Raw genomic sequence first — 110795 nt, 5'->3', positions numbered from 1 at the left:
CTGCAGCCAGGCCCGCACATCGGCCGCGTGCCAGTAGCGCAGCCGGCGGCTTAGCTGCACCGCCGGTGCTGGGAAGCGCGCGTGCCTGGCCAGCCGCTTGCCCATCTGCTCGCAGGTGCAGTCCAGCAGCTGCGCAACATCAGCAGTGCTCAGCAGCTCAGCCGCATGGGCGCCGCTGCGGACATTGCTGCCGCTTTGCGTCAGCCACTGCAGCACATCGCGGTACAGCCAAAAGCGCATGCGCCGACTCACGTTGATGCATGGGGGCGGAAAATCCGCCCGCGTGGCAATGTGGTCTGCTGCGTGCTGGCGGGTGCAGCCCAGCAAATCGGCCAGGCCCGCCGCATCCAGCCGTGGGGCGGCTAAATCGGCCAAACCCATGGCCCGCGTGGTGCCGGGCTGGTACAGCCAGCGCAGCACATCTACCGCGCGCCAGTAGCGCACACGGCAGCTCACATCAATTAGTGGGCGCGGAAAATCCAGCCGCTTGGCCAACTGGTGCTGCACATGGTGCGGCGCGCAGCCCAGCAAGGCCGCCAGGCTGGCCGCGTCTAGGCAGGGCTCGCCATTCATTACCGCCGTGGCCACGCACAGGGCGGGCGCTGCGGCCGGGTTGTGCCATGCATTCATGCTGCACCCCCTTCTTGCGCGTGGGCTTGGGGCTGGCCTGCAGCGCGCAGGGCTTGCGCATAGCGGTCAACCAAGCCCATGGCGTATAGCAAGGCGGCACAGTCGCCGGCCTGGGGCGCCTCGCCAGCGCTTGCGCGGTCAAGGGCCCAATAGGCGCGGTCTGCCTTGGCGGCTTCGCTCAGGTCGTAAAAATCGGATACGGCGGCCAGTGTGTGGTGGGCGGTATTTCCCATGATCAAGCCCTCCACAATGCCGGTTGCGAAGTGCTCAACACCTGCTGGAGCTCTGACAATTCCGCCTCTAGCTTGTCCAGGCGGATATTGATGCATTCATTGATCGAGCGGAGTATGGAACCCAACTGCTCGGGCTGCGCCATCGCACTCTCTGCAGCGCAAGACACCATGTATTCCAGCCCATCGTAAGCCTCCATGGTTCGGCGCAAGTGGTCAGCCGTGTCCTTCGCTTGATAAACCAACTTGCTCGCATCTGCGCTGCGCATGATGACGGCCTGCAGTTGACGCTCGCTCCCGTTCTGCGCATCGGCCTCAGCCAGCCAGGCACTCCAGGCCCTGGCCTCTTCGTGGTTCAGCGCGGCTTCCCACTGCTCACGCGGAATGCCGGCGGCTATGCAATTGAACACATCGCGGGGCTGGCCGGCAAGGGCCGTGGCTGGTGTATCAGTTTTGATAGCTTGTGCCGCATGTTGCAGCACGTTTTCAGTCGATTTATTGCTTGAATTGCTTGCAGCACACGAGCTAAAAACTCCTTTTTTTGATAAGGATTGCACAGCACCAGGCAATGCAGCAGCTTCCACTGCCACGCGGGCAGCGTTTGTGGTGGCGTTCATGGTTTAGGCCTCGGTTTGCAGTTGGTTTAAGGCTTGCAAGGCAAGCATCAATTTGCGGCGGGCGGCGGCAAAGTTACCGCGCTCAATGTATCCACTGGCCAGGTTGGTGGCGTTAAAGGCTCCCAGCAATGCTTCTTGCGGGCTCAAGCTACAAGCCGTTGCACGCTGCTGCGTGTTGGCGACTGCAGCGTGTGCTGCGGAGGGGGTCAGTGTTGAACCATGCATGGCACACCCTCCAGGGTGTACAGCGCCACGCCTTTGCGTAAAAAGCCATCACGATCCACGATTGCAACAAGCACCGTACTGACCGCATAGCCTGCTTTGCGTAGCTGTGCAATACGTGAGCGCGGTTCGTAGATACCTATGGCGTGAAGCTCATCACTGGTGTGAGGGCGTTGCAGCAGCGCTCCAAGCGTTAGCTCGCACTGCGTAGGGACTCTTGCCGGGCTGCCCGAAGTAGCCTGCAAGCGATGGGCCGTAGTCTTGGTCGGCGGCGCGATCATGATTACCTGGTATCCAGCGCTTGCGGCTGGAGTGTTTTTTGCGGTAGCATTCATACCGATTCCTTCTCTGCACGAGTGGGTTGATCTTGAGAGCCTTACCAGGTCGAAGCGGTAAGGCTCTCGTCTTTTGAGCTAGGCTGCAGCACTCTTTTTCTGTTCCTCAGCCTGTCCGCGTTTGATCAAGTAGATCAATTCAGCATTCATACTGCGCTCGTTCATGGCGGCACGCGCCTTGATTTCTTTCCTCATGTTCGACTCTGGGAAACGCAGTACAAACTGATCCTTGCGCTCCAAGCCTACGGCAGTGTTTGGCTGTTGCATGTACATCCCCTGTAAACTAGCGACTTGCTATTAGTCGCAAATATATCGAGTCGCTATCTTTTGCGCAAGAGGTTTGATAGCGACTCGATATATTTATTTCTTATTGTTGCGGCAGGAGTCATAACCAAATGGAAGATAAGCAAGGTTACCCTTCCGACTTAGCGGATAAGGTTCTTGTACGCATGCCCGAAGGAATGCGAGACAAGCTCAAGGCCGCGGCCAAAGACAACAGTCGCACAATGAATGCAGAAATTGTCGATCGCCTTGAGCGCTCTCTAGAACGAGACAGATATGCATCTGAAGCTGCAGCCAGGGACCTAGCCCCAGCTCCAGCCTACGCTATCAAAATTGCTCAACTCGAAAACCGTCTCGATATGGCCGATGATCGTCTCTATGACTTTCAGCTTCGAGAACGTTTTGCCAGAGGCGAGTTGGATTTGCTCAAGAGCCTGACTGATAGCAAAGAAGCTGCCGTACGCTTGGTTCACCAAGAAAAGCTTGTGAATGAGCTAGTTGAGGCAGTTAGCAAGCAAACGAGCTTCATTGCTGCGTTAGAACAGGAACTTGAACAAGCTAAAGCCAGTCGCGGTCCAGAACAGTTTTGGATCAATCCTGCATTCGTTGACGAAAATGGTGAACTTACAACTCCGCGGCGAAAGCCATAGAGCTGGGGTGTTGCCGGTTCCAAGGACACCGTGTGAAGGTGGAAGATGAAACCGGAGGTAGTTCGTGGAGAGAAGAAGGACATTCAGTCTAGAGTCGGTCAAGCTGGTTACCGAGCGTTTTTGCTACCTCTGCCATGGCTGCCAACTATCCATGTAGCGGAAGCAAAGGGAGTGTCGCATTGCGCTGACCAGCGCTTTGCGTGCAATGACGGTTCAATCAGCGCATCCAAGCGTGTTTGCAGTTCTGCCAATGCACCGGCTCCGGCAATCCGCCCATTCATGGCCACACCGCGTAGCACGGGCGGCAATTTCAACAGCCGCCCCAACAATTTCTACACCGACCCACGCGACAGCCGTTACTGCTTTTCTGACTCTGGCAAGAAGAGCTATCTGCACGATTAAAGCGCCACGTTCCATCAGTCAATATCGCTGAGCGAACTGCGTCGCCGCGTGGCGTTGCGCTGCTCTTGCCGCTGCATCTCTGTGGTAACGGCACGCGCCAAGGCCCGCTCATCCATGCCCGGCGCGGGGGTGATGTTGAAGGTATTGTGAAACACCGAGCTGATAGCCGGGCTTTGCAGCGCGGCTTTAGGAGCCAGCGACATCAGCGGGGTGCTGGCTGCCTCGCCAGGGCGCCGCAGGGCATCGCCAGGCTGCTGCAGCACCAGGCCGCGTGCCTCCCATTGCCTGGCTGGTGACGGCCCCATGGGTACGGCGTTAAAGGCGGTGGCCATGCCCTTCCGGGTTTCTTCCAGTCGGCTGGCATCGTCTGCGCCCACGGCACCTTTGATGCCGTCCCACACGGCGGCCATCGCTTTGAGGGCAATGGTTTTGAAGAACTCATACAACCCGCCCGATGCGCCGTTGAGGCCCCATTCCACTGCGACCCATATTTCTTTGGCCAGGTTGCCCCACTCGCCTTTGTTCCAAAACGCCTTGATCTTGTCCCAATGGGCATACAGCCCAGCAAACAGGCCGCCCAGGCCCAGCACGATGGCGGCCAGGGGGTTGGTGCGGGCAAAGGCAAAAACCAGGCGGAAGACGCTGCCCAACAGGCCGCCCAGTTTGCCCAGCAAGGGCAACTTGCCGGCCAGCTGCGCCAGTTTGGTGCCGATGCCGCCCAGCAGCTTGCCCGGCCCGCCGGCCTTGAGCTTGCCCCAGGCGGTGGCCAGCCCCAGCATGGTCTGTGCGGCCTTGCCGGTGCCTGCAGCAGCTGCGCCTCCTGCCACACGCATGCCCAGCAGGTTGAGCAAGAAGCGGCCCGATACCAGGCGCAGCATGGCCATGGAACCCAGCACACCCACCAGGGCAATGCCCAGGGTGCCCATGACGGTGAGCACGGCGGCGCTACCAGCGGCAATAAGCATGAAGGTTTTGGCAATGCGCGGGTTTTCTTGCACCCATTGTTTGATGCCGTTGGCCAGCTCGCCCAGCGTGTCAAGGATGGCTTTTAGCTCTGGCGCAATGCTTTGGCCCAGGGCTTTGAGCAAGTTGCTCCACGATCCGCCGGCAGCGTCTGCCCGGTTTTCCAGGGTATCGAGCATGGCGGTGACGCGCTGGGCCAGGTCAGCCTGCGCTGCCATTTTTGCGGCGGTTTCTTCGTAGCCGGCTTTGCCGTCTGCAATCCATTTAGACAGGGTGCGGTTGGTTTCCGCGTCGTCGCCCCACAGGGCATGCATCACCATGCCACTGTCTTGGGTGGAAAGTTTGCGCAGCTGCTCCAACTGTTTGAAAAGTTGGCCCAGGCCGCCAAACTCGCCGTTGCCGTCGGTAAAGTCGAGCTTGAAGCGGCCGCCGGTTTTGACAATGACGGCGTTGGCCTTGTCTACCTTCTTTTTGTCCATGGCGCGGTCAAAAATCTTTCGGGCCGCGTTGCCAACGGATCCCCCGTCTTCCATGCCTGCCTGGTTCATCATCACCATGAAGGGGGCCATTACGCGCATGGCGGCGGCGCCCTTGGCTTTCATCACATCCAGCATGGGCGCGGCGTTGCCAATGGCGGACTGCATGAACGCCATGTCTGCGCCCAGATAGTTGGCGCGCTGCATCAGATCAGCCACTTCGGGCATTTCGGCTTCGGTGGCGCGCAGCGAATCCTGCATCTTGGCCATCTTGGCGGCGGCTTCGGTGGGCTCTACCTGCATCAGAACGCCCAGGTTGGCGGCGGCTTCGCCCAGGCCAACAATCACGGCTTGGGCGCTCATGCCCTCTTTGCGTAGCACGGTCATCATTTTGATGAAGTCGGCCGTGCTGCCTGGCAGGCGGTCACCCAGCTCTTCGGCCTTGTCCAGAATCTGCTGGAACTCCCCCACCACGCTGCCGTCTTTTTGCATGAACGAAATGCGCAGCTGTGTTTCTTCTGTCTCGGCCTTGGCGTAGGTAGTGACGGGGGATGCCAGTGCCGACTGGATTTTTTGCCCCGCCATTTGTGCACCCACCGCTGCGCCGCCCCATTTGGCCAGCTTCATCATGGTGGAGCCGTGCTTCTCGCGCAGGGCCGCCAGCCGGCCTTCTACCTGGCGCTGCTGCTCTAGCTTGTGGCGCTGGGCGTCAATTTGGGTGTTGGCGGCTGCAATGCTGGTAGCCAGCTTGGTTTGCGCCTGCGATGCGCTGCCCAGGCCCAGAGCGGTTACCTCCGAGCGTAGGCGCATGACGGCGGCGCGTTGGCGTTCGTAGGCGGCAGCCTGTTGGGCAACTTCTTTTTCTTTGCTGTCGACCTGCCTTTTGTTGGCAATTCCTTGCGCGCGCATGGCAGACAGCTGCTCTTTGAGCACGCGCAGCTTGTCGCGCTCGCGGATCAAATCGGGCTTGGCATTGCCCAGCTTTTCCAGTAGGCGCTGCTGCCGCTGCAGTTTTTTGAGGGCAAGCTCGGTTTCGCCCAGGGCTTGTGTGGTGGCGTGGCTGCCGGTTTGTATGGCTTTGAGCGGGCCGGTGACTTTATCGACAGCTGCCAGCAGGACTTCAAGGCGCAGCTTCTCAGCCATGGCACACCTCGCGGCATGCCTGGCGGCTTGGTGCCGGCTGGTTTAGCGCGGGGCGCCGGTTTCGGCCAGCAGTAGCGCTTCTTGCGCGCGGTCTGCCCGTTGCTGAGCAGCGCGCAGATGCTTGGCGCTGTATTGGCCAGGATCGAGGGACTGGTCGAACTGCATGACTTCCAGCTCTTGTTGCAATTGCTTGGCACGCGCGCGCAGCTGAATCAAGGCCAGCTCGCGTTTGGCTTGCGTGGCCTCCCGCTCGGTCAGCACCTGATCGAGCTTGTAGTACGCGGCGATGCCCGCAAAAAACAGCAGTGGGTTCATAAGGGGGCATCTTAGTTCTTTCGCTCAGGCGGGGCGTTGACGGTGTTGAAGCGCTGCACAGCCAACTGCTGCCAGCCCATCAGCTCATCCAGTTCCATGGCATCCATGCAGCTGGGCGGCCAGTGAAAGACGAAGGCAATGTCTGCCATCGGCTCTTCAACATGCATTGGCAGTGCTATTGCAGCTCTGCCTTCGGCACGAAAAAACTGACCAACGCCATCCCCAGCATGAGCAGGTCGGCAGGGTCAAGGTTTTCCACCTCGTGCTTCACCAAAAATGGCTCCGTCACGCGGGGCAGAACTTGCATGATGGCGTCGGCATTGGCGTTGAGCATGGCACCCAGGTCAATGCCGCGTAACTCGCCGCTTTTGGGCTTGCGCACATACACCTTGGTGATGACTTGCGCGCCACGGGTGATGGACTGCTGCAGCGTGATGGCTCGAGCTGCACGTCCGTTGATGATTTCTTCGCCTTCGAGGGTTTGGGTTTGACTGGTTGCGGTGTCGGTCATGGTTGTTTTTCCGTAGTTGATGGATGTGGTGGGAGTGAGGGAATCGGTGCTCATGCGGCGCGGTTTTCGGCAGCCAACTTGAGCTTGTGGCGTTCTGCAGGGGTTTGCGGCTTGCAGCCGTGCATCGGCCCAAGGTCTAGCGTACCGATGGCATCGGAAATGGGCTGGGTGATGTCGCTTGGAGCTTCCATAGATTTGCTGCGCAACAGACTCAGCAATACGCCCATCCGGCTGTCAACGGTGATCCGGTCGGTCGTTGGGCTGAACCCCAGTGATGGGCCTATATCAACCTCGATCGCTGGATTGCCAGATCGCACATTACGAATCAAGGCAAGTGCATCGGCCAGTGCTGGTCCGTGCTTTTCCAGCAGTGCGAATGCATGAAACCGCGCGCCTGCAGAGAAGGCCGATCCATGAGCTGCCTGGTACGTTTCAGCCTCGATGCTGGCTTGAATAAACAGAGGCTGGTGTTCTGCGCATTCGGCGTTTGTGTTGGCAATGGCGCTCTCCAGCTCTTCGCAAATGACAATGGCGTCGTTCTTTTTGTTGAGAATTTTTTGCACCGCTGCGGTCTTTTCAAACCCGGCGGCTTCAAAGGTAGATTTGAAGTCGCCTTCGGCTTTTTCGCGTTCCAGGCGGGCCGCTTCCAGCTTGGCTTTCAGGGAAACTTGGTTGTTGAAGATCTCTTTCAAGCGAACCACGGCGCCGGTGTTGAACGCTTCGCGCGCAGCTTTCAGGCGCGCCTGTGCAGCTAGCCAAGTGGCCTTGGCTTCTTCGGCTTCTTGGGTAAAGGCGTTGGCGGGTGTATGTGTGATAGTCATGACTGGAGTGATGTGTTTTTCAATTGGGTTAGCAGTCAGCCACGTGAACGTCACCACCACCAGCTGCTGCATTCAGTGCCGAGGCCAGTTGGCGGGCTTGTTCGGCAGTGAAGTAGGCAATGGGCTCTGCGTTTGGGCCGCTCCCTTCTTGCAGCACCACCTGCGCAGGGTTGGAGATGCTTTCACTGGAGTAATTCGTGCCGTTGGTGCCGGCTAGGACTTTCAGGGTTCTGGTTTTGCGTCCGTTATGGTCGCTGCATTGGGCAGCGCCTTTGAGGCTGTATTGCTGGTCGTTCAGGCGATGAATTGGCATGGTGTTTCCTGTGGTTGCTTAGGTGGGTATGGCTGGGAATTCGGGTTTCGGGTTCAGCTCTGTTGCTGCATGGTCGTGGTAGTTTTTCTTCCTCGGCTTTTTGTAGCTGGAAAGGCTGCCGCTTCTTTCCATAGTCTCGGCGTTGATAGTTCTGGGTAGGTCTATTTCGGGATGAGGCATGGCTGATGGCGCGATGGTGCGAATCGCCTCCAGGCTGGCAACGAAGGTGTAGGCGCAAAACGCATTGGTGCACTGGCATATCAGGCTGCGCATGGTTCTGGTTTGCTGCTCACTGGTACGCACATTGGCTTTGGTTTCGCAATGCGGGCAGCGGATGAATAAATTGCTTGCCCTGTTTGCATGTGCTGTCATTTCGCGTCCCTTGCCGTTGGTAGATCGGCACGTGGGCGACTGTCGATCCAAGCGTTGATTTCAGATTCTTTCCAAGCGATGCGCTTGCCGTGCACACGAACGGCAAGGGGAAATGCGCCACAGTCCATCCACCGGTAGATTGTTTGGCGGCCTGCCCCCGTAAGCTGCTGCACAACATTGATTTGCAGTAGACGGTCGTGGTACGTGCTTGGCAGCTGCGAAATCAGCGGAAATTTTGTGGCTGCAGTGGGGGTCTTTTTTTCCATGCCTCAATAGTGCTTTTGAGGCTGTGACAAGTCACGCAGCACGCGCTGTGTCTGCGCCCCGGACATTACGCAGCGCCGTTTTCTGCAGCTCAGATGCCCAACCAAAAGATGCGCAAACTTTTCGCGCACTACCTCCGTCATTTCCCGACGAATCCCGACACTTATCGCGGGGGCAAAACCGCCCCGTGAGGCCGCACCAGTGCTGGAAAGCACCATACCCGGCAGTGCCGACAGAATCGACCTGTTAAGAGTGCGGGCGCGGCGGGGTCTCGACCGCGCGCAGCGGGGGTATGCAGGGGTATGCAGGGGTATGCAGGGGTATGCAGGGGTATGCAGGGGTATGCAGGGGTATGCAGGGGTATGCAGGGGTGTGGCTGGGTGCGGCAGGGGGCGGAGTGCCCCTGGGGTGCGTGCGTGGGCCTGTGGCTGTGCTTGCGGGCCGTGGCTGGGTCGCTGGGCTGCGGGCAGGGGGTGGGTGGCCATGCAAAAGGCCCGCGCTGTGGCGGGCCTGTGGGGCTGGGTGCGGCGCGGACCTGGCTGCTGAGCGCGAGCTGGGCACAGGCCCGGGGCCGGGATGTGGCCGGTGCCCAGGTGCTGCGGCTGGGAGGTAGTTACCAGGCGGCCTGGCTCTCGTTCAGCTGGTAGGGCTTGAACCGCACCACCTCCCGGCCTGCCTGGGCGTTGATCGACCCTGCCATCCTCATGTATTTGGCCAGGGCGTGGCTCAGTACCAGCTTGCCCCCAGCTGGTTTTCGCGCCACTCCAGATAGCCATAAAAGCTTTCCGCACCCCCTCCTACAGGCACTGAAAATTCAACAGCTTATTGCTCATTGATTTGCTATCCATGCGGAAATTAATTCAAGGAAAGCGTTTGTTTTTCAACAAAAAAGCGCCAGACTTGAAAACCGGCGATGGTGAAAGCCATCCGTGAGTTCGAATCTCACCGCTTCCGCCAATACACAAACCAAGTGATTGATTTCACTTGGTTTTTTTATTGTCCAGCACGCCATTTTTAACGGCTGACCCTGGCCTTGGCAGACCTGGCAACGACCTGCATTGCGCAATGGCTTCGGCTCGCCTGGCGCCAGCAAGTCCAGCCTCTTGTTGGCATCAACCAACAGCTCAATACTCGCAACAGCCATCTCCTCCTCAGCCAGTAGTAGTTCGTCACCAACTGCTGTGGAGCGATGTGGTACTGCCCCTAAACTGCTCTGCAAACGAGAAGCAGGGAGGACAAGTGATGTCGCTGAAAGAGGATTGGCAGGAGATAAACGCTGAGGACTGGCAAGGCACCAGTTTATGGTCAACGGTCGCCATGGCCTTGGCCGCTTTGTACGTGCTGGCGCAGCACCTGCTGACTGCAGACCAATGGGTCTTTTTACTGGACCATGCCAACCTGGCCATCCATGAGGCCGGGCATCCCATCGTGGGCATTTTCTCGGGCCGCCTGGCGGTGTATGGCGGCACCCTTTTTCAGTTGCTGTTTCCGCTTTTGTTTGTGCACCATTTCTGGCGACAACGGCACAGCCTGGGCTTTGCGGCAGCCTGGCTGTGGTTGGGGGCCAGTGTGCTGAATGTTGCACGCTATATGAAAGACGCCCGCAGCCAGCAATTGCCCTTGGTCGGTGGTGGCGAACATGACTGGACAGAAATCTTCAGCCGCTGGAACCTGCTGGCCAGCGATACCCGCATCGCTGGTGTTTTCAGTCTGATGGGCGCCAGCATCTGCGTGGCTGCGGTGGTATGGCTGTGGTTCAGAGACCGCCACGACGCATAGCACGCAGCGCCTCCCATCCGCCCAGATCACCAGTTGTGCGTATAGCTTGCCGTCAAGGTCGCCCCCGACGCGGGCAGGCGGCTGTCGTTCTTGCCGCTGCGCATCAGCTGGCTGTAGAGCGGCAGGTAGTAGCGGTTGAACAGGTTCTGCACGCCGACGGTGACCAGGTCCTTGTTGTCGAACTGGTAGCGGCCCACCACATCGACGCTGTAGTAGCTTTTCACATCAGCCCGGGCGAACTGGGTCTTGCCATCGGCCAGGCGGTAGTCGCGTGCGCCAAACCAGTTGAACTGGGTGCGCAGGCTCCAGCGGCTGCTGGGGTTGTACTGCACATAGCCGGTGATCTTGAGCGGCGGGATGCGGTAGCCCGTCATGCGCTGATCGCTGCTGGCACCGGGCGGCGTCTCTCGGCCCTGCATCCAGGTGACGGTGCCGCCGGTGGTCCAGTGGTCGGCATAGTGGTCGGCAGTCAGCTCCACACCGCGAATGCGTTCGCGCGTGCGCGTCAGGTGCAGGCCGTTGTTGAAGGACTGCACGGCGCCCAGGTCCGAGCGTGACTGGAACAGCGCCAACGTTGCCATGGTGTCGCCAAAACTGCCGCGCCAGCCGATCTCATAGTTGTCGGTCTTGACCGGTTCCAGCTCGGAGGCATTGATATCGAACTTGGCCCCTGCATTGCGCAGCTGCAGGCCCACATCGGGCAGGTCAAAGCCCTGGCTGAACGAGGTGTAGAACTCGTGGTTCTTCCAGGGCTTGAAGGCCAGACCCAGGTTGTAAAGCACCGCGTCGTAGGAGACCTTGCCGCCCCCCACCGTGGCCGGATTGGGCAGGCGCGACTGTGACAGCGGCTGAAAATCGTCAAAGCTGGCCTGCGATTTCTCATAGCGCAAGCCGCCTTCGGCGGACCACTGGTCGCTGAACTTGTGCTGCAACTGACCAAAGGCGCCCGCGCTTTTGACGGTGACCCAGGGCATGTACATGCGCTGCCCCGTGGGCTGGAACACCAGACCGCCACTGGCGTCATAGACGGCGGCATCAAAGGTATCGAGCGGCATGTTGCTGCGCTCCTGGATGTAGTCCGCGCCCCAGACCAGCTTGGTGGTCTTGTCTTCGCCGATCGGCGTGGTGATGGTCAGGCGGCTGCCAAACACCTTGTTGTTCTGCATCACCTGGTCGACAAAATTGCCCCGGTTGGTGTTGCTGCGGGCATCAAAGGGCGCAAAGCGCACGTAGTTGTCACGGCCGTAGACCATCGCGCTCAGGGTGCTGCCGCCCAGGTCCTTGTGTTCGTAGCTGGCGCTCAGCAAGCTGTTTTCCACCTGGTTCTGGTCGGCCAGCTTCAGCCCCCGGATGGCGCGGGCCGCTACTGATCCCAATGGTGCCTGGTTGACGCTGGGGTCGTTGGCATAGTCCGACTTCTGGTGCGCACGCAGGTGGCTGGCCGCCAGCTGGATGCGCTGGTCCGCATCGATGCGAAAGCCGATCTTGCCGCCCAGGCTGTAGGTGTTCGAGTCGAACAGATCGCCCTGGCTGGCGTCCGGCGCGATACGGTCGCCGTGGCCGTCAAAGGCTCCGCCGATGCGGCGGGCCGAAATATCGACCTCGTAATCGACCACATCACCGGCCCCCGACAGGTAGTGCTGCACCTGGCCGCCCAGGCCGTCGCCGCTCAGGCGCGAGAGCGCGCTGTCAAAACCCACCGTGGTACGCGCCACCGGCTTGCCACCCACCGGGCGCGTCGTGACCGAGATAACCCCCCCGGTCGCACCGCTGCCGTAGATGGCATTGCTGCCGCGCAACACCTCGACCCGCTCGATGCGGCTCATCTCCACATTGACCAGGTTGCGCGCCGTGTCGCGGTTGGTGTTGAGCGGAATGCCATCGACCAGCACCAGCACGTTGCGGCCGCGCAGGGTCATGCCGAAATCGCTCATGTTGCGGCTGGAGTCGGACATGCCTGGCACGCTCTTGGCCAGCAGACTGTTCAGATTGGCCGAGGTGGCACGCAGGTCGTCCAGCTCTTCACCCTCGATCACCGTGACCTGCCGGGTGGGCTGCATCAGCGAGCTGTCGGAGCGCTGGTCGGTCACGACCACGGTGGCCAGCTGGTGGCTGGCCTCTGCGGGTACGACGGCTGTCTCAACGGACGGCACCGCCTCCGCCACCGGTGGCTGCGGAGCTGTTGGCTTGCGGATCTGCAGCGCGCCACCGTTCAGGGTCTGCAGCTGCAGCGCAGAACCCTCCAGCGCCTTGCGCACCGCCTGCTCTGCCGTCCAGTGTCCCTGGATCGCGGCACTGCGCTGGCCTTGCAGCAGGGCAGGGTCGGCGACGATGCTGCGGCCAGTCTGCTGGCCAATCCGGGTCAGGGTATCGGCCAGGCTACCGGCAGGAATGTCGAGCTGCACGGCAGCAGCTGGGGGCGTATCGGCAGCCTGGCCGGTGGCAGGCGCCAGCGCACAGGCCAGCAAGGCAGCCAAGGCGATGGCATGGAAGGGCGAGCGTTCAGCGCAGTTGCACACGGTCGAGGGGGCAGCGCCATGGCGGCGCTGGGGGCGGGAAGTAGTCACGGCAGAAGTTCCTTTTGGCTGGGTACTGCTTAACCAGTGCGCCGAAACTAAAAAACCCCTCATCTATTTGCAGGGAGCACCGTATCGGAGATCGCTTCGACCTCCGCGTCAGACCTTCTCGCCAATACGGATCAACGGCCCCCAACGCTGGATCTGCAGCGGCAGCATCTGGCTGAGCGTTGCCAGCAACTCATCGACATCCAGCCTGAAGATGCCAAACACCCGCAGATCCGCGACCGCAGGGGCCACCCGGATGTAGCCAGAAAAATAGGCCTGCAGCGCCTGGGCCACCTCCGCCAGCGGCCAGTCATCAACGGCGAGCATGCCCTGCTGCCAAGCGGCGCGCTGCACCGCATTGGCGCCCAGCGCCTGGAGTTGATGGGCACTGAAGCGCGCGCCCTGGCCCGCCCGCAGCAAGACCTGGGCAGCCTCACGGGGCCGCAGGCTCAGGCCCTGGTCCAGCGCCACCATTTCCGTCCGGTCGGCATAGACCCGGCCCATCATGCTGCCGGCATCGAGCAGCGCCAAGCCATCGCGGGTTCGGATCTGCAATGGCGCCGCGCCGACTGAGGAGCGCCTGGCAATCAAGGCCCCGGCGCGCAGCTGCAGCGCGGGGCTGCCAGCGGCATCATGCACATCGACTGCAGACCGGGCATCCAGCAGCACGCGGCTGCCATCGGCCAGCGTAAATTCACGGCGCTCACCGGTGCCGGTCTGCCAATCGGCCATCAGCTGGCCCAGCGGCGTCAGCCGGTCTGCGACGAATGCACTCGCCACGCCGATACCGCCCAGCGCCAGCGCGCCCCGCAGTACCCGGCGGCGGCGGGTTTGGGACAGTGCCTGCATGGCCGCCTGCGCATGCAGGCCCTCGGTATGGGCCTGCAGGCTGCGCACCGCCGTCAGCGGCTCGGCCAGCGCCGAGCGCACGCGCTCCCAGGCGGCCTGGTGCTGCGCATCTTGCTGCAGCCAGCACGCAAAAGCCTGGTGGTCGGCCGCGCTCATTGTTTCAGCCTCATGGCGCACCAGCCAATCCACGGCAGCGCGCAAAGCGGGGCTGGGGGCGTCTGCGCGGCTCATGGCGCGCAGCGCAGGCATTGCAGCAGAGCGCGTCGCATATGGCGCTCCACAGTGGCCAGCGAGATGCCCATGTGCTCTGCGATCTGCGGGTAGCGCATACCTTCCAGCCGCGACAGCAGAAAGACCGTCTTGACCGGCAGCGGCAGCGCAGCCAGCGCCCTGTCGATCTGGCAGATGGCTTCCACCAGCATCGCGTGCATCTCGGGGGACAGTGCCATCGCCTCGGGCATATGGCGCAAGGTGTTTTCGTAAGCCGCTTCCAGATCCTGGCGCTGCCAGAGCTTGATGAGGATGCGTTTGGCAATCGTCGACAAAAGGGCACGCGGGTGCCGGATATCCAGCATCTCGCCTTCTGCGGACCTGCCCTTTTCCGTCAGCTGCAAAAAGGTTTCCGAGGCCACATCCTCTGCCTCGCTGTGGCTGGATGCGCGCAGCATCAAGCGCCCACGCAGCCATGCGTGGTGCTGGCGAAAAATGGTCTCCACGTCGGTAAGGAGCGAAGGCTGTGGCATGGACAAGGCCGTTGGGTCAACACAAACAACCGCAAGATCATAATTGATAATGATTCTTTTTTCACCAAGGGTAGTGCTCTTGCTGAACTGTCTCCTGCAGCTGTCGGCCGCTGACCGGCCTGCCCATCGCCATATCCGCGGTCACCCCCGTCGCACCCAGCAGCTTGATGCACATCAAGCATTACCGGGTTTCAACCGCATCTCGCACACTCATAAAAATTGTTAACCATCCTGCGGCATAAGGATGTTTGACATTGCCGTATTCCTGACGCCTGTTCATCCTACTACGATGCATAACAGAATTGAATAAAGTTATTCACAGGAATGAAATGAAAGCCTTCAAAATAACGGTGGCCCATTATGTGGGCCTGGGATGTGCGGTGGCGGCACTTGCCCAACCGCTGGTGGTCCAGGCCCAAACTGCCCCTGTTATTTCCTGCAGTACAGATCCTGCCATATTCAATACGGGTATTGATGGCAGCAATGGCTACAGTATCAACAGCCCCAAAATGCCGCTTGGCAGCCTGGATGCACATTGGTCCATTGCATCGGCCTTGGGCGATATCACCACATCAGCAGCCGCTGCTGCCTTGAGCTACGCTCCGGGCCCGGTGGCACGCCCGGGCGCTGGCAATGGTGCCTGGGTGCAGTCGCCCTTTGGCAATGCCCAATGGATTGGCGTGCAATACGGCAGAAGTTATTACGTCTACCAATACCAGTTCACACTCGACCCGGCAGTCGATCCAGACAGTTTCAATCTGAGTTTGAGTCTGTATGTGGATAACCAGGTCAAACGCATTTTAGTGAATGACGCGGTATTTGATTACACGAACAATGGCACGCGTTTAGGCGTCGGTGGATTTGGTACCGGCGGCAATGTGCCAGTGGTACTCAATAACGGTTTCAAGACCGGTGCCAACACGATCTATGTCGTCGTCGGCAACCAGGGCGACCCTTCCGGCCTGCTGGTGCAGTCCAGCGGCACGGCTTCGTGCTCGCCGCCGCTTTCGGTGGCCAAGCAGGCGGTCAACAACGACGGCAGCGCCTACACCGGCCTCGCCAGCGCCAATGCCCCGGTGCTCTACGACATCACGGTCACCAATGCCAGCATGCGCGACGCCAGTGGCACCCGCCTGCGAGATACGCTGCCCGATGGTCTGCAGACAGCGGCCAGCAGCTGGAGCTGCAGCCGCCCCACCGGCAGCGCAGCCGTCTGCCCCACGCCGGCCACCGGCAGCTTTCCGCTCGATACCGTGTTGCCGACGCTGCCCGCTGGCAGCGCCCTGGTATTCCGCGTGCAATCGCGCTTCAGCAGCCCGCTGCCCACAGGGGCCACGGTTATCACCAATACGGCCACCATTGAGCCGCCTGCCACCAGCACCCTCAGCTGCGATGCCCGCGATGGCTTTCCCACGCCCTGCAGCGCCTCGGCATCGGTGGCTACCAGCCCCCTGCTCAGCGTGACCAAGACGGTGGATGCAACCGGCCCGCTCTACGCCGGGCAAACCGCCAGCTACACCGTCACCGTCAAGAACGAAGGCGCGGCCGAGCTGACTGGCGTGGCCCTGTCGGACACCTTACCCGCCGGCTTTGCCTCGGCCACCTGGAGCTGCCAGTCGCCGGTCGGCAGCCTCGCAGTCTGCCCCCAAGCCAGCGGCAGCCTGGCCGCAGGCGATGTGCTGAGCCAGACCATTGCCAGCTTGCGCGCCAAGGCCAGTCTGGTCTACACCGTGGTCGCCACGGTGGACAGCATCACTACCCGCATGGACCAGGTCCGCAACACCGCCAGCGTGACGGACAGCAATGCCGAATGGCTGTGCTACAACCCGGCCAACGCGCAGACCCAGGACAAGCCCTGCACCGCTTCGGCTGCGGTGGATCTGTGGCCCACTCCCTTGCTGCAACTGAGCAAGACGGCGCAGGCCAGTGCTGCGGTCTATGCCGGCCAGCCGCTGAACTACACCATCACCGCCCACAATGCCGGCCATGTGCCTGTCACCCAGGCCCGTATCACCGACCTGCTGCCCGCCGGCCTGGACAACGCCAGCTGGACCTGTACCAGCAGTGGCGCCGCCGCCTGCGTACCCGCCAGCGGCACCGGCGCGGTGGATGTGACGGTCGTATCGCTCGCCGCTGGTGACAGCGTGACGATCCAGCTGGCCACCACCGTCGGCGCTCAGCCCCCTGCCAGCCTGGTCAACACGGCCTCTTTGGCGGTGGGCGAAGCCAATGCGCAATGCACCGGCAACACCGCGCAGCCTTGCATGGCCTCCGCCACCGTGGCCACCACCAACCCGCCTGTGCCGCCTCCACCCCCGCCCCCGCCTCCACCCCCGCCTGTGCCCGGCAGCGTGGAGCCTGTGCCCAGCCTGCAGCAATGGAGCCTGGTACTGCTGACCTTGCTGACCGCCGGCATTGGGGCCTGGCGCATGCGTTCGCGCGGTCAGCGCATCGGTTAAGCGCCTGACCAATGCTCGGGGTGCGCAGGCGCAGCGCCCCTGGGTCATCTGCCCCTCCCTACTGCCAGACGCCCTGCAGCGCAGTCCGCCCCGACTCAGGCATGTTGACACAAATTGCCACAGATCGACAAACCGGCTCCAAACTGCCATGCCAGGATGCGCCCATGAATGATGACCACGCACCCCGCAAGGCAGCGCCCGCCCTGCCCGCTGCCCACTGGTTCAAGCGCAGCCGCCATGTGCGCATACGGCCCACGCCGGCCCGGCTGCGGGTGCTGGAGGCCATCGTCCAGCTGGGCCGCTCTCGCGTCAAATGTGCTGATATCTCCTCCCACCTCGCCCAAAGCGGCGCCCCCCTGCCAGCGGCCACCATCTACTGCGTGGCCAAGGAGATGGCCCAGGCCGGCCTGCTGATGCGCGACCGCGAAGATGGCGGTTTGACGGTCTACAGCCTGGCGGCTGGCGTATAAAAACTCGCTGACTGGATCACTGCCCGGCACCTGCCGCTGCAGTGCCCAGGCGCCAGCCCGGCGCCATCTTCTGGATCGATGAGACCAGCAGCTCGATCAGCGCCAGGGTGGCCGCCGAGGGCTGGCGGTTGGGCGCGCGCACCACATAGAGCGCATCGCCCACGCCCTTGACGCCAAAGCCATCCAGCACCTGCACCAGGCTGCGCTGGGCGATGGCCTCCCGCACGGCATAGTAGGGCAGCAGCACCACGCCCAGGTCGGCCATCGCGGCGTTGAACAGAAACTGGTAGTCGCCCGACTGGATCGACGGCATGCTCTGCACCTGCTCATGCAGGCCATCGCTGTGCCGCCAGAACTCCAGCCGGTGGTGGATGTTGAGGGGCGCCAGCAGCCGGGCGTGCTTGATGTCCTGCGGGGTTTGCAGCGCCAGGCCCAGAGTCTGCAGATAGGCCGGGGTGGCAAACAGCCCCCATTCGATGCCGCAGACGCGGGTGGCCACATGGTCTTCCAGCGGTGCCGAGGTGATGTGGATCGCCAGGTCTACCTTGGAGGCCACCAGGTCATGGATCTGGTCGTTGATGACGAGGCGCAGCAGCAGATCGGGATGCGCCTGGCAAAAGTCCAGGATCAGCGGTTTGAGGTGGAAATGCCCCAAACCGGTGGGAATGCGCACGCGGATCTCGCCACTGATGGTCTGGTGGATCTGGTCGATCTGCAGCTGGGCGCTTTGCAGCGCATTGAGGGCCAGCAGGCATTGGCCATGCAGGATGCGGCCGGCCTGGGTCAGCTCCATATGCCGGGTGGTACGGCGCAGCAGCTGCGCGCCAAACTGCTTTTCCAGCAGCGCCAGCCGGCGCGACACATTCGAACGCGTGACGCCCGAGCGCTGGGCCGCATCGCTCAGGTTGCGCGACTCGGCAATCGCCACAAACAAACGCACCAGGTTCAGGTCCATGGCCGGCATCCCCTTTTGATTGTTGATTTTGAATCACCACTGATGGCTGTGCTTTGGCAGTTCCCAAAGCGGCTTCGCGTTTTTAACATGGGTCTCACAACAAACGTCCGGGCGGGTGTCGCCTAGCCCGGGCCATGCAAGGAGACAATACGTGACGCCAGAGTCAACACTGGGGTTTACCCCGCTCGCCGGTTTCAAGGTCCTGGATTTGAGCCAGGGCGTGGCCGGCCCCTACTGCGCCCAGCTGCTCGCCCACCAGGGTGCCGAGGTCATCAAGGTCGAGCCCGCCCAGGGCGACTGGGGCCGCCATGTGGGCGTAGCCCGCAATGGCCACAGCACCTTGTCCAGCACCTACAACGCCGGCAAGCAAAGCCTGGCGGTCGATGCCAAGCAGCCCGAGGGCAAGGCGCTGATCCTGCAGCTGGCGCGTGATGCCGATGTGGTGGTACAGAACTTTCGCCCGCAGGTGGTGGAGCGCCTGGGCCTGGACTTTGCCACGCTTCAGGCGCTGGGGCTGGAGCCGGTCTATGTGTCGATCAGCGGCTATGGCGCGGACGGCCCTTTTGCCGACAACCCGGCGACTGACTCGGTGATGCAGGCCGACACCGGGCTGATGAACAGCAACCGCGATGCGCAGGGCGCACCGCAGCGCATCGGCTTCTTGCTGGCCGACATTGCCACCGGCGTGTATGCCGCGCAGGCCTGCACCGCCGCGCTGCTGCAGCGCATGAAGACCGGCAAGGGCCAGCATGTGGAGCTGAACCTGTTCAATGTCTGCTGCGCGCTGCAATCGACCGCGCTGTCGGAAGAGGTGCTGGGCGGCCAGACCGTCAAGGCGGCCGTCAGCGCGCCCAATGGCATCTTTGATGCGGCCGATGGCCGTTTGACGATTCTGGCGCTGAACAACGAGCAGTTTCTGCGCATTGGCAAGGCGCTGGACCTGACCGGCTGGGACAGCGACCCACGCTTTGCCAGCAATGCACTGCGGCTGCAGCACAAGGCCGTGCTGCATGCCGACCTGGCCCGCGCCGTCGCAGGTCGCACGCTGGCCGAGTTGCGCGCACTGTTCAACCAGCACAGCGTGCTGCATGCGGTGGTACATAACGCAGCCGATGTGGTGCAGCACCCGCAGGCCCGGCACCTGGCCACCTTCAAGACCCTGCAGCAGCCCGATTTTGGCGAGGTGCTGATGGCCGCCACGCCCTGGCCGGCAAAGCCCGATGCACCGCTGCCCGCACCGCGCATTGGTGCCGACAGCCTGCAGATTCTGCGCAGCCTGGGCCTGGCACCGGGCGAGATCGACGCACTGGCGGCCCGCCAGGTCGTGGGCCTGTGAAAGGAGCTGTGCCATGAAAGCCATTGTCTGCCGCAGCTTCGGCCTGCCCCGCGATGTGACCGCCGTCCAAACCACCGAGCCCCCCACCGCCTTGGCCCCTGACGAGGTGCTGATCGACGTGCGCCATGCCACCGTCAGCCACGCGACCGGCCTGCTGATCGAGGGCAAGTACCAAAAGACCCCGCCGCTGCCCTTTGTGCCCGGCACCGAAGGCGTGGGCCGGGTGCTGCAATGCGGCAGCGCCGTGGCCCATGTCCAGGTAGGCGACCCGGTCGTGTTCATCTGCGACTGGGGCGCCTATGCGCAGCAGGCCAAGGTGCATGCCAGCACCGTGTATGCCGTACCCGCGGGGCTGGACCCGCTGCGCGCGCTGGCGCTGCCGATCTCTTACGGCACGGCCTACACCGCCCTGCACTGGCGCGCGGCGCTGCAGGCGGGCGACAGCCTGCTGGTGCTGGGTGCCGGCTCGGGCGTGGGTGCGGCGGCTGTCGAGCTGGCCGCCCAGGTCCCCGGCGTGCAGGTGATTGCATGCGCCAGCAGCGAAGAAAAGCGCCAGGCGGCCTTGCGCCGTGGCGCGCAGCATGCGGTCGACCCGCAGCACCTGATCGAGCAGGTCAAGGCGGTGACCGGGGGCAAAGGCGCCACCCTGGTGTTTGACCCGGTGGGCGGCGACCTGCTGCTGCAGGCGCAGCGCTGCACCGCGCAGAACGGGCGCATCGTCATCATCGGTTTTGCCAGCGGCACGATCCCCAAGGTGCCGATGAATATCGCGCTGGTCAAGAACCTGACGATCCACGGCTTCTTCTATGGCCAGTACATCGGCTGGACGCCCGCCAACGAGCGCCAGCGCCATGCCGCCGCCATGCAGGCCATGATGGCCGCGCTGTTTGAGATGGCCCACCGCGACGCCATCCATCCCGACATCTCGCGGGTGTACGCCATGGACCAGCTCTGCGATGCGCTGGATGCGCTGCACAGCCGCGAGGTGCTGGGCAAGGTCGCGCTACAAATACAAGGAGACAAGACATGACACAACGCCACGCACCGCAGCGCCGCCAGGCCCTGCAATCGCTGCTGCATACCGGCCTGGGCCTGGCCCTGCTGGGCAGCGGCCTGCCTGCTGCCAACGCGGCATCGGCGGCCGACTACCCGGCCTCGACCATCCGCATGGTGATCCCCTACCCGCCCGGCGGCCCCACTGACCTGGTCGGCCGCCTCGTCGCCATCTCGATGAGCGAGAGCCTGAAGCAGACCATCTTCATCGACAACAAGCCCGGTGCCAGCGGCATGGTGGGCGCGGCCCAGGTCGCCAAGGCCCAGCCCGATGGCTATACCCTGCTGGCCAATGCCTCGCTGCAGGTGATCAACCCCTCGGTCTACGACAAGGTGCCGTATGACTCCTTCAACGACTTTGCACCGATCACGCAGATCGTCGATGTGCCGCTGGTGCTGGTGGTCAACAGCGAGCTGCCGGTGTCGAACGTGCAAGAGCTGGTGGCCTACCTGAAAAAGAGCAAGGGCACGGTCAATTTTGGCTCGGCCGGCAATGCCTCGTCGCAGCACCTGTCGGGCGAGCTGTTCAAGCTCAAGACCGGCATCGCCATGCAGCATGTGCCCTACAAGGGCAGCTCGCCGGCACTCACCGATCTGATGGGCGGCCAGATCCAGCTGATGTTTGACTCGATGCCCTCGGCCATGCCCTTTATCACCTCGGGCAAGCTCAAGGCGTTGGCCGTGACCACCGCCAAGCGCTCCAGCTCGCTACCGCAGATTCCGACCATGCAGGAATCGGGCATTGCCGACTACGCCACCAGCACCTGGTATGGCCTCTGGGCGCCCAAGAACACGCCGCCCGAGATCGTCGGAAAACTGGCCCAGGCCGCGCAGCAGGCCTTGCGCAAGCCCGAGGTGGCCGCGCAGTACCAGCGCATGGGCGCCGAACCCGTCGGGTCGAGCCCGCAGGAGTTTCTGGCCTATATGCGCAGCGAAGAAAAGAAATGGGCCGAGATTGTGAAACGCTCGGGCGCGCGGGCGGATTAACCCACGGCGCGCAAGGCGATCACCGGCTTGCGCACCCACAGCACCGCCGCTGCCGCCACCAGGCAGGCAGCGCCTGCGACAAACAACGCGGGTGAATAGGACGACAGCACCGAGCGCGCCAGACCTGCGCCATAGGCGGCCACTGCGGCACCGAGCTGGTGGGCGGCAAACACCCAGCCAAACACCAGCGCTGCGCGCTCGGGCCCGAACTCGCTGGCCACCAGCTTGACGGTGGGCGGCACGGTCGCAATCCAGTCCAGCCCATAGAACACCGCAAACAGCGACAGGCCGGCCACGGTGAACTCGGAGTACGGCAGCCAGAACAGCGACAGCCCGCGCAGGCCGTAGTACCAGAACAGCAGCTTGCGGCTGTCATAGCGGTCCGACAGATAGCCCGACAAGGTCGTGCCCACCAGGTCAAAAATGCCCATCATCGCCAGCACCGATGCCGCTGGCACCGGGCCCAGGCCATAGTCACCGCAGAGCGAGACAAAGTGGGTCTGGATCAGCCCATTGGTGCTGAGCCCGCAGATGAAAAAGGTGCCCGCCAAAATCCAGAAGGCGGGCACGCGCGAGGCAGCGGCCAAGGTGCTGAAGGGCAGGCCCCAGCTGGCGCGGGGTGCAGGCGCGGCGGGCGCTGCAGCAGGGTCAGCGCCATAAGGGGCCAGCTGCATCTGGGCCGGGCTGTCGCGCATGAACAGCAGCACCAGCACCAGCACCACGGCCGATGCCGCCACCACCGGCAGCAGCGCCCAGCGCCAGCCGTACTGCGCAATCAGCCAGGCAGCAGCTGGCAAGAACAGCAGCTGGCCGGTGGCACTGCTGCCCGCCAGCAAACCCATGACCAGGCCCTTGCGCTGTACAAACCAGCGGTTGGCCACCGTGGCACCCAGCACCATCGCAGTCAGGCCCGTGCCCATGCCCAGCACAATGCCCCAGAGCACAAAGGCCTGGCCCAGGTTGTGCATGAACAGGCCCAGCAGCAAGGCACTGGCAATCACCGCCGCAGCCAGCGCCACCACACGCGATACGCCATAGCGCAGCAAAATGACGGCTGCAAAGGGCCCCAGCAGGCCATACAGCGCAAAGCGGGTGGCGAACACCGAGGACAGATCACGCACGCTCCAGCCAAACTCGACGGCCAGCGGCTGCATCAGCACCCCCGGCAAGCCCAGCGCCGCCGAGGTGACCAGCATGGCCAGGAAGGTGATGGCGGCAATCACCCAGGCGTAATGGATGCCATGGCGCTGGAGCAGCACGGCGAGTCGGGAAGCGAGCATGTTATTTGGATGTTATCGGCGGAGGAGCTACAATGATAGCGATCACAATCAAAAACTGTCAAGCACAGGTTCAAGCAGGGTATTTGCGATGAAAGTCACCAAGGAACAAGCGCAACAGAACCGCCAGGCACTGCTGGATGCCGCCGCTGCGCTGTTCAAGGAACGCGGCATTGATGGCACGGGCGTGGCCGATATCTGCCAGCAGGCGGGTCTGACGCAGGGCGCCTTGTACAAGCATTTCAGCGACAAGCAGGACCTGGCCGCCCAGGCGCTGGCCTATGGGTTTGAGCAAGGCTTTGGCCGGGTCAAGCAGGCCAGTGAAAAGAGCGAGCATGCGATGGCCACCTTCCTGGACAGCTACCTCAACCCCCAGGTGCGCGATGACATGACACGGGGCTGCCCGCTGGTCTCCACCGCCTGCGATGCCGGCCGCCAGAGCGAGGCCGTGAGCCGCAGCTTCAGCGACGGCTTTGCCGAGCTGCGCGCCGGCATCGAGGCGGCCTTGCCGCCCAGCGCCGACCCTCAGCAGCGCCAGGCCTTGGCCAGCACCCTGGTGGCAGCCCTGGTGGGCGCGATGGCCATCTCGCGCGGCGTCGTCAAGTCCGATCCGGCACTCGCCGACGAGGTGCTGCAGCAGGTACGCGCGGTGGTGGAAGGGCTCAGCGCCAAGCCCTGATTGCCGTCTCGCCAACAACACAAGGCCGCCAACCTGGACCCGGGTTGGCGGCCTTCTTCATGGCAGGTAGCTGGGGCTCAACACCTCAGCGGCAGCGCCCCCATCAGGACTGCAGGTACACCACATGGCTATGGGTGTACTCATACAGCCCATGCTTGCCATCGGCACCCCCGACACCCGACTTGCGCACGCCGGCATGGAAGCCTTGCATGGCCTCGAAGTTCTCGCGGTTGATGTAGGTCTCGCCAAAGTCGATCTCGCGCATCGCCTGCATGGCCTTGGACAGGTCGCGGGTGTAGAGCGAGGACGTGAGGCCGTATTCGCAGTCGTTGGCCAGCGCAATCGCCTCGTCCAGGTCCTCGACCACCTGGATCGGCAGCACCGGGCCAAAGATTTCCTTGCGCATGATCTCCATATCGGCGCGGCAGTCGGCCAGCACCGTGGGCTGGTAGTGGAAGCCGGCACCCAGATCGGCCACCTGGCCACCGGTCACCAGCTGCGCGCCATCGGCCAGCGCACGGCGCACCTTGGCGTCCACGCTGTCCAGACCCTTCTGGTTGATCAGCGGGCCCATCTCCACATCGCTCTGCGCAATCGGGTCGCCATAGCGGGTGGCGGCCATCGCTTTGGCAATACGCGCGGTGAACTCATCGGCCACCTGGCGCTGCACATAGACGCGCTCAGCACAGTTACAGACCTGGCCGGTGTTGATGATGCGCGAATCACGGATGGCCTTGACGGCCAGGTCCAGATCGGCATCGGCCAGCACAATCGCGGGGGCCTTGCCACCCAGCTCCAGGTTGAGCTTGGTGATGTGCGGCGCTGCCGCTGCAGCAATGCGCTCGCCGGTGCCCACGCTGCCGGTAAAGCTGATCATGTCCACCCCGGCATGGGCCGACAGTGCACCACCGGTGCCGCCCTGGCCATAGACCACGTTGAACACGCCGGGCGGCAGCTCGCACTGGGCCAGCAGCTCGGTGAAGGCATGGCAGTTGATGGGGGTCTCTTCGCTGGGCTTGATGACGATGGTGTTGCCGGTGAGCAGCGCTGGCGCCATCTTGCGTGCGATCAGGAAGAAGGGGAAGTTCCAGGGCAGGATGCCGGCCACCACGCCCATTGGCTTGCGCAGCAGAAAGATCTGCTCGTTGGCCCGGTCGCTGCTGATGACCTCGCCCTCAATGCGGCGCGCCCATTCGGCCATGTAGTCCAGGTAGTCGGCCGTGAAGTTCACCTCCACCTCGGCCAGGCCCAGCACCTTGCCCTGCTCCTCGGTAATGGTGCGCGCAATGCGCGCGACGTTCTCGCGCAGGCGGGCGGCAATGCGGCGCAGGTACTGCGCACGCTCAATCGCGGGGCGGCGCGCCCAGGCCTTTTGCGCGCCGCGCGCCGCAGCAATCGCGCGGTCCACATCAGCCTGGGTTGCCAGCGGTGACTGCGCCAGCAGCGCGCCGGTGGCAGGGTTGCGGACCTCGTGCAGCTCGGCGCTGTCCGTGAAAGCACCGGCAATGTAGTTGCGCAAAACAGGGATGGTGGGCATGGGGTCGTCCTCAGTAGGTGGTAGAGACAATGGCCGGCTGGCTGGGCGCCCGGTAGCGCGCTAGGTTGGCCACGGCGGCCTGGCGCATCAGGCTGATATCGATGGCCACCGCCACAAAGCGGCAGCCCCATTCGGTGTAGCGGCGCGCATCTTCTTCCCGCGGCGCCAGAATGCCGCAGGCCTTGCCATGGGCCAAGGTGGTCTCGATGGTGCGGCGTATGCAGTCCTGCACCTCGGGCTGGCTGGCATCACCCGCATGGCCCATGCCGGTCGAGAGGTCTGCCGGGCCGATAAAGACGGCATCGACACCGTCGACCGCGGCAATCTCGGCGGCATTCTCAACGCCCAGGCGCGACTCGATCTGCACCACGAGGCAGAGCTGCTCATGCGCGGTGCGGATGTAGTCGGGCACCGCATCCCAGCGCGTGGCCCGGGTCAGCCCGCCACCCACGCCCCGGATGCCATGCGGCGGGTAGCGCATGGCCTGCACCAGCGCGCGGGCCTGCTCGGCCGTCTCCACCATCGGTACCATCAGGGTCTGCACGCCGGCATCCAGCAGCTGCTTCATCAGCACCGCATCGCCATGCACGGCACGCACCACCGGGTGTGTGGCATAGGGCGCCACCGCCTGCAGTTGCGCCAGCAGGGTCGGCACGGTATTGGGCGCATGCTCGCCATCCACCAGCATCCAGTCATAGCCGGTGGTGGCGATGATCTCGGCCGCATAAGGCGTGGCAAAGCCGGCCCAGATACCGTAGAGCGGCTCGCTGCGGCGCAGCGCGGCCTTGAAGGGGTTCAATGGCAAATCCATAGGATGTCTCCTGGCTGGCCCGTCGGCGCGGGCCCATCAATGGCTGATCAATGGCTGATCAATGGGTATAGGGGCGGTGCAGTTCGCAGACGGGGTTCAGCTCCACGCCAAAGCCGGGCTTGTCCAGTGCCGACAGGCGCATGCGGCCCTGCACCGGCACCGGTTCGCCCAGCAGCTGCGGGTGGAACATCGGCACCACCTCGTCGGCCTTGGGCGCCATCATCAAAAATTCGGCAAAGGGGCTGTTGTGGCGCGTGGCCACAAAGTGGTAGCTGTAGACGCTGGAGCCATGCGGAATCACCAGCGCCTGGTGCGCATCGGCCAGCGCCGAGATCTTGAGCAGCTCGGTGATGCCACCGCACCAACCCACATCGGGCTGGATGATGTCGCAGCAGCCCATCTCCAGCAGCTGGCGAAAGCCCCAGCGCGTGGCCTCATGCTCGCCGGTGGTCACCAGCATGCCGGTGGGCACGTTCTTCTTGAGGGCCGCATAGCCCCAGTAGTCATCGGGCGGCAGTGCTTCTTCGATCCACTTCAGGCAATACTCCTTCGCGCCCTGGGCCAGGCGGGTGGCGTAGTTCAGGTCCAGGCTCATCCAGCAGTCCAGCATCAGCCAGAAGTCCGGGCCCACCCTCTCGCGCATCGTGGCCAACTCCTCCAGGTTGCGGCGCAGGCCTTCCTCGCCTTCGGCCGGCCCATGGTGCAGGGGCATCTTGCCGCCGATAAAGCCCATCTTCTGCGCCAGATCAGGGCGCGCACCGGTGGCGTAGAACTGCAGCTCATCGCGCACCGCACCGCCCAGCAGCTGGTGCACCGGCTCGCCGCGCACCTTGCCCAGCAAATCCCACAGCGCCAGGTCCACGCCGGAGATGGTGTTGATCACGATGCCCTTGCGGCCGTAGTACAGGGTGGACCAGTACATCTGGTCCCAGATGCGTTCGATGTCGGTAACCTTGGCGCCTTCCAGAAAGCGCGCTAGGTGCTTCTCGACAATATAGGCTGCGGGCTCGCCTCCGGTGGTGACGGCAAAGCCGACGTTGCCAGCGCTGTCTTCGATTTCCACGACCAGGGTGCCCAGCACATTGATGCCGAAGCTGCGGCGGCTCTGGCGGTACTCGGGGTACTTGGCCATCGGCGTGGCGATGTGGTCGTCGATCCAGTGGCCATCGGCCTGGTCGTGGTAGTCGGCACCGCCCCCTTGGAGGGTATAGGCGCGCACTTGCTTGATAGTGGGGATCTGGCTCATGGTGGTGTTTGCTCCTTATGCAATTTAGGCAGCGGCCTGGGGCTGCAGCGCAGCGGGCGCCATGCGGGCGCGGATGCCCAGCACCAGCAGCGCTGCCAGTACCGTTGTGCCTGCCAGCAGGTACAGGCCTGCGGCGGGTGAGTGGAAATGGCCTTCGGCCCAGTTCTTGACGATGGGGGCAACAAAGCCGCCGACAGCGCCCAGCGAATTGATCAGCGCAATGCCACCTGCTGCAGCAGCGCCGGCCAGCGTGTTGGCAGGAAAGGTCCAGAACACCGGCTGCACCGCGATGAAACCAGCCGCCGCAAAGCACAGGGCTGCGACGCCCAGCAGCGGGCTGGAAAAGCTCACCGATGCGGCCATGCCGATGGCGGCAACGAGCAAGGTCATGCTGGCCACGCTGCGGGGCTTTTGGCTGCGCTGGGCAAAGCCGGGTACCCACCAGGCCGCCAGCAGCGCGCACAGCCAGGGAATGGCTGATACCAAACCGACCATCAGACCCACCTTGGTGCCCAACAGACCTGCCACCTGGCTGGGCAGGTAGAACACCACGCCGTAGACGCTGGCCTGGATCAGCAGATAGACCAGCGCCAGATAGAGCACGCGTGGCTGGCACATGGCAGCGAGCAGGCTGTGCTGGTGGCCGCCCTTGGCACGCTCTTCGCTGTCGATGATCTCCTGCACCTGGCGGCGCTCGTCGGCGGTCAGCCACTGGGCATCGGCCGGGCGGTTGGTCAGGTAGAAATAGGCCCAGATACCAACGGCCACAGCCATCAGCCCTTCGACCGCAAACATCCACTGCCATCCGTGCCAGCCACCCATGCCATCGAGCTCCAGCAGCAGGCCCGACAAGGGGCTGCCAAAGATGAAGGCCAGCGGCGCGCCGAAGTAGAAAAAACCCATGGCCTGCGCCCGGTGCGCAGCGGGGAACCAGTAGGTGAGGTACAGGATGACGCCGGGGAAAAAGCCCGCTTCGGCCACGCCCAGCAGGAAGCGCAGCACATAGAAGGTGGTCTCGTTATGGGCAAACATCATCGCCGCAGACACGAGGCCCCAGGTGACCATGATGCGGCACATCCAGATGCGTGCGCCGATGCGGTGCATGATCAGATTGCTGGGCACCTCCAGCAGCGCATAACCGACAAAGAACACGCCGGCGCCAAACGCAAAGGCGGCATCGCTGATGCCGGTATCGGCCTGGAAAGCCACCTTGGCAAAGCCCACATTGGCCCGGTCCAGAAAGGCCATGATGTACATCAGCAGCAGGAAGGGCAGCAGGCGCCAGGAGATCTTGGCGAGCAAGGGAGCGGGGAGTTTTTTCACGACAAATCCTTAAAGACAATGCGCGGCCCGCACGCCTGCTAAAGAGCAGGCGCTGCAGGAGCGAGAAAGGAGAAGCTGGCGTAGCGGTTGCTGCGCCGGTGGGGCGCGGCTTGCGCTAGCGCCGTCGTGAGGCGGGGGGTCTGAAAAAAGTGTGCGCGAAGGCGTTCATGTTTGTCTCCTGGAAGGGATATTCGTTCTTGTGTGGAGCTGAATGTACGCGCATGATTGATGCCTAACAAATCAAATTTCAGTCATATCCGATACCTTTTATTTATGTCTGCAAAACCCGCTTTATCGGCCACGCCACCGCTGCAACGCAGCCTGCTCAACCGCCTGCGCTACAAGCATCTGCACATGTTGGTGGCGCTGGGGTCGAGCCTGAATCTGCACCGCGCATCGATCAGCCTGTCGATGTCGCAACCCGCTGCCACGCGCATGCTGCGCGAGATCGAAGACATGTTTGGCTGCCAGCTGTTTGAGCGCCTGCCACGCGGCATGCGCCCTACCGCGCTGGGCTTGCAGCTGGTGCGCTTTGCCGAGGCCTCGCTCAACAGCCTGGACCGCTGCGCCGAAGACCTGGCGGTGCGCCGCCAGGGCGGTTATGGCTACCTGGCGATTGGCACCATCATGGGCGCGGCGCCCGACCTGGTGATGACGGCCGTGGCCGAGATGAAGGCGCAGAACCCGCAGCTGCGCCTGCGCATCATGGGCGACACCAGCGACCAGGTGCTGCGCCTGCTGGACCAGCGCCGCATTGACCTGGCCATTGCGCGCCGCCGCATTGCCGGCGACAGCGAAGCCTATGACTTCGAGGCGCTGGGCAATGAGCGCCTGCTGGTGGTGGTGCGCAGCGGCCATGTGCTGGCGCGGCGCCGCAAGCTGAGCTGGGAAGAATTGGTGCGCGACTGGCCCTGGATACTGCAGCCCGCCAGCACCCCCGCGCGCATCGCGCTGGACCAGCTGCTGCAGCAGCTGGAGCTGCCGGTGCCTGCCGACGTCACCGAGTGCAGCTCCGTCTATTCGATGCAGCAACTGGTGCAGCTGACCGATGCCGTCATGCTGCTGTCCGACTCGGCCTTGAAGGACTATTTGCGCATGGGCCTGGTGAAGACCTTGCCGGTGCAGATCGATGTGCCGATGGCCCCGTTTGGCATGCTGACGCGCAAGGACCAGGAGGCCTCTCAGGAGCAGCAGAACTTTATGGATCTGCTGCGCGAGCAGGCCAGGCGCATGGTGGTTTGAGGCCTTAGCGGGATCAGGCCAGATCCAGCGTTTTGAGCATCGCGGCCAGGGCCTCGCGGTCTGCCCCCTGCAGGGTGTGCAAGGGCAGCGGCAGGCAGGGCGAGCGGGCCAGGCCCATCAGCTCGGCCGCAGTCGCGGCCGAGCGCAGACTGCCGCCCTTTTGCTGGAACCAGGACCACAGCGGCGCAAGACGGTTGGACAGTTCCAGCGCCTGCTCCGCATGGCCTGCCAGCGCAGCGCGGGTGATGGCCAAGGTGGTCTGGGGCCAGAGGCCACCGATGACCGAATACCAGGCATCGCAACCCGCCACCAGGCCCTTGGCGCCCAAGGCGTCGCCACTGACGCCGATGCTGACATGGGCGGGCACGACAGCGCGCAGGCGCTGCACGCGCGCTTGGGCCTCGGCCGCATCGGCCGGCACGCCGGGGATCTTGATCGAGGCGATATGGGGCAGCTGCGCAATGCGGCCATGCAGCGCATCGCTGAATTCAAAGCGCGTGGTGCCGGGATTGTCGTACACGACGATGGGCACCGACACCGCACGCGACACCGCCTGGAAGAGGCCATAGACCTCGTCGTCGGACAGTTTTTGGTACGAGACGGGGGCCAGCAACAGGCCGCTGGCACCGGCCTTTTGCGCGTCTTCAGCCAAGGCCAGCACATCACGTGTGCGCAGCGCGCCAATGCCCACGACCACCGGCACGCCCTGGGCCTGCTCCACCGCCAGCGCCGCCACCTGGGCCCGCTCGGCACGCGAGAGATAGGCATAGCTGCCGGTGGAACCCAGCGCACCGATGGAATCCACACCAGCCGCCACCAGGCGCTGCACCAGCTGCGCAAATGCCGGCATATCGATGCCGTGCTCATCCATGGGGGTCAGCGGAAACGCACTCAAACCTTTGAACATTCTGGGTCCCTGTCAGAACAGCTGCCGCACCCGGGCTGGGTCGCGGCCAAGCCCGGATTGTGCGGCTCCGGCTTCTGGTTAAAAATAGCCAGTTTTCAACAAAATCACTGGTCCAGTTGCCCACGATGCCAGCCCCACTGCCCAAACCATCCAGCAGCCGCAGCCTGTACCGCGACATCCGCGCGCGCATTGGCGATGGCAGCTACGCGGCCGGCACCGCCCTGCCCTCGACCCGGGCGCTGGCCGCTGAGCGGGGACTGTCGCGCGGCACCGTGAGCCTGGTCTATGAGCAACTGGCCTCGGACGGCTTTGTCGACACCCGGCCCGGGGCGGCCACGCGTGTGGCCGCAGGGGCTGCTGACCGCATCCGCGCCCAGGGCCGGGGTGCCGAGGCCTCCGAGCCCCAGCGCACGCAGCCCGATAGCGGCCGCCTGTCCGCCTTTGCCCAGCGGCTGCAGGCCATGCCGCTGCGCCCGGCTGCGCCCGATCCAGCCGGGGTGATCGACTTTGTCTACGGGCCGCTGGCGGGCCGCGACTTCCCCACCCTGCCCTGGCTCAAGGCCTTGCGCCGGGCCGAAGGCCAGCGCAGCCAGCGGCTGGAGTACGCATCGCCGCTGGGTGCGCCCGAACTGCGCCAGGCGCTGCAGCAGCACCTGCACCAGACGCGCGGCCTGGCCTGCACGACCGAGCAGATCCTGGTCGTCAACGGCTCGCAGCATGCGCTGGATCTCTGCGCCCGGCTGCTGCTCAACCCGGGCGACCCGGTGGTCGTGGAGAACCCCGGCTACCGCATGGCGCACCAGGTGTTTGAGGCCTATGGCGCGCAGTTGCTCTGCGCCGATGTGGATGACGATGGCCTGCAGACCGCGCAACTGGCCGCGCTGACCGCGCAGGCGCCCGCCAAGCTGGCCTATGTGACGCCGGGCCACCAGTTTCCGCTGGGCGGCTACCTGCCGATGGCCCGCAGGCATGCGCTGCTCGACTGGGCCCATGCGCAGCGCTGCTGGGTGATCGAGGATGACTACGACAGCGACTACCGCTACGGCGTGCGGCCCGAGCCCAGCCTCCTGTCACTGGACAGCGCGGACTGCGTGATCCACGTGGGCACCTTCTCCAAAACCTTGTCGCCGCAGCTGCGCCTGGGCTATATGGTGCTGCCCCCGGCGCTGGCCAGCCTGTTTGCCCAGGCCAAGCTGCTGACCGACCGCCATACCGCCACCGGCCCCCAGCGCGCGCTGGCCCAGCTGATCGACGACGGCAGCTATGCCCGCCATGTGCGGCGCATGCGGCGCAAACAACATGCGCGCCAGCAGGCCTTGCTGCAGGCGCTGGGGCGGCATCTGGGCACCCAGGTGCGCATCCAGGGTGCCGCCAGCGGCCTGCATCTGTCGGTATGGTTCCCTGGTCTGGCCGCCAGCCAGGAGGCGCAGCTGGTGCAAGCGGCAGCGCAGCGCGGCGTGCGCGTCTACCCGATCAGCCCGCTGTACCGGCAGCCTGCCGGGCACGCCCAAGCCGGCGTGGTGATGGGCTATGCGCTGCTGGATCTGCCCGAGATTGAGCGGGGCGTGCAGCGCCTGGCCGAGGCGCTGCAAAGCCTGCGCTGATCAGGCATCCCACTGCAGGCAGCGCATGCTGATGGTGCCCGACTGAAAGCCCTCGAACACCTGGCGCGCCGGGCCACTGCCATGGGCGGCGCCCAAGGCGTAGAGCAAGGGCCAGTAGTGGTCGGGCGTGGGCACGGCCATCCTGGCCGAGGCATGCAGCTGCTGGTAGGCCACCAGCGCTTCCTGGTTGCCCGCCAGCAAGGCCTGCTTGGCCGCTTCGTCAAACTGCTGGGCCCAGTCGCGGGCGGCCATCAACCCTTCGGGCGCGCCGCGCACCGTCGCCCGCAGGTTGTGCACGATATTGCCGCTGCCGATGATCAGCACGCCCTGCGCACGCAAGGCAGCCAGCTCCCTGCCCACCGCATAGTGGTAAGGGCCGGGCTGGTTGTAGTCGATCGAGACCTGGAACACCGGCACGTCAGCTTGGGGATAGAGGTGGTGCAGAACCGTCCAGGTGCCGTGGTCCAGCCCCCATTGGTCCGTCAGCTGCGCCTGGCCGCTGCGCACCAGCGCGGCCGCCTTGGCCGCAAGCGCCGGGTGGCCGGCTGCCGGGTACTGCATCGCATGCAGCTCGGCCGGAAAGCCCGAGAAATCGTGGATCGTGGCGGGCTTGTCGTTCACCGTCACCCCCGTGCTGCCGCGCGTAAGCCAGTGGGCTGACACCACCAGGATGGCGCTGGGCCTGGGCAGGCTGCTGCCCCAGCTTTGCAGGTGCTGGGTAAAGGGATTGGCGCTGATGGCATTCATCGGGCTGCCATGGCCGATGAACAGCACCGGCATGTTGCGCGGCTGCTGTTGGCTGCGGGCCAGCGCTTCGCCCATCGGCAGCAGCGCAGCCATCACCGCAGACAGACTGCCAGACATAACCAGGGAGCGACGTGACAACATAGCGGCGAATACCAAAAAACAAAGGGCCGCTGTCTGAGGCGGCCCCGGGGCACAAGTTCCGCCGCAACCCACAAGAAAAATGCAGTGCTTGCCAATAGGCATGCACTGCATGGACTTGGATCGTCAGGCTGTCAACGGATCAGATACTGGCGTTGTCGATCACAAAGCGGTAGGCCACATCGCCGCGCAGCATGCGCTCATAGGCGCCGTTGATGTCCTCGGCCTTGATCAGCTCGATGTCCGCCACAATCCCATGCTCGGCGCAGAAGTCGAGCATCTCCTGCGTCTCGGGGATACCACCGATCAATGAACCGGCCAGGCTACGCCGCTTCATGATCAGACCAAACACACCAGGCGATGGGTGCGGGGTCGAAGGCGCGCCCACCAGGGTCATCGTGCCATCGCGCTTGAGCAAGTTGAAGAACGGGTCCAGGTCATGCGGAGCCGCGACAGTGTTCAGGATGAAGTCCAGGCTTTGCGCATGGGCGGCCATCTCATCGGCATTGCGCGAGACCACCACTTCGGCGGCGCCCAGCGCCTTGGCCGCATCGCGCTTGGATTCGGACGTGGTGAAGGCCACCACATGCGCGCCCATCGCGTGCGCCAGCTTGATGCCCATATGGCCCAGGCCGCCAATGCCCACCACGCCCACCTTGTGGCCCGGCCCCACGCGCCAGTGGCGCAGTGGCGAATAGGTGGTGATGCCGGCGCACAGCAGCGGCGCCACGGCGGCCAGCTGTTCGGGTGGATGGCTGACCCGCAGCACATAGCGCTGGTGCACCACAATGCTTTGCGAATAGCCGCCCAGGGTATGGCCCGGCGCATCGGCGGTAGGCCCGTTGTAGGTACCGACCATGTGGTTGCAGTAGTTCTCCAGCCCCATGCCGCAATCCACGCAGTGCTGGCAACTGTCGACGATGCAGCCAACCCCGACCAGATCGCCCGGCTTGAACTCGGTGACGTCAGCGCCCACGGCCGCCACCTCGCCGACAATCTCATGCCCCGGCACACAGGGGTAGAGCGTGCCGGCCCATTCGGATCGCACCTGGTGGATGTCGGAATGGCAGACACCGCAGTAGGCAATGCGGATCTGCACATCCTGGGCGCCTGGCGTGCGGCGCTCGATGTTCAGGGCTTCAAGAGGTTGGTCACCCGCGTGGGCGCCATAGGCTTTGACAGTCATGTTGAAGGTCCTATTCCGTTCGTGGAGATCACCGCAGGGCGCAGGCTGGGCAGCATCCGCTGGCAGATGCACGTGGCCAGCCGCTGCGCAGGAGCATCGGCAACGGCGCCGGCATCGCGGCGCGTTCATCTTACGCCGCTGGTATGCAGATCTGAACAGGTGCTGGCCACCGCATCCGAACAGCTTGATCCACCCCAAAGAAAGCCATCGCCCTTTTTTCCACATGGTTATTTGAGAATAGTTCTCATTTGCGAATATGATCGACCCCAAGGTTCAGCGATTGCCGCAGTTCCTTGTTTCATCGTGGGGCGACCTACTGGGTTTTCACTCCAGTGGTCGTTTTTGCTAGCCAGCGGTTCTCCATGTAGCCAGGCATTTTTTTCCACGTCGGAACTTAGTCCTTTCTTGGCGCTATCAGCCAACGGCCCACCGCTGCGGATGGCTCAGTCTGTGCACCGACGGCAAGCATGCATGTAGCACGGCACCCTCTCAGATTGTCTGTCTCGCAGAGCCTTTCGCGGCGCAGGGACCGTCGGGTCACTCCATGCGCAGAACCGCAGCTCGCTTGAGGGTTGAACAGGCCGCATGTGACCAGGCTGCATGCGCCGATACATCCTCATTCATCTTGAGACGCAGACCATACGGCTCCCCCGCCATTGCTTGACCTGATGCGTTCGTGCAAGCCTTGATGGCAAGGCCATCATTATTTATAGCGGCAGCAGGCCAAATAAAAACCTTCCCCGAGCCTGCGCCCATCCCTCAACTCCTCTGGCGTCAAATTTCTCTCTCGCTCATCCAAAAGCGCATCGCTGTTATTGGCAAGCCCTGTCAAATGGGCTGCATAATCCCACGCATAACTTGTTACACGGCTGGCAGGAGCGGTCAGCAGAAGCAGCCGTATCTTGTTTGGTGATGCCATCTACACACCACACTGGCGCCGAGACTTCTAGTGAGCGCGAAGAGCGCCTGGCCCGGTGCCACGCCTCATCCATTGGAAGGAACATGTTCAACGCATAGTTGGTGTCCGCCCATACACCGGCGTCGGACGTCACGCCTGCATCACTGGTTGTTCGTCCCAGCACCAGCTAACACCAATTGACTTAGCGTGGCCTATTCCAACCAGGCAGGCATTGGTGCTTATTTCGCCGCAACCCAAGAGCAGCAAAGCTTGGCCCTGACAGCAGCCCCGACCGCCAACCCCAGCACGCCCGAGCCAGTCCCCGCACTGGGCGCCTGGGCAGCAATGCTGCTCTCAGCCTTGCTGGCTGGGGACATGGCCGTGCTAGAGCTGCGCAGCAAGGGCCGCAAGACGCCCCTAGATCACCCACAGCACTTCCAGCTGCTGCCTGGCCTGCGCCACCTCCAGCGTCACCTCATCCCCCTCAGCCTTGCCCAGCAACGCCTTGCCCAAGGGCGCTTGGCTGCTGATGACCTGGATGGTTTCCGCCTCGATGACCAGCTTCATATTTCCCCCTTCAGGGCCGAGAAAGATCTGCTGCTGTTTCTCGTCCGCATCCAGCAAGCAGGCCAGCGCGCCCAGCTGTATGCCCCTGCTGGCGCTGTAGGGCTGCGGGCAAAAAAGCCGCCAATGGACCAACGCCTGGCGAATGGCCTCGGCGCGACGTGCCTGGCCCGTCGCCAGATAGGCTGCTTCCAGGCCCAAGGTGTCGTACTTGTTTTCGGCAATGTTTTCCTCATGCGTCGCCGCTTCATGCGCAGCACTCACCGCCTGCTCGACCTGCAACAGGTCCGCAGCAAGCCGCTCCAGCACCTGCTGCTGCAACCAGGATTTATCCACCATGAGAAATCGGCCTTTTGAAAGGTTGGGGAGACTGATGAGGAATGGGCCCCGCCAGCTTGCGTTTCAGTGACATGCACAGCACCAGGGCCTGAGCTTGAGGCTGGCAATCGATCAGCCACGCAACGCATTGATAAACGACACGACCTGAAGGCCCAGGTAACGCCAGCCTGTCTCCAGGTGCTGCAAGAGATGCATTCCTGACGTCCCGGCAATGCGTGAGATCCAGGGCTGAATCTGGGTTCAACCAGGCAATCGGCGCCAGCTTTGCTAGCAGGACCGCACACAGCAATGCCCAATAGCGCCAATAAAAAAGCCGCACAGCATCAAAAATGATAGCTGTGCAGCCAATGAATCTGGTAGGGCGTGAGGGACTTGAACCCGCGACCAAAGGATTATGAGTCCTCTGCTCTAACCAACTGAGCTAACGCCCCGGCACCACCACTTGCCGGGATGCCCGGCGAGTGAAGCTTTGCATTCTAGCGTTTATTTCGGATGGCTCAGTGCGTTGGAGACGAGCTTTGAGGTGATTCCAACGATCTGGATCATCTTCTCGTAGGGCATGCGTTTGGGGCCGATGACGCCCAAGGTGCCGACCACTTTGCCATTGACCTGGTAGGGGGTGCTGACGACGGACAGCTCCTCGACGGACAGCAGCTGGCTCTCGCCACCGATGTAGATTTGCACGCCTTCGGCGCGGTTGGAGTTCTCCAGCAGGTGCAGTATCTGGGTCTTTTGCTCGAACAGGTCAAAGGCCCGGCGCAGGTTGGTCATGTCGTTGCTGAAATCGCTGACGGCCAGCAGATTGCGCTCGCCGGCAATCACCAGCTCATGCGGGGCTTCTTCGGCGTCTTCATCCACATTTACGGCGGCCAGCATCAGCGCGGCAATCTCGTCGCGCAGGCTGTCCACTTCCTTGCGCAGCAGCTGGCGCACCTGCTCCATCGCCAGGCCGGCGTAGTGGGCGTTGAGGTAGTTGGCCGTCTCGATCAGTTGGCTTTGGGAATAGTCGGACTCGGTGAAGATCACACGGTTCTGCACATCGCCCTCGGGCGAGACCAGGATCAGCAAGATGCGCTTTTCCGACAGGCGCAAGAACTCGATATGGCGGAACGATGAGCTTTTGCGCGGTGCCTGCACCACTCCGACAAACTGCGACAGCTCCGACAGCACGCCTGCCGCACTGGAGATGACCTTTTGCGGCTGCTCCGGCGCAATCTCGGCTGACACGACCTGGTCCGGGTCCACCGTCAGCATGGTGTCGACAAACAGGCGGTAGCCCTTGGCGGTGGGGATGCGGCCGGCGGAGGTATAGGGGCTGGCAATCAGACCCAGACCTTCGAGGTCGGCCATCACATTGCGGATGGTGGCTGGCGAAAAATCGAGCCCCGGCGCCTGCGTGAGCGCGCGGGAGCCCACCGGATGGCCATCCGCTATATAGCGTTCCACCAAGGTTTTGAGCAGCAGCCGGGCGCGGTCATCAAGCATGGGCGCATTTTATCCGTGTCCTTGGGGTCTGATGGTGCGCCTGGCATGGATCAAGGGTAATGCGGGAGGCCGATGCCTTGTCAGATACCGCCGCCGGATGGTGCTGCGCCGCTGTGGATTTCTATGCCCATGCAACAATGGCGCGGTGGCTGTCCCGGTGCGCCTGCATGCACGCGCCAGAGCAGCTTCCGGCCCAGCCCCGGCCAGCGGCTCGACATGCCTTCGCAGGGCAGGCGGCAACCGCCATCTGGGGCTGCTCAAGAAATTCAAATAGATTCCATCACTTTGGTGATGTAATTTGCGTATGCAGTCTCGCTTTCAACACATTGCCCTGATCGGCAAACACCATGCGCCACCCACTGCCGAGGTGCGCCAGCAGTCCTATGCGGCTTTCAGCCAGATCGCATGCTATATCGAGGCCCAGGGCGGCACTGCATTTCTGGAGCAAGAGACGGCCGCCTTCACTGGTATGGAGCACTATCCCACCCTCAGCATGCAGCAGATCGGTGAGCGCTGCGACCTGGTCATTGTGCTGGGAGGCGACGGCACCATGCTGGGTGTGGGGCGCGAGTTGGCCCAGTACAACACGCCTCTGGTCGGTATCAACCAGGGCCGCCTGGGCTTTGTGACCGACGTGCCGCTGCAGACCTTCATGGGCCCGCTGTCGGCGATTCTGGCGGGTGAGTACGAGGAAGAAGTGCGCTCGATGATCCATGCCCGCGTGATGCGCGAAGGCCAATGCGTCTTCGAGGCCCTGGCCTTCAACGATGTGGTGGTGAACCGGGGTGGTACCTCGGGCATGGTCGAGTTGCGGGTCGAGGTCGATGGCCAGCTGGTGGCCAACCAGCGCGCGGACGGATTGATCATTGCCACCCCCACCGGCTCGACCGCCTATGCGCTGTCGGTTGGGGGCCCCATCGTGCACCCCACGGTGCCCTGCTGGGTGATGGCGCCGATTGCGCCGCACATGCTGTCCAACCGGCCCAGCGTGATTCCAGACACGCAAGAGATTTCGATTGAAGTGATTGGCGGGCGCGATGTGGCCGCCAATTTCGACATGCAGTCGCTCGCCTCCATCCTGCGCGGCGACAAGATCCTGGTGCGCAGCGCGCCGCACAAGGCACGCTTTCTGCACCCCCGGGGCTGGAACTACTACGCCACCCTGCGCAAAAAGCTGGGCTGGAACGAAGGGGGCATCACGCCATGAGCCTCAGACGCATTGGATTGCGTGATTTCGTCATCGTCGAGCAGCTAGAGGTGGACTTCCAAACCGGCTTCACGGCGCTGACCGGCGAGACCGGCGCCGGTAAATCGATCCTGATCGATGCCTTGCAACTGGTGCTGGGCCACCGCGCCGACACCGGTTTTGTGCGCCAGGGCGCCAGCCGCGCCGAGCTGATGGCCGAGTTCGATACGCCCGCCACCCTCGAAGGCTTTCTCAGCGACAACGACATGCCGGGTGAGGAAACCCTGCTGCTGCGCCGTGTGATCGATGCGCAGGGCAAGAGCAAATTCTGGATCAATGGCGTGCCGGCTACCGCAACGCAGCTGCGCAGCATTGCCGGCGCCCTGGTCGACATCCATGGCCAGCACGCCTGGCAAGGGCTGACCCAGCCCGAATCGGTGCGCCAGCTGCTCGATGCCTATGCCGGCACTGACAGCACCCCCACCCAGCGCGCCTATGCGCTGTGGCGCAGTGCCGACAAAGCCTTGCAGCAAGCCCGCAGCATGGAGGAAACCCACCAGCGCGAGCGCGAACGCCTGCTCTGGCAGATTGCCGAAATCGACAAGCTCGCGCCCGGCCCGCAGGAATGGGAGGAGCTCAACACCCAGCACGGGCGCCTGTCCAACGCCCAGGCCCTGATGGATGCAGCCAACAACGCGATGGCCAGCCTCGAAGGCGAAGACGGCGGCGCGCTCACCCAGGTCAACCGCAGCCTGCATCTGCTGCAGGCCCAGGCCCATGTGGAGCCCGGTTTTTCGGCGATGGCCGATTCGCTGGAATCCTGCCTGGCCCAACTCGAAGATGTGATGCGCTCGCTCAACGGCTACCTGCGCCATGCCGAGCTGGATCCGGACAAGCTTGAACAGCTGGACCAGCGCCTGGGCAGCTGGATATCGCTGGCGCGCCGCTACAAGCGTGCGCCGGAAGACCTGCCCGCGCTGCTGCAGGGCTGGCATGCCGAGCTGCTGGCGCTGGAAGCCTCCTCCGACATGGTGCAGCTCAGCAAGAATGCCCAGCAGGCACAGGAGGCCTACCAAAAGGTGGCCGCCACGCTGAGCCAAGCGCGCCAGCAAGCGGCCAAGCGCCTGTCCAAGGCCATCACCGCGGCGATGCAGGACCTGGGCATGGCCGGTGGCCGTTTTGTGGCCCAGGTCAGCCCGGCGCGCGAGCCACGCAGCGATGGCATTGACGATGTGGAACTGCTGGTGGCCGGCCACCCCGGCACCGACGCAAAACCGATTGCCAAGGTGGCCTCGGGCGGCGAGCTTTCGCGCATCTCGCTGGCGATTGCGATCTCGACCAGCCAGCTCGGCCAGGCCCCCACGCTGATCTTTGACGAGATCGACTCGGGCATCGGCGGCGCCGTGGCCGATGCGGTGGGCCGCGTGATGCGGGCACTGGGGCGCGACCGCCAAGTGCTGGCGGTCACCCACCTGGCCCAGGTAGCAGCGCGTGGCGACCATCATCTGCTGGTGGCCAAGCAGCGCAGCAAGGGAGGCACCACCAGCCATATCCGTACCGTGGCCGCTGATGAGCGGGTCAACGAAATTGCCCGCATGCTGGGCGGCGAGAACCTCTCGGCCACCAGCCGGGCCCATGCCCAAGAGATGATTGCCGGAGGAATGAATGACCGATAAGACATCTGCCTCGCAGCCCCTGGAAGTGGTGGTCATCACCGGCATGGCCGGCTCGGGCAAGTCCGTGGCGTTGCATGCACTGGAAGACGTGGGCTACTACTGTGTGGACAACTTTCCGCCCGAGCTGCTGCAGGCCCTGGTCGCGCTGGAGCACTGGCAGCATGGCAGCCGCGTTGCCATCGCCATCGATGCGCGCAGCGCCAAGGGACTCTACCTGGTGCCCGGGCAGTTAGACCGACTGCGCGATGCCGGTGCCCAGGTTCGGCTGATCTACATGGATGCACAGCGCGACACGCTGATGCGCCGCTTTTCTGAAACCCGCAGGCGCCACCCACTGACCAACGAAAAGCTGCAAGAAGGCCCGCGTGCACTGGTGCAGATGATCGAAGAGGAACGTGCGCTGCTGTCCGATCTGCGCGAGCAGGCCCATGTGATCGACACCAGCAATATGCGCGGATCGCAGCTGCAAGCGCAGATCAAGGACTGGATCCAGGCGCCTCAATCGAGCCTGACCTTGTTGTTCCAGTCCTTTGGCTTCAAGCACGGCATCCCGATCGACAGCGATTACATGTTCGATGTGCGCATGCTGCCCAACCCTTATTACGAGCCAGAGTTGCGCCCCCACACGGGATTGGAAGCACCGGTCGCCAACTTCCTGGCACAGCAGCCCAAGGTGCTGCAGATGCAAAACGACATCATCCGCTTTCTGGACAACTGGCTGCCTGAGCTGGTGAAAAACCACCGCAGCTACGCCACCGTATCAGTGGGCTGCACCGGCGGCCAGCACCGCTCGGTCTATCTGGTCAACGCGCTGGCCCAGCACTTTCAAGGCCGCTGGACGACCTTGCAGCGCCACCGCGAGCTGAGCGCCAAAAAAGGCTGATGCACGCGCTGCTTACTCGGCGCGCAAGGCCACGCTGAGCTGGTCCACCACGTTCGCCCAATCGGCATCTGCGGTGATGCTCTCCCGCAAAAAGCGCGCCTGTGCTGGCGACCAGAACGGAGCGTCGGCCATCAGCAAGGTGTCGGGCAGCGGGCGGTGGGTTTCAATGAACTCGCGAATCGATGCGTCGTCATCGGGCAGGCCCAGTTGCTGGAACAGGGACGAGAATGGATGGACAGTGGGTTCCATGGCGCACTTTCAAAGCAAAAAGATGGCTGCAGTCTAATTGCCGGGCAAAGGCGCGCTTTGCAGGACAAGCACTGCAATCGACGCCAGTGCCTGCTGCCCCGGCCAGCCTCAGAACCCGCGCTGCAGCAGACTGCGAACCGGCGCGGGCAGGCCCACATCGGGCCACTGTGCAGGCAGCACCCACTGGCCAGACTGTGCCGGCACAAAATCGGCAGCAATGGGGACCCGCACCGGGTGCAGATGCAGGTCCTTGTGGGTGAGCACATGCAAAAAAGCGGCGCCATGCACGGGCGCTGAGGTGGCGCCGTAACGGGCAGACAGCTGGAGCAGTGCTTCTTCGCTGTCGCAGACCGGCATGCAGAACAGGCCGGCCCAGATGCCCGGTGCCGGGCGCTTTTCCAGCCAGATGGCGCCATCGGGCCGTTGCCAGCACAGCAGCCACCAACTGGCGGCGCTGCGCTTCAATTTCTTGGTCTTGACGGGATAGCGCTCGGGCTGGCCCTGGCGGTGTGCTACGCAATCTCCGTGCACCGGGCAGAGCAGGCAGCTGGGCTTTTTGGCGGTGCAGATGGTGGCGCCCATGTCCATCATGCCCTGGGTATAGCGCGGCATGTTGCGCGCCAGGTCGGTGGTGGGCAGCAGGTCTTCGGCCAGCGCCCAGAGCTTTTTCTCGGCGGCGCTGCTGGCCAGGTCGTCGTCAAAGCCCAGCACGCGGGTGAGCACCCGTTTGACGTTGGCATCCAGAATGGCAGCCCGCTGCGCAAAGCAGAACGAGGCAATCGCGCCTGCGGTCGAACGGCCAATGCCAGGCAAGGACGAGAGTTCTTCGACCGTGTGCGGGAACGCACCGCCAAAGCGCTCCATCACCTCCTTGGCGCAGCGGTGCAGGTTGCGTGCGCGGCTGTAGTAGCCCAGGCCGCTCCACAGCGCCATGACTTCTTCATCGCTGGCCGCGGCCAGATCGGCCACCGTGGGGCAGCGCTGCAAGAACCGCTCGTAGTAGCCCAGCACGGTGCTGACCTGGGTCTGCTGCAGCATGATCTCGGACAGCCAGACGCGGTAGGCATCCTGGGTGTTCTGCCAGGGCAGGTGGTGTCTTCCGTGGACTGTCTGCCAGGCCACAATCTGTTCGGAAAATCGGCTCACAATCGCTGTTCTCGGGGGGAGTTATAGATGGCTGCGGCCGCTCTGGGGCGGCCTGTCAGCCCGGTGTTTATTTCTGGCAGCGCTTGCAGTAATAGGTGCTGCGCTGCCCTTGTTTGATGACCTGCACCGGCTGGCCGCATTGCTGGCAGGGCTCTCCAGCCCGGCCATAAACGCTGGCCTGCGCCTGGAAGGCACCGGCATAGCCATTGACCTGGACAAAATCGCGCAAGGTGCTGCCGCCCAGCGCAATCGAGCGGGTCAGCACTTCGACGATCGCTGCATGCAGGCGCCGCGCCTGGGGCCGTGTGGTCTGGTTGGCCGGTTTGGTGGGTGCGATGCCGGCCAGGAACAGCACCTCACTGGCGTAGATATTGCCCACGCCCACGACCACCTGGCCGCCCAGCAGCAGCTGCTTGATCGGCATGCGCGATTTTTGCAAACCCGCCCACAGGTGCTCAAAGCTGAAGCCGGCACTCAAGGGCTCCACGCCCAGGTTGGCAAACAGCTTGGCGGCCATGCCGGAATCGGCATCGGGCGACCACACCACCGCGCCAAAGCGGCGCGGGTCGTGCAGGCGCAGCAAATGCTGGTCGGTGAACAGGTCGAAATGGTCATGCGGGCCGGCGGGCACATCCATCTGGCTGACCTGCAGGCTGCCGGACATGCCCAGGTGGATCAGCACCACACCCTGGTCCAGCACCAGCACGATATATTTGCCGCGGCGCTGCACATCAGTGATGGTGCGGCCAGCGAGCGCTGCGGTCTCGATACCCAGCGGCCAGCGCAAAGGCTTTCCGATACGCACGGAGGCGATGCGCGCGCCTTGCAGCGGCGCAACCAATCCCCGCCGCGTGACTTCCACTTCTGGTAACTCTGGCACTTTCTTCCTTCTGCAAGGCCCTTGGGCATCGTTTATTATGGGCCGATGACGCAAAAACTTCGTTTACTGGCTTATTTTCTGGCCTCTGGCCTGATGGCACCCGCGTTTGCAGCGCCTGCCCAAGCACCGCAAAACGGCGCTGCCCAGCGACCACTGGCCTTGGCCGCGGCTGAGCGCGCCGATGATGCCAGAGTGGAGCTGGATGCGGAGCTTTTTTACGAACTGCTGTTGGGCGAAATGTACGCCTACCGTGGTGATGCGGCGACCAGCGTGGAATTGCTGCTCGATGCCGCCCGCCGATCGGGCGACGAAAAGGTCTACCAACGCAGCGCACAGCTGGCGCTGCTGTCGCGTTCCGCCAGCCGCGCCACTGAAGTGGCCCAGGCCTGGAAGAACGCCTTCCCCCAATCGCGCGCCGCCAGCCGCTACATGCTGCAGGTGATGCTCTCGACCAACCATGGCGAGGAAACCGGCCCGCTGCTCAAGCAAGAGATTGCACTGGCCAAGCCCGATGAAAAGCTGGACTGGATCCGCGCCATCCCCAGCATCTACCGCCGCCTGAGCGACCAGACGCTGGCCGCCCGCATCGTGCGCGAGGCACTCACCCCCGAGCTGGAAAACCCCGCCACCGGCCCCGAGGCCTGGGCCGCCATCGGCCGCATGGAGCTGGCCGCCGACCAGAAGACCGAGGCATTGGCATCTGCCCGCCGGTCGCTGCAGCTCAACCCCGACAACGAGAGCGCGGCCAAGCTCGCCGCTGACCTGGTCAACGCAGGTGTGCCCGGCGCTGAATCGCTGGTGGTTGATTTCTTGGACAAATCCAAGAGCGGCGAGGCCCACCTGGCCTATGCCCGCAGCCTGATGAATGCCGAGCGCTTTGACGAGGCCAAAACCCAGCTGGAAAACGCCACGCGCCTGAGCCCCGAATCTGCCGACGCCTGGATGCTGAAAGCCGCACTGGAAGCCCAGCTCAAGCAGTACACCGAGGCCGATGTCTCGCTGCTCAAGCTCGACACCCTGATCGACAAATTCCCCTCGGCGGTGCTGCAGCGTGAAGTACGTATCCAAAGCCTGATGCTGCGCGAGCAGATGGCCGAAGCCCAGCAGAAATGGGCCGAGGCTGACCGCTGGGCCGATGAGATCGCCAAGGCCGGCAACACCGCGCTGGCCACCTTGCGCAAGGCCTCCATCCAGATGCAGCAAGGCAACTACGATGCCGCTGCTACTTTGCTGGACCAGTTGCCCGAAGGCAATGCCGGCGAAGCGCGCGCCAAGCTGGCAGCGCAAGTGCAACTGCAAAAGACTGCGAAGAACTATGCCAAGGCGCTGGAGCTGCAAGGCCGCCTGGTCGCGCTGCAACCGCAGGACCCGGACGCGCTGTACGAGCAGGCCATGCTCGCCGAACGCATGAACAACATCGAGCTGGCCGAGACCCAACTGCGCAGGCTGATCGAGCTGCAGCCCGATTTTCACCATGCCTATAACGCGCTGGGCTACTCGCTGGCCGATCGCGGCCTCAAGCTCGACGAGGCCAAGAGCCTGATCGAAAAGGCGCTGAGCATGTCGCCGGGCGATCCCTTCATCACCGACAGCCTGGGCTGGGTGGAGTTCAAGCTGGGCAACCTTGACCGCGCTGCCGAGCTGCTGGAGCAGGCCTATACCAAGCAACCCGATGCCGAGATTGGCGCCCACCTGGCCGAAGTCTGGTGGAAGCAGGGCAAGAACAAGCCCGCCGAAGAGCTGCTGCGCACCGTTTTGAAGACAGCGCCCAACAACGACATGGTCAAGAAGACCTTTGAGCGCCTGGGAATCAAGCCATGACGATGCAGCGCAGGCAGCTCTGCCTGGCCGTCATCGGCGCTGGCCTGCTGCCCGTCATCTCGGCCTGCAGCACCGCAGCGCGCCAGCTGGAAGCCGCACCGGGCAAGACCTACTGGTCGGGCCGCATGTCGGTGCAGGTGCTGGAGAGCCCACCGCAGAGTACCAGCGGCAGCTTTGAGCTATCAGGCAGTGCCGCTTCGGGTGAGCTGGTGCTGCTCAACCCTCTTGGCAATATCGTGGCACGCGTGCAATGGTCACCCGGCCAGGCCAGCGCGCAGCAAGGCACGCAGACGCGCCAGGCCAGCTCACTCGACGAGCTGACGCAGACCCTGCTGGGCACCAGCTTGCCGATTGCTGCGCTGTTTGACTGGCTGCAGGGCAAACCCACCGAGGCGGCCGGCTGGCAGGCCGATCTGGAGGCACGCAGCGAAGGGAGAATCCTGGCCCGCCGTCTAACCCCCCTGCCTGAAGCCAGCCTGCGCATCGTCCTCGACGCGCCATGATTCTTTTGTGAGACCCTGATCCATGCGTACGCTGTACGACGTTCCCGCACCTGCCAAGCTCAACCTCTTCCTGCACATCACCGGCAGACGCGCCGATGGCTACCATCTGCTGCAGTCGGTGTTCATGCTGATCGACTGGGCCGACACCCTGCACTATGAGCTGCGCAGCGGCAGCCAGATCAGCCGCGAAGACCTGAACACCCCGCTGCCCGCCGATGACCTGATCACCCGCGCTGCACGGGCCTTGCAGCAGGCCACCGGCTGCAACAAGGGCGTGCACATTGGCGTGTACAAAAACCTGCCGGCCCAGGCGGGCATGGGCGGCGGCTCATCGGATGCCGCGAGCACCCTGCTGGCCCTGAACCAGCTCTGGGATTTGAAGCTCTCGCGCAGCGAACTGCAGCGCATCGGGCTGACGCTGGGCGCCGATGTTCCGTTTTTTATTTTCGGAAAGTCGGCTTGGGTCGAAGGAATCGGTGACATAATACGTCCACTCGAAAACGAGCAGCAACTAGCAGACACCGCGCTGGTAGTTGTGAAGCCGCAAGAGGGTCTGGATACGAAATTAATTTTTTCAAGTCCGAACCTAAAACGCGATTCAGAAGCTGCTACAATGACGAGCTTCGCTGCAGAGAACTTTGACTTCGGTCGAAACGACTTGCAGCCGGTCGCAGAAAGCCTGTGCCCTTCGATAAAAAAAGTTTCTGACTTTTTGAAATCACAAGGATTACATGCTAAAATGACGGGCTCAGGTAGCGCAGTTTTCGCAGTGAAGAAAATGCAAGCTAATAGCTGCCAGAGCAGTTTTTCACAAGACTGGACAGTGAAAGATTGCACAAGTCTGATGGAACACCCTCTCAGAGGTTGGACCCAAGACTGAAAGTTTTAAAGGATTGGTGATGCTTAGCACCAATTCTTGTAGGGGAGTCGCCAAGCTGGTTAAGGCACCGGATTTTGATTCCGGCATGCGAAGGTTCGAATCCTTCTTCCCCTGCCATATTTCTTACCGCGTACAAGCAACGCACACAGCTAACCCATACCCACTGGGACGCTATGCAAGACCATCATCCAGACTTCATGGTTTTCACTGGCAACGCCAACCGCGAACTTGCCTCTGAAATTGCACAACACCTTCATACCTCCCTGGGTAACGCCGACGTAGGCCGTTTCTCTGACGGTGAAGTCACCGTCGAGATCAAGCAGAACGTACGTACCCGCGATGTGTTCGTGGTGCAGCCCACCTGCGCGCCCACCAACGACCATCTGATGGAACTGCTGGTGATGGTCGACGCTCTGAAGCGTGCATCGGCTGAGCACATCTGTGCCGTGATCCCCTATTTTGGCTACGCCCGCCAGGACCGCCGTGTTCGCTCGACCCGCGTGCCCATCACGGCCAAGGTCGTTGCCAATATGCTGCAAGCCGCTGGCGTGAGCCGCGTGCTGACGATGGACCTGCACGCTGACCAGATCCAGGGCTTCTTCGATATTCCGGTGGACAACATCTATGCATCGCCTGTGCTGCTGGGTGATCTGCGCCAGAAGAACTACGAAGACCTGATCGTCGTGTCGCCGGACGTCGGTGGTGTGGTGCGTGCCCGCGCACTGGCCAAGCAACTCCATTGCGATCTGGCCATCATCGACAAGCGCCGCCCCAAGGCCAATGTCTCCGAAGTCATGCATGTGATCGGTGATATCGACGGCCGCAACTGCGTGATCATGGACGACATGATCGACACCGCAGGCACCTTGGTGAAGGCTGCTGAAGTGCTCAAGGAGCGCGGCGCCAAGAAGGTTTACGCCTATTGCACGCACCCCATCTTCTCGGGCCCGGCCATTGAGCGTATCGGCAACGGTGCAGCTCTGGACGAAGTCGTCGTCACCAACACCATCCCTCTGTCGGCCGCTGCCCGCAACTGCAGCAAGATCCGCCAGTTGTCGGTGGCACCACTGATTGGTGAGACCATCCACCGCATCGCCACCGGCGAATCGGTGATGAGCCTGTTCCAGGAAGCCGAGTGAACCAAGGGCCTGCAAGGCCCTTTTTCTGCTTTCTGCTAAAATAGATAGTTTTCGCTGGCCGCTGCAATTTGTAGCGGCCTTTTTAACCGGGTGAACTGGTCGCGGTTCATCCCACATTGGAGTAATGAAATGAACGTTGTCGCTTTTGCGCGCGCTAAGCAAGGTACGGGTGCGAGCCGCCGCCTGCGTAATTCTGGCCGTACGCCTGGCATCATCTACGGTGCTGCTGCTGAGCCTCAGTTGATCGAAGTGGACCACAACAGCCTGTGGTACGCCCTGAAGAAGGAAGCCTTCCACGCATCCGTGCTGGAACTGGACCTGGACGGCGCCAAGAGCCAAGTGCTGCTGCGCGACGTGCAATACCACCCCTACAAGCAACTGGTGCTGCACATCGACTTCCAACGCGTCGATGCCAACACCGCGCTGACCATGAAGGTGCCCGTCCACTTCAGCGGTGCTGAAGAGTCCCCAGCTGTCAAGATCGACAAGTGCCTGGTGACCCCGGTTGTGACCGAAATCCAAGTGATCTGCATGCCCAAGGACCTGCCCGAATTCATCGCGGTGGACCTGAGCAAGCTGGAAAAGGGTTCGACCGTCCACTTGAAGGACATCGCTCTGCCCAAGGGCGTGAAGCTGGCTGCACAAACCAACCCTGCGCTGGTGTCCGTGGCCGCTCCTGCTGCTGCTGAACCTGCAGAAGGCGAAGCGCCTGCTGCTTAATCGCACAGCAAGCTGCTGACGCCTCTGGCGTCTGCAAGCCAGAGGCTGCATTGCTGGTCAATGCAGCCTTTTTTCATTCCTCCCCCCACTTCACTCCATCCGCCCATGATCAAGCTGTTTGTTGGCCTCGGCAATCCCGGCCCTGAATACGAAGGCACGCGCCACAACGCCGGCTTCTGGTGGATTGATGCGCTGGCCCGGGATTTGCGCCTGCAGCTGGTACCCGACCGCAATTACTACGGTCTGGTCGCGCGCACCTCGGTGCAAGGCGAGTCGGTCTGGCTGCTGGAGCCCCAGACCTTCATGAACCTGTCGGGCAAGTCGGTCGGTGCGCTCGCACGTTTTTTCAAGATCAAGCCCGAAGAGATTCTGGTGGTGCACGATGAACTCGATCTGCCGCCCGGCCAGGTCAAGCTCAAGCGTGGCGGTGGCCACGGCGGCCACAACGGCCTGCGCGATATCCATGCGCAGCTGGGATCATCCGATTACTGGCGCCTGCGCATCGGCATCGGCCACCCCGGTGACAAGCAGGAGGTGCCCAACTGGGTGCTGCGCAAGCCAGCGCCGGACCAGCGAACCCTGATCGAAGACAGCATCATCCATGCGCTGCAGGCCTCGCCCGAGCTGCTGGCGGGCGACATGGACAAGGCCACGTTGAAGATCCACACCACCAAGCCCCAGCGGCCCAAGCCGCCGCGCCCTCAGGCCGTCTGAGCGCGCCGGGCTACACGCACATCAATGCCCACCACCCCCGACAACCCCGCAGTCACAGGCCCTTGTCAGCCTGCAAGCGCACATAGCGCTGCATCAACGTGGGCTTGTCTTCCTGAAAATCGGGGTGCACCGGAATGCAGGCCACCGGGCAGATCTGCACGCACTGGGGCTCATCGAAATGGCCCACACATTCGGTGCAGCGGTGCGGATCGATCTCATAGTAGTCCTCCCCCATCGAGATGGCATCGTTGGGGCACTCGGGCTCGCAGACATCGCAGTTGATGCACTCATCGGTAATCATCAAGGCCATGGCGGCGTCTCCAAGATTCCAGCACGGGGGAAGAAGTGTGACATGAGCGACATTATCCCGCGTGCGCCTTAGCCATACTCTTGGCACTGCGAGTAAGCATGTATGGTGTGTCGGAATTGTTCGCGTTATGCTTGCCGCTGCGAAAAAATACAACCAGCACCTGCAGTCTGCGCGCCTTTCCTAACCACGATGGCTATCCATGGGCTTATTCATTCTCAAGCGCACACTCACCTTGCTGCTCACCTTGCTGGGCACCTCGATTGTCGTCTTCCTCGTGCTGGAGATCCTGCCGGGCAACGCCGCCCAGATGCTGATGGGGCCTGATGCCGCTCCCGAAGCGGTGGCTGAGCTGGCCGAGCAGCTCGGGCTCAACCAACCTGCGTGGGAGCGCTACGTGCACTGGATCTCGGGACTCGTGCACCTGGACCTGGGCAACAGCTACAGCTACGGCACCCCCGTCATCGAACTGATTGCCGAGCGCATGGCGCTCACCCTGCCGCTGGCCCTGATGGCCATGGCCATCACCACCGTCGTCGCACTGGCCGCCGGCATCTATGCCGCCAGCCGCCACAACAAGATCGGTGATGTCAGTGTCATGGGCCTCGCCCAGCTGGGTATTGCGATTCCCAATTTCTGGTTCGCCATATTGCTGATTTTGCTGTTTTCGGTGCAGCTCAAATGGTTCTCGGCGGGCGGCTTTCCGGGCTGGACCGAGGCATCGGGCGGCTCGCCCTGGGCAGCGATCAAGTCGCTGTTGCTGCCAGCGCTGTCGTTGGCGGTGGTGCAGGCCGCCATCCTGGCGCGCATCACCCGCTCGTCGGTGCTCGAAGTACTGCGCGAGGACTTTGTCCGCACCGCCCGGGCCAAGGGCCTGTCGCAACGCGCAGCGCTGTATGGCCATGTGCTGCGCAATGCGCTGGTGCCGGTGGTCACCGTGATGGGCCTGCAGTTTGCCGAGCTGATGGCCGGCACGATCGTCGTCGAGAACGTGTTCTACCTGCCGGGCATGGGCCGCCTGATCTTTCAGGCCATTGCCAACCGGGACCTGATGGTGGTGCGCAACTGTGTGATGCTGTTGGCAGCCATGGTGGTGATCGTCAATTTCGTGGTGGACCTGCTCTATGCCTGGATCGACCCCCGCACCAAAGCCAGCGATATCTGAGCACGCCATGCAACCGCCTACCTCCGTCGCCCCCACCCTGCCCGCGCCCGCTGCCAGCCCAGTGCCAGGCAACACCGTACCCCGCAACACGCTGTGGCGCCGCGCACTGCGCAACCCCAGCTTCATGATTGGCCTGGTGCTCACGGCACTGCTCCTGCTCGCCGCTGGCCTGTCCTATTTCTGGACGCCGCACTCGGCCTTCGAGATGAACATGGAGGCCAAGCTGCAAGGGCCTTCGCTGGCCCACTGGCTGGGCACCGATGCCTATGGGCGCGATGTTGCGTCGCAGCTGCTGCTGGGCGCCCGGGCCTCGATCCTGGTCGGCGTCATTGCCGTGGGCATGGGCGTCGTGGTTGGCACGGCGCTGGGCCTGCTGGCCGCTGCCAAACGCGGCTGGGTTGAAGAGGCCATCATGCGCCTGGCCGATTTCTCGCTGGCCTTCCCCGCGATTCTCTCGGCCATCATGCTGACCGCCGTCTTCGGCCCGGGCATCGTCAACGCGATTGTGGCCATCGGCATCTACAACATTCCCATGTTCGCCCGCATTGCACGCGGCTCGGCCAACACCATCTGGGGGCGCGAATACGTCACCGCTGCACGCGCCTGCGGCAAGGGCGCCTGGGCCATCACCTGGCAGCATGTGCTGCCCAATATCTCGGCCACGTTGATCGTGCAATGCACCATCCGCTTTGCGATTGCGATCCTGGCCGAGGCCGCGCTGTCCTACCTGGGCCTGGGCACCCAGCCACCGCAGCCGTCCTGGGGCCGCATGCTGAGCGAGGCGCAGACCTTGATGTTCCAGGCGCCGCTGCTGGCCGTCTTCCCGGGCGTGGCGATTGCCCTGTCGGTGCTGGGCCTCAACCTGCTGGGCGACGGTCTGCGCGACCTGCTCGACCCCCGTCTCGCCCGCAAGCGCTAAGAACGTGTTGACGTTCTAAGGAGTGTCCATGGCATTGATTGATGTACAGCACCTCGAGATCGTGCTGCAAACCCACCGGGGCCCCGCCCGCGCCGTGCGCGATGTCAGCTTGCAGATCGAGCGCGGCCAGGCCCTGGGCCTGATTGGCGAATCGGGCTGCGGCAAATCCATCACGGCCATGGCCTTGATGGGCCTGCTGCCGGAATCGGCCCAGGTCAACGGCAGCGCTACGCTGGATGGCCAAAGCCTGGTGCAGCAGCCCGACCGCTGGTGGCGCAGTGTGCGCGGCAACCGCATTGCGATGATCTTCCAAGAGCCGATGACGGCGCTGAACCCGGTGCACACCATCGGCCGCCAGATCAGCGAGCCGCTGCGCCTGCACAAGGGCTGGAGCGCACGCCAGGCCCGTGAAGAAGCGATTGCGCTGCTCGACCGCGTCGGCATTGCCCAGCCCGCGCAGCGCTTTGATGCCTATCCGCACCAGTTCTCGGGCGGGCAGCGCCAGCGCATCACCATCGCGATGGCGCTGGCCTGCGGCCCCGATCTGCTGATCGCCGATGAGCCCACCACGGCGCTGGATGTCACCATCCAGCAGCAGATCCTGGACCTGATCAATGGCCTGGTCGAGGAGCGCCAGATGGCCTTGCTGCTGATCTCGCACGACCTGGGCGTGATCTCGCAGAACGTCGACAAGATGGTCGTGATGTACGGAGGCACCGTGGTCGAATCGGGCAGCACCGAGGCCGTGTTCGAGCACATGGCCCACCCCTACACCCGGGGCTTGCTGGCCGCGCGCCCCAGCATGCAGCCACGCCTGCAGGGCCAGCCCCAGCGCCTGCACACCATTGCCGGCTCGGTGCCCGAGCTGGTCGACCTGCCCGCTGGCTGCACCTTTGCCGGCCGTTGCAGCTTTACCCAAGCCCCCTGCTTTGTGCAAAAGCCGCCCCAGGTGGCCCTGCCATCGACCCACCCGCAGGAGACGCACCAGGTGCACTGCCTGCGGCCCGAGGCCTATGCCATCGCCACCGAGACCCCTGACGAGACCCCCGCATGACGGCAGCCTCCCACACCCCCCCCTTGCTGCAAGTGCGCGACCTGGTGCGCACCTACACCCTGCCCCGCGAAAAGCTGTTTTCCGCGCCCCCCACGGTGCGCGCCCTCAAGGGCGTGAGCTTTGACCTGCATGCCGGCCAGAGCCTGGGCATCGTCGGCGAGTCGGGTTCGGGCAAGTCCACCTTGGCGCGCCTGGTGATGGCACTGGACCAGCCGACCTCCGGCCAGGTGCTGCTGGAAGGCCAGGACCTGCACCGCATGGAGGCGGCTGCGCTGCAGCGGGCACGCAAGGATTTCCAGATGGTCTTCCAGGACCCCTATGGCTCACTCGACCCGCGCCAGACCGTCGAGCGCATCGTCAGCGAACCGCTGCAGACCCAAAACACCAGCTCGCGGGCCGAGCAGCGCGAGCGCGCCAGCCAGGTGCTGCAGCAGGTGGGCCTGCGCGCGCAGGATGTGGACAAGTACCCGCATGAGTTCTCCGGCGGCCAGCGCCAGCGCATCGCCATCGCCCGCGCACTGATCACCAAGCCCCGGCTGATCATCGCCGATGAACCCGTGAGTGCGCTGGACGTGTCGGTGCAGGCCCAGGTGCTCAACCTGATGCAGGACCTGCAGCGTGAGCACGGCATCACCTACCTGCTCATCAGCCACGACCTGGCCGTCATCAACCACCTCTGCGATGCGGTGGTGGTGCTCTACCAGGGCGAGATCGTCGAGCGCGGCACGCCCGCCCAGCTGTTCCAGCATGCCCAGCACCCCTATACACAAAAACTGGTGCAGGCCGTGCCCCAGGTCAGGCCCCGGCGTCACCGCATGCCAGCAGGGATTGGCGCAAGTCCTGTATAACCGTGCTTGAGCTTCTCGGCGCGCCCGGCAACGGCGGCGCCACTGCCCAGCTTTCCCCATAAATTGAATAAACCCCTATCCAAGGAGTACCGGATGCTGAACCGTAGACACCTGCTTGCCGCAGGCACCCTGGCACCGCTGCCGCTGTGGCTGCCTGGCATCGCCCAGGCGCAGGCCAAGAAAGACACCGTTGTGCTGGGCATGACCCTGGAGCCGCCAGGGCTGGACCCCACCGCCGGCGCCGCCTCGTCGATTGCCGAGATCACCCACTACAACCTCTACGAGACGCTGACCAAGATCAACTCGGACGGCAGCGTCTCGCCGCTGCTGGCCGAGAGCTGGGAGGTCTCGCCCGATCTGAAGACCTACACCTTCAAGCTGCGCAAAGGGGTGAGCTTCCACAATGGCGAGCCCTTCAACGCCAACAGCGTCAAGTTCTCCTTTGACCGCGCAGCCGGTGAGAAGAGCACCAACAAGGACAAGCGCACCTTCGCCAACCTCACGGCCCAGGTGGTGGACGACCACACGGTGGTGATCCTCAACAAGGAAATCGACCCGGACCTGCTGTTCGTGCTGGGCCAGGCCACCTCGATCATCGTGGAGCCCAAGAGCGCCGACAGCAACGCGACCAAGCCCATCGGCACCGGCCCCTACAAGCTTGGCAACTGGAGCAAAGGGGCATCGATCACCTTGGATGCCTGGCCGCAGTACCGCAACCCCGGCAGCATCCGCATTCGCCGCGCCACCTTCCGCTTCATCTCGGATGCCGCCGCGCAAGTGGCCGCCTTGCTGGCCGGTGATGTGGACATCTTCCCGCGCGTCTCGGCCCGTGGCATCGACCAGTTCAAGACCAACCCGCGCTACCAGGTGGTCATCTCCGGCTCGCGCGCCAAGACCATCGTCGCCATCAACGAGCGCCGCAAGCCGCTGGACGATGTGCGTGTGCGCCGTGCACTGTCTGCGGCCATCGACCGCAAGGCCGTCATCGCCGGTGCGGCTGAAGGCTTGGGCGTGCCGATTGGCAGCCACTATGTGCCTGGCGCCTATGGCTATGTGGACACCACCGGCATCAACCCCTTTGATGTGGAAAAGGCCAAGAAGCTGATGGCCGAGGCCGGCGTGAAGACGCCGCTGAGCCTGAGCATGACTCTGCCGCCCACGCCGTATGCGCGCCAGGGCGGCGAGATCATAGCCGCGCAACTGGCCAAGATCGGCGTCGAGGTCAAGCTGCAGAACGTGGAATGGGCGCAGTGGCTCTCGGGCACCTACACCAACAAGAACTACGACCTGTCGCTGATCTCGCACGTCGAGCCTTTCGACCTGGAGAACTACACCCGGCCCGATTACTACTGGGGCTACAAGTCCGAGAAGTTCAACAAGCTGTTCGAACAGATCAAGCTCGAAGCCCGTCCTGCCGACCGCTCGCGCCTGCTGGGCGAGGCCCAACGCCTGCTGGCCGAAGATGCCGCCAACGTCTACCTGTACCAGCCGCAGTGGGTGACCATTGCCGCCAAGAACGTGCGTGGCCTGTGGAAGGACATGCCGATCTTCATCAACGACCTGTCATCCATGTACTGGGCTTGAACCCGGTCTTGCGCTAGGCTTCAAACCAGCACACCGCCCATCTACGGCCTGCCGAGATGGGCGTTTTTTCTTTCCGCGTCCCTACCCTTTTCACACCCCCTGCCCGATATGACCGCGTTGCACGATTGGCCCGCCACAGCGCTGCTGGCCGCCTACCAAAAGCAAGAAATCTCCCCTGTCGATGTCATGCAATCCGTCATCGACCATGTCGGGCAGTGGGAGCCGCATCTGTGCGCCACCTACCTGTACCGGCCTGAAGAGGCCCTGGCGCAGGCGCGGGCCAGCGAGGCGCGCTGGCACAAGGGCGCACCCGCCGGCCTGCTCGACGGCCTGCCGGTGACGATCAAGGAGAACATTGCGACCCAGGGCGACCCACTGCCCGCAGGCACAGCGGCCGTCACCCTGGTGCCTGCAGCCGCCGATGCACCGCCCGCAGCCCGCCTGCGCGAGGCCCATGCCATCTGCTTCAGCAAGACCACGATGCCTGACTACGGCATGCTGTCGTCGGGCCTGTCGAGCTTTCACCCGCTGGCGCGCAACCCCTGGGACCTGAGCAAGGGCCCGGGCGGCTCCAGCGCGGGTGGCGGTGCCGCAGCCGCCGCAGGCTACGGGCCGCTGCACATCGGCACCGACATCGGTGGTTCCTTGCGCCTGCCGGCCAGCTGGTGCGGTATCTACAGCCTCAAGCCCAGCCTGGGTCGCATTCCCATCGACCCACCGTACCAAGGCCGCGCCGCCGGCCCGATGACCCGCAGCGTGGACGATTCGGCACTGATAATGCAGGTGCTGTCGGCCCCCGATGCGCGCGACAGCATGAGCCTGCCGCCGCAGGACATTGCCTGGAGCACCGTGGCCACCACCGGTGCGGACTTTATCCGGGGCAAGCGCATTGGCCTCTTGCTCGATGCGGGCTGCGGCCTGCCGCTGCAGCCCGAGGTGCGCGCCGCCATCGAGCGGGCCGCTGCGCTGCTGGAAGCCGCTGGCGCCCAGATCACGCCGATGCAGCCCTTCATGACGCCCGCGATGCTGGACGGCATGGACCGCTTCTGGCGCATGCGCTCGCTCAGCGATCTGCAGGCACTCAGCAGCGCGCAGCGCGACAAGGTGCTGCCGTATATCCGTACCTGGGCCGAGAGCGCCGAAGGTATGAGCGGCAGCGCGGTCTTCCAGGCCAGCCAGCAGTTCCACCAGGTGCGCCTGGCCACCGTCAAGGCCTGCAGCGCGTTCGACTTTGTGATCTCGCCGGTGGCGCCCCACGTCGCCTTTGCCGCCGAATGGGCATCGCCGACCAATGACCCCTTGCGCCCGCTGGAGCACATCGGCTTTACCGTGCCCTACAACATGTCGGAGCAGCCGGCCGCCTCCATCAACTGCGGCTACACCGCAGCCGGCCTGCCCATTGGCCTGCAGATTGCCGGCGCGCGTTTTGACGACCTGGGCGTGCTGCAGCTGTCGCGGGCTTTCGAGCAGATCCGTGGCCCGCAAAAGCCCTGGCCCCAGCCGCCCCAGGCCTGAGCCGAGGAGACAAACGCATGGGCATGCAGCACGACCTGTATGGCAACCCGGTCAGCAGCGATGCGGCCGCCCTGCCCTACCTGAACGATTTTGCAGAAGGATTTGCCGCCTGTGAGATGCGCGTGCTGCGCATCCTAGACATTGCCGTGCGGGACCCCAGCCCGCTGGTGCAGACCTGGTGCGCCGCGCTCCATCTGTTTGCCGAAGACGCCCAGGCCGCCCAGCAGGCGCGGCCCTTTTTGCAGCGCGCCCGCACCCAGCTGGTGCAGGCCCATGACCGCGAAGCGCAGTGGCTGGCCGCCATCGAGGCCTGGGCCCATGGCGACACGCCCCTGGCCGCGCACAGGCTGGAAGCGCTGGTCCACCACTACCCCCGCGATCTCGCCGCGCTCAAGCTCGCGCACTACCATGCCTTCAACCTGGGCGATTCACCGGCCATGCTGCGCATGGCGCTGGCCGCCCAGCCGCACTGCGCCGATATCCCCTATTTCCACGGCATGCTGGCCTTTGCCTATGAGCAATGCCATCTGCTCGGCCCGGCCGAGCGCGCAGCGCGCCATGCGCTGCAGCTGCGCTTCAAAGAGCCCTGGGCCCACCATGCGCTGGCCCATGTGCTGCTGACCGAAGGCCGTGTGGATGAAGGCCTGGCCTTCATGCAAGGCGCCAGCGGCAGCTGGACGGGGCTCAACTCCTTCATGCAGACGCACAACTGGTGGCACCTGGCACTGTTCCTGATGGAGGATGCGCGCCACGATGAAGCGCTGCAGCTGCATGACCGCCAGGTCTGGGGGGTGGTGCCCGCCTATTCGCAGGACCAGATTGGCTCCATCTCGTTGCTGGCGCGGCTGGAGCTGGAGGGCGTTGATGTCGGCCAGCGCTGGCAGCAGCTCAGTCCCTACCTGCTGCAGCGCCAGCATGACCATGTGCTGCCGTTTCTGGATCTGCAATACCTGTACGGCCTGGCACGCGCCGGGCAGTGGCAGGCCGCGCAGCAGCTGCTGGCCAGCATGCAAAGCCATGCCGATGCGCAGCTGCAGCCCCGGCTGCGCACCGCCTGGCAGGATGTCTGCCTGCCCGCCGCGCGGGGCCTGCTGGCCCATGCGCAAGGCCAGTACCAACAGGCCGCCCAGCTGCTGGGCCCCTTGATTGCGCGCCTGGTCGAGGTCGGCGGCAGCCATGCCCAGCGCGACCTGTTCAGCCAGCTCTACTGGAGCGCGTTGCGGCATAGCGGCCAGTGGACAGCCTTGCAAAACCTGGTGCAGCCCTGGCACAACCAGCAGCCGCAGTCCAAACGGCTGGCCGCGCATATGCGGCGCATTTACCAGGGCCTGGGCCTGCCAGCGGCGCTGGCCCATTGATCGTCTAAGCCACCCAATCCGATTGCAGCAAGGCCCGCACCTGTTGCACCAGCGCAGGCTCTGCGCCCTGCACCGGCAGCAGGCCAAAGCGCACACGGCTCAGGCGCGGCAAGCCCGCGCCAGGCAGGACGGGCGCCATCGCCTCGGTCAGCACCGCTGCGTTGATGCAGGCCACGCCCAGGCCAGCCGCAATGGCCGACTGCAGGCCGGCGACGCCGGAGGCCTGGTGGGCCACCACATAGTCCACGCCCTGCTGGCGCAAACGCGTCTCGGCATAGTGGCGCAGCGCGCAGCTGTCGGGCAGCACCAGCAAGGGCAGCGGCTGGCCGGGCTCGGCGGCCCATTGGCGGGCACGGGCCCAGACCATTGGCTCTTCCGGCCCCAGCAACTGCAGGCGCTGTTTGAAAGGGGGCAGCGCCATCACCAGGCCCAAGTCGCACTGCCCCTGGGCATAGGCGGCCTCCACCTCGGCGCTGCGCAGCACGCTGACCTCCAGCCGCACAGCAGGGTGGCGCTCGGCCAGGGCCTTGAGCATGCGCGCCAGCGCATCGGGTTTGAAGTAGTCGGTAACGGCGAGCTTGAGGGCCCCCTGCAGTGCCAGGCCGCGCATGTCACGCAAGGCATGGTCGGCCATGCCTACCAGCGCCCGTGCATGGCCCAGCAGCTGGGTGCCGGCCGCCGTGGGCAGCACGCCGGTCTTGCTGCGCAGCAGCAGCGGCTTGCCAATGCAGTCTTCCAGCTTCTTGACCTGCTCGCTCACCGCCGACTGCGACAGAAACAGCTGCGGCGCGGCGGCCGTCAGGCTGCCGGCCTCGACAACAGCGATCAGGGTGCGGAGCTGGGCGAGGTCCAGGTGGGCCATGGTTTATCCAACGGTTTAGCAGATATCTACCATCATATCTTCCCGTTTTTCAAATGCATAGAAGGCTTGCACAATGGACCATCATCCACCCAGGAGCCTTTCATGCCCCACATCGCCATCCAACTCTCAGGCCCCCGCCATGCCGAGCGCCAGCAACAGATCAGCCAGGCCATCGCCCAGCTCACGCAAGACATTCTGGGCAAGCGCCCCGAGGTGATTGCCATCGCCTTCACCCAGGTCGCAGCGCAGGACTGGTGGATTGCCGGCCAGACGCTGGAGGAGCTGGGGCAGTCGGCCTTTCAGCTGGATATCAGCATCACCGACGAGACCAATACCAAGGCGGAGAAAGCGCGCTACCTGCAAGCGGTGTATGACACGATGGCCGGCCTGATGCCGCAGTTGCACCCGGTGTCCTATGTGCATGTGATCGATGCACGCGCTGCCGCCTATGGCTATGGCGGCAAAACGCAGGAATACCGCTACCACCACAGCTAAAGCGGCCCGCCAGCGCAGCCGCCGGGGGCCTGTCAGCGCCTCAGCGCCTCAGCGCTGCGCAGTGGCCAGCTTGACTGCCAGGCCCACAAACACCACAGCGGTGATCTTGTTGAGCCAGAACTGCGCGCGCGGCGAGCGCAGCAGCAGGTTGCCAAAGGCGCCGGAGAACAGCGCAATGGCGCCAAACACCAGGAAGGCCGCCAGGATGAACACGGCGCCAAAGACAAAGATCTGCGGGCCAACCGGGCCGATGGCGGGGTCGGCAAACTGCGGCAAAAAGGCCAGGAAGAAGATCAGCACCTTGGGGTTGGTGAGGTTCATCACCAAGCCACGGCGCACCATCACCAGCAGGTCCTTGCCTGCGATGTCCGCCCGACCGCTTCCGCTGGCGGCCGCTCCGCCAGCAGATGCATCTGCAGCCACCGGTGCCCGCCAGGCACCCCAGGCAAGATAGGCCAGGTAGGCAGCGCCACACCACTTGAGCACCGTGAATGCAATGCTGGACGCGGCAAATACCGCTGCCAGCCCCAGCGCCACCGCCGTGGTGTGCACCACCACGCCCAGGCACAGGCCCACCACTACGGCAATGCCCACGCGCCAACCACGCTGTATCGATTGCATCAGCACAAACAGGTTGTCCGGCCCGGGCGACAGCGCCAGCAATACGGCAACACCAAAAAAAGCCAGCAGGGATTGGAAAGTGGGCATGGCAAGGTCTTATCAGGGCTCAGGACCGGCACATTATGGCCTGCCGCAATGCGCGCTGTCTCCGCCCCAACCTACGCGCGCGACAGCGGCGCCGTCAGAATCCAGCCTTCCAGCGGATCGGTGCCGGGCGGCAGGCCATAGAGCGCATCGCCCTGTAAATGGCAGCGCAGGCCCCAGGCCGCCTGCAGCATGCAGATGGCGGCATCGAGGTGGTCGCCGCTGGCATCATCCCGCATGCTGCCCAGCTGCGCCGGGCTGGCCAACAGGCGCAGTTGCAGTGAATGGGCACCTTGCAGCAAGGCATCCAGCAACTCTTGGCGGGCAGCGGCGCGCTCGGGCGTTTGCCGCTGGCGGTCATCGCTTTTGTAGCTGCGCCGGCCGATCAGTTCGCGCGCCAGCATGCCGGGGTAGGCCTCCAGCGCAACGCGGGCACTGTCTCGGCGCAGCAGGCCCGGAAAATCCGCGCCCACATCCAGCAGCCGGGGCAGGCCGGCATGCAGCATCCAGGCCACGGGGGGATTGACCCATTTCATTGAGGGGCTGGAGCCCGCGGGCCCATCGGTGGCGCGGTGGGCAAACTTGCTGCCGGCTGGCCTGGCATCGCAAAAGGCCTTGAACAGGGTTCGGATCTCGCTGCGCTCCATGCCGGCGTAATGCTGCATGCAGGCCTGCCAGTCGCTGGGCCAGCCCAGTTGGCTGACCAGTTCGCGCGGCAGCGCAAACGGCAGGTCAAAACCCCCGACCCAGGCAGGCTGCTGCTGCAAAAACTCCTGCCACTGGGCCAAGCTGGCAAAGCTGTGAAAGCCCTGCAGCGCCACGGTGCCCGCCTCGGCATCCAGCTGGCCCCAGGCTACCACCACAGGCTTGCGCCGGCTCGGGCTGCTGCTGAAATCGCAGCCCAGTACCGGTGGCAGTGCGGCCCTTGGCATCGCTCAGCCCAGTCCCAGCGCGACCACGCCCACGCCAATCAGCAGCGCACCGGCAATGCGCAGCAGGCGGTCGCCCTCGCCCAGCAGCTTGCCGCCAATCAGCGCGGCAAACAGCATCGAGACCTCGCGCGCAGGCGCCACATGCGAGATGGGCGCAGTCTGCACCGCATACAGCACCAGCACATAGGCCATGGGGCTGAAGATGGCGACGACCAGCGCAAAGCGCCACTGCTGCAGCCACAGGCGCCGGGTCTCGCCCCAATCCATCACGCCCAGCGGCGCCAGCATTACCACCCGCACCAGGTTGCCCATGTAGTCCAGCAAGATGGGCGACAGCAGCAGCACCTTGACGGCATAGCTGTCCACCACCGTATAGGCGGCAATGAACAGGCCAGTCAGCAGGCCGTAGTACAGGCCCTTGATGGTGCGGTCCCGGGCCTCACCGGGCCCGGGCCGGGTGGCGGCGCGCAGCATGGCCGGGCCGCCGGCAATCAGGAACACACCCGCCACCACGGCGGCAATGCCCAGGGCGCCCAGGCTCGACAGATGCTCGCCCAGAAACAGCACCGCCACCATCGAGGAGATCAGTGGCCCGCTGCCGCGCGCCAGCGGGTAGACCACGGTCAGGTCAGCCACCCGGTAGCCGCGCAGCAGGGTGACAAAGTAGAAGATATGCAGCAAGGCGCTGGCCGAGACAAAGGCCCATTCGGTGCTGCCCCACTGCGGCACCACATCCTTGCCCACCCACCAGCCCACCGGCAGCCACACCAGCGCATTGAGCACCGAGGTGAACAGCGAGAAGCGGGCATCTCCACCGGCTTTCTTGGCGACGATGTTCCAGAAAGCGTGGATGATGCCGGCCGCGATGATGAGCGTGAAAGCGTGGAGCGTCATGGCTGGCGGGACGGAAGAAGCGAGGCGGAAAAAAATAACCCGGGGCGGGCCCGGGTGTCACAAGGTCAGGGTGCAGATCAGTTGCCTGCGCGCTGTGGAATCAGCGACAGGAACTCGCGCCGCAGATTGGGGTTGGTCAGGAACTCGCCACGCATGACGGAGTTGAGCATCTTGGAGTCCATCTCGCGCACACCGCGCCAGGACATGCAGAAGTGCGAAGCCTCCAGCACCACGGCCAGGCCGTCAGGCTGGGTCTTCTTCATGATCAGATCGGCCAGCTGCACGATGGCCTCTTCCTGAATCTGGGGGCGGCCCAGCACCCAGTCGACCAGACGGGCGTATTTGGACAGACCGATCACATTGGTATTCTTGTTGGGCAGCACGCCGATCCAGACCTTGCCGATGACCGGGCAGAGGTGGTGGCTGCAGGCGCTGCGCACGGTGATCGGGCCGACGATCATCAGCTCGTTGAGGTGCTCGGCATTGGGGAAGGCGGTGACCTCGGGCTGGGGCACATAGCGGCCCTTGAACACCTCGGTCAGGTACATCTTGGCGACGCGGCGCGCGGTGTTGTGGGTGTTGTGGTCGTCCTTGGTGTTGATGACCATGCTGTCGAGCACCCCCTGCATCTTGCTCTCGACTTCGTCGAGCAGCTGCTCGAGCTCACCGGGCTCAATGAACTCGGAGATGTTGTCATTGGCATGGAAGCGCTGCTGGGCTGCCACTATCCGCTCACGGATCTTGACGGACACCGGCGTGCCTTCGTCGCTGGCGGGTGCTTTATTCGGATCGGATAGTTCTGTAAACATATTAAGAATAGTAGCAGCGATTACAAGCCTATAAGCCCGACTTGTGTCTTGCCCCTCAGCCAACGCAGGAAAAGCATAAAAGCTATTGAATCAATAGCATTTATCACTCAAAAAACGGGTTTCGATCCAGAAATCAGTCGCGCAGCCGGAACTCGGCAATCAACGGCAGATGGTCGGACATGCGCCACCAGATGCGGCCCCGGGGCACAAACAGGCCGCAGGGCGTCAGACCCCGGGCATAGACATGGTCCAGCTGCACAACGGGCAGGCGCGAGGGATAGGTCATCAGCGGCTGCTCGTCGTACTCGAACAGGCCAAAACCGGCCAGCATGCGCTTGACCTGAAAGCCCCAGTCGTTGAAGTCGCCCGCGACAATCACTGGCTCGTCATCGGGCACATGGGCCTTGATGAACTCATGGATCAGCGCAGTCTGGCGCAGGCGGCTGCCATGCACCAGGCCCAGGTGCACGACGATGGTGTGGATGCGCCGGCCGGCAATCTCCATGGCCACATGCAAGAGCCCGCGCTGCTCGAAGCGGTGGTCGGAGATGTCGCGGTGGTTGGACTCCAGAATCGGCCAGCGTGTGAGCAAGGCGTTACCATGCTCGCCCCAGCGGGTAGTGGCATTGGTGCGGTAGGCAGCGGTGTAGCCCAGCGGGGTCAGAAAATCCGCCTGGTTCTGCTCGGGCCAGTTGTTGAAGAAGCTCTCTTCCTTGCGGTTGTCCTTGCGCACTTCCTGCAGGCAGATGATGTCGGCATCCATCTGCTCGACCGCCAGCCCCAGGTTGTGGATCTCCAATCTGCGCACGGGTCCCAGGCCCTGCACCCCCTTGTGGATGTTGTAGGTCGCCACCCGCAGTATCGGTAAATCGTCGTGAGTATCGGTCATGAAGCTATGAACCTCGGCAGCCAGAGAAGGGCTTCGCTGTTCGATATGGAATAGCAGCGCTGTGCTGCCTCTTGCCAATCATGCCACGCATGGGCGGTGTGCTCACGGGGGCTGAGCACGATCTTGGTGTAGGACGGCACCTGCAAGCTGAATACATGCTCGGTGTTCATGCAGACATCAGGCGCATAGCGGTGGCGCCAGGCCGGGTAGATCGGGTAGGTGTTCTCCAGATCCCAGTCGCGCAGCACGCAGCCGGGCTGCCGGGCATCGATGCCGGTTTCCTCGAAGACCTCGCGGATCGCCGTCTCCTGCCAGCTCTCGCTATCGCTGTCCTGGCTGCCGGTCACCGGTTGCCAGTAGTCCTGGCCCTCCATCTGGCTGACGCGGCGCAGCAGCAGCACCTGCAGATCGGCCGTGTGGATGATGACCAGCACCGAGCGCGGCAGTTTGTAGGGCAGGCTGGCGCCTGTGGTCGCTTGCATCGTCAACGCTGGGCCTCGGGCTTGCGGGTGGCCACGGCCGGTGGCAAGGCCTTGGCCTGCAGCAACCGCACCTGCTGCACCATCAGGTTGTGGGCGTTCAGGAACGCAGCGGCAATCACCTTGCCCTCATTGGTATTGCTCCAGCCCATGCCAGCGCCGCCACCCAGGCGGCCCAGCAGCACGCCGCCCACGCCCAGGTCGGTCGCACGGGCCGAGCCGGTAGCAGCGGCGACCTGCTCGGTGGTTTCGTTGTCGGTCAGGAACAGGGCCGTCTGCGCCTCCTTGAACTTGACCTGCTCGGCCACACCGGCCAGCCCTGCGATATCGCGCAGCACCGGGATCATCGCGATGATGCCCGCCAGGCCCCGGCCGGCATCCTGCTCGCTGAAGGTGAGGTTGGGCACCAACGTGTACTGGGCCTCATAGCCCTTGCGCTTTTGCACCGTGCCATGGGGGCGCAGCACGCCGGCATCCTGCAGCTCACCCTCGCGGATGGTGCCCTGCAGGCCACCGGCACGGTCCACCACACGAAAGCAGCCGCTTTGCTGCATCAGCAAGCGCACCAGCGGCACGGGGGTGGGCGGCAGGTTCACACTGCTGGGCATCACATAGCCGCGCGGGTTCTCCAGCAGGGCCACGGTGGCAATCGGCTCATCGCAGCGCTCCAGGCTGGCATGCGCGCCCTGGCCGCCTGCCGGCCCGGCCGAGCCGGAGACTTCCGAGCCGCCTTCGCCCAGCTCGGTCTTTTTCTCGCCGCAGCCGGCCAAGGCCAGCGCGATGGCGGCCAAGGCCATGGCGCATGCCCAGCGCACGGTTCGGTTGGAAGTCGCAGTCATCGCTTGCATGGCTACCTTTGCAATCTGTCAGTCAGGCCAGAGCATAGCGCCCCAGAATGACAAAAAAGGCCAAAGCCTGGAGGGCTTTGGCCTTGTGGCGGCGCTGTGCATCAGGCAGGCCCATGCACCGCGCGCTCCGCTTACTGCGCGCCGGCTGGGTTGCGCAGCTTGATGTGCAGTTCGCGCAGCTGCTTCTCGTCCACAGGCGATGGGGCCTGGGTCAGCAGATCCTGGGCGCGCTGGGTCTTGGGGAAGGCGATCACGTCGCGGATCGACTCGGAGCCGGTCATCAAGGTGATCAGGCGGTCCAGACCGAAGGCCAGGCCACCGTGGGGAGGCGCGCCGTACTGCAGCGCGTCCAGCAGGTAGCCGAACTTGGCACGTGCATCTTCGGCGCTGATCTTCAGGGCCGTGAACACCTTGGACTGCACATCGGCGCGGTGGATACGCACCGAGCCACCGCCCAGTTCCCAACCGTTCAGCACCATGTCGTAGGCCTTCGCGATGCACTTGCCGGGATCGGTGTCCATCAGGTCCTCATGACCGTCCTTGGGCGACGTGAAGGGGTGGTGCACGGCCGCCCAGCGGTCGTTTTCCTCGTCGTATTCGAACATCGGGAAGTCCACCACCCACAGCGGTGCCCAACGGTCTTCAAACAGGCCGGTGCTCTTGCCGAAGGCGCTGTGGCCGATCTTGATGCGCAGCGCGCCGATGGCGTCGTTGACGATCTTTTCCTTGTCGGCGCCAAAGAAGATCAAATCGCCATCCTGCGCTTCGGTGCGCTTGAGGATCTCGGCAATCGCGGCGTCATGGATGTTCTTGACGATCGGCGACTGCAGGCCGTCACGGCCCTTGGCCAGCTCGTTGACCTTGATGTAGGCCAGGCCCTTGGCGCCATAGATCTTGACGAAGTCGGTGTAGGCGTCGATGTCGCCACGCGACAGACCGCCCTGCTCGCGCGCGCCGCCTGGCACACGCAGACCCACCACGCGGCCGCCCTTCATGTTGGCGGCGCCGGAGAAGACCTTGAAGTCCACATCCTTCATCACGTCGGTCAGCTCGGTGAACTCCAGCTTGACGCGCAGGTCCGGCTTGTCCGAGCCAAAGCGGAAGGCCGCGTCCTGGTAGGTCATGATCGGGAACTCGCCCAGATCCACATTCAGCTGGGTCTGGAACACTTCCTTGATCATGCGCTGGAAAATGGCGCGGATCTCTTCTTCGTTCAGGAACGAGGTTTCGCAGTCGATCTGCGTGAACTCGGGCTGGCGGTCAGCGCGCAGGTCTTCGTCGCGGAAGCACTTGGTGATCTGGTAGTAGCGGTCGTAGCCGGCCACCATCAGCATCTGCTTGTACAGCTGGGGCGACTGGGGCAGTGCGAAGAATTCGCCGTCGTGCACGCGGCTGGGCACCAGGTAGTCACGCGCACCTTCGGGCGTGCTCTTGCCCAGCATCGGCGTCTCGATGTCGATGAAGCCTTCCTTGTCCAGGAAGTTGCGGACCTGGATGGCCGTCTTGTAGCGCAGCATCATGTTGCGCTGCATCGTGGGGCGGCGCAGGTCCAGCACGCGGTTGGTCAGGCGCACGGTTTCCGACAGGTTCTCGTCGTCGATCTGGAACGGAGGCGTCACCGAGGCGTTGAGCACGGTCAGCTCGTGGCACAGCACTTCGATCTTGCCGCTCTTGATCGAATCGTTGGTGGTGCCGTCAGGACGGGCACGCACGAGGCCCTTGACCTGCACGCAGAACTCATTGCGCACGTCTTCAGCGACCTTGAACATCTCGGCGCGGTCAGGGTCGCAGACCACTTGCACATAACCTTCGCGGTCACGCAGGTCGATGAAAATCACACCACCGTGGTCACGGCGGCGATTGACCCAGCCGCACAGGCTCACGGTTTCGCCCATCTGGGCTTCGGTCACTTGACCGCAGTATTGGGAACGCATTGCCATAGCCAATCTTCCTGCACCGATGAAGGTGCCTTAGTTCTCAGTTATTTAGACCCCGTGGGGACATCGGGCGCAGCCACGACCCCCATCGAGACGATGTATTTAAGCGCAGCATCCACGCTCATGTTCAATTCAATGCAGTCGCTCTTGCGCACCATCACCAGGTAGCCACCCGTGGGATTGGGCGTGGTGGGCACGTAGACGCTGACAAACGCGGTATCGGCACTGTCCGGGTTCTGGTGCAGGTGGCTGTCCAGCTCACCGCTGGGCGCGCCGGTCACAAAACCGATGGTCCACATGCCGGGGTGGGGCCACTGCACCATGACGGCGGTGCGAAAGGCATTGCCGCTCTCGGAAAACAAGGTGTCGGACACCTGCTTGACGCTCGAATAGATCGAGCGCACCACCGGAATACGGCTGACCAGCGCATCGCCCCAGGCCACCAGCTTGCGGCCGACAAAATTGCTGGCAATGCCGCCAACGATCAGCAGGATCGCCAGAGTCAGCACCACGCCGAAACCGGGGATATGGTAGCCCAGGACCTCATCAGGCTGCCAGTGCTGCGGCAGGATCAGCAAGGTCTGGTCGAGCGTGCCGATGATCCAGTTGAGCACCCAGACCGTGATGACCCCCGGCACAATGACCAGCAGCCCGGTCAGCAACCATTTACGCAGGGACGCCATCACCGCCGTCAGCCCTCAGACCGCCGAGCCGCCGCTGGCAGCCGGTGCAGGTGCGGGGGTTGCTGCCGCTGCAGGCGCAGCCACCTCGGCAGCAGGCGCGCTGGCCGGGGCCGCCGGGGCCGACTTGCCACTGAAATCGGTGGCGTACCAGCCCGTGCCCTTGAGTTGGAACCCAGGGGCCGTCAGTTGCTTGGAGAAGCTGGCTTGCTTGCATTCGGGGCAGTCCGTCAGCGGCGCATCCGATATCTTTTGCAAAACATCCTTGGCATAGCCGCAGGCACTGCACTTGTAGGCGTAAATAGGCATCGCGCGTGTAAGAAAACGGAGGGAAACTCTTGATTATAGGCGGGTTGCAAAACCGATCCGGCCCACGGGCTAAGCACCGCAGCCGGTCCGGTCCAAAGCCGCTCAGCGTCCCGCCACGGACACGCCACCTGGGGCAGGCGCTGTATCTGCCACAAAGGCCTGCACATCCGTTTTCTGGTTGCGAATGGCTTGGGGCAGCAGCGAGCCGGCCACCATGCCGGTGAAGGCCGCCAGCACGCCGGCCAGCTGGGCCGGGAAGGCAGCGCCCCAGGCCATGTTCAGGCCCGCCAGCCAGATGCCGATGCCCAGGAACACCGCCAGCAGCGCGCCCTGGGTGGTGGCACGCTTCCAGTACAGGCCCATCACCAGCGGCACAAAGGCGCCGACCAGCGGCACCTGGTAGGCGCCCGAGACCAGCTCATAGATGGGGGTGCCCTGCATGCGGATCGAATAGGCCAGCACGCAGGCGCTGAACACCAGCACGCTGATGCGCATGGTCTTGAGGTTTTCACGATCGCTCACCTTGGGGCGGAACTGGCGCCAGATGTTCTCGGTGAAGGTGACGCTAGGCGCCAGCAAGGTGGCCGACGCGCAGGACTTGATGGCCGACAGCAGCGCGCCAAAGAACAGCACCTGCATCACAAAGGGCATCTTCTCCATCACCAGGGTGGGCAGCACTTTCTGCGGATCGTCCTTGAGCAGGGCCGACGTCGCCTCGGGCATGATGATCAGCGCACTGGCCACCAGGAACATGGGCACAAAGGCGAACAGGATGTACGCCGAGCCACCGATGATGGTGCCACGCACGGCCGACTTTTCGGTATTGGCCGACATCACGCGCTGGAACACGTCCTGCTGCGGGATCGAGCCCAGCATCATCGTGATAGCCGCAGCAAAGAAGAAGATGATGTCGTGCCAGCTCGGCTCGGGCCAGAACTGGAACAGATCGCGGCTGGTGGCCAGGTCGATCACCTTGCCGGCGCCACCGGCCATGTCCGACGCGAAGAAGGCCAGCACCATCAGGCCGACCACGAGGATGATCATCTGCACAAAATCGGTGACTGCGACCGACCACATGCCGCCAAACAAGGTATAGGCCAGGATGGAGACCACACCGATCACCATGCCCATGGGGATGCTGACCGCGCCGCCCGACAGCAGGTTGAACACCAGGCCGAGGGCGGTGACCTGGGCGGAGACCCAGCCCAGGTAGCTCAGCATGATGATCAGCGAGCAGATGATCTCCACCGCACTGCCATAGCGCTTGCGGTAGTAGTCGCTGATGGTCAGCAGGTTCATGCGGTAGAGCTTGGCCGCAAAGAACATGCCCACCAGGATCAGGCACATGCCGGCACCAAACGGGTCTTCCACCACATTGCGCAGGCCGCCTTCGATGAACTTGGCGGGCACGCCCAGCACGATCTCGGAGCCGAACCAGGTCGCAAAGGTGGTGGTGATGATCATGAACAGCGGCAGATGGCGGCCGGCAACGGCGAAATCTGCGGTGTTCTTGACCCGCCTGGCGGCCCACAGCCCCACGCCAATGGTTACGAATAGGTAGGCGATCACCATGTAGAGCAGCACGTTGTCACTCCTGCAAAGCGTAAGGCTAAGGTTGAAAGGTTTAAAAAAGTCGGATGCGGATGAATACTTGCAGTACCACCAGCCCCAGGACAAAACCAATGCCGCCGCAAATGATGATCTGCAGCAGCTTGTTCGTCAATTTCTGCTGCGCCAGCAGTTCCTTGAGCGTCTCGTCGTTGTGGCCATTGCTGCCATTGCGCGCCAGGTACTGGTGCACCAGGCGGGGCATGTCGGGCAGCAGCTTGGCATAACGCGGCGCCTGGGATTTGAGTTCGCGCCACAGGCGCTGGGGGCCCATCTGGTCGAGCATCCATTTCTCGAGAAAGGGCTTGGCCGTGCTCCACAGGTCCAGATCGGGGTCGAGCTGGCGGCCCAGGCCTTCGATGTTGAGCAGGGTTTTTTGCAGCAGCACTAGCTGCGGCTGGATCTCGACCTGGAAACGCCGCGAGGTCTGGAACAGGCGCATCAGCACCATGCCCAGTGAAATTTCCTTGAGCGGGCGGTCAAAGTAGGGCTCGCAGACTGCGCGGATGGCAGCCTCTAGCTCATCGACGCGGGTATCGGGCGGCACCCAGCCGCTTTCGATGTGCAGCTCGGCCACGCGCTTGTAGTCGCGACGGAAAAAGGCGGTGAAGTTCTGCGCCAGGTACTCTTTGTCGAACTCGGTCAGGGTGCCGACAATGCCAAAGTCCAGCGAGATATAGCGGCCAAAGCTCTCGGGCTCCAGGCTGACCTGGATATTGCCGGGGTGCATGTCCGCATGGAAGAAGCCATCGCGGAACACCTGGGTGAAGAAGATAGTCACGCCATCGCGGGCAAGCTTGGGGATATCGACACCGGCAGCGCGCAGGGTATCGACCTGGTTGATGGGCACGCCATTCATGCGCTCCATCACCATCACCTCCTGGTGGCAGAAATCCCAGAACACCTCGGGGATTAGCACCAGGTCCAGACCTTCCATGTTGCGGCGCAGTTGGGCCGCGTTCGAGGCCTCGCGCATCAGATCGAGCTCGTCGTGCAGGTAGGTGTCGAACTCGGCCACCACCTGGCGCGGCTTGAGGCGCTTGCCGTCGGCAGAGAACTTCTCGACCAGCTCGGCCATCGTGCGCATCAGTGCGAGGTCGCTGTCGATCACCGGCAGCATGCCCGGGCGCAGCACCTTCACGGCGACATCGCGCAGCTCACCCGCACGGGTGCGGATGGTGGCAAAGTGCACCTGGGCAATCGAGGCGCTGGCGATCGGCTTCTCGTCAAAGCTGACAAACACCTCGGCCAGCGGCTTGCGGAAAGCACGCTCAATGGTCTGCACCGCAATGCGCGGGTCGAACGAGGGCACGCGGTCCTGCAACAGGGACAGCTCTTCGGCGATATCGGGGGGCAGCAGGTCGCGCCGGGTGGACAGCACCTGGCCGAACTTGACAAAGATGGGGCCCAGTTGCTCCAGCGCCTCACGCAGGCGCTGGCCGCGCGGCTCCGTCCACTTGCGGCCTATGCGCAGTACGCAGGTGATGCCCTTGAGCCAGGGATGGTTGAAGCTCGACAGCACCATGTCATGCAGACCATAGCGCCAGACCACCCACAATATGGTGAAGCCGCGTAGAAAGCGTGTCATGTCGGTTTGCGCTCGCTGGCCGTGTCGCTGCTGTCGGCACCATAGCCGGGAGGCGTCGGCGGCGCCGGCGGCTGGGCCTGTGCGCTGAAGCGGCTGGCACCAAAGCGGTCAGCGGTGCGCACACCCATGCTGACGAACTGGCGCAGCGCCGCCGCTACGCGCTGGCCCAGCTGGGCCAGCCAATGCGCGGGGGTGTCACCCACCAGGCGGGCCAGGTCTTCTTCCGCATCCCAGCGCACATGGTCCACCAGCCACTGGATCTCGGCGGCAAACTGCACATCGCCATCGATGCGGATGGCGGGCTTTTCGCCCTGGATGACGCCGCGCGCCAAGGCCAGTGGCGAATCATCGACCACCTGCACGCGCAAGTCGGGGGTTTCCTGGGCGCCAGCCAGGTCCAGCAGGCCGGCGGGGGTGATCTTGAGCGCCAGCACAATGCTGCGCCACTGCACCTGGACCACGCGTCCGCTTTGGCGCACGAGGCGCTCCATGGCCGCACTTTCCTGCATCAGCACATGGTTGAGGAACAGCACCACGCGGTGCTGCACCTCAGACACCAGCCACTGCGGGGGTTGGGCCGACTCCAGAATGCGCGCAAAAATGCCGCCCGGAAAAGAAAAAGGGGACTGTGTTGCCATAGTCCCCAATTATTCCCCAAGTCCGCCGCCTGTCGTAAGCATTAACAGGCAAAGCGGTGGAGTTTTACGGTTTGCTTACTGAAGGGCCTGAAGGCCTGCCACCAGCCAGCCGCTGGTGCCGTCCTTGGGCTTGGTCATGTTCCAGACTTCGCGGAAGGGGCTCGGGCCGGCATGGGCTTCTTCGCGGATCATGCCCGAGAACTCGACGCTGGCCATGTAGGCATTGCCCACATCCTCGATACCTAGCAACTGGGCTTCGAGCATCACCACGTCGGTCTGGTTGGGCTGCACGCCTTCACGGTGCTGCTCACGGTCCTGCAGCTGGCCCTTGACTTCGCCGAGCATGTCGTCAGTCATCATCGAGCGCAGGGTGTTGATGTCCGAGCGGTCCCAGGCGGACTGCAGGGTCACGAAGTTGCGCTTGGCGGCCTCGAGGAAGCCATGGGTGTCGAAACCTTCAGGCACACCCCAGGATTGGGCACCGGCCAGGCCGGAGCCGATCATGCTGCCACCAGCGGCTGCAGCAGGCGCTGCACCCTGCTCCCAGGGGCGGGCCGAGGCGTCATTGCCGACCTTCTCGGGGTTGTACTGCGGGGCCACCGGTGCCGATACCGGCGCTTGCGGCGCGGCATTGCCAGCACCCTGGAAGGCGAAAGGCGACTGCGCAGGTTGGGCTGCAGCTGCGCCCTTGCGGCGCATCACAAAGCCGACGATGGCCAGCACCGCCATGATGGCCAGGCCGATCAGCAGCATGTTGGCAAAGGCTTCACCAAAGCCCAGCGAGTGGGCCAGCCAGGCCAGGCCCAGGCCGGCGGCCAGGCCGCCGAGCATCGCGCCCCAAGGCTTCTTGGGCGCCGCAGGGGCGGCATTCGGGGTGGCTGGGCGCTGGGCTTGCGCAGGCGCGGTGGCATTGTTGCCAGGTGCTTGCGCAGGCGTGGCCTGCCGTTGGGTTACATTGCCGGACTGCTGGCCCATGGACTTGCCACCTCCCATGCGCTTGGCATCGGCATCGAGGTGCACAAATGCCAGCAGTACCACCAAGACCACTGACCACAGTTTTGTCATATTTGCTCCGTTTTGTTAGGGCCGGTACGCCTTTGCGCCGGCTATTTCATCCACGCCCGCTTCTCAGCAACACCGGTCTGTTGTGTTGTATTGCGCTGGGCACTGGGCAGGCGCCTGGCTTTGCGACCGGTATCGCGTCTCACTTTCTCAGCATTTGATCCCGACATGCAAGGCGGTAATCCCTGCCGTCATGTTGTGGTAGTCCACATGACCAAAGCCTGCTTTTTGCATCATGGCCTTGAGTTCGGCCTGGCCAGGATGCATGCGAATCGATTCGGCAAGGTAGCGGTAGCTGTCGGCATCGCCCGCCACCATCTGACCTATACGTGGTAGCACCTGGAAGGAATACAAGTCGTAGGCCTTCTCCAGCGGTTTGGCCACCTTGGAAAACTCCAGCACCAGCAGCTTGCCGCGTGGCTTGAGCACGCGGCACATTTCCTTGAGCGCCTGGTCCTTGTTGGTCATGTTGCGCAGGCCGAAGGCCACGCTCACGACGTCAAAGTACTGGTCGGGGAAAGGCAGGGCCTCGGCATCGCAGACCGTGGTCGGCAGGTTCAGACCCTTGTCGATCAGGCGGTCGCGGCCCACGCGCAGCATGGCCTCGTTAATATCGGTGTGCACCACCTGGCCGCTGTGGCCGACTTTTTTCGCAAAGGCCAGCGACAGATCACCGGTACCGCCCGCGATGTCCAGCACCCGCTGGCCTTCCTTGAGGTTGGCAACCATGACGGTGTAGTGCTTCCAGACCCGGTGCAGGCCACCGGACATCAGGTCGTTCATCACGTCATATTTGCTCGCGACCGAGTCGAACACGCCGCGCACCTTGCGCGCCTTGTCCTTCTCGTCAACGGTCTCAAATCCAAAGTGGGTGGTGCTCATGGTGTGAATGCTAGCAAGCTCTGTAACGTCCGACCCCCATACCCCGGATTATTCGAGGGTATGCAGTTCAATGCATAAAACGCCCAAAGCCAATGATGGCGAATACTCAGAGCTATAAGTTTAATAGCTTTAAATACAAAATTTTTCCGAATGACCGCGTCGCCATTCAGTGATAAGGGCCAGCGCTGGCTCAGTGCTGGTGTCCGCAGGCGCTGCCCGCCTTGCCGGGCATGGGCTGGTCGCGGTCGACACCTGCTGCCTGCAGGCGGTCCAGGTAGTCCTGCCAGAGCTCGCTTTGGCGGCTGCCCAGCTCGTAGAGGTACTGCCAGCTGTAGAGGCCGCTTTCATGGCCGTCCGAGAAGATGGGCTTGATGGCGTAGTTGCCCACCGGCTCCACCGCAACGATGGTCACATCGCGCTTGCCGGTCTGCAGCACTTCCTGCCCCGGGCCATGGCCCTGCACTTCGGCCGAGGGCGAGTACACGCGCAGCAGCTCAAAAGGCAGACGAAAGGCCGCGCCATCGGCGTATTGCACTTCCAGCACGCGGCTTGCGCCATGCACGGTCAGTGCGGTTGGGGTGGGGGTATCCTGGTTCAAGCCAGCCATGTCAATCCTTTGCAAACCAGGCGCAGCGGCCCGCAGGCCCAGGCCCAGATGAACGCAGGGCGGGCCATGCAAGGCAGCGCCGTGCTATCAAAAACAATAGCAATTATGCCGTACTCAGGCGCTCCAGCGCCGCCTGCATACGCGCCTCGGCTGCTGGCAGTTGCGCGGCCAGCGCCGCTTCCAGTCCGGCATTGCGCGGGCGCTGGGCCACCGCCCAGACGGGCGCAGGGAAATGGCTGTCCTCCGCATAGCGTGCAATCACATGCCAGTGCAGATGCGGCACCATGTTGCCCAGAGTGGCCAGGTTGATCTTGGCTGGTGCGGGCTCCAGGGCGCGCAGCGCCAGCTCTACCGCCATCACCGCATCCATGCACCACTGACGCTCGGACTCGGACAGATCCGACAGCTCGGCCACATGCGCGCCCCAGACCACGCGGTAGAAGGCGGGGAAACCGGCCTCGTCGGCATGGATGACGCGCAGCAGCGCGCCACCCCGGGCGCCCTGCCAGACCAGGCGTCCGCCCTCGGTCTGGCACAGCGGGCAGTCGGGGTTGGCGGTGGCCGCCGTCATACCAGCACCCGTTCGATGCCGCCGTTGTTGGCGCGCTGCACGTACTCGGGCATCCAATTCTCACCCAGGATCTCGCGCGCCATCTCAACGACGATGTAATCGGCTTCGAGCAGCCCGTTCTGCAGGTCGCCCTGGTAGCGGTTCAGTCCCTGCAGGCAGCTCGGGCAGCTGGTCAGGATCTTGACGTTCTCCTTAGCCTCCACCTGGCCTGACTCGCGCAGCTGCGCTTCGCCCTTGCGGATTTCTTCGGTCTTGCGAAAGCGGATCTGCGTGGAGATATCGGGCCGGGTCACGCCCAAGGTGCCCGATTCACCGCAGCAGCGCTCGCTCTTGAGCACGTTGTCACCCACCAGGGCCTTGACGGTCTTCATCGGGTCCTGCTGCTTCATCGGCGTGTGGCAGGGGTCGTGGTAAAGGTAGGAGCTCTTGCCCTGCAAGGTCACACCCTTTTCCAGCAGGTATTCATGGATGTCGATGATGCGGCAGCCGGGGAAGATCTTGTCGAACTGGTAGCCTTGCAGCTGGTCGTAGCAGGTGCCGCAGCTCACCACCACGGTCTTGATGTCCAGGTAGTTCAAGGTCGTGGCCACGCGGTGGAAAAGCACCCGGTTGTCGGTGATCATCTTCTCGGCCTTGTCGAACTGGCCCGAGCCGCGCTGGGGATAACCGCAGCATAGGTAGCCCGGCGGCAGCACGGTCTGCACACCGGCGTGCCAGAGCATGGCCTGCGTGGCCAAGCCCACCTGGCTGAACAGGCGCTCGGAGCCGCATCCAGGGAAATAGAACACCGCCTCGGTCTCCGAGGTGGTGGCCTTCGGGTCCCGGATGATGGGCACGTAGTCCTTGTTCTCGATATCAAGCAGCGCGCGCGCCGTCTGCTTGGGCAGTCCACCGGGCAACTTCTTGTTGACGAAGTGGATCACCTGCTCCTTGAGCGGTGCCGTGCCCACGCTGGCGGGTGGGTGCGCGGTCTGGCGCTTGCCAAAGCCCTTGAGCACATCGACCGCCAGGCGCTGGGCCTTGAAGCCCACGCCCACCATGGTCTTGCGCAGCAGCTTGATGGTGTCGGGGTTGGTCGCGTTGAGCATGGCCATGGCCACCTTGTTGCCCGGACGGAAGCTCTTCTTGCCCATCTGCCGCAGCAGGTTGCGCATGTTCATCGTCACATCGCCAAAGTCGATCTTGACCGGGCAAGGCGTGGCGCACTTGTGGCAGACCGTGCAGTGGTCGGAGACGTCTTCGAACTCTTGCCAGTGGCGGATCGACACGCCACGGCGTGTCTGCTCTTCGTAGAGGAAGGCCTCGACCAGCAGCGAAGTGGCCAGAATCTTGTTGCGCGGGCTGTAGAGCAGATTGGCGCGCGGCACATGGGTGGCGCAGACCGGCTTGCACTTGCCGCAGCGCAGGCAGTCCTTGACCGAGTCGGCAATCGCGCCGATATGGCTTTGCTGCATGATCAGCGACTCATGCCCCATCAGGCCGAACGATGGCGTGTAGGCATTGGTCAGATCGGCATACATCAGCGACTTGCGCGATTTGTCGCCGGCATAGGTCTGCTCCAGCAGCAGTCGGCGCTCTTCGGGGCGCAGCAGCTTGCCCTTGTTGAAGTGGCCGTGCGGATCAATCTTGGCCTTGTACTCGGCAAACGGGCGCAGCTCGTCGTCGCTCAAGAACTCCAGCTTGGTGATGCCGATGCCATGCTCACCAGAGATCACGCCGTCCAGGCTACGCGCCAGCGCCATGATGCGGGCCACGGCGGCATGCGCGGTGGTCAGCATTTCATAGTCATCGCTGTTGACCGGCAGATTGGTGTGCACATTGCCGTCGCCGGCATGCATGTGCAGCGCCACAAACACGCGGCCTTTGAGCACGCGCTGGTGGATGGCAATGACCTCGTCCATGATCGGCTGGTAGGCCGAGCCGGCAAAGATGGTGGCCAGCGGCGCGCGCAGGTCGTTCTTCCAGCTGGCGCGCAGGCTGTGGTCCTGCAGCTGGCGGAACTGCTCGGCCACGCCATCGAGCCAGCCCTGCCAGCGGTTGCGCACCTCGGTCAGCAGCACCAGCGCTTGCGCGACGCGGTCTTCCAGCAGCTCGGCCGATGGAATATCGTTGGCATCGTCCTGCTTGCCCAGTGGCAGCTTGCCCTTGGCAAAAAAGTCGTGCAGCGCGTCGCACAGCTTGATCTTGTTGTTCAGCGACAGCTCGATGTTGATGCGCTCGATGCCGTCGGTGTACTCGGCCATGCGGGGCAGCGGAATCACCACGTCTTCATTGATCTTGAAGGCGTTGGTATGGCGGCTGATGGCCGCCGTGCGCTTGCGGTCCAGCCAGAATTTCTTGCGTGCCTCAGGGCTGATGGCGATAAAGCCTTCGCCGCTGCGCGAGTTGGCAATGCGCACCACTTCGCTGGTCACGCGTGCCACTTCATCGGGGTTGTCGCCCACGATGTCGCCAAACAGCACCATCTTGGGCAGGCCGCCATGTTTCTTGCTCTTGGTGGCATAGCCCACCGCCTTCAGGTAGCGGTCATCCAGGTGCTCCAGCCCGGCCAGCAACACGCCGCAGCGCTTTTGCTCGCCAAACATATAGTCCTTGATCTCGACGATCGAGGGCACGGCATCCTTCGCATTGCCAAAGAACTCCAGGCAGACGGTACGGGTGTGCGACGGCATGCGGTGCACCACCCAGCGCGCGCTGGTGATCAGGCCGTCACAGCCCTCTTTCTGGATGCCCGGCAGGCCCGAGAGGAACTTGTCGGTGACATCCTTGCCCAGGCCTTCCTTGCGGAACTTGTAGCCGGGAATGTCCAGGCGCTCGGTGCGCACCAGGGTCTTGCCGTCGGCCTCCAGGTATTTCAGCTCGAAGCTGGCCATTTCGGCGTCGTGGATCTTGCCCAGGTTGTGGTCCAGGCGCGTGACTTCCAGCCACTGCGCATCGGGCGTGACCATGCGCCAGCTGGCCAGGTTGTCCAGCGCCGTGCCCCAGAGCACCGCCTTCTTTCCGCCAGCATTCATCGCGATGTTGCCGCCGATGCACGAGGCCTCGATCGACGTCGGATCGACTGCAAACACAAAACCACCACGCTCGGCGGCATCGGCCACGCGCTGGGTCACCACGCCGGCCTGCGACCAGACGGTGGGCACCGGGTGGTCGATGCCCGGCAGCGACACCATCTCCACCTCGGACATCTTCTCCAGCTTCTCGGTGTTGATGACGGCACTGCGCCAGCTCAGCGGAATGGCGCCGCCGGTGTATCCGGTGCCACCTCCGCGGGGCACGATGGTCAGCCCCAGGTCGATACAGGCCTTGACCAGCACGGCCATTTCTTCCTCTGTGTCGGGCGTCAACACGACAAACGGGTACTCGACGCGCCAGTCGGTCGCGTCGGTCACATGGCTCACGCGCGAGAGGCCGTCGAACTTGACATTGTCCTTCGCGGTCAGCGGCTTGAAGGTGCGCAGCACCTTGCGGCGCAGCTCGGTAGCCTCCTGCAAGGTGGTGTCGAACTCGGACACCGCCACCTGCGCTGCTGCAATCAGCTGCCCCACCAAGGCATCGCGCGCCGGGTCCTCGGCAGGCGCACGGCGCTTTTGCACCTCGGCCAGGCGGTGCTCCAGCGCTTCCACCAGCTGCTTGCGGCGGCCGGGGTTGTGCAGCAGGTCGTCCTGCAGATAGGGATTGCGCTGCACGACCCAGATATCACCCATCACCTCGTAGAGCATGCGGGCCGAGCGGCCCGTCTTGCGCTCCTGACGCAGCTGGTCCAGCAGATCCCAGGCCTGCGAGCCCAGCAGGCGAATCACGATTTCGCGGTCGGAGAACGAGGTGTAGTTGTAGGGGATCTCGCGGAGACGGGCGGGCCCGTCAACCTGTGCTTGCAAGCTTGCCAGCGCAATCGGTGCGTTCATGTGTGGGGACCTGTACGGGAGCGGGCGCTCCCTTTTATGGGTAAGCAGTGGGGCCACCGATTTTATGACACCGGGCTTGCACGCATGGCTACCCCTTTTAAAACATGGTACGCCGCAGTCTGGCTTTGCCCGGCTGCATCTTCCCTGGCCAGTGGCAGCTTGCGTCAGTGTCCGCTTTTTCCAATTTTTTCTTATTTGATCGAAATTGAGCATTTCGAAGCGGCAGACCGCCCCTACCACAGCTGTTTGACAGTCCCATGTGACAACCCCTAAGCCGTGTCGCCTCTAAACCCCTAAGGTTACACTTTTCTCTCGATTACGAATGGTGGCTGAACTACAATCGTAACGCCTTGTATTTGTTGACGCTGTGCGGACGGGCGCTGGCTTTCCCCAGTTGCCTAAAACCAGCGGATATGCCACAACGTCACAGAACATTCACAAACGCCACATACGATTCGTTTTTGAGCGTTTTATAAACCCCTAGGAGCATTCATGCACTTCAAGCGTTTGGTCATCGCTGCCGGTATTGCAGCCACTACCAGCCTGTCCGCCCATGCCGTCACCGAGATCCAATGGTGGCACTCCATGACCGCCGTGAACAACGAATGGGTCAACGACCTGGCCAAGGAGTTCAACGACAGCCAGAAGGAATACAAGATTGTGCCCACCTTCAAGGGTGTGTACGACGAATCGATGACTGCAGCGATCGCGGCTTTCCGCTCGGGCAATGCGCCCCACATCCTGCAAGTGTTTGAAGTGGGCACCGCCACGATGATGGCTTCCAAGGGTGCTACCGTGCCTGTGGGCAAGGTGATGTCGGACGCCGGCGTGTCCTTCGATCCCAAGGCTTACATCCCCGCCGTGGCCGGTTACTACACCGCGCCCAACGGCCAGATGCTGAGCTTCCCGTTCAACAGCTCGACGACCATCTTCTATTACAACAAGGACGCCTTCAAGAAGGCTGGCCTGGACGCGGAAAAGGCGCCCACCACCTGGCCTGAGGTGTTCGCTGCTGCCAAGAAGCTCAAGGAAAGCGGCCACAGCTGCCCGATGACCCTGGCATGGCAAGGCTGGACTCAGCTGGAGTCCTTCTCCACCTGGCACAACGTCGAGTTCGCGACCGAGCAAAACGGCCTCTCGGCCAACGGCTACAAGGCCCGCCTCAAGCTCAACTCGCCGCTGCACGTCAAGCACATCGACAACCTGGCCGCTGCAGCCAAGGCCGGTGAGTTTGTCTACAAGGGCCGTGCTTCCACCGCCCAGGCGTCGTTCACCGCCGGTGAATGCGCGATGATCCAGACCTCGTCCGGTTTCTACGGCGACGTGGCCAAGAACGCCAAGTTCGCCTACGGCCTGGCTGCGCTGCCTTACTACCCTGATGTCAAGGGCGCACCCCAGAACACCGTGATCGGTGGCGCATCGCTGTGGGTGATGGCGGGCAAGAAGTCGGAAGAATACAAGGGCGTTGCCAAGTTCTTCGAGTTCCTGTCACAAACCAAGGTGCAGGCCGCTTCGCACCAGCGCACCGGCTACCTGCCTGTGACGATGGCTGCCTATGAGCTGACCGAGAAGTCCGGCTTCTACCAAAAGAACCCTGGCACCGACACCGCCGTGACGCAGATGATCCGCAAGGTCACTGACAACTCGCGTGGTATCCGTCTGGGTAACTACGTACAGATCCGCACCATCGAGGACGAAGAACTCGAACAGGTCTGGGCTGGCAAGAAGACCGGCAAGGAAGCCCTGGACGCCATCGTGTCCCGTGGCAACGAACTGCTGGCTCGCTTCGAAAAGTCGTACAAGCCTTAATCCTTTCATCACAGTCGCCAACCCCGCACGCGTGGGGCTGGCGCAGTCGATGAACCATCGCCCGGCGGCTGCCTGCAGCCCCGGCGGTTTTTTTGTTTTTAAGCTCCATCATGGAAAAACGCGTACTTTTCCGCTCTAAATGGCTGCCCTGGGTGTTGATTGCACCGCAGTTGCTGATCATTGGCATTTTCTTTTTCTGGCCCGCTGGCCAGGCTGTGCTGCAGTCCTTCCAGATGGAAGACGCCTTCGGCATGAGCACCGAATGGGTCGGGCTGGATAACTTCCGCAACCTGTTCGCCGACCCCACCTATCTGAATTCCTTCAAGCGCACCGCCATGTTCTCGGTGCTGGTCGCAGGCGCTGGCATTGCCATCTCGCTGGTGCTGGCCATCTTTGCAGACCGCATCGTGCGCTTCGCTATGGTCTACAAGACCTTGCTGATCGTCCCCTACGCTGTCGCGCCCGTCATTGCCGGCGTGCTGTGGGTGTTTCTGTTCTCGCCCTCCATCGGCGTGGTCACCTATTACCTGGGCAAGCTGGGCTACAACTGGAACCACATGATGAATGACAACCAGGCGATGGCGTTGATCGTCATGGCCTCGGTGTGGAAGCAGATTTCCTACAACTTCCTGTTCTTCCTCGCAGGCCTGCAGTCCATCCCCAAGGCACTGATTGAAGCCGCATCCATCGACGGTGCCGGACCCTGGCGCCGTTTCTGGAACATCCAGCTGCCGCTGCTGTCGCCCACCACCTTCTTCCTGCTGGTGATCAACATCGTCTACGCGTTCTTCGACACCTTCGGCATCATCGATGCAGCCACACAAGGCGGCCCAGGCCAATCGACCTCGATCCTGGTCTACAAGGTCTACCAGGACGGCTTCAAGGCGCTGGATCTGGGCGGCTCTGCAGCGCAGTCCGTCGTACTGATGCTGATCGTCATTGTGCTGACCGTGGTTCAGTTCCGCTATGTTGAAAAGAAAGTGCAGTACTGATCATGGTTGACCGCAATCCCTGGCTCAATTTCTTCTCGCACGCCGTGCTGGTGCTCGGCGTGGCGATTGTGGCCTTCCCGCTGTACCTGGCTTTCATCGCATCGACCCACACGGCCGATGCCATCGTGCAGTCCCCCATGCCGCTGCTGCCTGGCGCCCACCTCTGGGAAAACTACCAGGCCGCGCTGTTCGGCTCCGGCAAGCTGGGCTCCAACACCAATGTTATGCACATGATGTGGGTGAGCTTCTGGGTGGCGATGATCATCACCGTCGGCAAGATCGCCATCTCGCTGCTGTCGGCCTTTGCCATCGTCTACTTCCGCTTCCCCTTCAAGATGATCTGCTTCTGGGCGATTTTCCTCACCCTGATGCTGCCTGTTGAAGTGCGGATTTTGCCCACCTACAAGGTCGTGGCAGAACTGGGCCTGCTCAACAGCTACGCCGGTCTGACCCTGCCGCTGATCGCCTCGGCCACCGCCACCTTCCTGTTCCGCCAGTTCTTCCTGACGGTACCAGATGAGCTGGTGGAAGCGGCACGCATCGACGGCGCCGGCGCAATGCGCTTTTTCAAGGACATCCTCGTGCCGCTGTCGCGCACCTCGATCGCTGCGCTGTTCGTGATCCAGTTCATCTACGGCTGGAACCAGTACCTCTGGCCCTTGCTGATGACCACCTCGGAAGACATGTACCCCGTGGTGATCGGCATCAAGCGCATGCTGGCAGGCGGCGAAGCCGCTGTGGACTGGAATATCGTGATGGCTACGGCCATCCTGGCGATGCTGCCACCGACCCTGGTGGTGATGCTGATGCAAAAGTGGTTTGTCAAAGGTCTGGTGGATACCGAAAAGTAACCCCTCGCCATCTTGTCCCTCCACCATCTTTGACCGATACAACGAAACCTTCATATGGCTTCCATCTCTCTCAAGAACATTGTCAAACGCTACGGCACCGGCAAGACCGCCGTTCCCGTGATCCATGGCGTCAATGCCGAAATCAAGGACGGCGAATTCATCGTCCTGGTCGGGCCCTCGGGCTGCGGCAAATCGACCCTGCTGCGCATGATTGCCGGCCTGGAAGAAATCACCGGCGGTGACCTGATGATTGGCGACAAGATCGTCAACAACCTGGAGCCCGCCAAGCGCAACATCGCCATGGTGTTCCAGAACTACGCGCTCTACCCGCACATGAGCAACTACGAGAACATGGCCTACGGCCTCAAGCTCGCCAAGGTGCCCGAGGACGAGATCAAGCGCCGCGTGGACAAGGCCGCCAAGATTCTGGAGCTGTCGCACCTGCTGGACCGCAAGCCGCGCCAGCTGTCGGGCGGCCAGCGCCAGCGCGTAGCCATGGGCCGCGCCATCGTGCGCCAGCCCCAGGTTTTCCTGTTTGACGAGCCGCTGTCCAACCTGGACGCCAAGCTGCGCGGCCAGACCCGCATCGAGATCCAGAAGCTGCACGCCGAGCTGGGCATCACCAGTCTGTTCGTGACCCACGACCAGGTCGAGGCCATGACCCTGGCCCAGCGCATGATCGTGATGAACGGCGGCAATGTCGAGCAGTTCGGCACGCCTGAAGAGGTCTACCACACGCCCGCGTCGACCTTTGTGGCCGGCTTCATCGGCTCGCCGCCGATGAACCTGCTGAAGAACGCCCCCATTGGCAAGGCCGGTCAGATCCTGGGCATCCGCCCCGAGCACATCGACCTGGTGGCCTCGGGCGGCTGGGAGTTCCAGGTGGAAACCGTGGAACTGCTGGGCGCCGAGCGCCTGCTGTACGGCAAGGTCGGCGGTGAAGAAGTCGTCGTGCGCGTCGAGGAAGGCCATGCCTTCCCCAAGCCCGGCGAAGTGGCGCGCATCAGCGCCCGCGAAGACCGCCTGCACTGGTTCCACGCAGAAACCGGCAAGCGCATCTGAGCGCAGCAAGGCGATGTGCACCCCAGCCGCGCCTTGGCTCCTGAGCTGAGCCCTTGAACACCAGCGCCCAAGTGCAGCACTTGTGGCGCTTTTCTTTTTTCTCATCGAGACTGATATGACGCTTTCTAGCAACTGGCCCTATCCACGCTGGGTGGCCCACCGCGGCGCAGGCAAACTGGCGCCCGAAAACACCATGAGCGCCTTCCGCCTGGGCGCCGCGCACGGCTACCGCATGTTCGAATGCGATGCCAAGCTCAGCCGCGATGGCGTGCTGTTTCTGATGCACGATGCAGACCTGAAGCGCACGACCAATGCCCAGGGCACCGGCAGCGATCTGAGCATGGGCGAGCTGGCCCAGCTCGATGCCGGCAGCTGGCACTCCCGCAGCCATGCGGGCGAAAACCTGCCCACCTTGGAAGCGCTCGCCCGCTGGTGCCTGGCCAACCACCTCTACCTCAATGTAGAGATCAAGCCCACGCCCGGCCAGGAGCTGGAAACCGGCCGCGCCACTGGCGCGCTGATGAACCGCATCTGGCCGCAAACCGTGGTGCCGCCGCTCTTCACCTCGTTCAAGGCCGATTCGTTGCGCGGCGCCCGCGAAGTGGCAGCGCATATCCCACGCGGCCTGCTGGTCGACAAGCTGGCCGATGGCAGCGGAGACACTGAGCTGCAGCTGGCACTGGAGCTGGGCTGCCAGGCACTGGTGCTCAACCATGCACTCTGGGATGCCGCCTTGGTGGCCAAGGTCCATGCCGCTGGCCTGCGCTGCAGCAGCTACACCGTCAACGACGAATGGGCTGCCCAGCGCCTGATCGACCTGGGCACCGACGGCATCATCACTGACCGGGTCGATCTGTTCAGCCCGGCTCAGGACGGCCCACTGCTGTAAAGCTATCGCTGCCTTCACCGGCTGACAACCAGACAAAAGCCCGGCCATGCCGGGCTTTTGTCTGCGCGCGATGCGCCTCAGTCCATCTTGGTGCCCGAGGCCTTCACCGCCTCGGCCCAGCGCGGCATCTCCGTCGCCAGGAATTGCTGGAAGGCCTCGGCACCGAGAAAGGCCGGGTCAGCGCCCTGCTCCACCATGCGGCCGCGCACATCGGGCATCTGCATCACTTGGCCAAACGCGGCGCTGAGCTTGTCCACCACGTCCTTGGGCGTTCCGGCGGGCGCGAGAAAGCCATAGAAGCCCACGACCTCAAAGCCCTTGAGCCCGCTTTCAATGGCGGTGGGCACCTCGGGCAGCGCCGGGTTGCGCTCCTTGCTGGTGACGGCCAGCGCACGCACCTTGCCCTGCTTGTGGTAGGCGGCGGCCTGCGGAATGCTCTCGGCCATGAACTGCACCTGGCCGCCCACCAGATCGGTAAAGGCCGGCGCACTGCCCTTGTAGGGAATGTGCACCAGGTCCAGCCCGGTCGCACTCTTGAACATCTCGGGCACCAGGTGGCTGATGCCGCCATTGCCGGCCGAGCCAAAGTTGACCTTGCCCGGGTTGGCTTTGGCGTAGGCAATAAACTCCTGCAGGTTCTTGGCCGGTACCTTGTTGTTAACCAGCAAGGCCAGGGGCTGCATGGCCGTGCGCGCCACCGGCGTGAAATCGCGCAAGGTGCTGTAGGGCAGCTTGGGGTAAAGCGCGGGGTTGATCACCATCACCCCGGTGTTGGCCAGCATCAGCGTGTAGCCATCGGGCGGCGCTTTCATGACATCCTGCGCGCCCACCGCGCCACCGGCACCGGGTTTGTAGTCGACGATGATGGGCTGGCCCAGCACGCCCTGGAGCTTGTCGGTCAGCAGGCGGGCATGCTGGTCCAGCGGGCCTCCTGCGGGAAAACCGATGACCACGCGCACCGGTTTGGTAGGAAAGGGCTGCTGCGCCTGGGCGGCGGCGCTGAACGCCAGCCCGGCGACTGCTGCCAGGCAGGCGTGTGCGATGTGCTTCATGGTCTGTCTCCTTGGGTTTGTTATCGGTAGAGAGGCAGGCAGCGCAAACGCGGCCTGCAAAACCCATCATGACCGGCACACCCCGCTTCTACAACCAGCGCCTGTCTCGCATTTTTTCCGAATTGACGTCGCCGCCTTCAGGCGGTAGTTGCCGCCGCCTCGGCAGCGGGCGCGGTCTTGCGCCGCCACAGCAGCCCCAGCCAACCCAGGCTTTGCACAACCACCAGCAGCACCAGCATATCCAGCGCCAGCTGCGCCGCCCACAGGTGCTTGCTCATGTCGCGCACGCCTTCGCCCAGCAGCACGATGATGATCTGCGATACCACCAACAGCGCCAGCAGCAGGCCGCCAACGGCCAGCAGGCGCATGCGGGCGGCCTGATGGCAGCGGCTGGCGGCAAACAGTGCCAGCGCAGCCAGCAGAAACAGCGGCGCCAGCGGCGTGATGCTGCGGTCGCGCAGTAGCGTCAGCTGCTGCAACAGATCGGTCACCGGCTGGGCACCGCCCCCGTGGCGGTGGAGGTAGAAGTTACCGGGAAACACATGGAAGTACTGCACCGTGAAATGGCTGGGCAGCGCAAAGCGGGCCAGGCGCCACAGGGTCAGCGGGTAGTGCAGATAGGGCCGCAGCACATCGCCCTTGCCCAGCTTGGGCGTCACCGGGTAGCAATCGCGGTCCGTGTGCTGCACCTGGGTGCCGCCGGGGCCCGACAGCGCATTCCCCCAGGCATCGACACCGATACAGTCACGGCGCTCGGCCGGCACGCCCAGGCCATCGAGCTGCGCCGGGCTGAGCACCATGTAGGAGCCCAGGTAAACGCCATGGTAGGCATTGAGACTGGCATTCTTGCCGATCAACAGCGGCACCAGGCACAGCACCTGCACCGCCAGCAGCAGCTTGAGCAGCCCCCTGTCAGCCGGACTGCGCTGCCAGCGGCCCGCTGCCCAGACGCACAACAGCGCCAGCAGCGGAACATAGAAATACTGCACCTTGGCCAGGCCACACACCAGTGCCCCCAGGCCCAGACCGGCCAGCCGGACTGCGCGGCGCGAGGCCAGCATGCCCAGCAGCAGCAGCGGCAGTGCGATCAGGCAGGCGTATTCGGCATAAAACGACTGCGCCATGCCGATGTTATGCGCCATGAAGAACGCCGCCAGCCAGGCCAGCGCCAGCCCCGCCCAGGCCAGCGCACCGCGCTGCAGCGCCACAGCGCATTGCCAGGCCAGCACACCGGCATAGGCCAGCAGCAGCAATTTGGCCGCCAGCGCCGTGCGCGACAGATCAAACACGTTACCCGGCATGAAGCGCTGCACCCAGCCCGCAAACGTGAACATATGCGAAGCCAGCTCCGGATTGCCCGGCGTGCGGAACGCGCGCTCGGGCAGCGTCCAGTGGATACCGTCGCCCAGAGGCGTCAGGTAGAGATGGCCCACCACGCGTTGAAAATCATTCGTGTCTACAAACAGCAAGGCCTGCGATCCCCAGACCAGCGCCGCCGCTACAACGCCCACCGCCAGAAAGCAGATACAGAAAAGCCACCGGGAGCGGTGGCCTGCCAAGGTCGTTGTGGTAGTCATCCCACAATTATGTCTGAATTGTAAATAAACGTATAGCTTCTGCCTCAGAAATAATTGCAGTCACTGGCCTCAGCGCCGCCAGCTGCCCAGCACCACCCATTGGCTGCTGGCCAGGGCCAGCACCAACAGCGCATAGCCCACCAGGCTGCCATCGCGGCCCTGCCACAGCAGGGCGGCAAAAAGGGCGGCACAGCCCACCAGAAAGTGCAGCGCCAGCTGGCCATACCAGGGCAGCAAGGGCGTAGCCTTGCGTGCAAACACCCAGCGGGCCAACACCAGCAACAGCGCCAGAAAGGCGGCCGGGGCGCAGAAATTCAGCAGGTGCCAGAGGCTGGTGGAGGCAAGCATGGAACGGGCAGGTTGATATAAGTCAAGCTGGTACTGATACGACAAGCAATGGATTTACAGAGATTTTATAATCTGTGACATGGCAGTTTGGGCCCTGGGCATCAACCACACGACGGCACCGGTCGACATTCGCGGCCGGTTTGCATTTGCACTCGACAAGATTGCGCCAACTTTGCAGAGTTTGCGCAGCACGATCTCGGGTGTGCACAGCCACGCCGGTGTGGAAACCGCCATCCTGTCCACCTGCAACCGAACCGAGATCTACTGCGCCGCCCAAGAGCCGGCGCTTGACCACACCCTGCGCTGGCTGGCCCAGAGCGGCGACCTGCCAGCCGATGCGCTGAAGCACTACACCTACACCTTGCAGAACGACCTAGCCGCCCGCCACGCTTTCCGCGTCGCCAGCGGTCTGGACTCGATGGTGCTGGGCGAGGCCCAGATTCTGGGCCAGATGAAGAACGCCGTGCGCGCCGCCGAAGAAGCCGGCTCGCTGGGCACCACGCTGAACCAGCTGTTCCAGCGCAGCTTTGCCGTCGCCAAGGAAGTGCGCAGTGCCACCGAGATCGGCGCGCACAGCATCAGCATGGCCGCCGCTGCCGTGCGCCTGGCGGGCCAGCTGTTTGAAGACCTGACCAAGATCCGCGTGCTGTTCGTAGGTGCTGGCGAGATGATCGAGCTGTGCGCCACCCATTTCGCAGCCAAGCAGCCCGCCCACATCACCGTGGCCAACCGCACGTTGGAGCGCGGTGAAAAACTGGCCGGCCACTTTGGCGCCAGCACGATGCGCCTGGCCGATCTGCCCGACCACCTGCACGAATACGATGCCATCATCAGCTGCACCGCGTCGAGCCTGCCGATCATCGGCCTGGGTGCCGTCGAGAGCGCACTGAAAAAGCGCAAGCGCCGCCCTATCTTCATGGTGGACCTGGCCGTTCCCCGCGATATCGAGGCCGAGGTCAAGAACCTGGGCGATATCTACCTCTACACCGTGGATGACCTGGCCCATGTGGTCAAGGCTGGCCAGGAGCAGCGCCAGGCAGCCGTGGTGCAGGCTGAAACCATTATCGATGCCGGCGTGCAGCGCTTCATGCACTGGATGGACCAGCGCGCCCCCGAGGGCGGTGCCGTGCCCTTGATCCAGCAGATCAATGCGCAGGCCGATGTCTGGCGCGCGCTGGAGATCGAGCGTGCCAAGAAGCGCCTGGCCAAGGGCGAAGACATGGACGCGGTGCTCGATGCGCTGACGCGCGGCCTGTCGCAAAAGATTTTGCATGGCACGATGGCCGAGCTGCACGCGGGCGATGCCCAGGCACGTGCCCAGACTGCGGACATGGTGTCGCGCCTGTTCCTGCGCAGCCAGCGCGGCGGTGGCAACGGCCACCAATCGGGTTTGTAGCGACGCTGCGCGGCTTGCCGCCCCTGCTCGCTCCCCGCTCCTCTCTTTTTCTCGGCCTGCCTGTTTGATCGCTGCATTTGCGGCAGCCACGGCGCAGGCCCTGCCTACCAGACCGCCATGAAAGACTTTCTCCGCCAACAGCTGGAACGCTATGCCGAGCGCCTCAATGAGCTGAACTTTCTGCTCTCGCGCGAGGACATCATGGCCAACATGCCGCAGTTCCTCAAGCTCTCGCGGGAGCACACCGATGTCGCCGCCGTGGCCGAGCGCTATGCGCGCTACCAGCAGGTCGAATCCGATATCGAAGGCGCCAAGGAGATGCTGGCCGACCCGGACATGGCCGACATGGCGCGCGAAGAAATCAGCAATGGCGAGGCCGAGCTGCAGCAGCTCGCCGCCCAGCTGCAGCGCATGCTGCTGCCCAGGGACCCGGACGATGCCCGCCCCGCCTTTGTCGAAGTGCGGGCCGGCACCGGCGGTGATGAGTCGGCGCTGTTTGCCGGCGACATCACCCGCATGTACACCCGCTACGCCGAGCGCATGGGCTGGCGGGTCGAGATCATGAACGCCAACGAGGCCGAGCTGGGGGGCTACAAGGAAGTCGTGCTGCGCATCGACGGCGGCGACAACGTCTACGGCACCCTGCGCTTTGAATCGGGCGGCCACCGCGTGCAGCGCGTGCCCGCCACCGAGACCCAGGGCCGCATCCACACCAGCGCCTGCACCGTGGCGGTGATGCCCGAGCCCGATGAGCAGCAGGCCATCACGCTGAACCCGGCCGATCTGCGCATCGACACCTTCCGCGCCAGCGGCGCCGGTGGCCAGCACATCAACAAGACCGACTCGGCGGTGCGCATCGTCCACTTGCCCACCGGCATCGTCGCCGAATGCCAGGACGGCCGCAGCCAGCACAGCAACAAGGCCAAGGCCTTGCAGGTGCTGCAGGCCCGTATCCAGGAAAAGGAACGCAGCGAGCGCGCCGCCAAGGAGGCAGCCATGCGCAAGGGCCTGATCGGCTCGGGCGACCGCAGCGACCGCATCCGCACCTACAACTTCCCGCAGGGCCGTGTCACCGACCACCGCATCAACCTGACCTTGTACAAGCTCAGCTTCATCATGGACGGTGACCTCAGCGAGCTGATGGAAGCGCTGCAGTCCGAACGCGAGGCCGAGTTGCTGGCCGAGCTGGAAGTCAACCAATAAGGCCAGCCATGCCCAGCCACCACCCCGGTTTGGCGTTGCGCGCTGCCTGGCGTGCGGCGGGATACATGACGCTGGCGCTGGCCGCCAGCAGCGCCTCGGCGCAGCTGGCGCGCAAGCCATCGATGTATGAGGATGGGCGCGCAGCGCAGGAGCTGATTGCCAAGCCAGGCAGCAGCGCACCCGCGCAGGCCATGGCCAACCATAGCAGCCAGCCCTTTGCCGCCGATCTGCCCAGCCAGGCCGCCTTTGACCAGCTGGCCCGCGTCTACAACGCCGGCACGCCGCTGGCCCAGCCCCATGTGATCTTTGTGGTCGACCGCCAGGCCCGGCCTACTGCCAAGCTCTACTTCATCAACACGCCGCGTTACCAGCTGCACGACCGTTTTCTGCGCGAGCAGGGCTTGCTGCGCGGCGGCAAGGACGCACTCAACCGCAATTACCGCGACGCGGGGCGCCGCTTCATCCTGGGCACCTTGAGCTGGCAGCCGCAGATCGAGGGCTTTGTCTACGAATTCTGGGAAGGCGACCAGCTGACCGGCAGCTTGCTGCGCGAAACCGAAGCCCAGCTGCGCAGCCACTTTTTTGCGCCCGTGCAGTTCAAGGCCAACGCCAGCGCGCAAGAACTGGTGGCCGTCGCCGCAGGCATCCCCGCGCTGACACAAAGCACGCTGATCGGCCAGCAGCCCTTTTTGCCGTTGAACACCGGCCAGGCCGTGGGCCGCTTGCGCCTGGTGGACGATATCGACCACGTGCAGGACCTGCAGCCCAGCGACATCGTGGTGCTGCGCCAGGTACCCATTGCGCTGCCGCCCGTGGCAGGCGTGCTGACCGAGCAGCCGTCAACCATGGTGTCGCATGTCAACCTGCTGGCCAAGGGATGGGGCGTACCCAATGCCTATGTGCGTGATGCCAGCCAGCTGCTGGCCGCCTACAACGGCCAATGGGTGCACGTGGCGGTCAGCGCCAAGGACTACCAGCTGCGAGCTGCCACCGGTGCTGAGCGCCGCCAGGCCATGGAGCGCACAACCATCAAGCGCAGCCTGGCGGGCGCAAGCATCCAGACGGACACGCGCAGCACTGCGCTGCAGCCGCTGGCGGGACTGCGCGCCAGCCACCGCCGCCAGTGTGGGGCCAAGGCTGCCAACCTGGGAGAGGTGCGGCATGGAGGCATTGCCGGGGTCCAGGTGCCCGATGGTTTTTGCCTGCCCTTTGGCGTTTATGCCAGCGCGATGCAGCGTTTTGGTCTGGCGGAAAAAGTGGCGCGCATGCAGCAGCAGCCAGGCTTTGACAACGACACCGCCCTGCGCCGCAGTGCCTTGGCAGCGCTGCGCGCTGAGATCGAGCAGATGCCGCTGGAGGCTGCTTTTACCCAGAGCCTGCAGGCACGCTGGACCAGCCAGTTGCAACAGGCTGGCGTGTTTGTGCGCAGCTCCTCCAGTTCGGAGGATTTACCCGGCTTTAGCGGTGCCGGCCTCTACACGACCGTGCCCAATGTGAAGGGTGAAGCGGCCTTGCAGAATGCCGTGCGCAAGGTCTGGGCCTCGGTCTTCAACTTCGAAGCCTGGGAGGCGCGCCGCGCCGCCGGCATTGCGCAGGACGCCGTCGCGATGGCCGTGCTGGTGCAAAAGGCGGTGGATTCCGAGGCCTCGGGTGTGATGGTCACGCGCGATCCGCTGGGCAACACGCCGCACAGCGTGTTTATCGCCGCCAAGCGCGGCATCGGCATCCGCGTGGTGGAAGGCCGGAGGGTCGCAGAGCAGGTGCTGTACTCGCGCCGCAGCAAGGCCGTGCAGGTCCTCAGCCGCTCGGCCGAAGACACCGAGCTGCGGCTGGCACCTGGCGGCGGCGTGCAGGAAGTGGCCGTCGCGCAGCGCCAGGTGCTGAGCGATGCACTGGTCCAACGCCTGGCCGATGCCGCCGCTGCGATCGAAAAACAGTTTGGTGGCCGCACCCAGGATATTGAATGGGCGGTTGCTGGCGATCAGGTCCTGATCCTGCAATCGCGGCCTTTTGTGCAGGCCGCCAACCCCTAGCCCGCAGCCACAGCGAACCGCGCACCGACATGAATGCTTCCACCCTGAACACCCCCGTCACGGTCAGCCAGGCGCTGGCACAAGCCGCTGCGCTGGGTATTGCCCGCATCGATGCGCAGATGCTGCTGCTGCAGCTCTGCGGCCAGCCCACCCATGCGCGCGCCTGGCTCATCACGCATGATGGCGACTGCCTGAGCAGCGCACAGACCGCGCAGTGGCAGCAATGGCTGCAGCGCCGCGCCGATGGCGAGCCGGTGGCCTATCTGACCGGCCATAAAGGCTTTTACGGACTGGACCTGGCCGTGGACGCCCGCGTGCTGGACCCGCGCCCCGACACCGAAACCCTGGTGGACTGGGCGCTGGAGCTGCTGCCCGATGCGGCTCCGGGCCAGCCAGCCTTGCGCCTGGCTGACCTGGGCACCGGCAGCGGCGCGATAGCGCTGGCCTTGCAGCATGCACGGCCTGCGGCCGAGGTCTGGGCAGTGGATGCGAGCAGCGATGCGCTGGCGGTGGCACAGGCCAATGCAGAGCGGCTGCAGTTGCCGCTGCGCTTGGCGCACAGCCACTGGCTGTCGGCCCTGCAGGGCCTGTTTGATGCCATCGTCAGCAACCCGCCCTACATCCGCGACGACGACCCGCACATGCCCGCGCTGCGCCATGAACCCCGCCAGGCGCTGACCAGCGGCGCCGATGGGCTGGACGACATCCGCCAAATCGTCGATACCGCTCCCGGCTATCTGCGCGAAGGCGGCTGGCTGCTGATCGAGCATGGCTGGGACCAGGCGGAAGACGTGCGCACGCTGCTGGCCCAGCGCGGTTTTGCCCAGGTGCAAAGCCGCAAGGACCTCGCTGGCATCGAGCGAGCCAGCGGCGGGCGATGGGCTTCCATGAAATAATGGCAACCCTGTCCGCGCTTGATATGTGGCAAACCGCCCACATCTGGGAAGCTGATCCCAGCGCTGATCCGATTACATAGCAACCCACACGCCCCGACGGAGCCCATCCATGAGCGATACCCAACAACGCATCGACCAGCTGGTCAAAGGCCATGACATCGTGCTGTTCATGAAGGGAACAGCCAGCTTTCCGCAATGCGGATTCTCCGGCCGTGCCATTCAGATTCTCAAAGCCAGCGGCGTGGAGACCCGTGGTCTGACCACCGTCAATGTGCTCGAAGACCCCGAGATCCGCCAAGGCATCAAGGACTACAGCCAGTGGCCCACGATCCCCCAGCTGTATGTCAAAGGTGAATTCATCGGTGGCTCGGACATCATGATGGAAATGTACGAATCGGGCGAGCTGCAGCAACTCGTGGCTACGCTCTGATTGCGCTGCACCCGGCTTGCCGGATGTGCCCAGGCCGCCTTTGAGGCGGCTTTTTTGTGCCTGTGCGCTGCTGCTGGCTGCGCTGCGTGGCCCTCTGATGGCGGCACACAATGGCCTTGCCAGCCGCCATAGCCAGGCTGCTGAGGTAAGCTTGGCACCGCAGCACCAACCGCGCACCGCCCGCCCGCTGTGGGCTTTGAGCGCCTGCTGCCAAAAGCACTTGCCAGTCTCCAGACGGGCATGCGACCATTGAACACGGATTCAATCCGGCGGCGCCCCGCGCGCCGCCCCCGCTTTTGCCGAAAAATGTGAGCAGCCGGTCTGCACTGCTCCTACAAGAATGTCTATGAATCTTACGCAGAGTCTCTTTGTCATTGCCTTGCTGATCAGCTTCAGCGCCTTTTTCTCCATGGCGGAGATATCGCTGGCCGCCTCGCGCCGCCTGCGCTTGCGGCAGATGGTGGATGACGGAGACCCGCGTGCAGAACGTGTGATGAAGGTCCAGGAGCAGCCCGGTGAGTACTTCACCGTCGTGCAGGTGGGCCAGAATGCGGTGGCCATTCTGGGCGGTATCGTGGGCGAAGGCGCACTCAGTCCCTTTGTCGCGGGCATCGCCAGCCGCTGGCTGGAGCCAGCCACCGCGCAGACCATCGGTTTTCTGTTTTCGTTCACCGTGGTCACCTCGCTGTTCATTCTGCTGGCAGACCTGCTGCCCAAGCGCCTGTCGATGGCGGAGCCCGAGGCGCTGGCGCTGCGGGTGTCGCGCCCCATGCAATGGTGCATGACCCTCTTCAAGCCGGTGGTCTGGTTCTACAGCAAGGCGGCCGATGGCCTGTTTCGTCTGCTGGGCCTGTCGACGATCCGCGATGAAAAAATCACTTACGAAGACATTCTGGCGATGACCGAAGCCGGCGCCAAGGCCGGCGTGCTGGCCGCGCAGGAGCAGCAGGTGATTGCCAATCTGTTCGAGCTCGATACGCGCACCGTCGGCTCGGCGATGACCCAGCGCGACCGCATCGCCTTCTTCTACCAGGACGACAGCGACGACATCATCCGCGCCCGCATTGCCGAGGAGCCTTTTTCGACCTACCCGGTCTGTGCCGGTGATATCGACCATGTGGTCGGCTACGTCGATGCCAAGGACCTGTTCCAGCGCGCGCTGAACAACCTGCCGATGAAGCTGCGCGACGAAGGCCTGGTCAAGAAGGCCTTGGTCATCCCCGACCGGCTGACCCTGGCCGAGGTGCTGCAGCAGTTCCGCCAGGCGCATGAGGACTTTGCCATCATCGTCAATGAATACAGCCTGGTCGTCGGTGTGGTCACGCTCAACGATGTGATGAGCACCGTCATGGGCGACTTGATGGGCCCGGTCGATGAGGAGCTGATCGTGCGCCGCGACGAGACCTCCTGGCTGATCGATGGCATCACCCCGATCGAGGATGTGGAACGGGCCCTGCTGCTGGACGACCTGCCGCATGCCGACGAGTACGAGACCCTGGGCGGCTTTCTGATGGTAATGCTGCGCCGCATCCCGCGCCGCACCGACAAGGTGGTCTGGGGCAAGTACCAGTTCGAGGTGATGGATGTGGACAGCTACCGCATCGACCAGGTGCTGGTCACCATGGTGGACCCGAACAAGGTGCCAGATACGCCGGTGCCGCCAGCCACCAACAGCCTGGTGGCCTAAGACCCAGCAAGGCTGCAGCACCCATGAAAAAGCCACCGCATGCGGTGGCTATCTTTTTGCGGCAGCGCTGGCAGCTGGAGCGGGCCTCCGTCTTCAGGCCTCAACCTTGTTCTCAAACAGCCACTGTCGCTGGGCGCCATAGACCAGGTTGGGGTAGGTGTCCTTGCCGCGGCTGCCGTTGTAGCGGCCCAGTGCCATGAACAGATCGCCCTTTTCGCGGTCCAGGTAGTGGCGCAGAATCACGCAGCCAAAGCGCAGATTGGTCTGCATGTGGAAAAGCTTGGCCGGGTCACCATCACCGATCACCCGGGTCCAGAATGGCATCACCTGCATGTAGCCACGGGCGCCGACATTGGACATCGCGAACTTGCGGAAACCGCTTTCGACCTGGATCAAGCCCAGCACCAGCGATTCATCGAGGCGCGCGCGCCGGGCTTCGTACCAGACGGTCTGCAAAAAATCGCGGCGCACTTCCCAGTCGGGTTTGCGCCGGCGCAGGCGGTCACTCATCGCGCCCAGCCAGCGCAGGTAGACGATCTTGGCCTCGGTCGAGACAAACACCGGCTCCGGTGGCGCCGCGCTGCCAATGGCGGCCGTCAGCGCCGAGCGTACCGAATCGATCAGCGGCTCCTCCAGCTGGCCACCGGCATGCGCAGACTGCGGCGCCGCCAGCCAGGCGCCGGGCCCCGCCAACAGCGATGCCATGGCCGCGCGGCGTGATACGCCCGCAGGTAGAGCAATGCGTGAGCCTGACATCCTGGATCAATCCCTCTGGTGAATATTTTTTGCGGCGCCTGGCGGCAGGGCTGCACTTGCAGCCCATGCCCGCATCAGGCCAAGCGGCTGGTGATGAAGCTGAACACCTCTTCCACAGGCACCTTGGTGGCTGCAGTCTCGCGGCGCTGCTGGTACTCGACCATGCCTTCTTGCAGGCCCCGGTCGCCCAGCACCACACGGTGCGGCACGCCAATCAGCTCCCAATCGGCCAGCATCGCGCCCGGGCGCTCGCCGCGGTCGTCCAGTATCACATCGACACCAGCGGCCAACAAGTCTGCGTGTAGCTTTTCAGCCGCAGTCTTGACCGCTTCGCTGCGGTCCATGCCGATCGGGCAGATCACCACGGTGAAAGGCGCAATCGCGTCGGGCCAGATGATGCCGCGCTCGTCGTGGTTTTGCTCCACGGCCGCAGCGGGCAGGCGGGTGACGCCAATGCCGTAGCAACCCATTTCGAACTCGCTGGGCTTGCCGTTTTCGGCCAGGAAGGTGGCCTTCATCGCCTTGGAGTACTTGGTGCCCAGGTAGAACACGTGGCCGATCTCAATACCACGCTCAATGGCCAGCTCGCCCTGGCCGTCTGGCGAAAGGTCACCCGCCACCACATTGCGCAGGTCCGCAACCAAGGTAGGCTCGGGCAGGTCACGGCCCCAGTTCACACCGGTCAAGTGGTAGTCGGCCTCGTTGGCGCCGCAAACCCAGTCAGCCATCACGGCCACGTCGCGGTCCACCACCAGCTTGACGGGCTTCTTCAGGCCGATCGGGCCCAGGTAGCCGGGCTGGCAGCCAAAGTGTTCTTCAATCTCGCTCACCGTCGCAAAACGGAAGTTGGCCAGGCCTTCGACCTTGCCGACCTTGATCTCGTTCATGTCATGGTCGCCGCGCAGCAGCAGCAGCCAGACCTGGGAGCTCAGGATGTCGCCCTTGTCATTGGCCTCGTCGGTGGCCAGCACCAGCGATTTGACGGTGTTGGCCAACGGCAGGTTCAGCAGCTCGGCCACATCGGCGCAGGTGCTCTTGCCAGGCGTGGCCGTCTTGGCCATGGCCTGCGCGGCCGCAGCACGGGGCTGGGTAGGCGCCAGGCTTTCGGCCTTTTCAATGTTGGCGGCATAGTCGCTGTTGGGGCAGTAGACGATCGCGTCCTCCCCGGTCGCGGCAATCACCTGGAACTCTTCGCTCAGGTCGCCACCGATGGCGCCGCTGTCTGCGCGCACAGCCCGGTACTGCAGGCCAAAGCGGTCAAAGATGCGCTTGTAGGCAGCGCGCATGGTCTGGTAGCTGATCTGGGCGGCGTCGCGGTCCTTGTCGAAGGAGTAAGCGTCCTTCATGATGAACTCACGGCCACGCATCAGGCCAAAGCGGGGGCGGCGCTCGTCGCGGAACTTGGTCTGGATCTGGTAGAGGTTCTTGGGCAGCTGCTTGTAGCTCTTGAACTCCTGGCGTGCGATGTCGGTCACCACCTCTTCGCTGGTGGGCTGGATGACGAAGTCACGCGAGTGGCGGTCCTGGATGCGCAGCAGCTCCGCACCCATCTTGTCAAAGCGGCCGGTCTCTTGCCAGAACTCTGCCGGTTGCACCACGGGCATGGTTACCTCGATGGCGCCAGCGCGGTTCATTTCTTCGCGCACGATGGCCTCGACCTTGCGGATCACACGCAAGCCCATCGGCATGTAGTTGTAGATGCCGGCGCCAAGCTTTTTGATCATGCCGGCGCGGGTCATCAGCTGGTGGCTGGCGATTTCAGCGTCCGCAGGCGCTTCTTTCAGGGTCGAGATGAGAAATTGCGAAGCTTTCATAGTCTATGACAATGGACCTAGTAGTTGCCCCCTTGAAGATGGCTTCAAGGCGCAGGCATAATGGACACAGTTTAAAAAATTGGGGTTAGATTATGCTGGACCGAGATGGCTTTAGGCCAAACGTCGGCATCATCCTGCTCAACCAGCGCAATCAGGTGTTTTGGGGCAAGCGCATCCGCACCCATAGCTGGCAGTTTCCGCAGGGCGGTATCGACCGTGGAGAAACCCCCGAGCAGGCGATGTTTCGAGAGCTGCATGAGGAAGTGGGCTTGCGACCGGAGCATGTACGTATTGTGGCTAGAACGCGGGATTGGCTACGGTACGAGGTGCCCGAACGCTTCATCCGCCGCGATGCCAGAGGCTATTATCGCGGACAAAAGCAGATTTGGTTTTTGCTCCAGTTAACGGGGCATGACTGGGACCTGAATCTGCGTGCCACCAACCATCCTGAGTTTGATGCCTGGCGCTGGAATGACTACTGGGTGCCGCTGGATGTGGTGGTGGAGTTCAAGCGCGGCGTCTACGAGATGGCTCTGACCGAGCTGTCGCGTTTTGTGCCACGCAATGACCCGCGCAACCGCTATTTGCGCAGCAATGCGCGTACGCGCGATGGTGAGATGCATGAGTCGGAGCATGCGCCGACCGAAACCTTGCAGGTGTCGGTGACCACCACGACCGTGGTCAGCTACCACTCGCCACTGCGCATGATGCAGGAGATGGAGCTACCGCCTGGCGCCAGCTTTGACCCGGATCCGGGGAATGCCGGGCGTGATCCGCGCCAAAACGGCTGACCACTGACGAGTAGCCAACATGCAAAAAGCGTCCCTCGGGACGCTTTTTTGTGCTTGCGCGGCAGGCGTAGACCCACCACTAACGGCGCGATCAATGCCCCGTCAGCACCATATTGTCACGGTGCAGCATCTCGGGCTCGCCGGTGTAGCCCAGCAGCTGCTCAAACTCTGCCGATGGCTTGCGGCACAGGCGCCGTGCTTCCGCACTGCTGTAGTTGGCCAGGCCGCGTGCGAGTTCGATGCCTTGCGGATCACGCACGCCGATCACCTCACCGCGCGAGAACTCGCCATGCACGCTCACCATGCCGATCGGCAGCAGGCTCTTTCCGTCACGGCGCAGCTTTTGAGCGGCACCCTCATCCACCATGACATAGCCATGCATCTGCAAGTGGTCCATCATCCATTGCTTGCGTGCCTGGTTCTTGTGGGTATCGGCCACCAACAGCGTGCCAATGGCCTCGCCGGCAGCCAGACGCAGCAGCACATTCGGCTCACGCCCCCAGGCGATCACCGTGGAGGCGCCTGAGCCGGCAGCGCGCTTGGCCGCCAGGATCTTGGTCAGCATGCCGCCCTTGCCAATGCCAGAGCCTGCGCCGCCGGCCATGGCCTCCAGCTTCAGGTCGCCAGCCTGCGCCTCGTGCACAAATTCGGCGTCGGGGTTCTTGCGGGGATCGGCGGTGTACAGGCCCTTTTGGTCGGTCAGAATCACCAGCGCATCGGCCTCCACCAGGTTGGCCACCAGCGCACCCAGGGTGTCGTTGTCGCCAAACTTGATTTCGTCGTTGACGACCGTGTCGTTTTCGTTGATCACCGGCACCACACCCAGCTGCAGCAGGGTCAGCAAGGTAACGCGGGCGTTGAGGTAGCGCTCGCGATCGGCCAGATCGGCATGGGTCAGCAGCACCTGGGCGCTGCCCAGGTTTTGTTCGCGCAGCTTGGTCTCGTACATCTGGACCAGGCCCATCTGGCCTACGGCTGCGGCGGCTTGCAGCTCATGGATTTCCTTGGGACGCTGCTGCCAGCCCAGGCGCTTCATGCCTTCTGCGACCGCACCACTGGAAACCATGATCACTTCGCGCTTTGCACCACCCTCGCCATGCACCAGGGCGGCGAGCTGGCGGCTCCATTCCGTGATGGCGCCCTCGTCCAGGCCTTTGCCCTCGTTGGTGACCAGACTGGAGCCGACTTTGACGACGATGCGACGTGCGTCGCGCAGAACATTCGATGCCATTTTTGCTTTTTCCGGCATTGCGCCCGTCTCGCAAGCGCAAGCAGCTATCCATCCATGAGAAATCTACGGTGCAGGCTTTCTAGCTCAGTCAGGCGACGAAAAGCGGGGATCGTCCGAGTAGTCGGGTTGCTCCAGCTCTGCGCCTGCGGCGAAGCGCGGGTCGACCTCTTGCGGCTCCTGCTCGGCCTTTTGCATCTTGTGCACGAACTGGAAGATCTCCTTGATCAGCGGCTCGCAGCCTTCACGGGTCAGCGCCGAGATCTCGTAGACCGGCCCCTTCCACTTGTAGCGCTTGACAAAGTCCTTGACCTTGGCGGCGCGCTCATCACCGGGCACCATGTCCAGCTTGTTGAGCACCAGCCAGCGCGGCTTGTTGTAGAGCTCTTCGTCGTATTTCTTGAGCTCGCCGACAATCGCCTTGGCCTGCGCGACCGGGTCCACACCTTCGTCAAACGGTGCCAGATCGACAATGTGCAGCAGCAAGCGCGTACGCTGCAGATGGCGCAAGAACTGGTGGCCCAGGCCCGCACCGTCCGAAGCGCCTTCGATCAGGCCCGGGATATCGGCAACGACAAAGCTCTTTTCCGGCCCCACGCGCACCACGCCCAGGTTGGGGTGCAAGGTGGTGAACGGGTAGTCCGCAATCTTGGGGCGGGCGTTGGACACTGCCGAAATGAAGGTCGACTTGCCGGCATTGGGCATGCCCAGCAGGCCCACATCAGCCAGCACCTTCAGCTCCAGCTTCAGGCTGCGGCGCTCACCCTTCCAGCCGGGGGTCTTCTGGCGCGGCGCGCGGTTGATCGCGCTTTTGAAGCGCAGGTTGCCGAAGCCGCCGTCACCGCCCTTGGCGATGGTGATGACCTCGCCCGGGTTCAGCAACTCAAACAGCACCTCACCGGTCTGTGCATCGGTGATGATGGTCCCCACCGGCATGTGCAGGGTGATGTCCTTGCCGGCGCAGCCAAACATATCCGATCCCTTGCCATGTTCACCGCGCTCAGCCTCATGGCGGCGCGAATAGCGGTAGTCGATCAAGGTGTTGAGGTTGACGTCCGCCAGTGCGTACACATGGCCGCCACGGCCGCCATCGCCCCCATCGGGGCCGCCGAATTCCTTGTACTTTTCATGGCGGAACGACACACAGCCATTGCCACCATCGCCAGCTGCAATGTCAATAAACGCTTCATCTACGAATTTCATGGTCGTTATCCACCCGCCCTGGTACAGGAATTACGGGAATTGTTCTGCTGCACGTGGAGGCATGCAGCCCTGCCAAAACCGCTATTGTCGCACCGGGGCGCCAAGCGGGTCGGCCCAAAAACACCAAAGCCCCGACTGCGCGGGGCTTTGGACAAGGCCAATGAAGGCCTTCAAGACACTTGTCTTGTCTTAAGCAGCCTTGGTGATGCTCACCGTGTGCTTGGACAAAGCGCCCTTGGTTTCGAACGACACGTGGCCGTCCACCAGAGCAAACAAGGTGTGGTCCTTGCCCACGCCGACATTGTTGCCGGGGTGGAACTTGGTGCCGCGTTGACGCACGATGATCGAACCAGCGCTGATCAGTTGACCACCGAAAGCCTTCACACCCAGCATCTTTGGCTTGGAATCACGTCCGTTGCGCGTAGAGCCGCCGCCTTTTTTCTGTGCCATGAGATATAGCTCCTGTTAAGCTGCAATCGCACCGATTTGCAGCTCGGTGAACTGCTGACGGTGGCCTTGGCGCTTTTGATAGTGCTTACGACGACGCATCTTGAAAATGCGCACCTTGTCGTGCTTGCCGTGGGCTACTACCGTAACCGTCACAGTTGCTCCGGACACCAAGGGCGTACCAACCTTCAACTCTGCGCCGTCGCCGACTGCCAGAACCTGGTCGATCACGATTTCTTGGCCTACGTCCGCAGCGATCTGTTCTACCTTGATTTTTTCGCCGGAAGCAACACGATACTGTTTGCCACCGGTTTTTATGACCGCGTACATAAGAACCTCTAAAAAGGGGATAGCTTGCAAAGAAATTTCGCAAGAGCCGAAGATTGTAGCACGGGGTCTGGAAAGACGCAAACCCTCTCACTTTTTGCACCACAACCGGAGCATAAAACGCATCCCCGAGGCGGACAAGCGGGCATGTCTGCAAGTGGCGCTGCTCTCGTTTCTATAATGCGGTATCCCTAAAATGCCGAGATAGCCGCCTTGTCCGAGTCCAACACTCCCAACCCGTCCAACCCCTTGAGCCTCGTCGCCGGTGATATGCGACAGGTGGATGCCGTGATTGCCAGGCGCCTGAGCTCTTCCGTTCCGCTAATCGGCGAGGTATCGCATTACATCATTTCGGCCGGCGGCAAGCGCCTGCGTCCCGCGCTGCTGCTGCTGGTGGCTGGTGCACTGGAGTACCGAGGCGAGCAGCATTTCAACCTGGCGGCCGTGGTCGAGTTCATCCACACCGCCACCTTGCTGCACGACGATGTGGTGGACGAATCCACCATGCGGCGCGGCAAACCCACCGCCAACGAGAGCTTTGGCAATGCCGCCAGCGTCTTGGTGGGAGATTTTCTGCACTCGCGCGCCTTCCAGATGATGGTCGATGCCGACAGCATGCGCGTCATGCAGATCCTGTCCGAGGCCACCAATATCATCGCCGAGGGCGAAGTGCAGCAGCTGATCAACACCCACAACGTTGACCTAGACGAGGCAGGCTACCTCTCCGTCATCCGTTCCAAGACCGCCAAACTTTTCGAGGCCAGCGCCCGCCTGGCTGCTGTGCTGACCAATGCTCCCGCAGAATTGGAAGAGGCTTGTGCCAACTATGGCCGCTCACTGGGCACCGCCTTCCAGGTGATTGACGACGCCCTGGACTATGACGGTGACACGACCGTGATGGGCAAGAATATTGGCGATGATTTGCGCGAAGGCAAGGTCACCTTGCCGCTGATCATTGCCATGCAGCGTGCCAGCGCCGATGATAGACAGATGATTGTCAGCGCCATCGAGCAGGGCTCCACCCCGCACATGGCCCATATCGTGCAGGTCGTCAAGGACACTGGCTCGCTGCAGGCCACGCGGGCTGCAGCTGCACTGCAGGCCCAGGAGGCCATCGACTGCCTGGCCTTGCTGCCCGACAATGCCTATACCCAGGCGCTGACCACCCTGGCCTCTCAATTGCTGGACCGCCGAGAGTAAGGCAGGACGCAGGTGTGGATGGCTGAGCGCATCTTGCAGACTGTCGCAGATCCACTGCAGTGGCGCGACCTGCCGGGTGCATTTCTTTGTTAAATCTCCGAACAACTGCTACAGTTTGCCGGACTACGCAGCGAGGCTATCGACGATAGGCGTCTCCCTTTACATGCCTGACATCAACACCCCCCAAAAAGCCGTCGCCCTTCCCGGTATCGCCAGAGCGCTGGTGGCCAGTGGAAAGCTTCCTGTTGCCAAGGCAGAGGCGCTGTATGCGACAAGTCTCAAGAGCAAGAACAGCTTCATTGGCGAGCTGGTGGCCAGCGGAGCTGTCTCTGGCAGCGATGTGGCCAGCATCATCTCTACCGTCTATGGCGCCCCCCTGGTCGATCTCGATGCCATCGATCTGACCCGCCTGTCCGGCGGTCTGCTCGATAACAAGCTGGCCCTGAGCAACAAGATCATTCCGCTGGCCAAGCGTGGCAACCGGCTGGTGGTCGTCACATCGGACCCCACCGACCACTCTGTAGCTGAGCAAATCAAATTCTCCACCCAGCTGAGCGTGGACTGGGTGATCGCCGAGCATGCCAAGCTGGCCAAGGCACTGGAAACGGTGGCGAAAAAGGGCGGTGACAGTATCCAGGACATGATCACTGGCGATGTCAATCTCAACGAATTCGAGATTGATGACGAGTCGGTGAACACTGAGAGCTCCAGCAGTGACGGAGACGAGGTCGAAGACGCGCCCATCGTTAAGTTCCTGCAGAAGATGCTGATCGATGCATTCAATATGCGCGCATCGGACCTGCACTTCGAACCCTACGAACACCAGTACCGCATCCGCTTTCGCATTGACGGCGAGCTGCGCGAAATTGCGTCCCCTCCCCCGGGCATCAAGGACAAGCTGGCATCGCGCATCAAGGTGATCTCGCGCCTGGACATCTCGGAAAAGCGCGTGCCGCAGGATGGCCGCATGAAGCTCAAGATCGGCGCTGACCGGGTGATCGACTTCCGGGTCAGCACCCTGCCCACCTTGTTTGGTGAAAAGATCGTTATCCGTATTCTGGATCCAAGCAGCGCCAAGCTCGGGATTGATGCGCTGGGCTATGAGCCGGAAGAGAAGGAGCGCCTGCTCAGTGCCATCAAGCGGCCATACGGCATGATTCTGGTCACCGGGCCCACGGGCTCGGGCAAGACCGTGTCGCTCTATACCTGCCTGAACATTCTGAACACGCCAGCGGTCAATATCGCGACGGCGGAAGACCCCTCGGAAATCAACCTGCCCGGGGTCAACCAGGTCAACGTCAATGAAAAGGCCGGACTGACCTTTGCGACGGCGCTCAAATCGTTTCTGCGCCAGGATCCCGACATTATCATGGTTGGTGAAATCCGGGATTTGGAAACGGCCGACATTGCGATCAAGGCCGCGCAAACGGGCCACTTGGTGCTGTCGACTTTGCATACCAACGACGCACCCACGACCTTGACGCGTATGCGCAATATGGGGATTGCGCCATTCAATATTGCCTCCAGCGTGATCCTGATCACCGCGCAGCGACTGGCACGCAAGCTCTGCCCCATCTGCAAGCGGCCGACCGAAATCCCCCATGAGGCGCTGCTGGAAGCCGGTTTCAAGGAAGAAGATCTGGACGGCACCTGGATGCCCTATGAGCCCGTCGGTTGCGATGCCTGCAACAACGGCTACAAGGGCCGCTTGGGCATCTACCAGGTGATGCCCATCTCCGAAGATACACAGCGCATCATCTTGCGCGATGGCAGCGCACTGGAAATTGCGGAGCAAGCCGACATAGAAAATGTCCGCTCCTTGCGCGCATCAGGTCTGCACAAAGTCAAAAAGGGACTGACCTCACTCGAAGAGGTCTTAGCCGTCACCAACGAATAAAGCAATGAGGGCAGGGATAAATGGCAACCACAGTCAATAAGAAAACATCGAACGAAGCCGTTTATGAGTGGGAAGGCAAGGACCGCAACGGCAAGATCGTGCGCGGCGAATCCCGCGCGGGCGGAGAAAACCAGGTCATCGCATCCTTGCGGCGGCAGGGCATCTTGCCGTCCAAGATCAAAAAGCGGCGCATGCGCTCAGGCAAGCGCATCAAGCCCAAGGACATCGCCCTGTTCACGCGCCAGCTGGCGACGATGATGAAGGCCGGTGTGCCCTTGCTGCAGGCTTTTGACATCGTCGGCCGGGGCAGCACCAACCCCAGCGTGACCAAGCTGCTCAACGAAGTGCGCAGCGATGTGGAATCGGGCTCATCGCTGAGCACGGCCTTCCGCCGCCACCCGATGTACTTCAATGCGCTTTACTGCAACCTGGTCGAAGCCGGTGAAGCCGCTGGTATTCTGGAAGGCCTGCTGGACCGCCTCGCCGTCTACATGGAAAAGACCGAGGCCATCAAGAGCAAGATCCGTTCAGCGCTGATGTACCCCACCTCGGTGATCATCGTGGCCTTTGTGGTCGTGGCCATCATCATGATCTTCGTGATTCCGGCTTTCAAGGAGGTGTTTACCTCATTTGGCGCGGACCTACCCGGCCCAACCTTGGTTGTGATGGCCGTCAGTGAGTTCTTTGTAGCCTATTGGTACCTGATCTTTTTTGGAATTGGCGGCAGCATCTACTTCTTTTTGCAGGCCTGGAAGCGCAGCGAGAAAATGCAACGCACGATGGACCGTTGGTTGCTGAAGGTACCCATCTTTGGCCCCTTGATTGAAAAATCCTGCGTGGCGCGCTGGACCCGCACCTTGTCGACGATGTTTGCCGCTGGTGTGCCCTTAGTGGAAGCACTTGATTCGGTAGGCGGCGCTTCTGGCAATGCCGTATTTGCGGTGGCCACCGAGAAAATCCAGGCACAAGTATCCACCGGTACCAGCCTGACGGTGGCCATGTCGGATGCCCATGTGTTTCCTTCGATGGTGCTGCAGATGTGTGCGATCGGTGAGGAATCCGGATCGATCGACCACATGCTGGGCAAGGCGGCAGACTTTTACGAAGCGGAGGTGGACGAGGCCGTTGCAGGCCTGTCCAGCCTGATGGAACCCATCATCATTGTGTTTCTGGGTACCATCATCGGCGGTATTGTGGTGTCGATGTACCTGCCGATCTTCAAGCTGGGTCAGGTGGTGTAAGCATGTCAGAAGCGCAATTGAACACAGGGCTGTTTGCCCTGCTGGGCCTGCTGGTTGGCAGCTTTTTGAATGTGGTGGTACACCGCCTGCCGCTGATGCTGGAGCGCCAATGGCGGCGCGATGCCCAGGATATGTTGGCAGCTACGGATAGCGCACAGACAGCAGAAGCAGCACATACGACTGAGCCCAAAGCAGACCGTTTTAACCTTTGGACGCCCGCTTCGCGCTGCCCGCATTGCAGCCACCAGATCCGCTGGTACGAGAACGTGCCGGTCATCAGCTGGCTGTTCCTGCGCGGGCGTTGCAGCCAATGCAGCACCCGTATCTCTGCCCGATATCCGGCGGTCGAAATTGCCAACAGCCTGCTTTGGGCCTATTGCATACACCGCTGGGGCCTGGGCCCTACAGGCTTGGCCTGGTGCTTTTTTGCATCCATGCTGCTGACGGCAGCGCTGATTGACTGGGACACCACCCTGCTCCCCGATAACCTGACCTTGCCGCTGCTATGGGCTGGCCTGCTGGCCAGTGCGATGGGCTGGATTGAAGTACCCCTCAAAGCCTCGCTGTTTGGTGCCGCCATTGGCTACCTGTCTCTCTGGCTGATTTACTGGGCCTTCAAGCTGCTGACGGGTAAGGAAGGCATGGGCTATGGGGACTTCAAGCTGCTGGCGGCGCTGGGCGCCTGGTTTGGCTGGCAGGCGCTGATACCTATTGCCCTGTTTTCCTCCGTCGTAGGCGCAGTCATCGGTATCGCAATGAAGATCTTCTCCAACCTGCGCGAAGGCGGCTATATCCCCTTTGGCCCCTTTCTTGCCGGCGCTGGCTTCTTGGTGATGTGGTTCGGCACCGGCATTGTCGACCGCTTGCTGCAGCCCTGATATGCGCCCGCGCATTGGGGTCACCGGGGGCATTGGCAGCGGCAAAAGCACCGTCGCCCAAGGCTTTGCCCAATGGGGCTGCTATGTGATCGATGCCGACCGCATCGCCCGTGAGCTCACGCTGCCGGGCGGCGCGGCCATCGCCCCCATTGCGGCGCAGATGGGGGCGCACTTTATCAATGCGGATGGCGCACTGGATCGCGCGCAGATGCGGGAGGCCGCTTTTCGCGATCCGGCCTACAAGGCCCGGCTTGAAGGCATCCTGCATCCGCTCATTCGCCAACAGATCGACCAGCAGTACCAACATGCCTGCAGCGCCACCGATGCGCCGCTGGTGATCTTTGATATACCGCTGCTGGCGGAGTCCAGCCAATGGAGCCCGCGCCTGGACCAGGTCATCGTGGTCGATTGCCAGGAAAGCACGCAAATCGCCAGAGTGCAGCAGCGCAACCAGCTGACGCAGGCGGCGATTGAGGCCATCATGGCCCAGCAAGCCAGCCGCCTGCAACGCCTGCGCAAGGCGGATTGGGTGCTGTGGAATGAAACGCTGTCGTTACAAGCGCTAGGCGAGGCCGTATTCGACCTATACAATGAATTGATAGCCAACTACCGCCTTCTGCAGCCCGATTGATCCGTGATAACTTACGAGTACCCCTTCAACGAACGTGTGCGAGCCTACCTCCGCCTGGAGTATTTGCTGCGCCGGCTTGACGTACTCCTGCAGCGGGACACGGACATCGACCACCATTTTGCCATTACCACCTTGTTCGAGGTAATGGACGTGGCCTCACGCAGCGATCTCAAGACCGACCTGCTCAAGGACCTGGAGCGCCAGCGCCAGCAGTTCAATGCCTACCGCGACAACCCGATGATCGCCGTCGACATGCTGGACAAGGTAATTGGCCAGATCGACGCCGCCCATAGCGAGTTGCGTGCCCAAAATGGCAAGCCCAGCCAGCTGCTGATCGAGAATGAATGGCTGATGGCCATCCGCAACCGCACCGGTATCCCTGGCGGCACCTGTACCTTCGACCTTCCCAGCTACCATGCTTGGCTGCATGCCGACAGCCACAGCCGCCGCGCCGATCTGCAAGGCTGGACGGCCTGCTTTGCGCCACTGGCCAGCGCCCTGATCTTGCTGTTGCGGCTCTTCCGCGATGCCGGTGCACCGCAGCGCATTGCGACCGCGCGTGGCCAGTTCCAGCAGAACCTGCCCCAGGGCCGCATCTACCAGCTGCTGCGCCTCAAGATCGATCCGAGCTCCAACCTGGTGCCCGAGATCAGCGGCAACCGCCTGATGATCTCGATACGCATGCTGCAAAAGACTGAAAGCGGCCAGCTGGGCTTGACCACGCAGGATGGCCAGTACGAGATGGTGCTTTGCGCTTGATCGGCTAAACGCCTGGGAATCGGCTGGCAAGGCGAGCCGCCCTACAATGCTTGGATGAGTTCTTCCGCAGACAACGCGCTCCCCAACATCCAATGCCCCCAGTGTGGCGGCCCCTCCAGCTTTGAACGCAGCAACCGGTTTCGCCCTTTTTGCAGCGAGCGCTGCAAGCTGATTGACCTGGGCGCCTGGGGCAATGAGGATTTTCGGGTGCCGGCACAGTCGCCACCACAGGACCAGCCCTACGGCGATCCCCGCCTGGAAGACTGAGCGCCCCCCAACCTGTAGAAAAGGCAGCACCTAGTGGTGCTGCCTTTGCTTATTTCACCGCAGCTTCTGCCGCCTGGATATAGGTCGCTGGGTCAAAAGACAGGCCCCGCTCCTCGCTCAGCCATTGCAGCACGGGGAAAGAGCCCTCCAGCACCGGGCTCACCGTCAGCGGCAGTTGCTGCCAGGACATCTGCTGGCCTTCACGCATCTCGAAATCACCCGACCACTGCGTCACCTTGCACCAGTGCAAGCGCACCAGCGCATGGCTGTAGTCGTGCTCGGTCACTTTCCAGGCGATGCAGTTGTCGATGCGGATGCCAAGCTCTTCGACCAGCTCGCGGCGCAGCGCCTCTTCCACGGTCTCGCCTGCCTCCAGCTTGCCGCCGGGAAACTCCCACCAGCCCGCGCGGGGCTTGCCCAGCGGGCGGCTGGTTATCAGTAGCGCATTGTCGCTTTCGCGGATCAGCACGCCCACAGCCACTTCGGTATGGCTGCGGGTCTCGGTGGTATCAGTCTGGCTCATAGGTCTTCATGGGTTGCACGGGCAGCCCGGTTTCTTCAATCCTGGGCCTCTTCGCCCAGGTCGGCCACATCGGCAATTTTCTGGCGGTCCTGCACTTCGCGGTGGCTGCGGCCCGCCCAATCGCGGGCAAACTGGTGGGCCACCCGGCCGCTGCGCGATCCGCGCTCCAGCGCCCAGACCAGCGCCTCGGGCCTCGCGGCCTCGATATCGGCCTCGGCCACACCCAGCGCAGACAGCCACTGGCCCACCACGCGCAGGTACTCGTCCTGGCTGAACGGGTAAAAGCTTACCCACAGGCCAAAGCGCTCGGACAGCGAAATCTTCTCTTCCACCACTTCGCCGGGGTGGATCTCACCGTTCTCGCCCTTTTGCTGGGCCAGGTTGTCGGTCATGTACTCGGGCAACAGATGGCGGCGGTTGCTGGTCGCATAGACCAGCACATTCGGGGTCGCGGCAGACACGGAGCCATCCAGGATCGACTTCATCGCCTTATAGCCGGGCTCGCCCTCTTCAAAGCTCAGGTCATCGCAGTAGATGATGAATTTTTCGGGTCGGCCCGCCACCACATCGACGATATCAGGCAGGTCGGTGAGATCCGCCTTGTCCACCTCGATCAAGCGTAGGCCCTGGGGCGCATAGGCATGCAGGCAGGCGCGGATCAGGGACGATTTGCCGGTACCGCGCGCGCCTGTCAGCAGCGCGTTGTTGGCGGTGCTGCCTCGCACAAACTGCTCAGTGTTGCGCGCAATCTTCTCTTTTTGCCCGTCGATGTTCTGCAGATCCGACAGGGACATGGCCCCCACATGGCGCACCGGCTCCAGCACGCCACAGCCATTGGCCCGCTTGCGGTAGCGCCAGGCAATGGCATCGCTCCAGTCAGCCGGCGCCTGCAGCGCCTGGGGCAGAACGGACTCGATGCGCTGCATCAGCTGCTCGGCGCGCTGCACCAGGCGCTCAAGCGGAGAAAAAGGGGAGTTGGAAGACTCGGTCATGGTATCCAGACGCACAAGGTTGAAAGGCCAGCGGGGCCGGCACCTGCCCAGCCTTGGGCAGCCCGGTGCGCTGGCCGAGTGGTATCAGGAGCGGTAGTCCGCGTTGATGCTCACATAGTCGTGGCTCAGGTCGCAGGTCCACAGCTGGGTGGATGCGCTGCCACGGCCCAGCTGCACGCGCACCACAATCTCTTGCTGCTTCATGACGCGCTGGCCATCGGCCTCCTGGTAGGACGGGTTGCGGCCGCCCTTGGTGGCGACATGCACATCGTCCAGGTAGAGCTCGATCTGGGTCTGATCCAGGTCGTCGATACCGGCGTAGCCCACAGCGGCCAGAATGCGGCCCAGGTTGGGGTCGCTCGCGAAGAAGGCGGTTTTCACCAGCGGCGAATGCGCAATCGCATAGGCCACCAGGCGGCATTCTTCTTCGGTACGGCCTTGCTCGACCTCGATCTGGATGAACTTGGTGGCACCTTCACCGTCGCGCACAATCGCCTGCGCCAGCTTCTGAGCCACTTCGCGCAGCGCGGCCATCAGGGCCTGGCCGTCGGCGGTGTTCCAGTCGGTGATGGGGGCATTGCCCGCCTGGTTGGTGGCGACCACGACAAAGGAGTCATTGGTCGAGGTGTCACCATCGATCGT

At 63.2% G+C, this 110795-nt stretch carries 110 protein-coding genes and 2 tRNA genes (2 of these 112 running past the window's edge); 48 read left to right on the top strand and 64 right to left on the bottom strand.

The genetic code is table 11. The features are described 5' to 3' along the window. From LPW39_RS01600 to LPW39_RS01575, 6 genes are all read right to left on the bottom strand, one after another. A protein-coding gene (locus tag LPW39_RS01600) for a helix-turn-helix transcriptional regulator (RefSeq protein WP_230770741.1) crosses the window boundary here: on the bottom strand, positions 1-630 show its 5' portion. The gene continues 36 nt to the left of window position 1, outside the view; 630 of the gene's 666 nt are visible here — the first part of the coding sequence; the start codon lies at positions 628-630; the stop codon falls past the left edge of the window. Next, complete coding sequence (locus LPW39_RS01595; protein ID WP_230770740.1) at positions 627-863, bottom strand: hypothetical protein; 237 nt, start codon at positions 861-863, stop codon at positions 627-629. The genes LPW39_RS01600 and LPW39_RS01595 overlap by 4 nt, the downstream gene beginning before the upstream one ends. Positions 864-865: 2 nt before the next feature. Next, positions 866-1477, bottom strand: a complete 612-nt coding sequence (locus LPW39_RS01590) for a hypothetical protein (RefSeq protein WP_230770738.1) — start codon at positions 1475-1477, stop codon at positions 866-868. A 3-nt stretch (positions 1478-1480) separates the two neighbouring features. After that, complete coding sequence (locus LPW39_RS01585) at positions 1481-1624, bottom strand: hypothetical protein (protein ID WP_230770736.1); 144 nt, start codon at positions 1622-1624, stop codon at positions 1481-1483. 59 nt (positions 1625-1683) lie between these two features. Then, the gene (locus LPW39_RS01580) at positions 1684-2034 is read right to left on the bottom strand and encodes a helix-turn-helix domain-containing protein (RefSeq protein ID WP_230770734.1); all 351 of its coding nucleotides are present in this window, start codon (positions 2032-2034) and stop codon (positions 1684-1686) included. 78 nt (positions 2035-2112) lie between these two features. Next, positions 2113-2301 carry an Arc family DNA-binding protein gene (locus tag LPW39_RS01575; RefSeq protein ID WP_230770732.1) on the bottom strand — a complete coding sequence of 63 codons (189 nt, stop codon included), beginning with the start codon at positions 2299-2301 and terminating at the stop codon, positions 2113-2115. Between the two features lie 128 nt (positions 2302-2429). Between LPW39_RS01575 and LPW39_RS01570 the strand changes: the two genes are divergently transcribed. Together LPW39_RS01570 and LPW39_RS23400 are read left to right on the top strand one after the other, a co-directional pair. Next, positions 2430-2966: an Arc family DNA-binding protein gene (locus LPW39_RS01570; protein ID WP_230770730.1), complete on the top strand. Its 537-nt coding sequence runs from the start codon at positions 2430-2432 to the stop codon at positions 2964-2966. A gap of 279 nt (positions 2967-3245) precedes the next feature. Continuing rightward, on the top strand, positions 3246-3368 hold the full coding sequence (locus LPW39_RS23400) for a hypothetical protein (protein WP_269075716.1): 123 nt from the start codon (positions 3246-3248) through the stop codon (positions 3366-3368). Between the two features lie 14 nt (positions 3369-3382). Here the strand turns inward: LPW39_RS23400 and LPW39_RS01565 are convergent, their stop codons facing one another. The 8 genes from LPW39_RS01565 to LPW39_RS01530 are packed head-to-tail and all read right to left on the bottom strand — an operon-like array spanning position 3383 to position 8548. Continuing rightward, positions 3383-5950: a phage tail tape measure protein gene (locus LPW39_RS01565; RefSeq protein ID WP_230770728.1), complete on the bottom strand. Its 2568-nt coding sequence runs from the start codon at positions 5948-5950 to the stop codon at positions 3383-3385. A 42-nt stretch (positions 5951-5992) separates the two neighbouring features. Next, entirely contained in the window at positions 5993-6265 is a 273-nt protein-coding gene (locus LPW39_RS01560; protein ID WP_230770726.1) for a hypothetical protein, read from the bottom strand. A gap of 11 nt (positions 6266-6276) precedes the next feature. After that, positions 6277-6414, bottom strand: coding sequence for a GpE family phage tail protein (locus LPW39_RS01555; RefSeq protein ID WP_230770724.1), 138 nt, complete (start codon positions 6412-6414; stop codon positions 6277-6279). Positions 6415-6440: 26 nt separating this feature from the next. Further along, positions 6441-6830 (bottom strand): phage tail assembly protein, encoded by a 390-nt coding sequence (locus LPW39_RS01550; RefSeq protein ID WP_230770722.1) that lies wholly within the window; start codon positions 6828-6830, stop codon positions 6441-6443. Beyond that, the gene (locus LPW39_RS01545) at positions 6827-7669 is read right to left on the bottom strand and encodes a hypothetical protein (protein WP_230770720.1); all 843 of its coding nucleotides are present in this window, start codon (positions 7667-7669) and stop codon (positions 6827-6829) included. The genes LPW39_RS01550 and LPW39_RS01545 overlap by 4 nt, the downstream gene beginning before the upstream one ends. After that, positions 7626-7910: a hypothetical protein gene (locus LPW39_RS01540; protein ID WP_230770718.1), complete on the bottom strand. Its 285-nt coding sequence runs from the start codon at positions 7908-7910 to the stop codon at positions 7626-7628. The genes LPW39_RS01545 and LPW39_RS01540 overlap by 44 nt, the downstream gene beginning before the upstream one ends. 18 nt (positions 7911-7928) lie before the next feature. After that, positions 7929-8282 carry an ogr/Delta-like zinc finger family protein gene (locus LPW39_RS01535; protein ID WP_230770716.1) on the bottom strand — a complete coding sequence of 118 codons (354 nt, stop codon included), beginning with the start codon at positions 8280-8282 and terminating at the stop codon, positions 7929-7931. Further along, positions 8279-8548 (bottom strand): helix-turn-helix transcriptional regulator, encoded by a 270-nt coding sequence (locus LPW39_RS01530; protein ID WP_230770714.1) that lies wholly within the window; start codon positions 8546-8548, stop codon positions 8279-8281. The genes LPW39_RS01535 and LPW39_RS01530 overlap by 4 nt, the downstream gene beginning before the upstream one ends. 1063 nt (positions 8549-9611) lie before the next feature. On the opposite strand from LPW39_RS01530, the gene LPW39_RS01525 reads away from it, so the two are divergent. Continuing rightward, on the top strand, positions 9612-10325 hold the full coding sequence (locus LPW39_RS01525; protein ID WP_230770712.1) for a hypothetical protein: 714 nt from the start codon (positions 9612-9614) through the stop codon (positions 10323-10325). A gap of 26 nt (positions 10326-10351) precedes the next feature. Here LPW39_RS01525 and LPW39_RS01520 read toward each other — a convergent pair whose 3' ends face one another. The 3 genes from LPW39_RS01520 to LPW39_RS01510 form a co-directional block, all read right to left on the bottom strand. Further along, positions 10352-12892, bottom strand: coding sequence for a TonB-dependent siderophore receptor (locus LPW39_RS01520; protein ID WP_230770711.1), 2541 nt, complete (start codon positions 12890-12892; stop codon positions 10352-10354). 108 nt (positions 12893-13000) lie between these two features. Further along, complete coding sequence (locus LPW39_RS01515) at positions 13001-13969, bottom strand: FecR domain-containing protein (protein WP_230770709.1); 969 nt, start codon at positions 13967-13969, stop codon at positions 13001-13003. Continuing rightward, positions 13966-14481, bottom strand: coding sequence for a sigma-70 family RNA polymerase sigma factor (locus LPW39_RS01510; protein ID WP_230770707.1), 516 nt, complete (start codon positions 14479-14481; stop codon positions 13966-13968). The genes LPW39_RS01515 and LPW39_RS01510 overlap by 4 nt, the downstream gene beginning before the upstream one ends. Positions 14482-14990: 509 nt before the next feature. Here LPW39_RS01510 and LPW39_RS01505 point away from each other — a divergent pair. Together LPW39_RS01505 and LPW39_RS01500 are read left to right on the top strand one after the other, a co-directional pair. Next, a complete protein-coding gene (locus LPW39_RS01505; RefSeq protein ID WP_230770705.1) occupies positions 14991-16940 on the top strand; it encodes an IPTL-CTERM sorting domain-containing protein in 1950 nt (649 codons plus the stop codon). Positions 16941-17104: 164 nt separating this feature from the next. Next, positions 17105-17410: a transcriptional repressor gene (locus tag LPW39_RS01500; protein ID WP_230770703.1), complete on the top strand. Its 306-nt coding sequence runs from the start codon at positions 17105-17107 to the stop codon at positions 17408-17410. A gap of 16 nt (positions 17411-17426) precedes the next feature. Here the strand turns inward: LPW39_RS01500 and LPW39_RS01495 are convergent, their stop codons facing one another. Continuing rightward, on the bottom strand, positions 17427-18365 hold the full coding sequence (locus LPW39_RS01495) for a LysR family transcriptional regulator (protein ID WP_230770701.1): 939 nt from the start codon (positions 18363-18365) through the stop codon (positions 17427-17429). Between the two features lie 151 nt (positions 18366-18516). Between LPW39_RS01495 and LPW39_RS01490 the strand changes: the two genes are divergently transcribed. The 3 genes from LPW39_RS01490 to LPW39_RS01480 are packed head-to-tail and all read left to right on the top strand — an operon-like array spanning position 18517 to position 21741. Continuing rightward, entirely contained in the window at positions 18517-19701 is a 1185-nt protein-coding gene (locus tag LPW39_RS01490) for a CaiB/BaiF CoA transferase family protein (RefSeq protein WP_230770700.1), read from the top strand. Positions 19702-19714: 13 nt separating this feature from the next. Then, on the top strand, positions 19715-20731 hold the full coding sequence (locus LPW39_RS01485; RefSeq protein ID WP_230770698.1) for an NADPH:quinone oxidoreductase family protein: 1017 nt from the start codon (positions 19715-19717) through the stop codon (positions 20729-20731). Beyond that, positions 20728-21741 (top strand): Bug family tripartite tricarboxylate transporter substrate binding protein, encoded by a 1014-nt coding sequence (locus tag LPW39_RS01480; RefSeq protein WP_230770697.1) that lies wholly within the window; start codon positions 20728-20730, stop codon positions 21739-21741. The genes LPW39_RS01485 and LPW39_RS01480 overlap by 4 nt, the downstream gene beginning before the upstream one ends. Here LPW39_RS01480 and LPW39_RS01475 read toward each other — a convergent pair. Beyond that, the gene (locus LPW39_RS01475) at positions 21738-23021 is read right to left on the bottom strand and encodes an MFS transporter (protein ID WP_230770695.1); all 1284 of its coding nucleotides are present in this window, start codon (positions 23019-23021) and stop codon (positions 21738-21740) included. The two genes, LPW39_RS01480 and LPW39_RS01475, sit on opposite strands and share 4 nt — an antisense overlap. A gap of 88 nt (positions 23022-23109) precedes the next feature. Here LPW39_RS01475 and LPW39_RS01470 point away from each other — a divergent pair, with 88 nt between their 5' ends. Continuing rightward, positions 23110-23697, top strand: a complete 588-nt coding sequence (locus tag LPW39_RS01470; RefSeq protein WP_230770693.1) for a TetR/AcrR family transcriptional regulator — start codon at positions 23110-23112, stop codon at positions 23695-23697. A 103-nt stretch (positions 23698-23800) separates the two neighbouring features. On the opposite strand, the gene aldA is transcribed toward LPW39_RS01470, so the two are convergent. The 4 genes from aldA to LPW39_RS01450 are packed head-to-tail and all read right to left on the bottom strand — an operon-like array spanning position 23801 to position 28614. Next, positions 23801-25234 carry an aldehyde dehydrogenase gene (gene aldA, locus LPW39_RS01465; RefSeq protein ID WP_230770692.1) on the bottom strand — a complete coding sequence of 478 codons (1434 nt, stop codon included), beginning with the start codon at positions 25232-25234 and terminating at the stop codon, positions 23801-23803. Between the two features lie 10 nt (positions 25235-25244). Continuing rightward, positions 25245-26045 carry an HpcH/HpaI aldolase family protein gene (locus LPW39_RS01460; protein WP_230770690.1) on the bottom strand — a complete coding sequence of 267 codons (801 nt, stop codon included), beginning with the start codon at positions 26043-26045 and terminating at the stop codon, positions 25245-25247. 58 nt (positions 26046-26103) lie between these two features. After that, the gene (gene rhmD, locus LPW39_RS01455) at positions 26104-27291 is read right to left on the bottom strand and encodes an L-rhamnonate dehydratase (protein ID WP_230770688.1); all 1188 of its coding nucleotides are present in this window, start codon (positions 27289-27291) and stop codon (positions 26104-26106) included. Between the two features lie 24 nt (positions 27292-27315). Next, positions 27316-28614 (bottom strand): MFS transporter, encoded by a 1299-nt coding sequence (locus LPW39_RS01450; protein WP_230770686.1) that lies wholly within the window; start codon positions 28612-28614, stop codon positions 27316-27318. 273 nt (positions 28615-28887) lie between these two features. Between LPW39_RS01450 and LPW39_RS01445 the strand changes: the two genes are divergently transcribed. Beyond that, positions 28888-29856, top strand: a complete 969-nt coding sequence (locus LPW39_RS01445; protein ID WP_230770684.1) for a LysR family transcriptional regulator — start codon at positions 28888-28890, stop codon at positions 29854-29856. Positions 29857-29869: 13 nt separating this feature from the next. Here LPW39_RS01445 and LPW39_RS01440 read toward each other — a convergent pair whose 3' ends face one another. Next, positions 29870-30763: a dihydrodipicolinate synthase family protein gene (locus LPW39_RS01440; protein ID WP_230770682.1), complete on the bottom strand. Its 894-nt coding sequence runs from the start codon at positions 30761-30763 to the stop codon at positions 29870-29872. A gap of 125 nt (positions 30764-30888) precedes the next feature. Between LPW39_RS01440 and pdxR the strand changes: the two genes are divergently transcribed. Further along, on the top strand, positions 30889-32367 hold the full coding sequence (gene pdxR / locus LPW39_RS01435; RefSeq protein WP_230770680.1) for a MocR-like pyridoxine biosynthesis transcription factor PdxR: 1479 nt from the start codon (positions 30889-30891) through the stop codon (positions 32365-32367). Here pdxR and ygiD read toward each other — a convergent pair whose 3' ends face one another. The 5 genes from ygiD to hrcA all read right to left on the bottom strand — a co-directional run bounded on the left by ygiD (position 32368) and on the right by hrcA (position 37724). Beyond that, positions 32368-33231 (bottom strand): 4,5-DOPA-extradiol-dioxygenase, encoded by an 864-nt coding sequence (ygiD, locus tag LPW39_RS01430; RefSeq protein ID WP_230770678.1) that lies wholly within the window; start codon positions 33229-33231, stop codon positions 32368-32370. 163 nt (positions 33232-33394) lie between these two features. Then, complete coding sequence (locus LPW39_RS01425; protein WP_230770676.1) at positions 33395-34438, bottom strand: NAD(P)-dependent alcohol dehydrogenase; 1044 nt, start codon at positions 34436-34438, stop codon at positions 33395-33397. A gap of 1315 nt (positions 34439-35753) precedes the next feature. Then, positions 35754-36236 carry a GreA/GreB family elongation factor gene (locus LPW39_RS01420; RefSeq protein ID WP_230770786.1) on the bottom strand — a complete coding sequence of 161 codons (483 nt, stop codon included), beginning with the start codon at positions 36234-36236 and terminating at the stop codon, positions 35754-35756. Positions 36237-36593: 357 nt separating this feature from the next. Further along, positions 36594-36670 (bottom strand) — tRNA-Ile (locus tag LPW39_RS01415). Between the two features lie 52 nt (positions 36671-36722). Next, on the bottom strand, positions 36723-37724 hold the full coding sequence (hrcA, locus tag LPW39_RS01410) for a heat-inducible transcriptional repressor HrcA (RefSeq protein WP_230770674.1): 1002 nt from the start codon (positions 37722-37724) through the stop codon (positions 36723-36725). Positions 37725-38028: 304 nt separating this feature from the next. Here hrcA and LPW39_RS01405 point away from each other — a divergent pair, with 304 nt between their 5' ends. From LPW39_RS01405 to rapZ, 3 genes are read left to right on the top strand one after another with little or no spacing between them, the layout of a single operon-like run. Then, positions 38029-38931, top strand: coding sequence for an NAD kinase (locus LPW39_RS01405; protein WP_021025025.1), 903 nt, complete (start codon positions 38029-38031; stop codon positions 38929-38931). Continuing rightward, positions 38928-40586 carry a DNA repair protein RecN gene (gene recN, locus LPW39_RS01400; RefSeq protein ID WP_230770672.1) on the top strand — a complete coding sequence of 553 codons (1659 nt, stop codon included), beginning with the start codon at positions 38928-38930 and terminating at the stop codon, positions 40584-40586. The genes LPW39_RS01405 and recN overlap by 4 nt, the downstream gene beginning before the upstream one ends. Next, the gene (gene rapZ / locus LPW39_RS01395; protein WP_230770670.1) at positions 40576-41469 is read left to right on the top strand and encodes an RNase adapter RapZ; all 894 of its coding nucleotides are present in this window, start codon (positions 40576-40578) and stop codon (positions 41467-41469) included. Before recN ends, rapZ begins: the two co-directional genes overlap by 11 nt. Positions 41470-41481: 12 nt before the next feature. Here rapZ and LPW39_RS01390 read toward each other — a convergent pair whose 3' ends face one another. The 3 genes from LPW39_RS01390 to mutM all read right to left on the bottom strand — a co-directional run bounded on the left by LPW39_RS01390 (position 41482) and on the right by mutM (position 43744). Continuing rightward, complete coding sequence (locus LPW39_RS01390) at positions 41482-41718, bottom strand: DUF2789 domain-containing protein (protein WP_230770668.1); 237 nt, start codon at positions 41716-41718, stop codon at positions 41482-41484. A gap of 108 nt (positions 41719-41826) precedes the next feature. Continuing rightward, positions 41827-42867 (bottom strand): A/G-specific adenine glycosylase, encoded by a 1041-nt coding sequence (gene mutY / locus LPW39_RS01385; RefSeq protein WP_407928770.1) that lies wholly within the window; start codon positions 42865-42867, stop codon positions 41827-41829. Positions 42868-42931: 64 nt separating this feature from the next. Then, entirely contained in the window at positions 42932-43744 is an 813-nt protein-coding gene (mutM, locus tag LPW39_RS01380) for a bifunctional DNA-formamidopyrimidine glycosylase/DNA-(apurinic or apyrimidinic site) lyase (RefSeq protein WP_230770665.1), read from the bottom strand. A gap of 45 nt (positions 43745-43789) precedes the next feature. Here mutM and LPW39_RS01375 point away from each other — a divergent pair, with 45 nt between their 5' ends. From LPW39_RS01375 to pth, 7 genes are all read left to right on the top strand, one after another. After that, the gene (locus LPW39_RS01375; RefSeq protein ID WP_230770663.1) at positions 43790-45565 is read left to right on the top strand and encodes a tetratricopeptide repeat protein; all 1776 of its coding nucleotides are present in this window, start codon (positions 43790-43792) and stop codon (positions 45563-45565) included. Continuing rightward, complete coding sequence (locus tag LPW39_RS01370; RefSeq protein ID WP_230770661.1) at positions 45562-46068, top strand: outer membrane lipoprotein LolB; 507 nt, start codon at positions 45562-45564, stop codon at positions 46066-46068. Before LPW39_RS01375 ends, LPW39_RS01370 begins: the two co-directional genes overlap by 4 nt. A gap of 22 nt (positions 46069-46090) precedes the next feature. Then, on the top strand, positions 46091-46948 hold the full coding sequence (gene ispE / locus LPW39_RS01365) for a 4-(cytidine 5'-diphospho)-2-C-methyl-D-erythritol kinase (RefSeq protein WP_230770659.1): 858 nt from the start codon (positions 46091-46093) through the stop codon (positions 46946-46948). A gap of 40 nt (positions 46949-46988) precedes the next feature. Next, a tRNA-Gln gene (locus LPW39_RS01360) sits at positions 46989-47065 on the top strand. A 56-nt stretch (positions 47066-47121) separates the two neighbouring features. After that, on the top strand, positions 47122-48087 hold the full coding sequence (locus tag LPW39_RS01355; RefSeq protein WP_230770657.1) for a ribose-phosphate pyrophosphokinase: 966 nt from the start codon (positions 47122-47124) through the stop codon (positions 48085-48087). 129 nt (positions 48088-48216) lie between these two features. Further along, positions 48217-48807 (top strand): 50S ribosomal protein L25/general stress protein Ctc, encoded by a 591-nt coding sequence (locus LPW39_RS01350; protein ID WP_116927040.1) that lies wholly within the window; start codon positions 48217-48219, stop codon positions 48805-48807. Positions 48808-48912: 105 nt separating this feature from the next. Then, positions 48913-49521, top strand: coding sequence for an aminoacyl-tRNA hydrolase (gene pth, locus LPW39_RS01345; RefSeq protein WP_230770656.1), 609 nt, complete (start codon positions 48913-48915; stop codon positions 49519-49521). 52 nt (positions 49522-49573) lie between these two features. Here pth and LPW39_RS01340 read toward each other — a convergent pair whose 3' ends face one another. After that, positions 49574-49831 (bottom strand): YfhL family 4Fe-4S dicluster ferredoxin, encoded by a 258-nt coding sequence (locus LPW39_RS01340; protein WP_021025013.1) that lies wholly within the window; start codon positions 49829-49831, stop codon positions 49574-49576. A gap of 199 nt (positions 49832-50030) precedes the next feature. On the opposite strand from LPW39_RS01340, the gene LPW39_RS01335 reads away from it, so the two are divergent. The 7 genes from LPW39_RS01335 (at position 50031) to LPW39_RS01305 (ending at position 58271) form a co-directional block, all read left to right on the top strand. Next, entirely contained in the window at positions 50031-50993 is a 963-nt protein-coding gene (locus tag LPW39_RS01335) for an ABC transporter permease (RefSeq protein WP_230770654.1), read from the top strand. 7 nt (positions 50994-51000) lie between these two features. After that, positions 51001-51912 (top strand): ABC transporter permease, encoded by a 912-nt coding sequence (locus tag LPW39_RS01330; RefSeq protein WP_230770653.1) that lies wholly within the window; start codon positions 51001-51003, stop codon positions 51910-51912. 28 nt (positions 51913-51940) lie between these two features. Next, positions 51941-52966, top strand: coding sequence for an ABC transporter ATP-binding protein (locus tag LPW39_RS01325; RefSeq protein WP_230770652.1), 1026 nt, complete (start codon positions 51941-51943; stop codon positions 52964-52966). Next, on the top strand, positions 52963-53814 hold the full coding sequence (locus LPW39_RS01320; protein WP_230770651.1) for an ATP-binding cassette domain-containing protein: 852 nt from the start codon (positions 52963-52965) through the stop codon (positions 53812-53814). Before LPW39_RS01325 ends, LPW39_RS01320 begins: the two co-directional genes overlap by 4 nt. Before the next feature lie 93 nt (positions 53815-53907). Further along, positions 53908-55398 carry an ABC transporter substrate-binding protein gene (locus LPW39_RS01315; protein WP_230770650.1) on the top strand — a complete coding sequence of 497 codons (1491 nt, stop codon included), beginning with the start codon at positions 53908-53910 and terminating at the stop codon, positions 55396-55398. 108 nt (positions 55399-55506) lie between these two features. Beyond that, the gene (locus LPW39_RS01310) at positions 55507-56913 is read left to right on the top strand and encodes an amidase (RefSeq protein ID WP_230770649.1); all 1407 of its coding nucleotides are present in this window, start codon (positions 55507-55509) and stop codon (positions 56911-56913) included. A gap of 17 nt (positions 56914-56930) precedes the next feature. Then, a complete protein-coding gene (locus LPW39_RS01305; RefSeq protein WP_230770648.1) occupies positions 56931-58271 on the top strand; it encodes a tetratricopeptide repeat protein in 1341 nt (446 codons plus the stop codon). A gap of 4 nt (positions 58272-58275) precedes the next feature. On the opposite strand, the gene LPW39_RS01300 is transcribed toward LPW39_RS01305, so the two are convergent. Continuing rightward, positions 58276-59133, bottom strand: a complete 858-nt coding sequence (locus LPW39_RS01300; RefSeq protein WP_230770647.1) for a LysR family transcriptional regulator — start codon at positions 59131-59133, stop codon at positions 58276-58278. 102 nt (positions 59134-59235) lie between these two features. Here LPW39_RS01300 and LPW39_RS01295 point away from each other — a divergent pair, with 102 nt between their 5' ends. After that, entirely contained in the window at positions 59236-59628 is a 393-nt protein-coding gene (locus LPW39_RS01295) for a tautomerase family protein (protein ID WP_230770646.1), read from the top strand. Between the two features lie 48 nt (positions 59629-59676). Here the strand turns inward: LPW39_RS01295 and LPW39_RS01290 are convergent, their stop codons facing one another. The 18 genes from LPW39_RS01290 to LPW39_RS01205 all read right to left on the bottom strand — a co-directional run bounded on the left by LPW39_RS01290 (position 59677) and on the right by LPW39_RS01205 (position 78974). Further along, positions 59677-60336: a LysE family translocator gene (locus LPW39_RS01290; RefSeq protein ID WP_230770645.1), complete on the bottom strand. Its 660-nt coding sequence runs from the start codon at positions 60334-60336 to the stop codon at positions 59677-59679. Between the two features lie 71 nt (positions 60337-60407). Continuing rightward, on the bottom strand, positions 60408-61265 hold the full coding sequence (locus LPW39_RS01285) for a DUF429 domain-containing protein (protein WP_230770644.1): 858 nt from the start codon (positions 61263-61265) through the stop codon (positions 60408-60410). A 3-nt stretch (positions 61266-61268) separates the two neighbouring features. Further along, positions 61269-62159 (bottom strand): DMT family transporter, encoded by an 891-nt coding sequence (locus tag LPW39_RS01280; RefSeq protein ID WP_230770643.1) that lies wholly within the window; start codon positions 62157-62159, stop codon positions 61269-61271. A 77-nt stretch (positions 62160-62236) separates the two neighbouring features. Beyond that, positions 62237-62968: a GTP cyclohydrolase I gene (gene folE / locus LPW39_RS01275; protein WP_230770642.1), complete on the bottom strand. Its 732-nt coding sequence runs from the start codon at positions 62966-62968 to the stop codon at positions 62237-62239. A gap of 133 nt (positions 62969-63101) precedes the next feature. After that, positions 63102-63857, bottom strand: a complete 756-nt coding sequence (locus LPW39_RS01270) for an endonuclease/exonuclease/phosphatase family protein (RefSeq protein ID WP_230770641.1) — start codon at positions 63855-63857, stop codon at positions 63102-63104. Beyond that, positions 63854-64339 carry a dihydroneopterin triphosphate diphosphatase gene (gene nudB, locus LPW39_RS01265; RefSeq protein WP_230770640.1) on the bottom strand — a complete coding sequence of 162 codons (486 nt, stop codon included), beginning with the start codon at positions 64337-64339 and terminating at the stop codon, positions 63854-63856. Before nudB ends, LPW39_RS01270 begins: the two co-directional genes overlap by 4 nt. Before the next feature lie 2 nt (positions 64340-64341). Then, positions 64342-65175, bottom strand: a complete 834-nt coding sequence (locus LPW39_RS01260) for a CsgG/HfaB family protein (protein WP_230770639.1) — start codon at positions 65173-65175, stop codon at positions 64342-64344. 140 nt (positions 65176-65315) lie between these two features. Next, positions 65316-67124, bottom strand: coding sequence for an aspartate--tRNA ligase (aspS, locus tag LPW39_RS01255; RefSeq protein ID WP_230770638.1), 1809 nt, complete (start codon positions 67122-67124; stop codon positions 65316-65318). A gap of 41 nt (positions 67125-67165) precedes the next feature. Beyond that, complete coding sequence (locus LPW39_RS01250) at positions 67166-67804, bottom strand: DUF502 domain-containing protein (RefSeq protein ID WP_230770636.1); 639 nt, start codon at positions 67802-67804, stop codon at positions 67166-67168. Positions 67805-67819: 15 nt separating this feature from the next. Continuing rightward, complete coding sequence (locus tag LPW39_RS01245) at positions 67820-68110, bottom strand: FmdB family zinc ribbon protein (protein WP_230770634.1); 291 nt, start codon at positions 68108-68110, stop codon at positions 67820-67822. A gap of 102 nt (positions 68111-68212) precedes the next feature. After that, positions 68213-69694, bottom strand: coding sequence for a sodium:solute symporter family protein (locus LPW39_RS01240; protein WP_230770632.1), 1482 nt, complete (start codon positions 69692-69694; stop codon positions 68213-68215). A 40-nt stretch (positions 69695-69734) separates the two neighbouring features. Continuing rightward, entirely contained in the window at positions 69735-71306 is a 1572-nt protein-coding gene (ubiB, locus tag LPW39_RS01235; RefSeq protein ID WP_230770630.1) for a ubiquinone biosynthesis regulatory protein kinase UbiB, read from the bottom strand. Further along, positions 71303-71944: a hypothetical protein gene (locus tag LPW39_RS01230; protein ID WP_230770628.1), complete on the bottom strand. Its 642-nt coding sequence runs from the start codon at positions 71942-71944 to the stop codon at positions 71303-71305. The genes ubiB and LPW39_RS01230 overlap by 4 nt, the downstream gene beginning before the upstream one ends. 75 nt (positions 71945-72019) lie before the next feature. Further along, complete coding sequence (locus LPW39_RS01225) at positions 72020-73009, bottom strand: Tim44 domain-containing protein (RefSeq protein WP_230770626.1); 990 nt, start codon at positions 73007-73009, stop codon at positions 72020-72022. Between the two features lie 147 nt (positions 73010-73156). Next, a complete protein-coding gene (ubiE, locus tag LPW39_RS01220) occupies positions 73157-73888 on the bottom strand; it encodes a bifunctional demethylmenaquinone methyltransferase/2-methoxy-6-polyprenyl-1,4-benzoquinol methylase UbiE (RefSeq protein ID WP_133858717.1) in 732 nt (243 codons plus the stop codon). Positions 73889-74078: 190 nt separating this feature from the next. Further along, on the bottom strand, positions 74079-74495 hold the full coding sequence (locus LPW39_RS01215) for a gamma-butyrobetaine hydroxylase-like domain-containing protein (RefSeq protein ID WP_230770624.1): 417 nt from the start codon (positions 74493-74495) through the stop codon (positions 74079-74081). Between the two features lie 103 nt (positions 74496-74598). Beyond that, the gene (locus LPW39_RS01210; protein WP_230770623.1) at positions 74599-75066 is read right to left on the bottom strand and encodes an HIT family protein; all 468 of its coding nucleotides are present in this window, start codon (positions 75064-75066) and stop codon (positions 74599-74601) included. After that, a complete protein-coding gene (locus LPW39_RS01205; protein WP_230770621.1) occupies positions 75063-78974 on the bottom strand; it encodes a DUF3683 domain-containing protein in 3912 nt (1303 codons plus the stop codon). The genes LPW39_RS01210 and LPW39_RS01205 overlap by 4 nt, the downstream gene beginning before the upstream one ends. 492 nt (positions 78975-79466) lie before the next feature. Here LPW39_RS01205 and ugpB point away from each other — a divergent pair, with 492 nt between their 5' ends. From ugpB to ugpQ, 5 genes are all read left to right on the top strand, one after another. Next, entirely contained in the window at positions 79467-80783 is a 1317-nt protein-coding gene (gene ugpB / locus LPW39_RS01200; protein WP_230770620.1) for a sn-glycerol-3-phosphate ABC transporter substrate-binding protein UgpB, read from the top strand. Between the two features lie 110 nt (positions 80784-80893). After that, positions 80894-81775 (top strand): sn-glycerol-3-phosphate ABC transporter permease UgpA, encoded by an 882-nt coding sequence (gene ugpA / locus LPW39_RS01195; protein ID WP_230770618.1) that lies wholly within the window; start codon positions 80894-80896, stop codon positions 81773-81775. Positions 81776-81777: 2 nt separating this feature from the next. Continuing rightward, positions 81778-82626, top strand: a complete 849-nt coding sequence (ugpE, locus tag LPW39_RS01190; RefSeq protein ID WP_116927066.1) for a sn-glycerol-3-phosphate ABC transporter permease UgpE — start codon at positions 81778-81780, stop codon at positions 82624-82626. 54 nt (positions 82627-82680) lie between these two features. Beyond that, the gene (gene ugpC / locus LPW39_RS01185; protein ID WP_230770617.1) at positions 82681-83688 is read left to right on the top strand and encodes a sn-glycerol-3-phosphate ABC transporter ATP-binding protein UgpC; all 1008 of its coding nucleotides are present in this window, start codon (positions 82681-82683) and stop codon (positions 83686-83688) included. A gap of 115 nt (positions 83689-83803) precedes the next feature. After that, complete coding sequence (gene ugpQ, locus LPW39_RS01180; RefSeq protein ID WP_230770615.1) at positions 83804-84577, top strand: glycerophosphodiester phosphodiesterase; 774 nt, start codon at positions 83804-83806, stop codon at positions 84575-84577. Between the two features lie 77 nt (positions 84578-84654). Here the strand turns inward: ugpQ and LPW39_RS01175 are convergent, their stop codons facing one another. From LPW39_RS01175 to LPW39_RS01165, 3 genes are all read right to left on the bottom strand, one after another. Continuing rightward, a complete protein-coding gene (locus LPW39_RS01175) occupies positions 84655-85629 on the bottom strand; it encodes a Bug family tripartite tricarboxylate transporter substrate binding protein (RefSeq protein WP_230770613.1) in 975 nt (324 codons plus the stop codon). A 137-nt stretch (positions 85630-85766) separates the two neighbouring features. Further along, positions 85767-87206: a hypothetical protein gene (locus tag LPW39_RS01170; protein WP_230770611.1), complete on the bottom strand. Its 1440-nt coding sequence runs from the start codon at positions 87204-87206 to the stop codon at positions 85767-85769. A 69-nt stretch (positions 87207-87275) separates the two neighbouring features. Continuing rightward, positions 87276-87554 (bottom strand): hypothetical protein, encoded by a 279-nt coding sequence (locus LPW39_RS01165; RefSeq protein ID WP_230770609.1) that lies wholly within the window; start codon positions 87552-87554, stop codon positions 87276-87278. A 79-nt stretch (positions 87555-87633) separates the two neighbouring features. Between LPW39_RS01165 and hemA the strand changes: the two genes are divergently transcribed. From hemA to LPW39_RS01135, 6 genes are all read left to right on the top strand, one after another. Next, a complete protein-coding gene (gene hemA / locus LPW39_RS01160) occupies positions 87634-88950 on the top strand; it encodes a glutamyl-tRNA reductase (protein WP_230770608.1) in 1317 nt (438 codons plus the stop codon). A 117-nt stretch (positions 88951-89067) separates the two neighbouring features. Further along, the gene (prfA, locus tag LPW39_RS01155; protein ID WP_230770607.1) at positions 89068-90153 is read left to right on the top strand and encodes a peptide chain release factor 1; all 1086 of its coding nucleotides are present in this window, start codon (positions 89068-89070) and stop codon (positions 90151-90153) included. Between the two features lie 8 nt (positions 90154-90161). Next, complete coding sequence (locus tag LPW39_RS01150) at positions 90162-92186, top strand: PEP/pyruvate-binding domain-containing protein (RefSeq protein ID WP_230770606.1); 2025 nt, start codon at positions 90162-90164, stop codon at positions 92184-92186. A gap of 29 nt (positions 92187-92215) precedes the next feature. Then, complete coding sequence (prmC, locus tag LPW39_RS01145) at positions 92216-93082, top strand: peptide chain release factor N(5)-glutamine methyltransferase (RefSeq protein ID WP_230770605.1); 867 nt, start codon at positions 92216-92218, stop codon at positions 93080-93082. Between the two features lie 109 nt (positions 93083-93191). Beyond that, positions 93192-93512 (top strand): Grx4 family monothiol glutaredoxin, encoded by a 321-nt coding sequence (gene grxD, locus LPW39_RS01140; protein WP_021027821.1) that lies wholly within the window; start codon positions 93192-93194, stop codon positions 93510-93512. Between the two features lie 346 nt (positions 93513-93858). Beyond that, on the top strand, positions 93859-95199 hold the full coding sequence (locus LPW39_RS01135; RefSeq protein WP_230770604.1) for a hemolysin family protein: 1341 nt from the start codon (positions 93859-93861) through the stop codon (positions 95197-95199). 93 nt (positions 95200-95292) lie between these two features. On the opposite strand, the gene LPW39_RS01130 is transcribed toward LPW39_RS01135, so the two are convergent. Both LPW39_RS01130 and LPW39_RS01125 read right to left on the bottom strand, forming a co-directional pair. Continuing rightward, positions 95293-95955 (bottom strand): lytic transglycosylase domain-containing protein, encoded by a 663-nt coding sequence (locus LPW39_RS01130; RefSeq protein ID WP_407928766.1) that lies wholly within the window; start codon positions 95953-95955, stop codon positions 95293-95295. A 74-nt stretch (positions 95956-96029) separates the two neighbouring features. Next, the gene (locus tag LPW39_RS01125) at positions 96030-97769 is read right to left on the bottom strand and encodes a proline--tRNA ligase (protein WP_230770601.1); all 1740 of its coding nucleotides are present in this window, start codon (positions 97767-97769) and stop codon (positions 96030-96032) included. 92 nt (positions 97770-97861) lie between these two features. On the opposite strand from LPW39_RS01125, the gene LPW39_RS01120 reads away from it, so the two are divergent. Continuing rightward, positions 97862-98560 (top strand): RNA pyrophosphohydrolase, encoded by a 699-nt coding sequence (locus LPW39_RS01120; protein ID WP_133856838.1) that lies wholly within the window; start codon positions 97862-97864, stop codon positions 98558-98560. Positions 98561-98651: 91 nt separating this feature from the next. Here the strand turns inward: LPW39_RS01120 and proB are convergent, their stop codons facing one another. The 4 genes from proB to rplU all read right to left on the bottom strand — a co-directional run bounded on the left by proB (position 98652) and on the right by rplU (position 101768). Beyond that, positions 98652-99791, bottom strand: coding sequence for a glutamate 5-kinase (proB, locus tag LPW39_RS01115; RefSeq protein ID WP_230770599.1), 1140 nt, complete (start codon positions 99789-99791; stop codon positions 98652-98654). A gap of 84 nt (positions 99792-99875) precedes the next feature. Further along, positions 99876-100991, bottom strand: a complete 1116-nt coding sequence (gene cgtA / locus LPW39_RS01110) for an Obg family GTPase CgtA (protein WP_230770598.1) — start codon at positions 100989-100991, stop codon at positions 99876-99878. 189 nt (positions 100992-101180) lie between these two features. Continuing rightward, positions 101181-101441, bottom strand: a complete 261-nt coding sequence (gene rpmA / locus LPW39_RS01105; RefSeq protein WP_230770597.1) for a 50S ribosomal protein L27 — start codon at positions 101439-101441, stop codon at positions 101181-101183. A 15-nt stretch (positions 101442-101456) separates the two neighbouring features. Continuing rightward, positions 101457-101768, bottom strand: a complete 312-nt coding sequence (rplU, locus tag LPW39_RS01100) for a 50S ribosomal protein L21 (protein WP_027011098.1) — start codon at positions 101766-101768, stop codon at positions 101457-101459. Between the two features lie 267 nt (positions 101769-102035). On the opposite strand from rplU, the gene LPW39_RS01095 reads away from it, so the two are divergent. The 7 genes from LPW39_RS01095 to LPW39_RS01065 all read left to right on the top strand — a co-directional run bounded on the left by LPW39_RS01095 (position 102036) and on the right by LPW39_RS01065 (position 108638). Beyond that, positions 102036-102965, top strand: a complete 930-nt coding sequence (locus LPW39_RS01095; protein ID WP_230770784.1) for a polyprenyl synthetase family protein — start codon at positions 102036-102038, stop codon at positions 102963-102965. Between the two features lie 163 nt (positions 102966-103128). Further along, positions 103129-104862, top strand: coding sequence for a type IV-A pilus assembly ATPase PilB (pilB, locus tag LPW39_RS01090; RefSeq protein WP_230770596.1), 1734 nt, complete (start codon positions 103129-103131; stop codon positions 104860-104862). A 20-nt stretch (positions 104863-104882) separates the two neighbouring features. After that, a complete protein-coding gene (locus LPW39_RS01085; protein WP_230770595.1) occupies positions 104883-106103 on the top strand; it encodes a type II secretion system F family protein in 1221 nt (406 codons plus the stop codon). A gap of 2 nt (positions 106104-106105) precedes the next feature. Continuing rightward, positions 106106-106981 carry a prepilin peptidase gene (locus tag LPW39_RS01080; RefSeq protein WP_230770593.1) on the top strand — a complete coding sequence of 292 codons (876 nt, stop codon included), beginning with the start codon at positions 106106-106108 and terminating at the stop codon, positions 106979-106981. A gap of 1 nt (position 106982) precedes the next feature. After that, on the top strand, positions 106983-107612 hold the full coding sequence (coaE, locus tag LPW39_RS01075) for a dephospho-CoA kinase (RefSeq protein ID WP_230770592.1): 630 nt from the start codon (positions 106983-106985) through the stop codon (positions 107610-107612). Between the two features lie 3 nt (positions 107613-107615). Continuing rightward, positions 107616-108371: a cell division protein ZapD gene (gene zapD / locus LPW39_RS01070; RefSeq protein ID WP_230770590.1), complete on the top strand. Its 756-nt coding sequence runs from the start codon at positions 107616-107618 to the stop codon at positions 108369-108371. Positions 108372-108425: 54 nt separating this feature from the next. Beyond that, the gene (locus tag LPW39_RS01065; protein ID WP_230770589.1) at positions 108426-108638 is read left to right on the top strand and encodes a DNA gyrase inhibitor YacG; all 213 of its coding nucleotides are present in this window, start codon (positions 108426-108428) and stop codon (positions 108636-108638) included. A gap of 49 nt (positions 108639-108687) precedes the next feature. Here the strand turns inward: LPW39_RS01065 and LPW39_RS01060 are convergent, their stop codons facing one another. From LPW39_RS01060 to argJ, 3 genes are all read right to left on the bottom strand, one after another. Beyond that, a complete protein-coding gene (locus LPW39_RS01060) occupies positions 108688-109161 on the bottom strand; it encodes an NUDIX domain-containing protein (RefSeq protein ID WP_230770588.1) in 474 nt (157 codons plus the stop codon). Positions 109162-109196: 35 nt separating this feature from the next. Beyond that, entirely contained in the window at positions 109197-110153 is a 957-nt protein-coding gene (locus tag LPW39_RS01055; RefSeq protein ID WP_230770587.1) for an ATP-binding protein, read from the bottom strand. A gap of 84 nt (positions 110154-110237) precedes the next feature. Then, a protein-coding gene (gene argJ, locus LPW39_RS01050) for a bifunctional glutamate N-acetyltransferase/amino-acid acetyltransferase ArgJ (RefSeq protein WP_230770586.1) crosses the window boundary here: on the bottom strand, positions 110238-110795 show its 3' portion. It continues 675 nt past the right edge of the window; the window shows 558 of its 1233 coding nt (coding positions 676-1233); the start codon falls outside the window, past its right edge — the gene reads right to left on this strand; the stop codon is at positions 110238-110240.

The sequence above is a fragment of the Comamonas koreensis genome, assembly GCF_021026195.1.
Taxonomy (GTDB): Bacteria; Pseudomonadota; Gammaproteobacteria; order Burkholderiales; family Burkholderiaceae_C; genus Comamonas; species Comamonas koreensis.
Note: the sequence above shows the minus strand (reverse complement) of the source record. Positions and strands in the feature narration are given on the sequence as shown.

Bases quoted from the DNA above. Each gene is read 5' to 3' on its own strand.
- LPW39_RS01310 (WP_230770649.1), top strand. From the start codon at position 55,507: ATGACCGCGTTGCACGATTGGCCCGCCACAGCGCTGCTGGCCGCCTAC.
- LPW39_RS01055 (WP_230770587.1), bottom strand. From the start codon at position 110,153: ATGACCGAGTCTTCCAACTCCCCTTTTTCTCCGCTTGAGCGCCTGGTG.
- LPW39_RS01300 (WP_230770647.1), bottom strand. From the start codon at position 59,133: ATGGCCCACCTGGACCTCGCCCAGCTCCGCACCCTGATCGCTGTTGTC.
- LPW39_RS01135 (WP_230770604.1), top strand. From the start codon at position 93,859: ATGAATCTTACGCAGAGTCTCTTTGTCATTGCCTTGCTGATCAGCTTC.
- LPW39_RS01355 (WP_230770657.1), top strand. From the start codon at position 47,122: ATGCAAGACCATCATCCAGACTTCATGGTTTTCACTGGCAACGCCAAC.
- LPW39_RS01375 (WP_230770663.1), top strand. From the start codon at position 43,790: ATGACGCAAAAACTTCGTTTACTGGCTTATTTTCTGGCCTCTGGCCTG.
- ispE (WP_230770659.1), top strand. From the start codon at position 46,091: ATGCGTACGCTGTACGACGTTCCCGCACCTGCCAAGCTCAACCTCTTC.
- LPW39_RS01315 (WP_230770650.1), top strand. From the start codon at position 53,908: ATGCTGAACCGTAGACACCTGCTTGCCGCAGGCACCCTGGCACCGCTG.
- LPW39_RS01390 (WP_230770668.1), bottom strand. From the start codon at position 41,718: ATGGAACCCACTGTCCATCCATTCTCGTCCCTGTTCCAGCAACTGGGC.
- LPW39_RS01125 (WP_230770601.1), bottom strand. From the start codon at position 97,769: ATGAAAGCTTCGCAATTTCTCATCTCGACCCTGAAAGAAGCGCCTGCG.
- LPW39_RS01440 (WP_230770682.1), bottom strand. From the start codon at position 30,763: ATGTTCAAAGGTTTGAGTGCGTTTCCGCTGACCCCCATGGATGAGCAC.
- nudB (WP_230770640.1), bottom strand. From the start codon at position 64,339: ATGCAAGCGACCACAGGCGCCAGCCTGCCCTACAAACTGCCGCGCTCG.
- LPW39_RS01340 (WP_021025013.1), bottom strand. From the start codon at position 49,831: ATGGCCTTGATGATTACCGATGAGTGCATCAACTGCGATGTCTGCGAG.
- LPW39_RS01320 (WP_230770651.1), top strand. From the start codon at position 52,963: ATGACGGCAGCCTCCCACACCCCCCCCTTGCTGCAAGTGCGCGACCTG.
- ugpB (WP_230770620.1), top strand. From the start codon at position 79,467: ATGCACTTCAAGCGTTTGGTCATCGCTGCCGGTATTGCAGCCACTACC.
- LPW39_RS01260 (WP_230770639.1), bottom strand. From the start codon at position 65,175: ATGACTGCGACTTCCAACCGAACCGTGCGCTGGGCATGCGCCATGGCC.
- pth (WP_230770656.1), top strand. From the start codon at position 48,913: ATGATCAAGCTGTTTGTTGGCCTCGGCAATCCCGGCCCTGAATACGAA.
- LPW39_RS01555 (WP_230770724.1), bottom strand. From the start codon at position 6,414: ATGGCAGACATTGCCTTCGTCTTTCACTGGCCGCCCAGCTGCATGGAT.
- LPW39_RS01445 (WP_230770684.1), top strand. From the start codon at position 28,888: ATGTCTGCAAAACCCGCTTTATCGGCCACGCCACCGCTGCAACGCAGC.
- LPW39_RS01165 (WP_230770609.1), bottom strand. From the start codon at position 87,554: ATGCTTGCCTCCACCAGCCTCTGGCACCTGCTGAATTTCTGCGCCCCG.
- LPW39_RS01130 (WP_407928766.1), bottom strand. From the start codon at position 95,955: ATGTCAGGCTCACGCATTGCTCTACCTGCGGGCGTATCACGCCGCGCG.
- LPW39_RS01170 (WP_230770611.1), bottom strand. From the start codon at position 87,206: ATGACTACCACAACGACCTTGGCAGGCCACCGCTCCCGGTGGCTTTTC.
- prmC (WP_230770605.1), top strand. From the start codon at position 92,216: ATGAATGCTTCCACCCTGAACACCCCCGTCACGGTCAGCCAGGCGCTG.
- LPW39_RS01525 (WP_230770712.1), top strand. From the start codon at position 9,612: ATGGCTTCGGCTCGCCTGGCGCCAGCAAGTCCAGCCTCTTGTTGGCAT.
- LPW39_RS01405 (WP_021025025.1), top strand. From the start codon at position 38,029: ATGCAGTCTCGCTTTCAACACATTGCCCTGATCGGCAAACACCATGCG.
- LPW39_RS01515 (WP_230770709.1), bottom strand. From the start codon at position 13,969: ATGAGCCGCGCAGACGCCCCCAGCCCCGCTTTGCGCGCTGCCGTGGAT.
- LPW39_RS01290 (WP_230770645.1), bottom strand. From the start codon at position 60,336: ATGCCCACTTTCCAATCCCTGCTGGCTTTTTTTGGTGTTGCCGTATTG.
- LPW39_RS01065 (WP_230770589.1), top strand. From the start codon at position 108,426: ATGAGTTCTTCCGCAGACAACGCGCTCCCCAACATCCAATGCCCCCAG.
- ubiB (WP_230770630.1), bottom strand. From the start codon at position 71,306: ATGACACGCTTTCTACGCGGCTTCACCATATTGTGGGTGGTCTGGCGC.
- LPW39_RS01060 (WP_230770588.1), bottom strand. From the start codon at position 109,161: ATGAGCCAGACTGATACCACCGAGACCCGCAGCCATACCGAAGTGGCT.
- LPW39_RS01280 (WP_230770643.1), bottom strand. From the start codon at position 62,159: ATGACGCTCCACGCTTTCACGCTCATCATCGCGGCCGGCATCATCCAC.
- LPW39_RS01590 (WP_230770738.1), bottom strand. From the start codon at position 1,477: ATGAACGCCACCACAAACGCTGCCCGCGTGGCAGTGGAAGCTGCTGCA.
- LPW39_RS01545 (WP_230770720.1), bottom strand. From the start codon at position 7,669: ATGCAGCAGCTGGTGGTGGTGACGTTCACGTGGCTGACTGCTAACCCA.
- LPW39_RS01530 (WP_230770714.1), bottom strand. From the start codon at position 8,548: ATGGAAAAAAAGACCCCCACTGCAGCCACAAAATTTCCGCTGATTTCG.
- hemA (WP_230770608.1), top strand. From the start codon at position 87,634: ATGGCAGTTTGGGCCCTGGGCATCAACCACACGACGGCACCGGTCGAC.
- cgtA (WP_230770598.1), bottom strand. From the start codon at position 100,991: ATGAAATTCGTAGATGAAGCGTTTATTGACATTGCAGCTGGCGATGGT.
- LPW39_RS01250 (WP_230770636.1), bottom strand. From the start codon at position 67,804: ATGGCGTCCCTGCGTAAATGGTTGCTGACCGGGCTGCTGGTCATTGTG.
- LPW39_RS01095 (WP_230770784.1), top strand. From the start codon at position 102,036: ATGCGACAGGTGGATGCCGTGATTGCCAGGCGCCTGAGCTCTTCCGTT.
- rpmA (WP_230770597.1), bottom strand. From the start codon at position 101,441: ATGGCACAGAAAAAAGGCGGCGGCTCTACGCGCAACGGACGTGATTCC.
- LPW39_RS01230 (WP_230770628.1), bottom strand. From the start codon at position 71,944: ATGGCAACACAGTCCCCTTTTTCTTTTCCGGGCGGCATTTTTGCGCGC.
- LPW39_RS01505 (WP_230770705.1), top strand. From the start codon at position 14,991: ATGCCGCTTGGCAGCCTGGATGCACATTGGTCCATTGCATCGGCCTTG.
- pdxR (WP_230770680.1), top strand. From the start codon at position 30,889: ATGCCAGCCCCACTGCCCAAACCATCCAGCAGCCGCAGCCTGTACCGC.
- LPW39_RS01295 (WP_230770646.1), top strand. From the start codon at position 59,236: ATGCCCCACATCGCCATCCAACTCTCAGGCCCCCGCCATGCCGAGCGC.
- LPW39_RS01335 (WP_230770654.1), top strand. From the start codon at position 50,031: ATGGGCTTATTCATTCTCAAGCGCACACTCACCTTGCTGCTCACCTTG.
- folE (WP_230770642.1), bottom strand. From the start codon at position 62,968: ATGTTTACAGAACTATCCGATCCGAATAAAGCACCCGCCAGCGACGAA.
- aspS (WP_230770638.1), bottom strand. From the start codon at position 67,124: ATGGCAATGCGTTCCCAATACTGCGGTCAAGTGACCGAAGCCCAGATG.
- ugpQ (WP_230770615.1), top strand. From the start codon at position 83,804: ATGACGCTTTCTAGCAACTGGCCCTATCCACGCTGGGTGGCCCACCGC.
- prfA (WP_230770607.1), top strand. From the start codon at position 89,068: ATGAAAGACTTTCTCCGCCAACAGCTGGAACGCTATGCCGAGCGCCTC.
- LPW39_RS01580 (WP_230770734.1), bottom strand. From the start codon at position 2,034: ATGAATGCTACCGCAAAAAACACTCCAGCCGCAAGCGCTGGATACCAG.
- ugpC (WP_230770617.1), top strand. From the start codon at position 82,681: ATGGCTTCCATCTCTCTCAAGAACATTGTCAAACGCTACGGCACCGGC.
- LPW39_RS01540 (WP_230770718.1), bottom strand. From the start codon at position 7,910: ATGCCAATTCATCGCCTGAACGACCAGCAATACAGCCTCAAAGGCGCT.
- LPW39_RS01425 (WP_230770676.1), bottom strand. From the start codon at position 34,438: ATGACTGTCAAAGCCTATGGCGCCCACGCGGGTGACCAACCTCTTGAA.
- LPW39_RS01550 (WP_230770722.1), bottom strand. From the start codon at position 6,830: ATGAGCACCGATTCCCTCACTCCCACCACATCCATCAACTACGGAAAA.
- LPW39_RS01495 (WP_230770701.1), bottom strand. From the start codon at position 18,365: ATGGACCTGAACCTGGTGCGTTTGTTTGTGGCGATTGCCGAGTCGCGC.
- LPW39_RS01595 (WP_230770740.1), bottom strand. From the start codon at position 863: ATGGGAAATACCGCCCACCACACACTGGCCGCCGTATCCGATTTTTAC.
- LPW39_RS01245 (WP_230770634.1), bottom strand. From the start codon at position 68,110: ATGCCTATTTACGCCTACAAGTGCAGTGCCTGCGGCTATGCCAAGGAT.
- LPW39_RS01215 (WP_230770624.1), bottom strand. From the start codon at position 74,495: ATGGCTGGCTTGAACCAGGATACCCCCACCCCAACCGCACTGACCGTG.
- LPW39_RS01480 (WP_230770697.1), top strand. From the start codon at position 20,728: ATGACACAACGCCACGCACCGCAGCGCCGCCAGGCCCTGCAATCGCTG.
- LPW39_RS01080 (WP_230770593.1), top strand. From the start codon at position 106,106: ATGTCAGAAGCGCAATTGAACACAGGGCTGTTTGCCCTGCTGGGCCTG.
- LPW39_RS23400 (WP_269075716.1), top strand. From the start codon at position 3,246: ATGGCCACACCGCGTAGCACGGGCGGCAATTTCAACAGCCGCCCCAAC.
- aldA (WP_230770692.1), bottom strand. From the start codon at position 25,234: ATGCCCACCATCCCTGTTTTGCGCAACTACATTGCCGGTGCTTTCACG.
- hrcA (WP_230770674.1), bottom strand. From the start codon at position 37,724: ATGCTTGATGACCGCGCCCGGCTGCTGCTCAAAACCTTGGTGGAACGC.
- LPW39_RS01470 (WP_230770693.1), top strand. From the start codon at position 23,110: ATGAAAGTCACCAAGGAACAAGCGCAACAGAACCGCCAGGCACTGCTG.
- LPW39_RS01560 (WP_230770726.1), bottom strand. From the start codon at position 6,265: ATGAACCCACTGCTGTTTTTTGCGGGCATCGCCGCGTACTACAAGCTC.
- LPW39_RS01325 (WP_230770652.1), top strand. From the start codon at position 51,941: ATGGCATTGATTGATGTACAGCACCTCGAGATCGTGCTGCAAACCCAC.
- LPW39_RS01205 (WP_230770621.1), bottom strand. From the start codon at position 78,974: ATGAACGCACCGATTGCGCTGGCAAGCTTGCAAGCACAGGTTGACGGG.
- LPW39_RS01370 (WP_230770661.1), top strand. From the start codon at position 45,562: ATGACGATGCAGCGCAGGCAGCTCTGCCTGGCCGTCATCGGCGCTGGC.
- LPW39_RS01085 (WP_230770595.1), top strand. From the start codon at position 104,883: ATGGCAACCACAGTCAATAAGAAAACATCGAACGAAGCCGTTTATGAG.
- LPW39_RS01350 (WP_116927040.1), top strand. From the start codon at position 48,217: ATGAACGTTGTCGCTTTTGCGCGCGCTAAGCAAGGTACGGGTGCGAGC.
- LPW39_RS01565 (WP_230770728.1), bottom strand. From the start codon at position 5,950: ATGGCTGAGAAGCTGCGCCTTGAAGTCCTGCTGGCAGCTGTCGATAAA.
- pilB (WP_230770596.1), top strand. From the start codon at position 103,129: ATGCCTGACATCAACACCCCCCAAAAAGCCGTCGCCCTTCCCGGTATC.
- ubiE (WP_133858717.1), bottom strand. From the start codon at position 73,888: ATGAGCACCACCCACTTTGGATTTGAGACCGTTGACGAGAAGGACAAG.
- coaE (WP_230770592.1), top strand. From the start codon at position 106,983: ATGCGCCCGCGCATTGGGGTCACCGGGGGCATTGGCAGCGGCAAAAGC.
- LPW39_RS01510 (WP_230770707.1), bottom strand. From the start codon at position 14,481: ATGCCACAGCCTTCGCTCCTTACCGACGTGGAGACCATTTTTCGCCAG.
- LPW39_RS01270 (WP_230770641.1), bottom strand. From the start codon at position 63,857: ATGACCGATACTCACGACGATTTACCGATACTGCGGGTGGCGACCTAC.
- rhmD (WP_230770688.1), bottom strand. From the start codon at position 27,291: ATGAGCCAGATCCCCACTATCAAGCAAGTGCGCGCCTATACCCTCCAA.
- LPW39_RS01210 (WP_230770623.1), bottom strand. From the start codon at position 75,066: ATGACGGCGGCCACCGCCAACCCCGACTGCCCGCTGTGCCAGACCGAG.
- LPW39_RS01475 (WP_230770695.1), bottom strand. From the start codon at position 23,021: ATGCTCGCTTCCCGACTCGCCGTGCTGCTCCAGCGCCATGGCATCCAT.
- ygiD (WP_230770678.1), bottom strand. From the start codon at position 33,231: ATGTCTGGCAGTCTGTCTGCGGTGATGGCTGCGCTGCTGCCGATGGGC.
- rapZ (WP_230770670.1), top strand. From the start codon at position 40,576: ATGACCGATAAGACATCTGCCTCGCAGCCCCTGGAAGTGGTGGTCATC.
- LPW39_RS01150 (WP_230770606.1), top strand. From the start codon at position 90,162: ATGCCCAGCCACCACCCCGGTTTGGCGTTGCGCGCTGCCTGGCGTGCG.
- LPW39_RS01175 (WP_230770613.1), bottom strand. From the start codon at position 85,629: ATGAAGCACATCGCACACGCCTGCCTGGCAGCAGTCGCCGGGCTGGCG.
- ugpA (WP_230770618.1), top strand. From the start codon at position 80,894: ATGGAAAAACGCGTACTTTTCCGCTCTAAATGGCTGCCCTGGGTGTTG.
- LPW39_RS01460 (WP_230770690.1), bottom strand. From the start codon at position 26,045: ATGGATTTGCCATTGAACCCCTTCAAGGCCGCGCTGCGCCGCAGCGAG.
- proB (WP_230770599.1), bottom strand. From the start codon at position 99,791: ATGGCATCGAATGTTCTGCGCGACGCACGTCGCATCGTCGTCAAAGTC.
- LPW39_RS01120 (WP_133856838.1), top strand. From the start codon at position 97,862: ATGCTGGACCGAGATGGCTTTAGGCCAAACGTCGGCATCATCCTGCTC.
- LPW39_RS01535 (WP_230770716.1), bottom strand. From the start codon at position 8,282: ATGACAGCACATGCAAACAGGGCAAGCAATTTATTCATCCGCTGCCCG.
- rplU (WP_027011098.1), bottom strand. From the start codon at position 101,768: ATGTACGCGGTCATAAAAACCGGTGGCAAACAGTATCGTGTTGCTTCC.
- LPW39_RS01225 (WP_230770626.1), bottom strand. From the start codon at position 73,009: ATGACAAAACTGTGGTCAGTGGTCTTGGTGGTACTGCTGGCATTTGTG.
- LPW39_RS01285 (WP_230770644.1), bottom strand. From the start codon at position 61,265: ATGCCAAGGGCCGCACTGCCACCGGTACTGGGCTGCGATTTCAGCAGC.
- LPW39_RS01500 (WP_230770703.1), top strand. From the start codon at position 17,105: ATGAATGATGACCACGCACCCCGCAAGGCAGCGCCCGCCCTGCCCGCT.
- LPW39_RS01570 (WP_230770730.1), top strand. From the start codon at position 2,430: ATGGAAGATAAGCAAGGTTACCCTTCCGACTTAGCGGATAAGGTTCTT.
- LPW39_RS01305 (WP_230770648.1), top strand. From the start codon at position 56,931: ATGGGCATGCAGCACGACCTGTATGGCAACCCGGTCAGCAGCGATGCG.
- LPW39_RS01575 (WP_230770732.1), bottom strand. From the start codon at position 2,301: ATGCAACAGCCAAACACTGCCGTAGGCTTGGAGCGCAAGGATCAGTTT.
- recN (WP_230770672.1), top strand. From the start codon at position 38,928: ATGAGCCTCAGACGCATTGGATTGCGTGATTTCGTCATCGTCGAGCAG.
- LPW39_RS01485 (WP_230770698.1), top strand. From the start codon at position 19,715: ATGAAAGCCATTGTCTGCCGCAGCTTCGGCCTGCCCCGCGATGTGACC.
- LPW39_RS01330 (WP_230770653.1), top strand. From the start codon at position 51,001: ATGCAACCGCCTACCTCCGTCGCCCCCACCCTGCCCGCGCCCGCTGCC.
- ugpE (WP_116927066.1), top strand. From the start codon at position 81,778: ATGGTTGACCGCAATCCCTGGCTCAATTTCTTCTCGCACGCCGTGCTG.
- grxD (WP_021027821.1), top strand. From the start codon at position 93,192: ATGAGCGATACCCAACAACGCATCGACCAGCTGGTCAAAGGCCATGAC.